This window comes from Corynebacterium sp. CCUG 70398 (assembly GCF_024454055.1).
Classification (GTDB): Bacteria; Actinomycetota; Actinomycetes; order Mycobacteriales; family Mycobacteriaceae; genus Corynebacterium; species Corynebacterium genitalium.
In genome coordinates this window covers 287,895-403,237 of the sequence record NZ_JAGPYZ010000001.1, presented here as the reverse complement: position 1 = coordinate 403,237, position 115,343 = coordinate 287,895, and the positions used below count along the sequence as shown (strand labels likewise).

The 115,343-nt window shown below is 62.2% G+C and carries 106 protein-coding genes and 2 tRNA genes (2 of these 108 cut by a window edge); 46 read left to right on the top strand and 62 right to left on the bottom strand.

The genetic code is table 11. The features are described 5' to 3' along the window. Positions 1-1,044, bottom strand: partial view of a PLP-dependent aminotransferase family protein gene (locus KBX07_RS01915; RefSeq protein ID WP_256022769.1) — the 5' portion only. The gene continues 345 nt to the left of window position 1, outside the view; the window shows 1,044 of its 1,389 coding nt (coding positions 1-1,044); its start codon is at positions 1,042-1,044; its stop codon lies off the left edge, out of view. 79 nt (positions 1,045-1,123) lie between these two features. Between KBX07_RS01915 and pdxS the strand changes: the two genes are divergently transcribed. From pdxS to KBX07_RS01870, 9 genes are all read left to right on the top strand, one after another. Continuing rightward, positions 1,124-2,014, top strand: a complete 891-nt coding sequence (pdxS, locus tag KBX07_RS01910) for a pyridoxal 5'-phosphate synthase lyase subunit PdxS (RefSeq protein ID WP_005290152.1) — start codon at positions 1,124-1,126, stop codon at positions 2,012-2,014. A gap of 147 nt (positions 2,015-2,161) precedes the next feature. Next, a complete protein-coding gene (gene dop / locus KBX07_RS01905; protein ID WP_256022767.1) occupies positions 2,162-3,661 on the top strand; it encodes a depupylase/deamidase Dop in 1,500 nt (499 codons plus the stop codon). Positions 3,662-3,681: 20 nt separating this feature from the next. Further along, entirely contained in the window at positions 3,682-3,867 is a 186-nt protein-coding gene (locus tag KBX07_RS01900; protein WP_370687257.1) for a ubiquitin-like protein Pup, read from the top strand. Next, positions 3,867-5,282: a Pup--protein ligase gene (gene pafA / locus KBX07_RS01895; protein WP_256022765.1), complete on the top strand. Its 1,416-nt coding sequence runs from the start codon at positions 3,867-3,869 to the stop codon at positions 5,280-5,282. Before KBX07_RS01900 ends, pafA begins: the two co-directional genes overlap by 1 nt. Beyond that, the gene (locus tag KBX07_RS01890; RefSeq protein ID WP_256018749.1) at positions 5,275-6,219 is read left to right on the top strand and encodes a WYL domain-containing protein; all 945 of its coding nucleotides are present in this window, start codon (positions 5,275-5,277) and stop codon (positions 6,217-6,219) included. The genes pafA and KBX07_RS01890 overlap by 8 nt, the downstream gene beginning before the upstream one ends. Next, positions 6,209-7,150: a YafY family protein gene (locus KBX07_RS01885; protein WP_256022763.1), complete on the top strand. Its 942-nt coding sequence runs from the start codon at positions 6,209-6,211 to the stop codon at positions 7,148-7,150. Before KBX07_RS01890 ends, KBX07_RS01885 begins: the two co-directional genes overlap by 11 nt. Positions 7,151-7,190: 40 nt before the next feature. Further along, entirely contained in the window at positions 7,191-7,466 is a 276-nt protein-coding gene (gene tatA / locus KBX07_RS01880) for a Sec-independent protein translocase subunit TatA (protein ID WP_256022761.1), read from the top strand. Positions 7,467-7,507: 41 nt separating this feature from the next. Continuing rightward, positions 7,508-8,434, top strand: a complete 927-nt coding sequence (gene tatC / locus KBX07_RS01875) for a twin-arginine translocase subunit TatC (protein WP_256022895.1) — start codon at positions 7,508-7,510, stop codon at positions 8,432-8,434. Between the two features lie 10 nt (positions 8,435-8,444). Next, complete coding sequence (locus KBX07_RS01870; protein ID WP_256022759.1) at positions 8,445-11,201, top strand: RNA helicase; 2,757 nt, start codon at positions 8,445-8,447, stop codon at positions 11,199-11,201. Here KBX07_RS01870 and KBX07_RS01865 read toward each other — a convergent pair. Continuing rightward, a complete protein-coding gene (locus tag KBX07_RS01865; protein WP_256022757.1) occupies positions 11,198-11,752 on the bottom strand; it encodes a serine protease in 555 nt (184 codons plus the stop codon). The genes KBX07_RS01870 and KBX07_RS01865 overlap by 4 nt on opposite strands. 24 nt (positions 11,753-11,776) lie before the next feature. Between KBX07_RS01865 and KBX07_RS01860 the strand changes: the two genes are divergently transcribed. From KBX07_RS01860 to KBX07_RS01835, 6 genes are read left to right on the top strand one after another with little or no spacing between them, the layout of a single operon-like run. Next, positions 11,777-12,904, top strand: coding sequence for a Xaa-Pro peptidase family protein (locus KBX07_RS01860; protein ID WP_256022755.1), 1,128 nt, complete (start codon positions 11,777-11,779; stop codon positions 12,902-12,904). Beyond that, on the top strand, positions 12,901-13,638 hold the full coding sequence (locus KBX07_RS01855; protein WP_256022753.1) for an SDR family oxidoreductase: 738 nt from the start codon (positions 12,901-12,903) through the stop codon (positions 13,636-13,638). Before KBX07_RS01860 ends, KBX07_RS01855 begins: the two co-directional genes overlap by 4 nt. Before the next feature lie 34 nt (positions 13,639-13,672). Beyond that, complete coding sequence (locus tag KBX07_RS01850; protein ID WP_256022751.1) at positions 13,673-14,989, top strand: lipase family protein; 1,317 nt, start codon at positions 13,673-13,675, stop codon at positions 14,987-14,989. Positions 14,990-14,998: 9 nt separating this feature from the next. Continuing rightward, positions 14,999-15,514, top strand: a complete 516-nt coding sequence (locus tag KBX07_RS01845; RefSeq protein ID WP_005290174.1) for an FxsA family protein — start codon at positions 14,999-15,001, stop codon at positions 15,512-15,514. Further along, the gene (gene lnt, locus KBX07_RS01840; protein WP_005290176.1) at positions 15,474-17,075 is read left to right on the top strand and encodes an apolipoprotein N-acyltransferase; all 1,602 of its coding nucleotides are present in this window, start codon (positions 15,474-15,476) and stop codon (positions 17,073-17,075) included. The genes KBX07_RS01845 and lnt overlap by 41 nt, the downstream gene beginning before the upstream one ends. A gap of 49 nt (positions 17,076-17,124) precedes the next feature. Next, a complete protein-coding gene (locus tag KBX07_RS01835) occupies positions 17,125-18,132 on the top strand; it encodes a polyprenol monophosphomannose synthase (protein WP_005290178.1) in 1,008 nt (335 codons plus the stop codon). Here KBX07_RS01835 and KBX07_RS01830 read toward each other — a convergent pair. After that, complete coding sequence (locus tag KBX07_RS01830) at positions 18,129-18,512, bottom strand: RNA polymerase-binding protein RbpA (protein ID WP_083770293.1); 384 nt, start codon at positions 18,510-18,512, stop codon at positions 18,129-18,131. The two genes, KBX07_RS01835 and KBX07_RS01830, sit on opposite strands and share 4 nt — an antisense overlap. Before the next feature lie 148 nt (positions 18,513-18,660). On the opposite strand from KBX07_RS01830, the gene KBX07_RS01825 reads away from it, so the two are divergent. Both KBX07_RS01825 and KBX07_RS01820 read left to right on the top strand, forming a co-directional pair. Continuing rightward, positions 18,661-18,999: a hypothetical protein gene (locus KBX07_RS01825; RefSeq protein WP_256022749.1), complete on the top strand. Its 339-nt coding sequence runs from the start codon at positions 18,661-18,663 to the stop codon at positions 18,997-18,999. Between the two features lie 39 nt (positions 19,000-19,038). Next, a complete protein-coding gene (locus tag KBX07_RS01820) occupies positions 19,039-19,734 on the top strand; it encodes a YceI family protein (protein WP_256022747.1) in 696 nt (231 codons plus the stop codon). A gap of 79 nt (positions 19,735-19,813) precedes the next feature. Here KBX07_RS01820 and KBX07_RS01815 read toward each other — a convergent pair whose 3' ends face one another. Then, positions 19,814-21,142: a class I SAM-dependent methyltransferase gene (locus tag KBX07_RS01815; RefSeq protein WP_370687256.1), complete on the bottom strand. Its 1,329-nt coding sequence runs from the start codon at positions 21,140-21,142 to the stop codon at positions 19,814-19,816. 127 nt (positions 21,143-21,269) lie between these two features. On the opposite strand from KBX07_RS01815, the gene KBX07_RS01810 reads away from it, so the two are divergent. Together KBX07_RS01810 and KBX07_RS01805 are read left to right on the top strand one after the other, a co-directional pair. Then, entirely contained in the window at positions 21,270-22,670 is a 1,401-nt protein-coding gene (locus KBX07_RS01810) for an NAD(P)/FAD-dependent oxidoreductase (protein WP_005290188.1), read from the top strand. A gap of 109 nt (positions 22,671-22,779) precedes the next feature. Beyond that, positions 22,780-23,853 (top strand): magnesium and cobalt transport protein CorA, encoded by a 1,074-nt coding sequence (locus tag KBX07_RS01805; protein ID WP_005290189.1) that lies wholly within the window; start codon positions 22,780-22,782, stop codon positions 23,851-23,853. 8 nt (positions 23,854-23,861) lie between these two features. Here the strand turns inward: KBX07_RS01805 and KBX07_RS01800 are convergent, their stop codons facing one another. Next, a complete protein-coding gene (locus KBX07_RS01800; RefSeq protein ID WP_255997689.1) occupies positions 23,862-24,299 on the bottom strand; it encodes a PaaI family thioesterase in 438 nt (145 codons plus the stop codon). Positions 24,300-24,420: 121 nt separating this feature from the next. On the opposite strand from KBX07_RS01800, the gene gndA reads away from it, so the two are divergent. The 6 genes from gndA to KBX07_RS01770 are packed head-to-tail and all read left to right on the top strand — an operon-like array spanning position 24,421 to position 31,859. Then, the gene (gene gndA / locus KBX07_RS01795; protein WP_255997690.1) at positions 24,421-25,878 is read left to right on the top strand and encodes an NADP-dependent phosphogluconate dehydrogenase; all 1,458 of its coding nucleotides are present in this window, start codon (positions 24,421-24,423) and stop codon (positions 25,876-25,878) included. A gap of 26 nt (positions 25,879-25,904) precedes the next feature. Continuing rightward, the gene (locus tag KBX07_RS01790; RefSeq protein WP_255997692.1) at positions 25,905-27,131 is read left to right on the top strand and encodes a DEAD/DEAH box helicase; all 1,227 of its coding nucleotides are present in this window, start codon (positions 25,905-25,907) and stop codon (positions 27,129-27,131) included. A gap of 11 nt (positions 27,132-27,142) precedes the next feature. After that, positions 27,143-28,525: a hemolysin family protein gene (locus tag KBX07_RS01785; RefSeq protein WP_255997693.1), complete on the top strand. Its 1,383-nt coding sequence runs from the start codon at positions 27,143-27,145 to the stop codon at positions 28,523-28,525. Further along, entirely contained in the window at positions 28,522-29,571 is a 1,050-nt protein-coding gene (locus KBX07_RS01780) for a hemolysin family protein (RefSeq protein WP_255994901.1), read from the top strand. The genes KBX07_RS01785 and KBX07_RS01780 overlap by 4 nt, the downstream gene beginning before the upstream one ends. After that, positions 29,568-30,428, top strand: coding sequence for a 3-methyladenine DNA glycosylase (locus KBX07_RS01775; protein WP_255997694.1), 861 nt, complete (start codon positions 29,568-29,570; stop codon positions 30,426-30,428). Before KBX07_RS01780 ends, KBX07_RS01775 begins: the two co-directional genes overlap by 4 nt. Positions 30,429-30,461: 33 nt before the next feature. Beyond that, complete coding sequence (locus KBX07_RS01770; protein WP_255997696.1) at positions 30,462-31,859, top strand: vWA domain-containing protein; 1,398 nt, start codon at positions 30,462-30,464, stop codon at positions 31,857-31,859. Between the two features lie 68 nt (positions 31,860-31,927). Here KBX07_RS01770 and KBX07_RS01765 read toward each other — a convergent pair whose 3' ends face one another. The 5 genes from KBX07_RS01765 to secA2 form a co-directional block, all read right to left on the bottom strand. Next, complete coding sequence (locus tag KBX07_RS01765; RefSeq protein ID WP_321207014.1) at positions 31,928-32,503, bottom strand: MerR family transcriptional regulator; 576 nt, start codon at positions 32,501-32,503, stop codon at positions 31,928-31,930. Positions 32,504-32,623: 120 nt separating this feature from the next. Then, positions 32,624-33,220, bottom strand: a complete 597-nt coding sequence (locus KBX07_RS01760) for a bifunctional nuclease family protein (protein ID WP_255994899.1) — start codon at positions 33,218-33,220, stop codon at positions 32,624-32,626. A gap of 4 nt (positions 33,221-33,224) precedes the next feature. Continuing rightward, on the bottom strand, positions 33,225-33,953 hold the full coding sequence (locus KBX07_RS01755) for a MerR family transcriptional regulator (RefSeq protein ID WP_255994898.1): 729 nt from the start codon (positions 33,951-33,953) through the stop codon (positions 33,225-33,227). A gap of 12 nt (positions 33,954-33,965) precedes the next feature. Beyond that, entirely contained in the window at positions 33,966-34,394 is a 429-nt protein-coding gene (odhI, locus tag KBX07_RS01750; RefSeq protein WP_005290211.1) for an oxoglutarate dehydrogenase inhibitor Odhl, read from the bottom strand. A 108-nt stretch (positions 34,395-34,502) separates the two neighbouring features. Further along, a complete protein-coding gene (gene secA2, locus KBX07_RS01745) occupies positions 34,503-36,800 on the bottom strand; it encodes an accessory Sec system translocase SecA2 (RefSeq protein WP_256022744.1) in 2,298 nt (765 codons plus the stop codon). An 87-nt stretch (positions 36,801-36,887) separates the two neighbouring features. Here secA2 and KBX07_RS01740 point away from each other — a divergent pair. Then, a tRNA-Pro gene (locus tag KBX07_RS01740) sits at positions 36,888-36,961 on the top strand. 19 nt (positions 36,962-36,980) lie between these two features. On the opposite strand, the gene KBX07_RS01735 is transcribed toward KBX07_RS01740, so the two are convergent. The 3 genes from KBX07_RS01735 to KBX07_RS01725 form a co-directional block, all read right to left on the bottom strand. After that, positions 36,981-38,156, bottom strand: coding sequence for a zinc-dependent alcohol dehydrogenase (locus KBX07_RS01735; RefSeq protein WP_256022743.1), 1,176 nt, complete (start codon positions 38,154-38,156; stop codon positions 36,981-36,983). Positions 38,157-38,396: 240 nt separating this feature from the next. Then, a complete protein-coding gene (locus tag KBX07_RS01730; protein ID WP_040423721.1) occupies positions 38,397-38,756 on the bottom strand; it encodes a VOC family protein in 360 nt (119 codons plus the stop codon). 72 nt (positions 38,757-38,828) lie between these two features. Next, the gene (locus tag KBX07_RS01725; protein ID WP_005290218.1) at positions 38,829-39,719 is read right to left on the bottom strand and encodes a PHB depolymerase family esterase; all 891 of its coding nucleotides are present in this window, start codon (positions 39,717-39,719) and stop codon (positions 38,829-38,831) included. Positions 39,720-39,897: 178 nt separating this feature from the next. Here KBX07_RS01725 and KBX07_RS01720 point away from each other — a divergent pair, with 178 nt between their 5' ends. Further along, positions 39,898-40,689, top strand: coding sequence for a class I SAM-dependent methyltransferase (locus tag KBX07_RS01720; RefSeq protein ID WP_005290219.1), 792 nt, complete (start codon positions 39,898-39,900; stop codon positions 40,687-40,689). A 171-nt stretch (positions 40,690-40,860) separates the two neighbouring features. Then, the gene (locus KBX07_RS01715) at positions 40,861-42,492 is read left to right on the top strand and encodes an HNH endonuclease signature motif containing protein (protein WP_005290221.1); all 1,632 of its coding nucleotides are present in this window, start codon (positions 40,861-40,863) and stop codon (positions 42,490-42,492) included. Between the two features lie 31 nt (positions 42,493-42,523). Here KBX07_RS01715 and KBX07_RS01710 read toward each other — a convergent pair whose 3' ends face one another. The 42 genes from KBX07_RS01710 to infC form a co-directional block, all read right to left on the bottom strand. Continuing rightward, positions 42,524-43,333, bottom strand: coding sequence for a PHB depolymerase family esterase (locus KBX07_RS01710; RefSeq protein WP_083770297.1), 810 nt, complete (start codon positions 43,331-43,333; stop codon positions 42,524-42,526). A gap of 3 nt (positions 43,334-43,336) precedes the next feature. Beyond that, entirely contained in the window at positions 43,337-44,065 is a 729-nt protein-coding gene (locus tag KBX07_RS01705; RefSeq protein WP_005290224.1) for a PHB depolymerase family esterase, read from the bottom strand. 9 nt (positions 44,066-44,074) lie between these two features. Next, complete coding sequence (gene der, locus KBX07_RS01700) at positions 44,075-45,595, bottom strand: ribosome biogenesis GTPase Der (RefSeq protein ID WP_255997527.1); 1,521 nt, start codon at positions 45,593-45,595, stop codon at positions 44,075-44,077. Further along, positions 45,592-46,290, bottom strand: coding sequence for a (d)CMP kinase (cmk, locus tag KBX07_RS01695; RefSeq protein ID WP_255997525.1), 699 nt, complete (start codon positions 46,288-46,290; stop codon positions 45,592-45,594). The genes der and cmk overlap by 4 nt, the downstream gene beginning before the upstream one ends. Beyond that, positions 46,290-47,246: a pseudouridine synthase gene (locus KBX07_RS01690; protein ID WP_255997523.1), complete on the bottom strand. Its 957-nt coding sequence runs from the start codon at positions 47,244-47,246 to the stop codon at positions 46,290-46,292. Before KBX07_RS01690 ends, cmk begins: the two co-directional genes overlap by 1 nt. Positions 47,247-47,277: 31 nt before the next feature. Then, positions 47,278-47,817, bottom strand: coding sequence for an SMC-Scp complex subunit ScpB (locus KBX07_RS01685; RefSeq protein ID WP_050748812.1), 540 nt, complete (start codon positions 47,815-47,817; stop codon positions 47,278-47,280). Between the two features lie 26 nt (positions 47,818-47,843). Next, positions 47,844-48,662 carry a ScpA family protein gene (locus tag KBX07_RS01680; RefSeq protein ID WP_005290234.1) on the bottom strand — a complete coding sequence of 273 codons (819 nt, stop codon included), beginning with the start codon at positions 48,660-48,662 and terminating at the stop codon, positions 47,844-47,846. Then, a complete protein-coding gene (locus KBX07_RS01675) occupies positions 48,659-49,522 on the bottom strand; it encodes a ParA family protein (protein WP_255997521.1) in 864 nt (287 codons plus the stop codon). Before KBX07_RS01675 ends, KBX07_RS01680 begins: the two co-directional genes overlap by 4 nt. Positions 49,523-49,556: 34 nt before the next feature. Then, positions 49,557-50,453 carry a site-specific tyrosine recombinase XerD gene (xerD, locus tag KBX07_RS01670; RefSeq protein WP_255997519.1) on the bottom strand — a complete coding sequence of 299 codons (897 nt, stop codon included), beginning with the start codon at positions 50,451-50,453 and terminating at the stop codon, positions 49,557-49,559. Then, complete coding sequence (locus KBX07_RS01665; RefSeq protein WP_050748880.1) at positions 50,450-51,079, bottom strand: NUDIX hydrolase; 630 nt, start codon at positions 51,077-51,079, stop codon at positions 50,450-50,452. The genes xerD and KBX07_RS01665 overlap by 4 nt, the downstream gene beginning before the upstream one ends. A gap of 20 nt (positions 51,080-51,099) precedes the next feature. Continuing rightward, positions 51,100-52,050, bottom strand: a complete 951-nt coding sequence (locus KBX07_RS01660; RefSeq protein ID WP_255997518.1) for a copper transporter — start codon at positions 52,048-52,050, stop codon at positions 51,100-51,102. Positions 52,051-52,070: 20 nt separating this feature from the next. After that, positions 52,071-53,291 carry a putative cytokinetic ring protein SteA gene (steA, locus tag KBX07_RS01655; RefSeq protein ID WP_256022740.1) on the bottom strand — a complete coding sequence of 407 codons (1,221 nt, stop codon included), beginning with the start codon at positions 53,289-53,291 and terminating at the stop codon, positions 52,071-52,073. A gap of 37 nt (positions 53,292-53,328) precedes the next feature. After that, complete coding sequence (recN, locus tag KBX07_RS01650; protein ID WP_256022739.1) at positions 53,329-55,083, bottom strand: DNA repair protein RecN; 1,755 nt, start codon at positions 55,081-55,083, stop codon at positions 53,329-53,331. Beyond that, a complete protein-coding gene (locus KBX07_RS01645) occupies positions 55,083-56,042 on the bottom strand; it encodes an NAD kinase (RefSeq protein ID WP_005290249.1) in 960 nt (319 codons plus the stop codon). Before KBX07_RS01645 ends, recN begins: the two co-directional genes overlap by 1 nt. After that, positions 56,042-56,875 carry a TlyA family RNA methyltransferase gene (locus tag KBX07_RS01640; RefSeq protein ID WP_005290252.1) on the bottom strand — a complete coding sequence of 278 codons (834 nt, stop codon included), beginning with the start codon at positions 56,873-56,875 and terminating at the stop codon, positions 56,042-56,044. Before KBX07_RS01640 ends, KBX07_RS01645 begins: the two co-directional genes overlap by 1 nt. Further along, positions 56,875-57,009 carry a hypothetical protein gene (locus KBX07_RS01635; protein WP_255994883.1) on the bottom strand — a complete coding sequence of 45 codons (135 nt, stop codon included), beginning with the start codon at positions 57,007-57,009 and terminating at the stop codon, positions 56,875-56,877. The genes KBX07_RS01640 and KBX07_RS01635 overlap by 1 nt, the downstream gene beginning before the upstream one ends. A gap of 2 nt (positions 57,010-57,011) precedes the next feature. Next, positions 57,012-58,031 (bottom strand): HAD-IIA family hydrolase, encoded by a 1,020-nt coding sequence (locus KBX07_RS01630; protein WP_005290257.1) that lies wholly within the window; start codon positions 58,029-58,031, stop codon positions 57,012-57,014. A gap of 3 nt (positions 58,032-58,034) precedes the next feature. Beyond that, a complete protein-coding gene (locus KBX07_RS01625) occupies positions 58,035-58,838 on the bottom strand; it encodes a tetratricopeptide repeat protein (protein ID WP_005290259.1) in 804 nt (267 codons plus the stop codon). A gap of 12 nt (positions 58,839-58,850) precedes the next feature. Further along, on the bottom strand, positions 58,851-60,116 hold the full coding sequence (tyrS, locus tag KBX07_RS01620) for a tyrosine--tRNA ligase (protein ID WP_005290260.1): 1,266 nt from the start codon (positions 60,114-60,116) through the stop codon (positions 58,851-58,853). 13 nt (positions 60,117-60,129) lie between these two features. Continuing rightward, complete coding sequence (locus KBX07_RS01615; protein ID WP_255997511.1) at positions 60,130-60,330, bottom strand: Trm112 family protein; 201 nt, start codon at positions 60,328-60,330, stop codon at positions 60,130-60,132. Between the two features lie 48 nt (positions 60,331-60,378). After that, positions 60,379-61,050 (bottom strand): hypothetical protein, encoded by a 672-nt coding sequence (locus KBX07_RS01610; protein ID WP_255997510.1) that lies wholly within the window; start codon positions 61,048-61,050, stop codon positions 60,379-60,381. Further along, entirely contained in the window at positions 61,037-62,623 is a 1,587-nt protein-coding gene (locus tag KBX07_RS01605) for a VWA domain-containing protein (protein ID WP_255997509.1), read from the bottom strand. Before KBX07_RS01605 ends, KBX07_RS01610 begins: the two co-directional genes overlap by 14 nt. Then, positions 62,620-63,783: a hypothetical protein gene (locus KBX07_RS01600; protein ID WP_255997508.1), complete on the bottom strand. Its 1,164-nt coding sequence runs from the start codon at positions 63,781-63,783 to the stop codon at positions 62,620-62,622. The genes KBX07_RS01605 and KBX07_RS01600 overlap by 4 nt, the downstream gene beginning before the upstream one ends. A 94-nt stretch (positions 63,784-63,877) precedes the next feature. Further along, positions 63,878-65,311, bottom strand: a complete 1,434-nt coding sequence (gene argH / locus KBX07_RS01595) for an argininosuccinate lyase (protein ID WP_256022736.1) — start codon at positions 65,309-65,311, stop codon at positions 63,878-63,880. Further along, positions 65,311-66,531 carry an argininosuccinate synthase gene (locus tag KBX07_RS01590; RefSeq protein ID WP_256022734.1) on the bottom strand — a complete coding sequence of 407 codons (1,221 nt, stop codon included), beginning with the start codon at positions 66,529-66,531 and terminating at the stop codon, positions 65,311-65,313. Before KBX07_RS01590 ends, argH begins: the two co-directional genes overlap by 1 nt. A 69-nt stretch (positions 66,532-66,600) precedes the next feature. Further along, positions 66,601-67,110, bottom strand: coding sequence for an arginine repressor (locus tag KBX07_RS01585; RefSeq protein WP_005290273.1), 510 nt, complete (start codon positions 67,108-67,110; stop codon positions 66,601-66,603). Further along, a complete protein-coding gene (argF, locus tag KBX07_RS01580; protein WP_256022732.1) occupies positions 67,111-68,055 on the bottom strand; it encodes an ornithine carbamoyltransferase in 945 nt (314 codons plus the stop codon). Further along, complete coding sequence (locus KBX07_RS01575; protein ID WP_256002716.1) at positions 68,052-69,260, bottom strand: acetylornithine transaminase; 1,209 nt, start codon at positions 69,258-69,260, stop codon at positions 68,052-68,054. The genes argF and KBX07_RS01575 overlap by 4 nt, the downstream gene beginning before the upstream one ends. Continuing rightward, positions 69,257-70,210, bottom strand: coding sequence for an acetylglutamate kinase (gene argB, locus KBX07_RS01570; RefSeq protein ID WP_005290279.1), 954 nt, complete (start codon positions 70,208-70,210; stop codon positions 69,257-69,259). Before argB ends, KBX07_RS01575 begins: the two co-directional genes overlap by 4 nt. Next, a complete protein-coding gene (gene argJ / locus KBX07_RS01565; protein WP_005290282.1) occupies positions 70,211-71,380 on the bottom strand; it encodes a bifunctional glutamate N-acetyltransferase/amino-acid acetyltransferase ArgJ in 1,170 nt (389 codons plus the stop codon). It abuts the gene before it with no gap. A gap of 18 nt (positions 71,381-71,398) precedes the next feature. Then, entirely contained in the window at positions 71,399-72,484 is a 1,086-nt protein-coding gene (gene argC, locus KBX07_RS01560; protein WP_256022730.1) for an N-acetyl-gamma-glutamyl-phosphate reductase, read from the bottom strand. A gap of 56 nt (positions 72,485-72,540) precedes the next feature. Continuing rightward, positions 72,541-75,048 carry a phenylalanine--tRNA ligase subunit beta gene (gene pheT, locus KBX07_RS01555; protein WP_256022727.1) on the bottom strand — a complete coding sequence of 836 codons (2,508 nt, stop codon included), beginning with the start codon at positions 75,046-75,048 and terminating at the stop codon, positions 72,541-72,543. A 23-nt stretch (positions 75,049-75,071) separates the two neighbouring features. Beyond that, positions 75,072-76,160, bottom strand: coding sequence for a phenylalanine--tRNA ligase subunit alpha (gene pheS, locus KBX07_RS01550; protein WP_256019722.1), 1,089 nt, complete (start codon positions 76,158-76,160; stop codon positions 75,072-75,074). A 61-nt stretch (positions 76,161-76,221) separates the two neighbouring features. Continuing rightward, positions 76,222-76,575: a MarR family winged helix-turn-helix transcriptional regulator gene (locus KBX07_RS01545; RefSeq protein ID WP_255997534.1), complete on the bottom strand. Its 354-nt coding sequence runs from the start codon at positions 76,573-76,575 to the stop codon at positions 76,222-76,224. A gap of 103 nt (positions 76,576-76,678) precedes the next feature. Next, positions 76,679-77,302: a DJ-1/PfpI family protein gene (locus KBX07_RS01540; RefSeq protein ID WP_255997497.1), complete on the bottom strand. Its 624-nt coding sequence runs from the start codon at positions 77,300-77,302 to the stop codon at positions 76,679-76,681. A gap of 66 nt (positions 77,303-77,368) precedes the next feature. Then, positions 77,369-78,178, bottom strand: a complete 810-nt coding sequence (locus tag KBX07_RS01535) for an RNA methyltransferase (protein WP_255994871.1) — start codon at positions 78,176-78,178, stop codon at positions 77,369-77,371. Positions 78,179-78,270: 92 nt separating this feature from the next. Beyond that, a complete protein-coding gene (locus KBX07_RS01530; protein ID WP_255997496.1) occupies positions 78,271-78,927 on the bottom strand; it encodes a M23 family metallopeptidase in 657 nt (218 codons plus the stop codon). A 70-nt stretch (positions 78,928-78,997) separates the two neighbouring features. Continuing rightward, positions 78,998-80,110, bottom strand: coding sequence for a hypothetical protein (locus KBX07_RS01525; RefSeq protein WP_255997494.1), 1,113 nt, complete (start codon positions 80,108-80,110; stop codon positions 78,998-79,000). A 161-nt stretch (positions 80,111-80,271) separates the two neighbouring features. After that, positions 80,272-81,714: a S8 family peptidase gene (locus KBX07_RS01520; protein ID WP_256022725.1), complete on the bottom strand. Its 1,443-nt coding sequence runs from the start codon at positions 81,712-81,714 to the stop codon at positions 80,272-80,274. Positions 81,715-82,083: 369 nt separating this feature from the next. Further along, complete coding sequence (gene rplT, locus KBX07_RS01515; protein WP_005290298.1) at positions 82,084-82,473, bottom strand: 50S ribosomal protein L20; 390 nt, start codon at positions 82,471-82,473, stop codon at positions 82,084-82,086. 53 nt (positions 82,474-82,526) lie between these two features. After that, the gene (rpmI, locus tag KBX07_RS01510; protein WP_005290299.1) at positions 82,527-82,721 is read right to left on the bottom strand and encodes a 50S ribosomal protein L35; all 195 of its coding nucleotides are present in this window, start codon (positions 82,719-82,721) and stop codon (positions 82,527-82,529) included. Between the two features lie 29 nt (positions 82,722-82,750). Further along, positions 82,751-83,302 carry a translation initiation factor IF-3 gene (gene infC / locus KBX07_RS01505; protein ID WP_083770299.1) on the bottom strand — a complete coding sequence of 184 codons (552 nt, stop codon included), beginning with the start codon at positions 83,300-83,302 and terminating at the stop codon, positions 82,751-82,753. Between the two features lie 337 nt (positions 83,303-83,639). Here infC and KBX07_RS01500 point away from each other — a divergent pair, with 337 nt between their 5' ends. Then, positions 83,640-85,694, top strand: coding sequence for a DUF2339 domain-containing protein (locus tag KBX07_RS01500; RefSeq protein WP_256022723.1), 2,055 nt, complete (start codon positions 83,640-83,642; stop codon positions 85,692-85,694). Positions 85,695-85,699: 5 nt separating this feature from the next. Here KBX07_RS01500 and KBX07_RS01495 read toward each other — a convergent pair whose 3' ends face one another. Both KBX07_RS01495 and uvrA read right to left on the bottom strand, forming a co-directional pair. Then, positions 85,700-86,167, bottom strand: a complete 468-nt coding sequence (locus KBX07_RS01495) for a hypothetical protein (RefSeq protein WP_256022720.1) — start codon at positions 86,165-86,167, stop codon at positions 85,700-85,702. 13 nt (positions 86,168-86,180) lie between these two features. Then, entirely contained in the window at positions 86,181-89,036 is a 2,856-nt protein-coding gene (gene uvrA / locus KBX07_RS01490; protein ID WP_005290303.1) for an excinuclease ABC subunit UvrA, read from the bottom strand. Between the two features lie 86 nt (positions 89,037-89,122). Here uvrA and KBX07_RS01485 point away from each other — a divergent pair, with 86 nt between their 5' ends. The 3 genes from KBX07_RS01485 (at position 89,123) to KBX07_RS01475 (ending at position 93,239) form a co-directional block, all read left to right on the top strand. After that, positions 89,123-89,719, top strand: coding sequence for an MBL fold metallo-hydrolase (locus tag KBX07_RS01485; RefSeq protein ID WP_005290305.1), 597 nt, complete (start codon positions 89,123-89,125; stop codon positions 89,717-89,719). 89 nt (positions 89,720-89,808) lie between these two features. Next, positions 89,809-90,900 carry a DoxX family protein gene (locus KBX07_RS01480; protein WP_005290306.1) on the top strand — a complete coding sequence of 364 codons (1,092 nt, stop codon included), beginning with the start codon at positions 89,809-89,811 and terminating at the stop codon, positions 90,898-90,900. Between the two features lie 107 nt (positions 90,901-91,007). Beyond that, positions 91,008-93,239, top strand: coding sequence for a UvrD-helicase domain-containing protein (locus KBX07_RS01475; RefSeq protein ID WP_256022718.1), 2,232 nt, complete (start codon positions 91,008-91,010; stop codon positions 93,237-93,239). Positions 93,240-93,249: 10 nt separating this feature from the next. On the opposite strand, the gene KBX07_RS01470 is transcribed toward KBX07_RS01475, so the two are convergent. After that, complete coding sequence (locus KBX07_RS01470) at positions 93,250-93,693, bottom strand: universal stress protein (protein ID WP_040424470.1); 444 nt, start codon at positions 93,691-93,693, stop codon at positions 93,250-93,252. 8 nt (positions 93,694-93,701) lie between these two features. Further along, positions 93,702-95,816, bottom strand: a complete 2,115-nt coding sequence (gene uvrB, locus KBX07_RS01465; protein ID WP_256019047.1) for an excinuclease ABC subunit UvrB — start codon at positions 95,814-95,816, stop codon at positions 93,702-93,704. Between the two features lie 120 nt (positions 95,817-95,936). On the opposite strand from uvrB, the gene KBX07_RS01460 reads away from it, so the two are divergent. The 9 genes from KBX07_RS01460 (at position 95,937) to KBX07_RS01420 (ending at position 106,185) form a co-directional block, all read left to right on the top strand. Beyond that, the gene (locus KBX07_RS01460) at positions 95,937-96,782 is read left to right on the top strand and encodes a TetR family transcriptional regulator C-terminal domain-containing protein (protein WP_256019049.1); all 846 of its coding nucleotides are present in this window, start codon (positions 95,937-95,939) and stop codon (positions 96,780-96,782) included. Between the two features lie 2 nt (positions 96,783-96,784). Further along, the gene (locus KBX07_RS01455; protein ID WP_256019050.1) at positions 96,785-98,341 is read left to right on the top strand and encodes an ABC transporter substrate-binding protein; all 1,557 of its coding nucleotides are present in this window, start codon (positions 96,785-96,787) and stop codon (positions 98,339-98,341) included. A 3-nt stretch (positions 98,342-98,344) separates the two neighbouring features. Beyond that, on the top strand, positions 98,345-99,292 hold the full coding sequence (locus KBX07_RS01450; protein ID WP_005290312.1) for an ABC transporter permease: 948 nt from the start codon (positions 98,345-98,347) through the stop codon (positions 99,290-99,292). Further along, complete coding sequence (locus KBX07_RS01445) at positions 99,292-100,308, top strand: ABC transporter permease (protein ID WP_256019052.1); 1,017 nt, start codon at positions 99,292-99,294, stop codon at positions 100,306-100,308. Before KBX07_RS01450 ends, KBX07_RS01445 begins: the two co-directional genes overlap by 1 nt. Next, positions 100,305-102,050 (top strand): ABC transporter ATP-binding protein, encoded by a 1,746-nt coding sequence (locus KBX07_RS01440; protein ID WP_256022717.1) that lies wholly within the window; start codon positions 100,305-100,307, stop codon positions 102,048-102,050. Before KBX07_RS01445 ends, KBX07_RS01440 begins: the two co-directional genes overlap by 4 nt. Before the next feature lie 64 nt (positions 102,051-102,114). Further along, complete coding sequence (locus KBX07_RS01435) at positions 102,115-103,899, top strand: choline/carnitine O-acyltransferase (RefSeq protein ID WP_256022715.1); 1,785 nt, start codon at positions 102,115-102,117, stop codon at positions 103,897-103,899. 55 nt (positions 103,900-103,954) lie between these two features. Then, positions 103,955-104,548, top strand: coding sequence for a dephospho-CoA kinase (gene coaE / locus KBX07_RS01430; RefSeq protein ID WP_256022713.1), 594 nt, complete (start codon positions 103,955-103,957; stop codon positions 104,546-104,548). 76 nt (positions 104,549-104,624) lie between these two features. Next, positions 104,625-104,978, top strand: a complete 354-nt coding sequence (locus tag KBX07_RS01425; RefSeq protein ID WP_255994855.1) for a DUF4259 domain-containing protein — start codon at positions 104,625-104,627, stop codon at positions 104,976-104,978. 82 nt (positions 104,979-105,060) lie between these two features. Beyond that, positions 105,061-106,185, top strand: a complete 1,125-nt coding sequence (locus KBX07_RS01420) for a trimeric intracellular cation channel family protein (protein WP_256022711.1) — start codon at positions 105,061-105,063, stop codon at positions 106,183-106,185. On the opposite strand, the gene KBX07_RS01415 is transcribed toward KBX07_RS01420, so the two are convergent. Beyond that, positions 106,182-107,297 (bottom strand): HNH endonuclease signature motif containing protein, encoded by a 1,116-nt coding sequence (locus KBX07_RS01415; protein WP_256022710.1) that lies wholly within the window; start codon positions 107,295-107,297, stop codon positions 106,182-106,184. The two genes, KBX07_RS01420 and KBX07_RS01415, sit on opposite strands and share 4 nt — an antisense overlap. 173 nt (positions 107,298-107,470) lie before the next feature. After that, positions 107,471-108,946 carry a 30S ribosomal protein S1 gene (gene rpsA / locus KBX07_RS01410; protein ID WP_255995216.1) on the bottom strand — a complete coding sequence of 492 codons (1,476 nt, stop codon included), beginning with the start codon at positions 108,944-108,946 and terminating at the stop codon, positions 107,471-107,473. A gap of 358 nt (positions 108,947-109,304) precedes the next feature. Here rpsA and KBX07_RS01405 point away from each other — a divergent pair, with 358 nt between their 5' ends. Continuing rightward, the gene (locus KBX07_RS01405; protein WP_255995215.1) at positions 109,305-110,636 is read left to right on the top strand and encodes a hypothetical protein; all 1,332 of its coding nucleotides are present in this window, start codon (positions 109,305-109,307) and stop codon (positions 110,634-110,636) included. A gap of 74 nt (positions 110,637-110,710) precedes the next feature. Here the strand turns inward: KBX07_RS01405 and polA are convergent, their stop codons facing one another. Further along, positions 110,711-113,374: a DNA polymerase I gene (gene polA / locus KBX07_RS01400; protein ID WP_256022708.1), complete on the bottom strand. Its 2,664-nt coding sequence runs from the start codon at positions 113,372-113,374 to the stop codon at positions 110,711-110,713. A gap of 204 nt (positions 113,375-113,578) precedes the next feature. On the opposite strand from polA, the gene KBX07_RS01395 reads away from it, so the two are divergent. From KBX07_RS01395 to KBX07_RS01380, 4 genes are all read left to right on the top strand, one after another. Beyond that, the gene (locus KBX07_RS01395) at positions 113,579-114,118 is read left to right on the top strand and encodes a hypothetical protein (protein WP_256022707.1); all 540 of its coding nucleotides are present in this window, start codon (positions 113,579-113,581) and stop codon (positions 114,116-114,118) included. A gap of 71 nt (positions 114,119-114,189) precedes the next feature. Continuing rightward, positions 114,190-114,263, top strand: a tRNA-Leu gene (locus KBX07_RS01390). Positions 114,264-114,407: 144 nt separating this feature from the next. Then, positions 114,408-114,692: a hypothetical protein gene (locus KBX07_RS01385; protein ID WP_256022705.1), complete on the top strand. Its 285-nt coding sequence runs from the start codon at positions 114,408-114,410 to the stop codon at positions 114,690-114,692. A 113-nt stretch (positions 114,693-114,805) separates the two neighbouring features. Next, positions 114,806-115,343 carry the 5' end (the start) of an ATP-binding cassette domain-containing protein gene (locus tag KBX07_RS01380; RefSeq protein ID WP_256022704.1) on the top strand. 1,010 nt of this gene lie beyond the right edge of the window, so the window shows 538 of its 1,548 coding nt (coding positions 1-538); it begins with the start codon at positions 114,806-114,808; its stop codon lies off the right edge, out of view.

The window sequence follows — 115,343 nt, the reverse complement described above, 5'->3', positions numbered from 1 at the left end:
CTGAAGCAGACGCGCGACGGCCAGCTGCGTGACCGCGGATACGGGCATACCGAGGACCTTCCGCGTCTGCTGCACGCCTTCAGCGAATGCTGGGGGAGTGACTACGTACCCGGCAGAAAGGTTGCGGCTCAGCAACGTCGAGAAGGTACCCAGCGTGAACACGTCGGCCTGGTGATTGAGGGCGGCCAGCGGAGGTTGCGGGGCAAGGCGGTAGCGCAGCTCAGCATTGAAGTCATCCTCGATGAGAGCTGTACCCTTCTCATGCGCCCACGCGAGCAGTTCGGACCGGCGGGCAGCCGGCATCGATGCACCGAGCGGGTACTGGAAAGCGGGAGTGACCAGAAGAGCATCCAATTTGTCGGGCAAGAGTTGGACGTTCACGCCGTACTCATCGACGGCGCATGGGACCGCGTTGTGCCCGGTGGTTGGAATGACGCGGCGGAGGCCTGGGTGGCCAGGGTCCTCGACCCCCACCCGGAGATGATGCTGCCGCCTGGCGAGAGTGAGCAGAATCAGCATGAGGCCTTCGCGTGACCCGCCGGTGACTACGATTCGGTCCTCAGTCACCGCCAGTCCGCGGGCCAGACGGAGGTGCTCTGCGATCGCCCTGCGGAGCTCGGGTTGTCCTGCAGAATCGACCACGATGGACGGTTCAGCTGCTGCCTCCCGCCACGCTTGGCGCCATGCGGCGGGACGTACTGCTCCGGCGTGCCCGGACGACGGCTTCAAAGAAATGAGCTTTCGCGGTTGCTCAACTTTTGGCCGAAAAGGTGGTGCATCGATGCCACTAGGTGCACCCGCCGGCAGATCGGGATGCACGCGCGTCGGTGAACCCTGCGAGGCCAGCAAGTACCCTTCGCTGATGAGCTGGTCGTACGCCGTGACGACGCTACCGCGTGAGATCCCGGCCAGTCGCGCAAGCTCGCGTGTCGACGGCACCTCATCCCCGGGCTGCAGTTCTCCTTCGGTGATAGCCGTCCTGATGGCGGTTGCGACTTGCGCGGGGAGTGGAGTGGGGAGGTCGCGGGAGACGTCGATAAGCATTGCTCGAAGGTGACTGGTCCAAAGAATCTAAATCAAACTGGCACTAGGAATCTACCAGTGGGAGGGCAAGACTAGTGCTATGACGTTTTCCACGAACCTCTCTAAAGCTGAGTTGACCGAGTCCTTCAAGGGCGGAGTGATCATGGATGTGGTCACGCCCGAGCAGGCGAAGATCGCCGAGAACGCCGGCGCTATCGCTGTGATGGCGCTCGAGCGCGTGCCCGCCGACATTCGCGCCCAGGGCGGTGTTGCCCGCATGTCCGACCCGGACCTTATCGAAGGCATTCTCGGTGCCGTTGACATTCCCGTGATGGCCAAAGCTCGTATTGGCCACTCGGTGGAGGCCAAGATTCTCGAGCACCTCGGTGTTCACTACGTCGACGAGTCTGAGGTGCTCAGCCCGGCGGACTACGTCAACCACATCGATAAGCGCGGCTTCGACGTGCCGTTTGTCTGCGGCGCGACCAACCTGGGCGAGGCACTGCGCCGCGTGAACGAGGGTGCAGCAATGATTCGTTCGAAGGGCGAGGCCGGCACCGGTGATGTATCCGAGGCCACCAAGCACCTGCGCACTATCAAGAGTGAGATCGCTGGCCTGCAAGCACTGTGGAACGGCAACCGCGATGAGCTCTACGTTGCCGCCAAGGAACTGCAGGCGCCGTACGAACTGGTTGCCTACGTGGCCGAGCACGGCGCACTGCCGGTACCACTCTTCGTCGCCGGTGGCGTATCCACGCCGGCCGATGCGGCCCTGATGATGGAACTGGGTGCCGACGGTGTCTTCGTCGGCTCCGGCATCTTCAAGTCCGGCAACCCGGAGGCCCGTGCAGCTGCTGTGGTGAAAGCTACCCAGAACTGGAACGACATCGCTGCTGTCACCGAGGCGTCCCGCGGTCTCGGCGAGGCCATGGTCGGCATTAATGTGTCTGACCTGCCGGCTCCGCACCGTCTTGCCGAGCGCGGTTGGTAGCCAGCAATAGATCTTTAGTATCGCCTTTCAGGCGTTTAGCCAACTGGCGAACTGCGGAAACGCAGCTGCGGGGCCGCGAAAGGCGATACTGAAAATGTAGGACCGGGGCTCTCACCCGCTACGTACGCCCCTTTAGACTGGTGCACCATGACGCGTTTCATGGGAACCGAAACTGAGTACGGCATTCTCACGCCGGATAGCCCGAGCCTGAGTCCCATTGTGAGCTCGACTCACGCGGTGGTGGCCTATGCGGCGATGCACACCGCCGCCCGTGCGCGCTGGGATTATCAGGACGAGCACCCGCTGAAGGATTCCCGCGGGTTCGATCTGAAGCGCTACCAAACAGTTCCCATCGTCGACCCTAACGCGATCGGTGTGGCCAATGTGGTCACGGAGAACGGTGCGCGCTTCTACGTCGACCACGCGCACCCCGAGTACTCATCGCCCGAGGTCCCGGATGCCTTCAGCGCCATGCTTTACGACGCTGCCGGTGACCACGTCCTCAACGACGCCGCCGCCCGGATCGCAGAGCTGTGGGAAGACGGCGTCTCAGTGCTGGGCGGCCACGACCCCTGCCCGCCGCTGAAGCTGTACAAGAACAATGTCGACGGCAAAGGCGCATCGTTCGGTGCCCACGAAAACTACCAATACTCTCGGCAGACCCCATTCGAGGCGATCACTGAGGGTTTGATCCCGTTCTTCGTGACCCGCCAAGTCTTCGCGGGCGCGGGCCGAATGGGACTGGGGGAAGCGGGGGAGCAGGACGGATTCCAGATCTCCCAGCGGGCCGACTACTTCTTCCAAGAGGTCTCGCTGGAGACGACACTCAACCGCGGCATCATCAACACCCGCGACGAGCCGCATGCGGACGCGACCCAGTTCGGCCGGCTCCATGTCATCATCGGCGATGCCAACATGTCGCAGTACGCCAACCTGCTCAAATTGGGCACGACGAAGCTCGTCCTCGACGCTATCGAAGAAGGCGTCGACTTCTCGGACCTCCAGCTCAAGGAACCAGTTGAGGAACTCAAGCGGGTGTCCCGTGATCTGAGCCTGACGCACCAGCTCGGGCTCAAGGATGGCCGTACGCTCACAGCATTGGCGATTCAGCGCGACTACCTTGCACGCGTCACGCCCGAAACAGATGTGGACAAACAGGTCGTGGCTCTATGGGGAGAGATCCTGGACGATCTTGATCGCGATCCACTGTCTACCGCGGACCGTCTCGACTGGACAGCGAAGTGGGCGTTGATCAAGGGCTACCTCGACCGCGGAATCGACATCGGCAACGCCAAGCTCAAGGCCGTGGACCTTCAATACGCCGACATCGATCCGGACAAGTCGCTCTACCACGCGCTGGTTCGAGCTGGACGGATGAAGACGTTGGTCAACAACGAGGACATCGCCCGGGCCGCTACTACACCACCGGAGAGTTCCCGGGCGTACTTCCGCGGCAGGATCGCGAAGGAATTCGGCGAAGACGTCCTCTCCTCGAGTTGGCAGACCATCCAGTTCAACACCAACGCTGGCCCGCGGACTGTCTCCATCCACGCAGTGGACGGATTCACGCGCGATGATGTCGGTGAGTTGCTGGACCGTGCGGCATCCGTGGAGGAGATTGTCGCCGCTTTCAACGAGAACCCATAAGCGCTAAGTAGGGTAGAGCTATGGCTCAAGAACAGATGAACACCTACTCCGGCGGCGGGTCCGACGAGGAGGGTACCGGCCAGGAGGCCGGCCAGGTCAATGTCAACACCGCAGGCACCGACGACCTGCTCGACGAAATCGACTCTCTGCTGGATAACAACGCCGAGGAGTTCGTCCGTTCCTACGTGCAAAAGGGCGGCCAGTAATGACGGTGTATCCGCGCCGCATCATGGGCGTGGAGACTGAATTCGGCCTGACCGCCATCCGTGACGGCAAGGCGGTTTTAGGGCCGGAGGAGATCGCGCGGTACTTGTTCAAGCCAGTCGTGGCCCAGTACAAGAGCACGAACATCTTCACCGCCAACGCGGCCCGTCTGTATCTCGATGTCGGTGCGCACCCGGAGTACGCGACAGCGGAGTGCGATTCGCTCACCCAGTTGCTCAACCACGACAAAGCGGGTGAAGTACTGTTCAACGATCTCGCCGCTCAGACGGAAAAGACCCTCGCGGCTGAAGGCATCGGCGGCGACGTGTACCTGTTCAAGAACAACGTTGACTCTGCAGGTAACTCCTACGGTACGCACGAGAACTACCTGATCAGCCGCGAGCTGTCGCTGAAGAACTTCGGGAAACGTCTCCTGCCGTTTCTGATCACCCGGCAACTGCTGTGCGGTGCGGGCATGATCAAGAACGGCCGTTTCGTCATCTCGCAGCGCGCCGATCAGGTGTGGGAGGGAGTCTCGTCAGCCACTACGAGGACACGGCCGATCATCAACACCCGCGACGAACCCCATGGGGATTCGAGCCGGTTCCGCCGCATGCATGTCATCGTTGGTGACTCCAACATGGCGGAGCCCTCCTTTGCTCTCAAGATCGGCTCGACGCAGTTGGTCATCGAGATGCTCGAAGCGGATTGGGACATTCCGGCTTTCGACGTGGCCGAGCCGATCAAGCACATCAAACAGATCGCGCTCGACCCGACCGGCCAGACAGAACTCGCGCTCAAAGGCGACACCACAGTGACCGCGCTCGAGGTCCAGCAGGCCGTCCTCGAGGCCGCGAAGGGCTGGCTCGCCCAGCGCCAGGACGAGGGCACGCCGAATGCTGAGTTGGAGAAGGTCGTGGAGCTGTGGGGCAGGACACTCACGGCCATCGAGACGCAGAACTTCGAGCCAGTCTCTGGCGAGATCGATTGGGTGATCAAACGCAACTTGCTTGAGCGCTACCGCGACCGCTTGGGCGGGGACTGGAATCACCCGAAGCTCGCTCAGATCGACTTGGCGTACCACGACATTAGCCCGCGCCGCGGGCTGTTCTACCACCTGCAAAATAAAGGATTAGTCCAGCGGTGGACCACCGACGAGGCAATCGCCGCGGCTGCGGCTACCGCGCCGGAAACAACGCGCGCCGCTCTGCGCGCACAGTTCCTCGATACGGCCCGTGAGCTGGGCGCCCACTACACCGTCGACTGGGTGCACATGAAGGTTGACCGCCCAGAGCCGCAGACGGTGGATGTGCAGGATCCGTTCGCGACGGAGGACGTAGGCGTCGATAAGCTCGTGGCGTACATGCGCGAGAACCGCGAGGTGCTTGGCAACGCACAAGGGGGAATCCGTGGCTAACGATGCGCGAGTGATCCAACGGCTGACCAACCTCACGTTCGCATTGCTGGGGTCGAATAAGCCGCGTGATATCGAGTGGATCCGCACGCATGTTGACGGCTACGAAGACAAGACCGATACCGCCATGGCGCGCATCCTCAAGCGCGATGTCCAATCACTGCGCCGGGCTGGCGTTCCCGCGCGCAGTGAGAACGGGCTGGTATGGGTGAACAAAGACTCCTACGAACTTCCGCCGATCAGCTTCACCGAGGAAGAAGCCTACGTGCTGGGGCTGGCGGGGGACTTGGGGACGTCGGGAAGCTTGGGCGCGTTCGCGCGCTCCGGGTGGACCAAGATCGCAGCGGGCGGTGCAACGCGGGCATTTGACGATGCTCCGATTAGCGCGCTGGACAACGACATTTCCCGGCTCGACACTGATGTCGTCGCGGCCGTGACCGCGTGCGTGCGTTCCCGCACCCGGATGCGCTTCACCTACCAGCCCTCTCCGACAGCGCCGCCGCAAACGCGCACGATGGACCCGTGGGGGCTCATCGCGCTGAACAACCGCGCCTACGTCGTCGGCTACGACGTGGAACGCGAAGCTGAACGCAGTTTCCGGGCGGTGCGCGTCAGCGATGTCCGAAAAGTGCGTGACGTGCCCGCAGGGGATTTCCACCTGCCAGACCGCCCGGTCCAGCAGATCGTTGAGGATTCCCTACGCGGCCCCACGGTGAAAGAAGCGGTGGTGCGCGTTGACCCCGGAACGGCGGGGGAGCTCGTCGCGAAAGCTACAGATCTCGGTGATAGCCGTTTCCGTCTCGTCGACGTGGAGCGTGACTGGCTGGTGCGCACTACCGCCAGCTTCGCTCCGCATGCGGTGGTGAAGTTGCCGGGGGATGTGCGCGAGGACGTCATCAAGCTATTGAGCGCGACTCAGGAGGCGCAGAATGAAAGATAGCCCGGAAAAGCTCGGCCAACTCGTCCGCGCGCTGAACTTGATCCCGTACCTGCACCAACACCCGGATGCGACGCCGATGGAGATCGCGCGGAACCTGGGGTACCCGCACACCGAGGTCATGGAGGACCTGAAGCGGCTGCAGATGTCGGGCGTGGGTAAAGGACCGGGCGAGATGATCGACCTTTCCGCAGATTGGACTGGCATCACGCTCATCGAAGATCAAGGGTTGAACGCGCCGCTGCGTCTCACGCCTACGGAAGCGAATGCCCTCTTGCTCACCCTGGAATCGTTGGAAACCATGCCGGGTCTCGTGGATCAAACCGCGGTGGCGTCCGCCGCGCAGAAACTCCGGGACGTCATGCACGATGCCGGTGTTCCCGACTCCGACCATGCGGAGACTCCCGGACCGGCACGCGTGGTGTCCCAGGCGCTGACACAGCGCTGCATGCTGGAGATCACCTACTACTCGGCGACTTCCGACACGACGCGCACGCGCACGGTGTCCCCGGTGGGCATGTTCCACCGTGACGGTGCGACCTACCTGTCGGCGTTCGAGGACGGCTCACCGAAGACCTTCCGCTTGGACCGTATCCAGGACGCATCGCTTCTCGACGTCCCCGCCGCCCCGTCTGCCCACCGCGACTACGACGCGGCAAACCCCTTCGGGTTCGGGCAGGAGAACGTCGCGTCACTGCGCATCCGCAGTGACGCGACGTGGCTGGCAGACTACTGGCAGATCGAGTTGCACGAGACCGAGCCCACGGAGCTCACCGAAGGTGAGTGGGTCGAGGCCTCCATGCCCTACGGCAGCGACGACTGGATGGTTCGTTTCTGTCTCAGCCAGGCCGACCGAGTGAGCGTTGTGGAGCCGACTCATATTGCCGAAGAGGTCGCCGGTCGCAGTTCTGCGGCCCTTGAGCGTTATGCTTAGAGCCACACGCGCTTTAAGCCCTTGAATGAAAGGAACTCCCATGCCAAACCTTGGCCTGATGGAAATCCTCCTGATCGTCTTCATCATCCTGCTGCTTTTCGGAGCTGCAAAGCTTCCGGACTTGGCTCGCTCTGTGGGCCGTTCTGCGCGCATCTTCAAGTCCGAGGTCAACGAGATGAACAACGACAAGGCTGCAAAGGAGTCTGTCGCGAACCCTCAGCGTGAGCTGACCTCGGGCGCCGAGTCGACTCAGACACCCAACTCGCAGCAGGGCTTCTGGGACCAGCCGGAAAACCAGCAGCGCCCCACTAACTAGCTGTGTCCCGCACGTCCACCCGGAAGGACTCCGAGGGCACGATGACCCTCACGGAGCACCTCCAGGAACTCCGCCGACGCGTGGTGGTCTCGCTGATCGCCATCGTTGTTGGAACCATCATCGGTTTCATTTGGTACCAGTGGGCTCCGGGGCCGACGATGCCGCTGGGTGAGATCATTCGCCGACCCTACTGTTCTTTACCGGAACATTTGCGCGCGGATCTGACGTCTGACGGATCGTGTCGTCTCATCGCCACTTCGCCGTTCGAGATGTTCATGCTCCGCCTCAAGGTCGGCTTCCTCGCAGGTCTCGTCCTCTCGTCACCGGTGTGGCTGCAGCAGATCTGGGCGTTCATCACTCCGGGCCTGCACAAGAACGAGCGCCGTTGGACGATGTCTTTCGTCACGTTCGCGGTGACACTGTTCGTTGCTGGGGCGGTGCTGGCCTACTTCATTGTTGACCAGGGCCTCTACGTGCTCATGTCGATCGGTAGTGAGTACCAGGTCAGCGCCCTGTCCGGTGGCGAGTACTACAACTTCGTCCTCGCACTGATCATCATCTTCGGCGTGAGCTTCGAGGTGCCCCTGATCATCATCATGCTCAACCTTGCCGGGCTGCTCGAGTACGAGCAGGTGAAAGACAAGCGCAGGATCATCATCGTGGTCCTGTTCATTTTCGCGGCGTTCATGACGCCCGGCCAGGATCCGTTCTCCATGATCGTGCTCGCCCTGTCGCTGTGCTTCCTCGTGGAAATGGCGTTCCAGTTCTGCCGCATCAACGACAAGCGCCGCAAGAAGAAGACCGGGGACTGGGGCGATGTGCGTGACGACGAAGCTTCCGGCCCCATCGCTCCTGCCGAGCCCATTAGCGCTGCCGCTCCCGTAAGTACTCCGACTCCGGTGGCATCACCTGCCCCTAAACCCACGGACGACTTCAACAAACCGGGCTATTTCGACGACGTGCTCTAGGGTGGTAGCCATGTCTTCGACGCTCCACACGCACCTGGATGAATTCCGCGCCACTAAGTCGTTTCCCCTCGATGACTTTCAGGTGGAGGCGTGCCAGGCGGTGGAGGAGGACCGCGGAGTGCTCGTGTGCGCCCCGACCGGCTCCGGCAAGACCGTGGTGGGGGAGTTCGCGGTGTCACTAGCACTGTCGCGCGGCACGAAGTGCTTTTACACCACTCCGATCAAAGCGCTCAGCAACCAGAAGTACCACGACCTCGTCGGGGAGCACGGCGAGGATGCCGTCGGCCTGCTCACGGGTGATGTGAGCATCAACGGCAACGCGGAGATCGTCGTCATGACTACCGAGGTCTTGCGCAACATGATCTACGCCGGGTCGAGCGCGCTCGACCGCCTGTCGCACGTGGTCATGGACGAGATCCACTACCTCGCTGACCGCGACCGTGGTGCGGTGTGGGAAGAGATCATCCTCAACCTCGACGAGTCTGCTCGCATCATTGGTCTGTCTGCCACGGTCTCAAACTCGGAAGAGTTCGGCGAGTGGCTACACGAGGTCCGCGGCGACACGGCCGTGATCGTTTCGGAGAAACGCCCAGTCCCGCTTAACCAGTACATGATGGTGCAGGGCAAGATCATGCCGCTGTTCGAGCCCGGTACGGTCGAAGCGCCCGGCAACGTGAACAAGGATCTGGAGCGCGCCATCGAGCGGCTCGAATCCGGGGCCGCCAACGAAGGCCGCGACGACTTCCGCCAGGGCAAAGGCTTCCGTTCGCGTGCCGGCGGCAACCGCAGTGGCGCACCGCGGGGCCAGGACCGGATCCGACCTGTTGGCCGCCCCGAGGTCGTGGAGGCCCTGCGGGGGCGAGACATGCTGCCCGCCATCGTGTTCATCTTCTCCCGCGCGGGGTGTGACGGCGCGCTGTTTCAATGCCTGCGCTCCCGCAAGGAACTGACCACGCAGGAGGAAGCCGAGCGGATCAAGCAGATCGCCGACGAAGGTGTGGAGGGCATTCCCGAAGAAGACCTCGAGGTACTGAACTATCGCCAACTGCGCACGGCCTGGTCGCGCGGATTCGCTGCCCACCACGCGGGCCTGCTGCCAGCGTTCAAGCACATCGTGGAGCAGCTCTTCGTCGAAGGGCTCGTCCGCGTCGTTTTTGCCACGGAGACGCTCGCGCTGGGCATCAACATGCCGGCCCGCACCGTGGTCTTAGAGAAACTGGTCAAGTTCAACGGCGATGCCCACGTGGATCTCACCCCGGGGCAGTACACCCAGTTGACGGGACGTGCAGGCCGCCGCGGGATCGACACGATCGGTAACGCCGTCGTGCAATGGGCGCCAGCGATGGATCCCCGGGAAGTCGCCGGTCTCGCCTCCACCCGCACCTACCCGCTCATCTCGCTGTTCACACCCGGCTACAACATGGCCATCAACATGCTGCAGATGAACGGCTTCGAAGATTCAATCCGGCTTATCGAGAAGTCCTTCGCTCAGTTCCAAACCGACCGCTCCGTCGTCGGCGAGGTGCGCACCATCGAGCGCCAGCGCGCCAAGGTAGACACGCTGCGCGCTGAGCTTATCGACGCCGCAGGCGCCGACGTCAGCGACGACCTCATGGAGTACATGAACCTGCGCCGGGACCTCACCGAGGAAGAGAAGCGCAACAAGAAGGACTCCATTACTGAGCGCCGTCAAGAAGTTCAGGCCGTGTTAGGCCGGCTGCAGATCGGTGATGTCATCGCTTTGCCGTCGAAACGCCGTCCGGAGCTCGCCGCTGTCGTTGCGCCCGCAGGGAAGAAGGATGACCCGCGGCCGTGGATCACCACGCAGCGCGGCTGGTCGGGACGCATTGACGCCTCCGCCTTCGCCAACGCCCCTGTCGTGGTCGGCAGCATCAAGGTGCCGCGAGACATCGCGCACAAACCGCGCAAGCACACCCGGAAGGTGGTCAGCGAGCTCTCCCGCAGCCGCTTCAACGCGCCAAAGAAGTTGAAGCAGGAGGCGCGCAACCGGCCGTCGAAACGCATGCTCGAACTGCGCGATGCGATCCGGTCCCACCCGGTGCACTCCTGGCCGGCTGCGCAGCGGGAGCAGCTCGCTCGGCTCGGAGATGAGTTGGTGCGTGAGGAAAGGTCGCTGGAGCGGGCGCAGAAAAGCGTCGATAAGCAAACGGACACGTTGGGGCGCATGTTTGAACGCATCATCGGCCTGCTCACGGAGATGGACTACGTGGAGCTTGTCGACGGCGAGCCCACCGTCACCGACGAAGGCGAGCGTCTCGCGCGCATCCATAATCCTTCCGACCTGCTGGTCGCCCAGTGTCTGAAGCGGGGGATCTGGGATGACCTTGATCCTGCCGAGTTGGCTGGCGTTGTTTCAATGTGCGTGTTCGAGAACCGCAAGTCGACCGGCGGGTATCCGGAGGCCGCGACAGACCGGATGGCAGATGCGATGAACGACACCATGCGCATTCACGGCGAGCTCGCTAGCGACGAGCAGCGCCACCGCCTGCCGCCGACGGGCATCCCGGACCCTGGCTTTGCTTTGTCGATGCACCAGTGGACTGCCGGCGCACCGTTGGGTTACGCGCTGGCCGCAGCCGCCGAGTCTGGTGCGGAGCTGACACCGGGCGACTTCGTACGCTGGTCGCGCCAGGTCATCGACCTCTTGGAACAAATTGTGCAGACCGGGTACTCCGCCGACATCAAGCACAGCGCCCGCAGGGCAGTCGACGCGATCCGGCGCGGTGTGGTGGCGATCGGCAACTAGCGCACCGTCCCTTCTGGGAGCAGGTTCACCGTGGCCACGCGGAGATTCTTCCCGAACGGGTCGAGGATCAGCGACTGCACTCCAACGATCCTCCCGCCGACCATGACCGGGCCGCCGGAATCGCCCTTGACTGCGGGCTTCGTGTTGAAGACCAGCCCAGCCGGCCGCACGCGCGTGGCCCGAGACCGCGACATCGCCAGAGGAATCGTCCCTAACCACAGGCCTGGACGCGCCTGCATCCTCCGCGCGCGTCCGCCAAACCCGAACGTGACGGCTGGGGTGCCGATCCGTGGCGCAGCGCCCTCAACGATCCGCGGGAAGGTCTCACCCGACAACTTCCGAAAGGGACGCACGGTCACGATGGCAATATCTGTGCCCGGCACGGTTGTGACCTGCCTAATGGTTCGGATAGCGCCGTGCGCCTTCACCGTGGCTCCTGTGGGATGCTCCCGGAAGAAGTGCGCACACGTCAGCACCGTCTCAGGATCGAGCAGCGTGCCCGAGCAATAAGCAGCCCCAGATGAGATGCGGACAAGCGAAGCAGGAAACATTGCCGCCCATCCTATCCACCTACAATGGCGGGCATGAATGCTCTTCCCACGCATTTCCCACCGGCCGTCTACGCGCACCGCATCAAGCGGGCCGAAACCCTGTGCACGCAGCGGGGACTCGGTGGGGCAGTGGTGGGAACAGGCCCGGAACTCGCGTTCCTGACCGGCGCGTGGACACAGTCGCATGAGCGTCTCACCGCGCTTGTCGTCTCGCCGCTGGGCGACCCCACGCTCATCGCCCCGGCCACCGATGCTGCCGACCTGGCCTTCGTGGAGCAGCTGGGCATCACCCTGCACACGTGGCGTGACGGCCAAGATCCCTATCGCATCGTTGCGGCGCACCTCGGTGGCGGCACGGTGGCGCTGGGCAAATCGTTGACTGCCGACCACGTGCTTCGCCTCATGGAGGTCGTCGAAGACACCGTGCTTATCGACGATGCGGTGCCGGACCTGTTCATGGTGAAAGACACCGATGAGATCGCGCAGCTGGAGTTTGCAGGCGCCGCCATTGACCGCGTCCACGAACAGGTCCCGGACCTGCTCCGTCCCGGCCGCACAGAGAACGAGGTAGCAGCGGACCTCGCCGAATTGATCAAGCGTGAACACGCATCGGTGGACTTCGTCATTGTCGGCTCGGGCCCGAATGGCGCCAACCCTCACCACGACCACTCAGACCGCGTGCTGGAGGACGGCGACCCAGTCGTGGTGGATATCGGCGGTTCCGTCGGTGCCGGCTACCACTCCGACTGCACCCGCACCTACGTGGCGGGAACCGTTCAAGACCCCTCGTTCCAGCGTGCCTATGACGTGCTCCGCACCGCGCAGGACACAGCCGTTCATACCGCACGACCCGGTATGACGGCGGGGGAGCTTGATGCCGTGGCACGCTCCATCATCAACCACGCCGGATACGGAGTGAACTTCTCCCACCGGCTCGGTCACGGGATTGGATTGGCCCTGCACGAGGCACCGTTCATCGTCGAGGGCAGCGACACGGTTCTCGAAGAAGGCATGGTGTTCTCGATCGAGCCGGGGATCTACCTGCCCGGGCAGTGGGGGATGAGGATCGAAGACATTGTCGTGCTCGAACCCGCTGGCGCACGCCGCCTCAACAACGCTGCCCGCCAACTCCGCTATGGTTTGCAGTCATGACACAGGCCACACCGGGCGCCGGCACCATCCTGCTCCTCGGCGCGACCAGCGACATCGGCGGGGAGATTGCTGTGCGTGTATGTTCAGGTCGCGATGTGGTTCTGGCAGCCCGGAGACCAGAGGCGCTGGAAGACGTCGAAAAGCGACTGCGCAATGCGGGAGCCACGAGTGTGCGTAGCGTCCCTTTCGAAGCGACGGACCTCTCTTCGCACCGTGAGGTCGTAAACGCAGCTGGCCCGGCGACAACGGCGATTGTGGCCTTCGGCACTCTCGGTGACCAAGAGCGCGCGGAGCACGACGAAGCACACGCAGCCGAAATCGCCATGATCGACTACACCGCGCAGGTGAACATGCTCACTGTGCTGGCAGATGCCATGCACCGCGGGGAAATCTTCGCGTTCTCGTCCATCGCAGGATGGCGGGCGCGGCGCGCGAACTACGTGTATGGGTCAACCAAGGCCGGGCTCGACGCGTTCTGCCAGGGCTTAGCGGACAAACTGCACGGCGGGCCGCTGAAGCTGATCACGGCGCGTCCGGGTTTTGTCATCGGTTCCATGACCGAGGGCATGAAGCCCGCGCCGTTGTCTGTGAAACCGGAGGATGTCGCCGAGGCGGTCATTGCCGCAGCGCAAAAGAAGGGCAGCCGCACTGTCTGGATTCCTCGTCAGCTGCAGGTGTTGGCCTGGATCATGCGCTTTGTTCCGCGCCCGATCTGGAGGCATATGCCACGGTAGAATTCGGAAAAACTGGTGCGACAAGGGAGGAAACGTGGGCAAGAAGAGCAACATTGTCGGTGTGGTAGCCGGTCTCGGGGCCGCTGCTGCCGCTGGTCATCTGTGGAAGAACTCTCGGGAATCAGGCACCCGAGGACTGATCACGCGGGCATGGCTGCCGCTGTTTGTGGATCTAGCGAAAGACATCATCAACCGCCCCGTCACCGATCCCGAGTTCGAGCCGCCGCAGTGGTTGTCCGGTGCCACCGGGGGAGAGCTGCTGCGCACCGAGAAAGTTCGCGCACTCGGGCTGAACTCGGACATGAATAAGGGCACAATGTGGCGGATCGAGTACGCGACGACGGACGCGCACGGGCGCCCACTGTCCGCCACGGCCGCCGTGATCCGCTCGGAAAATCCGTGGCAGGGAACAGGCCCGCGTCCCGTTATCGGGTTCGCGCCCGGAACGCAGGGCACGGCGCGCCACTGTGATCCGTCGTACTCCTTCAGCATGTTCCTGGACGCGCGGTGGCCTTTCGACATCGTTTCCGCGTACGAGCAGCCCGCAGTGAACATGTACGTCGCCGCCGGCTGCCACGTGGTGGTCACCGACTATCCCCGGGATCCGGAAACAGGCAAGCAGCTCTACTGCGACCATGTCGCGGGGGCGCATTCGCTTTACGACGCCCTCCGTGCCGCCAAGCACCTCGACGTCACCAGCGACCGCGTAGGCCTGTCCGGGTTCTCCCAGGGTGGCGGGTGCGTCGCCGCAGCGCTCGAGGAGCCCGAGTACGCCCCCGACATTCCGGTTGTCGCCGCGGTGTGCGGCGCGCCGCCGTCAGACCTCGAGGACATTCTCAACCACGTCGACGGCGAAACCGCGACGTTCGTGCTGCCGTACGCGCTCGACGGAATGATGGCCTCGTACCCCGAGATTGCAGGGGAGCTTCTTCCACACCTCACGGAGAGCGCTGGCGAACTGCTGGGGTTGGCACGTAACCGGTGTGTGCTCGGCGCGATGCCCCATAGCGCCCGCCAAGACACCACGACGTGGACCACCGATGGCCGCAAGCTCGTCGACGTGATCAAGGAGCTGCCGATCACCAACTCGCTCATCGGCGACAAACTCCTTGGCGACACCTCTCCGCAGGTTCCGACGCGCCTGTGGGCAAGCGTTCACGACGACATCATTCCGTACCACTCAACCGAGAAACTGGCACGCGATTGGGGTATCGAGCTGACCACGCGGCGCCTGTTTCCGCTGCTACGTTTCGACGTAGCCAAGCACCTCGTGCCGTTCTTCATCTGGATGCACGACGATGCAACATGGTTGATCCGGCAGATTGAGAGTTCTGGGGCCTCAGGCAGGTAGTCTGGCCGCATGCCCTATGCCGCTTATTTCCTGATCTACCTGATCCTCGAGGCGCTCGCGTTCTGGGGTGTGAGCCAGCTCATCGGAGTCGGATGGGCCTTAGCCGGCATCTTCATTCTCATGATTGTCGGCGCCGTGGGTGCTTCCGGAGCCATGCGCGCTGAGGTCGCCCGCGCCTCCCACGGGCGCGCCAGCATCGGCCAGTTTGCGGGAGGCACCGCCCTTGCCATGGCTGGGGGAGCGTTGACCGTCCTTCCGGGGTACATCACCTCAGCGGTCGGTGTCCTGCTGCTGTTCCGCCCTACCCGTGACCTCATCCGTCAGTCCATGGCGGCGTCCCTGCGCAAGCGTGTAGAGACGTTTGGTGCCCAGGTGTACGACGTGTCCAATATGCAGCGGCACGCAACCTCCTACGGCACGTTCGGTGACGGCTCGGCTTCGGAAGAAGTGATTGATTCTGAAGAGATTGAAAAGTGGTCGCGTGATGCTCGACCGGAAGACTTCGGAGGTCCGAGTGAGCGCTAACTCGAATGCGGTGGTCACTGGCGGCCGCCTGCTGCTGGCAGGCGCAGGGGGAGTGCTGGTGTACTTCTCCCACGAACCGCACGGGCACTTCTGGGCGGCGATTTTCGGCGTGGCGCTGTTTTACTTTGCTCTGATGCCGTGGCCGTTCGTTGCCGCCACCGATAAAGCTGCCGCACCGACCGCCGGCCGCGGTGCCTTGCTCGGGTACGTTCACGCAGTCTGCCTCTACCTGCCGTTGTTGCCGTGGGTGGGTGAGTTTGTGGGCGCATTGCCGTGGATCGCGCTGTCTTTGGCGTGCGCGCTGTACTCGCTCATCACAGGCGCGTTCGGCGCTCTTGTTGCCCGGTGGCGTTTCGGTTTTCTCGCGTTCCCTCTGGTCTACGTCGCCGTCGAGTACGCGCTGTCCTCGTTCCCCTTCGGCGGATTCTCCTGGGTCCGTCTGGCCTGGGGGCAAATCAACGGCCCGCTGGCCAACTTGGCGCCGTGGGGTGGCCCCGCATTGATAACGTTCGCGACTGTGCTGCTCAGTGCGTCTATAGCCGCTTGCGTGCATGGGCTTCTCTCTCGCGTCGAGTGGTCGCCGAAGGGGAGTGTGGTCGCCTGGTCGATGGTTGTGGCGGGGTTGATGATCTCCACGAGCATGATCGCGGGCCTGGCCGTCAACCGCGACGCCCCGACAACAGGGGAGGTCACTGTCGCCGCAATTCAGGGCAATGTTCCCCGCATGGGCCTGGACTTCAACGCGCAGCGCCGCGCGGTGTTGGCCAACCACGTGAACGTGACCAAAGAGATGGCCACCGACGTGCACGGGAAAGGGGAGAGCGTCGACATGGTCTTCTGGCCCGAGAACGCCTCTGATGTGAACCCCTTCGCGGACGATGAAGCTTTCGAGCGCATCTCCGGCGCCGTGGCAGAGGCGGATGCGCCCACTCTGGTGGGCACCTTGACAAAGGACGAGGTCGGCGATCGCAACACTGCCGTCATCTTCGACCCAGACAACGGGCCAGGGGACTACCACCACAAGAAGTATCTGCAGCCGTTCGGCGAATGGATGCCCTACCGTGATTTTTTCCGCAACTTCTCCGAGTATGTCGACATGGCCGGCAACTTCAAGCCCGGTGACGGCAACGGCACCGTGCGGATGGGCGACCACGTTGTCGGCGTGGCCACCTGCTACGAGGTCGCATTCGACATGGCCTACCGCGATGCGGTGAAGGCTGGTGCACAGATCCTGACTACCCCGACGAACAACGCTACGTTCGGGTTCACGGACATGACTTACCAGCAGCTAGCCATGAGCCGCATTCGCGCGATGGAGACCGACCGGGCCGTCGTCGTGTCTGCCACGTCCGGCGCCTCTGCGATTGTCCACCCGGATGGTTCGGTGTCGCAGCATACGGAGATCTTCCAGCCGGGGTATCTCGTCGAAAAGCTTCCGCTGCGTGATTCCGTGACATTTGCCGTGCGCTATGGGCAGTGGGTGCAGTGGCTGCTCGTTGCAGGGGGAGTCGCGGTGATGGCCGCATCCATGATCGGCGCGCGACGCGGGTACACTGCCTAGAGAAACACGAGAGAAACGACATCCCTGGTAATAAGGAGAAACCGTGCCTGTGGCTGACAAACCCAGTGACTCCACGTTGGTGATCATCCCGACGTACAACGAGCTGGAGAACCTTCCGCGCATCGTTGAGCGTGTCCGTGCCGCCACGCCGGAGGTGGACATCCTCGTTGTCGACGACAACTCCCCGGACGGAACCGGTGACAAGGCGGACACCCTCGCTGCGGCGGACGAGCACGTTCACGTTGCCCACCGCGAGGAAAAGTCGGGCCTGCTGGGCGCATACCGTGAAGGCTTCGAGTGGGCGCTTGAGCGCGAGTACAAAGTCATTTGCCAGATGGACGCGGATGGTTCCCACGCGCCGGAGCAGCTGCAGGATCTGCTGGATGCGGTGGATAAGGGTGCAGATCTGGTCATTGGTTCGCGCTACGTCCCTGGTGGGGAAGCGGTGAACTGGCCGAAGGAGCGTTTCTACCTGTCGAAGCTGGGCAATCTTTATATTTCCATCGCTCTCGGCGACGAGATTGCGGACATGACTGCTGGCTACCGCGCGTTCCGTCGCGAGGTGCTCGAAGCCATTGACTTCGATGACCTGTCCCGCAAGGGCTATATCTTCCAGGTGCAGATCGCCGATGTCGTCGTCCAGGAAGGCTTCGATGTGCGCGAGGTGCCCATCACCTTCGTCGACCGCGAGCTCGGCGAATCCAAGCTGGACGCCAGCTTTGCCAAAGACTCCCTGACCGAAGTGACCAAGTGGGGTTGGACGCGCCGCTCGAGTCAGGCGAAGGAGATGGCCTACGAGCTGAAACGCCTGGGTAAATACGAGCTTGAACAACTGGGAGTGCAGCGGATCCCGGGCAAGATCACCGGTGCGTTTTCGGTCGCCGGCGACATGGTCGAAGAAGGCTCGAAGCTGCTGGCATACGAGCTCAAGCGGAACTCTGACGAAGTAGACACGCGCCCCCTGGCTTCCTTGGGCCGCAGTCTTGTCGGCTTCGTGGAAGAGGGGGCGCGCCTGGCGAAGTATGAGGTGCAGCGGCTGGTGAACAACCGCCACTAAGCCTGGTTCTCTTGGGCTTCTTTCTGCTCCTTAGCAATGCGTGCCGCGTTACGGCGGCGCTTGCGCAGCTGCTCTAGGCGCTCTTCAAGCAGCTCATCGAGCTCGTCGATGGTGCGGCGCTCCAGCAGCATGTCCCAGTGGGTGCGCGGCGGCTTGACCGGTTTGGACTCTACACCTTCGCCCTCAATGAGGGTGCCGGTCTGGCCGTTCTTGCACGGCCACTCCTCGGGGATCTCGGCGTCGTCTGCGAACGGGATCTCGAAGACCTCACCGGAAGGGGTGCGGTACTTCGCCATCCTGCGGGGGGCGAGATCGTGGTCACGATCCGTCTCGTAGCTCACTGCACCCATCCGGCTACCACGCAGTACCCGATCAGCCATGCTGCATCTGTCCCTTCATCTGTTGGTCTGTAGAAGCTTGCGGGGCAGTCGTGCAGCCCCATGCAATCTTCAAAGTATAACGGCCACCCATAGCAACGGTTCACCCACACCGTTTGTTCCAGCAGTTACGATCACAAGTGATCCGATCATGAACCAGCCACTTCACAAAAAGGACGAGCCGGGCGCCTGCCTGTGGTGCGGTGCTCCCGTTGAACAGCTGCAGGGGCGCGGCCGCCGCCGCAAGTACTGCAGCGATTCGTGCAAGCAGCGCGCCTACGAGCGGCGGCACTATGTGCCAGGCAACCTTGGGCGCTCGGGCCGCGCGCGTCCGCACAACGACGACACTTTGCGCGATCGATTATTCGCGCTGCGCTGCGCGGCAGAGGACATCGCCACGGCTGTCTCTGAGGGTGCAGACACCGACGAGATTGAGTCCTTGTGCGATGAGCTGGTTACCATGGCTAAGAGAATCGAAAAGCTTCACTAGAAGTTTTGAGAAGTTTTGCAAGCAGAAAGAGGGGAAGTCATGCAGACACGCACCCAGAAGATCGTGTTCTTTGGTGGTCTGGCGGTGATCATTCCTCTCACTCTGGTAGCGATCGTTCCGCTCGTCTTTGCGCTGTTCAACTCGCCCGGCATCAAGACTGAGCCCATTGACGACAGTGGTGCCAAAGCCGCGACAACCGATGTGGACGGGCACTGGGTGGTCAGCAACCAGATGGGCAAGAATGCGACGTCCGCCGGGTTCACATTTAGTGAGCTGTTACCGGGCGATGAGCGCGTCACATCCGGCTCTACGCCAGCTGTCACGGGTGAAATGACCATCGAGGCCGGCACGCTGACCGCCGGTGAGGTGACTGTGGATATGACTAATATCGTCACGGATCGCGATGTCCGTGACGTTAATGTGCGGAGGAGCATCCTCCACACGGAGGAGTACCCGGAAGCGACATTTGTCCTGACGGACCCCGTTGATGTTTCGCAGCTGCCAGACGACGGCAGCATCGGCACCGTCACGCTCACGGGTGACATGACCATTCACGGGGAGACAAACACGATCACGCAGGAGTTCAACGCTCTGCGCACGGAAGACAACGTGATCGTGCACGCCGACATTCCGTTCAACCGTCTCGACTATGGCGTGGAGACACCGGAGTTCGTGGCCGCGAAGATTGCGGAAGAAGGCGAAATCAATATCCGCCTCAAGATGGATAAGCAGTAAAATATCCCCTTTTGTCCGATAATATACATTATGTCAAGTAGGACGCGCGCCTAGCTCCGCTCGCTTTTCGACGTTGCCCCTACCGCACTCCCCGGCGATGCTTGTGCGCAAGCGTGTACTGAACCGCATCGAGCATCCCCAACCGCGCAAGCGCTTCACGGAGGGCAAGCTGCCACGTCCACAGGCGCCGGTACACCGCATCGAATCCGTCGGCCGCCGCCTCGCGTAGCTGCCCTTGAAATGTCGTGCGTTGGTGTCCCAAGGACAATGCGAGGTGCTCCGGCGCGTGCGTCTCACCGATGACGCGCAAGCCGCTGTGCTTATCGACGAGCCTGCGCAGCGACTCCTTCGTGCCGTACTCCAACGCGGGCCAGACATAGGCGCGGAGCGATTCCAGAGATGACGCAGCGACCGGGGTGAGCTTCTCTGTCGCCACGACAGTTTGGATGACGGCACGGCCTCCCCGTGTGAGCAACTCGTCCATGACTGCGGTGTATGTGGGGCGCAGACGCATCGGGAGGGTTTCGAGAGTCTCGACGGAAACAACTGCGTCATAACGCCCCTCTCGTCGTGCGAGTGCTTGCTGGACGCTCTGTACGACGTTGATATGCACGCTGTCGTCGACTCCCGCCAGAGTCAGGCGCTCGCGCAGCCCCGGTACGGTACCGGGATCTGTTACGAGCGAATCCACCGTGGCTTGCCTTCCGGCCGCCGCTATAGCCACTGCCCCGCCGGAACTGGGAAGTTCCGCTATGTGGGAGCCGGCGTGGACACCGGCGGCGTCGAGAAGCATGCCGACGCTTCTGCGCTGTGCGTCGGCAAGATCCAGCTTTTCCGTGCTCAACGGTTCGCTGAAATTCGTCACAGAGACGAAATAGTTGGCCGGCTCCCCGCGCTTGCCCGCGCTCGGCGAGAACGACTTGACGCTGCGGCGCTCCGTCGTGGGCACCCCTGTTGAGAAATGGCCGGCGAAAGAGCTCATCCCGTCCCCGGCGTAACGGGCGACGAGCTCTGGCGGCACATCCCCACCGATAAAACGTGTATCCGCTTTCGCGCTCGAGGTTCGGGGGTTGTACCCCGATTCAATCAGGCCGGAGAGCACTTTGATGAGCGCTACCGGGGTCTGCGTGCGCCACTCTCCTGCCATGTAGGCCTCCGCCAGCCCAATCCAACCGTGAGCGGCGATGCGGGCAAACATGGCCTCGTGATCGACAACAAGGTCTGGCTGACCGTTCGGATCAAGATCGAGGCCGGCCTGCATGCACGCTTTCGCGAACTTCGCCTCCGCCCGCCGCGACCGAAGTCCCATCGCACGCCCAGACGGAACGTGCGCGATGCTCGGCCATTGCGCGGGATCCACAGTTGCCAAGTGGTCTAACTGGGGACGATAGGAAGCATTGTCGGGCACGCCGTTTAGAATAGACCGCCGTGGCAGCGGTGTAGCGGTGCCACGGCGCGCACTTGCTGCAAACCCGCGTATGATTTCATGGCGGATCCGCACAACGTTGTTCTAGAAGGCTAAAAGGAGTTCATACATGTCCGACAAACCGTACCGCCCCGCAGGTAACCGCCACCATGTCGTGATCATTGGTTCCGGCTTCGGTGGCCTTTTTGCCGCACGCGAACTCGACGGCGCTGACGTTGACGTCACGCTGATTAGCCGCACCAACTTCCACCTCTTCCCGCCGCTGCTCTACCAGGTGGCCACGGGCATTCTCGGCTCGGGCGAGATTGCTACCTCCACCCGCCAGATCCTGGGCAAGCAGAAGAACACCGACATCATGCGCGGCGATGTCACCGACATCGACCTCGACGCTAAGACGGTCACCTGCAAAGAGGGTCCGTACACCTACACCTACGAATACGACTCTCTCATCGTCGCCGCCGGTGCCGGCCAGTCCTACTTTGGCAACGACCACTTCGCCGAGTTCGCCCCCGGACTCAAGACGCTCGACCACGCGCTGGAGATCCGCTCCCGCCTCGTCACCGCGTTCGAGCGCGCCGAAGTCACCGAGGACCCGGCCGAGCGCGAGCGCCTGCTCACCTTCGTCATCGTCGGTGCGGGCCCGACCGGTGTCGAGCTCGCCGGCCAGATCGCCGAGATGGCGCACCGCAGCTTCCGCAACGAGTACTCGCACTTCCGCCCCTCCTCCGCCAAGATCATTCTTCTCGACGGCGCACCCCAGGTCCTCCCGCCCTTCGGCAAGCGCCTCGGCCGCAAGGCGCAGCGCGAGCTCGAACGCATCGGCGTGACGGTCCACCTCAACTCGATGGTGACCAACATCGACGAGACCTCGGTGACCTACAAGGACATGGAGACCGAGGAAGAGACGACGATCGAGTCCTACACCAAGATCTGGTCCGCGGGTGTGGCCGCTTCCCCGCTGGGCAAGCTCGTCGCCGACCAGGCCGGCCTCGAGGTCGACCGTGCCGGCAAGGTCCCGGTGAACAAGGACCTTTCCGTGGGCGACCACCGCAATGTCTTCGTCGTCGGCGACATGATGAATTTGGACAAGCTGCCGGGCCTGGCTCAGGTGGCGATCCAGACCGGTGAGTACGCGGCTAAGGCGATCAAGGATGGCGTGGAGAATGACCAGGAGCCGGACCAGCGCGAGCCGTTTGAGTACTTCGACAAGGGCTCCATGGCCATCGTTTCGCGCTTCCACGCCGTGGTGAAGATGGGCAAGGTAGAAATCGCCGGCTTCCTGGGCTGGATCATGTGGCTGCTCGTCCACGTCTCCTTCCTCGTGTCCAAGCGCAACCGCATCGTGTCTATGTTCACCTGGACGCTCAACGCCCTGTCCCCCAAGCGCTACAACCTCGCCGCGACCCAGCAGCAAATGCACGGCCGCACTGCCCTGCTGAACCTGGAGAAGTACGCCGCGGAGGAGGCTGAGCACCTCGTCGAGGTGCGTGACACCAACGGCGAGAACTAAGTTCGCCCTTCTTCTCCCCTACGCCCGCCCCAGGTTCCCCCGAACCCGGTGGCGGGCGTATGATTCTGTCCGTTCATCCAGTTCATAGATCTGCCCAAAGGGGGTTGCCTTGGTACCGAAGAACCCGCTTTCCCTGGGAAAGTCGAAGCAGACAGAAAAGGCGACCCAGAAACCTATCCCTGTCCCGGTGGAACGTTCGATCGACTTCTGCCGCGTGATTGTGGATGGTCAACTTGAACCTGGCAGCTGCCACTACTCCACCGCTCTCAAGAAAGTGAATGAAGCTGAGAGCGGCTACGTGTGGTTGTCCCTCCGCGAGCCCAACGTGGAGCAGATGGAGAAGGTCGCCGAAGAGTTCGGCATTCACGATCTCATTGTGGAAGATGCCGTGAGCGCCCACCAACGCCCGAAGGTGGAACGCTACAACAATCAGCTGTTTCTGGTCATCCGCACGATTGAGTACCGCGACGACGAAGAGGTCACTGACCTGCGCGAGATCATCTCGACCGGTGAAGTGCAGATGCTCATCGGCGAGAACTTCGTGATCACAATCCGCCACAACGCGGAGCTTCCGAACCTCACTCAGGAGCTTGTCGAAGACCCGGAGATTTCCGCGCTGGGACCCGCTGCCGTCGCCTGGAAGGTCGCAGACCACGTCGTAGAGAACTACGCCATGATCACGACCTTCCTCCGCGAAGACGTCGATGAGCTGGAGAACGAAGTCTTCACTCCGCGCCGGCAGATCAACATCGACAAGATCTACTCCTACAAGCGTGAGATCTTGGAGATGCGCCACGCGATTGACCCGCTGGGTCCCGCGTTGAAGACAGGACTGAACCTGCACAAGGACCTGTTGAGCAAGCAGATCCGCTCTTACCTGCGTGACGTGCAGGATAACGCGATGATTGTCACCGACAACGTCAACGGATTCGATGAGCGGCTTTCCTCGCTTCTCGACGCGTCCGTGGCCAAGGTGAGCATGCAGCAGAACTCCGACATGCGCACGATCTCAGCCGTGGTGGGTATGGCGGCCCTTCCGACGATGATCGCCGGAATCTACGGCATGAACTTCGAGTACATGCCAGAGCTGTCGTGGCGCTATGCGTATCCGGTTGTCTTAGTGGTGATGTTCGGCTCCATCGTGGCCATGTACTGGTGGTTCCGCCGCAACAACTGGCTCTAACCCAGCTGTTAGGCCATCACCATGGTGCGCAGGGTGGTGATCGCGACGATCTTGCCCTCCTGCTTCATCTCGATGCGCCAGATCTGGGTGCGCCGGCCCAGGTGGACGGGCGATGCTTCAGCCTCGATCGTGCCGGAGGTGACGCTGCGGATCAGATCCGTGTTGTTGTTCATGCCCACAACGGGCGCGCCCGCGGCGGCGTACCCAGCGTAAGAGCCCACGCTCTCTCCGATGGCGCAGAACACCCCACCGTTGACCTGGCCGGCGGGCTGGTGGTGGCGCGGATCCGCTTCCACCGTCGCGGTGATCTTCTCCGGGCCGAAAGCGGTGAAGTGCAGCCCGATGAAGCTGTCGAATTCGACGTGGTGAGCGTTCAGGTATGCCAGTTCGTCGTCGGTGAGCTGACGGTCGCGTAGTTCCATGAGTTTGCTGAAATCCATCTCCATGGCCAGAGATTTTACCAACGAAACTAGATCGCGTGCGCGGTTATAGATCTGTTTGTATTTAAAGGGTTCTTATATGGCCCATCGCCTGCGTAGGACCGACTGGCCTGCGTATGCTTTGGGCATGACTAACGAGAATCTTGCGCAGATCGGCGTCGTGGGCATGGCTGTGATGGGCTCCAACTTGGCCCGCAACTTCGCCTCCCGCGGCCACACGGTAGCTATCTACAATCGCTCACCTGAGAAGACCCGGGCTGTCATGGAGCAGCACGGCCACGAAGGCAACTTCATCCCTTCGGAGTCCATTGAGGACTTCGTTGCGTCTCTGGAGCGTCCGCGCAAGGCGGTCATCATGGTGCAGGCCGGTGCTGGCACTGACGCGGTGATCGATCAGCTCGTTGAGGCCATGGACGATGGCGACATCATTATCGACGGCGGAAACGCTCTGTTCACCGACACCATCCGCCGCGAGAAAGAGGTCGCAGCGAAGGGCCGCCACTTCGTCGGCGCGGGCATCTCCGGTGGCGAGGAGGGCGCCTTGAAGGGGCCGTCGATCATGCCGGGTGGCCCGAAAGAGTCGTGGGAGACCCTCGGTCCTCTGCTGGAATCCATCGCTGCTGAAGTCGATGGCGTGCCGTGCGTGACTCACATCGGCCCTGACGGTGCTGGTCACTTTGTGAAGATGGTCCACAACGGCATCGAGTATGCCGACATGCAGGTCATCGGCGAGGCTTACCACCTGCTGCGTTACGCGGCGGGCATCGAGCCGGCTGAGATGGCAGACATCTTCGCCGAGTGGAACCAGGGTGATCTGGACTCGTACCTCATCGAGATCTCTGCAGAGGTGCTGCGCCAGGTCGATGCGAGGACGGGCAAGCCGCTGGTGGACGTCATTGTCGACGCCGCTGGCCAGAAAGGCACCGGCCGCTGGACTGTGAAGGAAGCACTCGACCTTGGCGTGCCCACAACGGGCATTGGGGAGGCCGTCTTCGCCCGCGCCCTGTCCTCGGCGCTGGCGCAACGCCAGGCCGTCCAGGACACGGGTTTGCCGTCGGGTGAGGTCACGTTGCTAGAGACGCTCGGCGTCGATAAGCAGCAGTTCGTTGAAGATGTCCGCCGCGCCCTGTACGCCTCCAAGCTTGTGGCCTACGCGCAGGGCTTCGACGAGATCAACGCTGGCTCCCAGGAGTACGGCTGGGGCATTAAGCCGCAAGACCTCGCGACGATCTGGCGCGGTGGCTGCATTATCCGCGCGAAGTTCCTCAACCGCATCACCGAGGCGTACAACAACGACCCGCAGCTGCCGTCGCTTTTGCTCGACCCTTACTTCAAGTCTGAGCTGGAGAAGGGCCTTGTCGATTCCTGGCGTCGTGTGGTCATCATTGCCACCCAGTTGGGTCTGCCGATCCCGGTGTTCGCCTCAAGCCTGTCCTACTACGACTCGCTGCGCGCGGAGCGCCTACCGGCTGCTCTCATCCAGGGCCAGCGCGATTTCTTCGGCGCCCACACCTACAAGCGCGTGGACATGGAGGGCACCTACCACACCACGTGGTCCGGTGAGCGTGAGGAAATCACGTACTAGCCCGGTAGGGCTGTACACTTCATCCGATGCCCACATTCTCTGATCTCGGCCTGCCCCGCCCCATCGTCAACGTTCTCACGAAACAAGGAATCGAGGAACCCTTCCCAATCCAGGAAGCGGCGATCCCCGCTGTTCTCGACGGACGGGATGTGCTCGGGCGCGGGCCGACGGGCTCGGGTAAGACTTTTGCCTTCGGGCTACCGATGCTGGCGCTGCTCGCCGGTTCCCCGTCCAAACCCGGCCACCCGCGCGGCCTCGTCCTCGCCCCCACCCGTGAGCTCGCAGCGCAGATCCGACAGCGACTCGACGATCCTGCTGCTGCCGTTGGTCTGCGTGTGCTCGAGGTTGTGGGCGGGGTGAACATCAACAACCACATTCGTTCGCTTGCAGCGCCAGTGGACCTGCTCGTCGCTACGCCCGGACGCGCTCAGGACCTGATCAACCAGGGCAAGCTCAGCTTCGATTCCGTCGCCGTCACAGCGATCGACGAGGCTGACCAGATGGCCGACATGGGCTTTCTCCCCCAGGTCCGCAAGCTTGTCGACGCCACACCTGAAAACGGCCAGCGCCTACTGTTTTCGGCGACGCTGGACGGTGACGTGGAAAAGCTTGTGCAGCGGTACCTGACGGATCCTGTGACGCACTCGACGGCCCCTGCCCAGGCTGCCGTGGACACGATGCAGCACTACCAGCTGCTGGTGGGCAGCCGAGAGTCCAGGAACGAGATCGTGCCGCTCATCGCCGCGCGCGAGGGCAAGACCATCATGTTCATGCGCACGAAGCATGGCGTGGACCGGCAGGTGAAGAAGCTCCGTCGCGTCGGCATTGAGGCTCAACCGCTCCACGGTGACAAGGGCCAGGGCGCACGCACCCGGGCTATCGAAGGATTCACAGACGGGTCTGTTCCTGTTTTGGTCGCAACCGATATCGCTGCACGCGGTATTGACATCAGCGACGTGTCCTTGGTCGTCCACATCGATCCGCCGGCCGAGCACAAGTCCTACCTGCACCGTGCCGGGCGCACCGCCCGCGCAGGCACGTCCGGCACTGTGGTGACCTTGGTCATGGACGAGCAGCGCAAGGAAGTCGATCAACTGCTCCGCAAAGCGGGCGTGGACGCGCAAAAGGTCCGCGTTACCCCGATGTCCGGCGAGTTAGTTAAGATTACGGGCGCGCAGGAGCCTCACGGCCGCCCGCTTCCGCCGCCCGGCCAACCGCAGACAACCAAGCGCTCCCGCGGGAAACGGCACTGACAACACCACCTATGGATCTTCTTATCTCTCTACTCGCCCTTCTAGGGTTTGTGCTGCTCACGGCCTCAACTGGTCTGTTTGTCGCCATCGAATTCGCGCTCACCGGCATGGAGCGCTCAACCGTGGACAACCATGTGCAGGAGAAGGGAGATAAGACCGCTCTGGCCGTTCAACGCGACCACAGCAACCTCTCTTTCGTCCTCTCGGGGGCGCAGCTGGGCATCACGCTGACTACTCTTGCGACTGGTTTTCTTGCAGAGCCGGTGCTGGCTCGCTTCTTCGGCCCCGCGCTCGAGCTCGTTGGGCTCAGTGAGTCCGCCTCGAGCGCCGTCGCCCTCATCCTCGCCCTCGTCGTGGCAACGACACTGTCCATGGTGTTCGGCGAGCTGGTACCGAAGAACATCGCGATTACTGAGCCGTTGTCCACGGCCCGTTTCGTCGTGCCGCCCGTCAATGCCTTCAACACGGTGTTCAAGTGGTTCATTAAGGCGATGAATGCATCGGCAAACTGGTTCGTGCGCAAGCTCGGGATTGAGCCGGCAGATGAGCTCGCCTCCGCCCGCTCTGGCCCTGAGCTGGGTGCTATGGTCCGCAGCTCCGCAGAAGCGGGTGGACTGGATGAGCAGACTGCCCGCATGATTGACCGCTCCCTTCAGTTCGGCGAGACCACCGCGGAAGAGGTCATGACGCCGCGGTCGACGGTCAAGTCCCTCGATGTCTCGGATACGGTGAACGATTTGATCTCGTTGGCGATGGAATCCGGCCACTCCCGCTTCCCTGTCCGCAACGGTGACCTGGATGACACCGTGGGACTTGTTCACATCAAAGACGCGTTCTCGGTCGCCCGAGACCAACGCGCCACGACGCGGGTAGGCGATCTAGCCAAGCCGGTCAGCTACGTCCCCGGCACACTCGACGGAGATGCTGTTCTCGATCAAGTGCGTTCCGCCGGTTCACAGGTTGTGCTCGTTGCGGACGAGTACGGCGGCACCCAGGGCTTGGTCACCATTGAAGACGTCGTCGAAGAAATCCTCGGCGAAGTCTACGACGAGTACGACGACCGCGAGTCCGAGCGCGATTTCCAGCGCTTCGGAAAGTCGTGGGAAGTCTCCGGCCTTGTACGTCTCGACGAACTGACGGAGCGGATCAGTTACACCGCCCCTGACGGGCCGTATGAAACTCTTGGAGGGTTGATCATGGCCTCGCTCGGCCAAGTCCCCTCTGTCGGCGATACTGTGGTTCTCCCCCACCCTGCCCAAGATCTTTCGGAGGAGCTCGAGGAAGCGAACGCCAGCCGTTGGCTGGCTCGCGTGTCCATCATGGAGGGCCGTCGACTGGACAAAGCCATTCTGACGCCAATCTCCTCCGATGAGATCGGGAGGTACCATTCATGAGCATCTGGACTGCCACCATCCTCATCATCGCCCTGCTAGCTGCCAACGCATTCTTCGTGGCCACGGAGTTCGCGCTCGTCTCGTCGAGACGCGATCGCCTCGAATCCATGATCGCGCAGGGCAAGACCAGCGCACGGCGCGCTTTGGAAGCCACGGAGCATCTGTCGCTGTACTTGGCCGGCGCTCAGTTCGGCATCACTTTCGCCTCGCTCATTCTGGGTAAGGTCGCCGAACCTGCCATCGCGCATTTTTTGGAGGATCCTTTCACCAGCATCGGAGTGCCGGAGAACCTCCTGCACCCGATCTCGTTCGTCATCGCCCTGCTCATCATCACGATCCTCCACATCATCTTCGGCGAGATGATCCCGAAGAACATCGCGATCGCCGGGCCTGAAACGCTCGCTGTGTGGCTGACGCCGGTGATGGATGTCTGGGTGAAGCTGACCCGGCCCTTGATCTTCGCGTTGAACGAGATCGCCCGCTGGACGCTCTACCTCTTCGGCATTGAGCAGCGCGACGAACTCGACGCCACAGTGGACCAGGAGCAGCTGGCCAACATGATCTGGGAGTCCCGGCAGGAGGGGCTTCTGGACGAAGAGGAGACCACCCGCCTTGCCTCTGCCCTGTCGTCCGAGTCGCGCAGCCTGCAGGAGGTGATGATCCCCATCGACAAGCTGGTGACCATCCCCTACTCCCGGCAAGGGATTCCTCTGCGCGTCCTTGAAAACGCTGTCCGTGAGACCGGATACTCGCGTTTCCCGGTGGAGGGCACCGATGGCGCACTGCTCGGGTACATCCACGTCAAGGACGTCCTCGACCTCCTCGACTCGGAGATGGAGAGCCCGGTCATCCCGTACAACCGCGTCCGTCGCTTGAGCATTGTCGACGGCTCCGGCAGCCTCGACGACGCGTTGACCGCAATGCACCGTCGCTCCGCTCACATGGCCCAGGTCCGCGACAACGGTGAGCTAGTGGGTGTTCTCGCGCTTGAGGACCTGATCGAGGAGTACGTGGGCACCGTGACCGACTGGACCCATGAGCAATGATCTCGCTCGCGCGTGAGGAGTGGAGCGAACTCGCTGAAACCCACGAGAAGCGTGCCCGACAGTGGGTCGATCCGCACATAGCGCGGCGCAGCCGTGGTGAGAAGCATCCGATCTGGGATTTCCTCTTCGACTACTACCCTGTTCGCCCCACGCACCTCACGCGCTGGCACCCGGGCCTTGGCACGAAGCTTCTCGACGCGTCCGATGCCCCTCACACTTCATGGCGCGATTACCAGCGCGGCCCTGACGGAACAGTCACCCTCGACGTCGAATCGTTCCTCGCCCGCCGGCGGTCCGATATGGAAAATATTCGGGTTCTGTTGCGCGCTATTGATCACAACCGCCCGCAGTTCGACTGCTTCGGTTTGCACGAATGGGCCATGGTCTACAACACCGGGCGACCCCGTCACGACGTTCCGTTGCGGTTGGGGCAACGGGGCACAGATGACGTGGTCAAGCAGCACGATCTGAAGTGCACGCACTTTGACGCGTACCGCTTTTTCACTCCACCCGCGAAACCGCTCAATCTGACCGTGCTTGACTCTGCCACCCGCCCCGCGAATGACCAGTGCGGATGCCTTCACGTAGGCATGGACTTGTACAAATGGGCGACCAAGATGGGCCCGCTTGTGCCCGGTGACCTCATGCTGGATTGCCTGGAGCTGGCGATGAATATTCGACTGCTGGACATGGAGGCCTCTCCGTATGACTGCCGCACGCTCGGCTTCGGGGTTGTCCCGATTGAGACGCCGGAGGGCAAAGCTGAGTACGTAGCGAAGCAGCGCGAGTTCTCTGCGCGAGCGGAACCTTTGCGAAATCAGCTGCTTCAGCTTCTTGACGCTGCATTTACCCGATAAGCTGTCTATCGTAACTATTGCGAAAGGCAGACCATGGCTCGGCATTCCAACGGCAAGAACAACTACGCCCTGTCCAAGGGCGCAATTGCGTTCCTCGTATTGCTCGCCCTCATTATGCTTGCGGTTGCGGCTGCGGGGGTGGTGTGGGGAACGCATCGTGGCAAAGCGGGCGGGAACCAAGCCGCGCCCGAGTGCGTGTCTGGTGAGTTAGCCCTGCCCGTCGCTGCGTCGTCAGAAGGCGTGGCCCGCGAGGTGATCAACGCCTACGCCAACTCCCAGCCTGTAGTCCGCGATTACTGTGTTCAGCCTGTCTACGTGGAGAACCTGAGCGAGGCCGCTGTATACATTGCGCCTAACACACCGATCTCCCACCAGGAGATCGCGCATGCACAACGCAGTGCCACGACCAACGAGCCCGCCTCCGTGTATTCGTCGGTCGTCGGACTTGCCGGGCCTAATGAGATCGATCCGGCCACAGTGGACATCAAACAGGTGGACTTCCCCACCGATGAGCAGCCCGAAGCATCTGCAGTTGTCGCCTCCGCTGTAGCTGACAACGATAACGCTGCCGTTGCCGCACTGACCGAACAGCGGGTGGGCACTGCCGCATCCGACACCGTGAACTCCACCCGCTTCGTTGCCAGCGATGAATCCAACGTCCCCAACGGATTCACATTCAGCCCGTTAGCTGATACCTCTGTGGTCTACTCTGCCATCCCGCTGAATACGACAGACGCGGTCACAGAGGACCAAACTCGAGCGGCTCAAGCATTCGCAGACTTTGCGAGTGAACAGTACGGCAACGACTCTCAGCTCCCGGCCATCGCTGAGTCGGTCTGGGCCGCTGCCCGTCCCAACGGTGGAGAACGCATCTCCACAGCGGCGCAGGAGCACGAACCAGCGCCGACGGAGATCGGTGAACCGATTGACACCCTGTTCCTGCTGGACACCTCTGATCAGATGGCACACTTCGCGGAACCGGTGGCCCAAAGCATTGGAGCGGTGGCTACTTCACTTACAGACGCTGGGCGCCAAGTTGCGCTGTGGAACTACTCCTCGCCGCTCAACCCCGGCATCACGCAGGGCTTCCGCCGCAACGTGGAGTTCACCAACGATGGCGCGCAGATCGGTGCCGCCGCACAAGGCTTCATCAATGCCGGTGCCCCCCGCACCCGTGAAGCCGTCGCAGCCGCGCTGAAGTACGCGGAGTCTGTTGAAACTCCCATCCGAGTGATGTTGATTACCTCAGGCACCGTCGACGACGCTGACGTGACACCGGCTATCGCACACGCTCGTGCAGCTGGAGTTGAACTGTCTGTCGTGCACGTTGGCGCCGCGCCAAAAGACCAGATGCTTATCGACGCAGCAACCTCCTCCACTGACCTCTCTTCCCCAGTCGATTCCGCTATCCGCGAGGCAGTAGGACTCTAGAACTCCCCACATAAAAAAGAACCCTGCTGGAGGTCATCCAGCAGGGTTTAATGTATCTTCAATTGAACTTAGGAGCTGCGACGCTCCCGGCGGGCAGCCAGTTCATCGAGTGCGACGACGTTGTCGGACTCTTCTGCGACAGCGTCGCCGCCGATCCGCTCGGAGGGGAACGCCGAAATGGTCCCGGTGAGCTCCTTGACGATCTGCGGAACAGCGATGGCGAACACGCCCTGGCCACCGCCGAGCAGGTCGATGATCTCGTCGTTGCTGCGGCACTCGTACACGGTGGCGCCGTCGGAAACGAGGGTGATCTCGGAGATCTCGTTGATGCCGCGGTCACGCAGGTTGTCCACGGCGAGGCGAATGTTCTGCAGGGAGATGCCAGTGTCCAGCAGGCCCTTGACGATCTTCAGGACGAGGATGTCAGTGAAGGAGTAGAGACGCTGCGAGCCGGAGCCTGTGGCGTTTCGGATGGAGGGGTTCACCAGATCGGTGCGCGCCCAGTAGTCCAGCTGGCGGTACGTGATGCCGGCCACCTGGCATGCGATGGGCACGCGGTAGCCAACCTCATCCGACGGCCCGAGGTCAAACAGGCTTTCCTGGACAGGGGCGTCGATGTCGTCGTGACTGTCGAAGATACTCACGTAATTACTCCCATGATGTTTAGAGAAGGGCGCACTAGTTATTTAAAGCCAAGCTTAAGCTGCGGTCAAGACCAGGGACACCGACACGCCGTAACTTCAAGCTCAACTTTAACTTTAGAGTTACTCTTCCCCACTGTCATCTTCAGTCACATCTTTAACATCGGATCTTTCGAATCCGAGGTCCTGCTCTGATACTCCGAGATCGCGCATCAGTTGCTGAAAATCAGCGTCTGCCTTGGCATCACCAGAGGCAGAATCAGATCCGGCTGGCACCGCTTCGTCATCGACTTCAATGTCGAAGTAATCCAGCGCATCCTCCGCTGACAGCCACAATGACGACTGCGACCAGACAGTTTCATCAACCTCAATCGGCATATCCAGCATGACGGATAGGACAAACGCGTCCGTCGGGCGGCAATCGAACTCGGCACCGTCTTCCATCGTGATCTGCGCCATGAACACGCCGTTGTGATAATTAGTCAGCTCAATAGCAGCAATGCCGGCGGTGGACTGCTCGATGAGATCGAGCAGCAGATCATGGGTGTCGGGGCGCGTGGGCTCCCAGTCACCGATGCGTCCAATGAGCTGCGCCCCACCGACGGGCGGCAACCACACCGGGACGAAACGACGGCGCTCCTCCCACAGGAGCAGTGCACACAGGAAGCTTTCCGGGCCGACGGGAAAAACCCCGCAAAATGTGACGGGAACAGAGGTCATAGGCCTACGCCCCTAGCCCGCGGCGCAGCTCGTCCTTCACCAAGGCAGAGTTCAAAGACACCACAAGTGAGGCCACCTGCTGCCCGAGCTCGTCAGCTTCCTGCTTGGCGGAGGCTTTACCCGACTTCGCAACAGGGCCAACGACCTTTGCCACCATGTCCGCTTGCCTGCCTGCAGCATTGCGAAGGGCTTTCAGGTGGCGTCCATCAAGACCGAATTCAGCCAACGAAGCTGCCGTGCTGACAATCCGTACGTCATCGGCGGAGAACAGCCCACTCGAGTCCGGGACGATCAATCTAGCATTGATGCACTTCGTTACGAAGGACTGCTCGCACTGCGCCTGTACGGCCACGTCTTTGTCTGTCAGGCGCGTCGCCTTCGCCGCGCCGATGCTCTCCGAGGAAATGACTTGCTCAGAGACCACGACGACGTCTCCGGAATCCATGGCTTCAAGCTGCTCGCGAATGACTTTGAGCGGCAGGTAGTTATCCCGCTGCGTCACCAAGATGTAGCGCAGGCGATCAATATCAGCCTCCGTGAAGCGCCTGTACCCCGACTCTGTGCGCTCCGGGCTGATCAGCCCCTCCGATTCGAGGAACCGGATCTTCGACACAGTGACATCCGGAAATTCTTCGCGCAGGCGTTGGATGACCACGCCGATGGACATGGTCTTGTTCCCCGTCTTCTTTGCTTGTTGGGGTGCCTGTTGTTGGGTTTTCCGGATCGCGGTCACTGTGCAGAAAGATTACTCGGATTCAGAGATGAAAACGAGGCGGAACTTACCGATCTGAATTTCGTCGCCGGTAGACAGCGCCTGGGAGTTACGCGGCTCGCGGTTGACGTAGGTGCCGTTAAGGGATCCGACGTCGACGACCTCGAACTCGCCGGAATTGCGGCGGAACTCAGCGTGACGGCGGGACACGGTCACGTCATCGAGGAAGATGTCTGCCTCGGGGTGGCGGCCTGCGGTGGTGGTGTCACGGTCCAGCAGGAAGCGGGCACCCGCGTTCGGGCCACGCTTCACAACGAGGAGGGCTGCGCCTTCCGGCAGGCCCTCCACGCCACCGACGTTGTCAGAGGCGGTAGCTCCCGTCTCCATCTCCTTCAGAAGATCGGCACGGAATACCGAAGTGGTTTCTACCTGTGCCTCCGGCGTACCGGTGTTCTCGCTCATGTCTTCTCCTGACGCTTTCGACGGATGTCAATCGTTATTCAACTTCACGCCCATCATACCGACAACTTCGTCGACCGCGCTGCGATCGTGGGCGGTTCGCGCTCTAACCTACCGGAACATGCTGGCTATCCCAGAGATGACTGAGTTTCCTCCCCCGGCGAGCGGGTTGTCGGACACCATGTAGGTCCACGTTGCGCTCGGGCGCTTCCAGCCGGCGTTAGCGAGGTGGGCGCCGCGGTCGTCGATAAGCACCTGCTCAAAGGTGTCAACGGCACGATCGACAGCGCGTTGTGCCAGCTCCTTGAACTCCCGCACGGCAATTCGGTGATACTCGGTCAGCGGGGTTTCGCGTGCGATGGCCCGCAGGTGGATGGACTCACGGACGTCGTCCATATGGGCCAGATGCTCGGACCATTCGTCGTCGAGGTGGAAAAGCATGATCTCGCGCGCGGCCTGTTCACGCACATGCTTATCGACGCCCGCAGCCTCGAGCTCCGCAGCCTTTTCCGGCGCACGCTGGGACAGTTCGACCCATGCACGGTCGGTGTCCAAGAGGATGGCGCGGCGCTCGTCGATAATAGCCCGGTGATCTGCAAGGAGCTGGTTGTACTTCCACGTCTGCGCGTGGATTTCCAGCAGTTGGCCTTCAGTGACACGCTGGCAGTGGGCCACGAAGTCGTGGATGCGTTTTGCGTCCACCCGGCCATCGGCATCGGGCTGCGCAGTGATCTTCTCGTCCGCCCCACCCGCGGCCACGATGTCATCTTCGAGGGACACGAAGAACAAACTCAAGCCAGGATCGCCCTGGCGTCCCGCGCGGCCACGGAGCTGATTGTCCAGGCGCGCTGTGCGGTGGCGGGCCGTACCGATCACCGCTAGTCCACCGAGTTCCGCAACGGCATCGTGGTCGGCCTCGTCAGCGCCGCCCAGGCGAATGTCGGTACCTCGTCCGGCCATCTGCGTCGACACCGTGACGCGGCCCAGATCGCCCGCTTCTGCCACGATGCGCGCCTCCTCCGCATCGTTCTTGGCGTTGAGCACGTTGACCTCGATGCCGCGCTGCGTCAAAGCGTCAGCAAGAGCCTCAGACTCAGCCACGTCGTGCGTGCCGACGAGCACTGGCTGCCCCGTGCCATGAAGGTGGGCAATCTCGGCGACGATGGCTTTGAACTTCTCATCCATGGTGGCGTAAACGCGATCCTGCTCGTCGAAACGCTGGAGGGGCTTAGCCCGCTCGATGACCGAGACGCGCAGGTCGTAGAACTGGCGCAGTTGATCCGTCGCCTCCACCGCAGTACCCGTCATCCCGCACACGAGCGGGTAACGGCGCATCAGTGCCTGGAGCGTGATGGAGTCGAGGATGCGGCCGCCCTCACTGACATCGAGTCCTTCCTTCGCTTCGACAGCCGCCTGCAAACCGTCGGGCCAGCGTTGGAGCTCAGCGACGCGACCACGGGAGGCATCCACTAGGTCGATCTTGCCGTCCTGAACGATGTAGTGGACATCGCGGATGAGCAGCGCTTTCGCGTGCAATGCGAGGTTGACGCGCACGAGAATCGTGCCGATGTTCCCATCCGAATACAGCGAGTCAATGCCGAGAGACTTCTCCACCTTGGCGGCGCCGTCGTCGGTCAGGAACACATTGCGGCGATCCGCATCGATCGTGTAGTCGATCCCCTCCCTCAAATGGGAAACAGCCTCCGTGATCTGCCCGGTAGCCTGCTCCCCTGGCTTGGAACCGGCGAGGACGAGCGGGACTAAGGCTTCGTCGACAAGCACGCTGTCTGCCTCGTCGACAAGCGCAACGTCAGCTCGCGCCTGAACAGTCTGGCCGCGACTCGTGATTTGGTTGTCGCGCAGGTGGTCAAATCCGATTTCCGCAACTGGCGCGTAGACTACGTCCGCCCTGTACGATTCAACCCGGTCTTCGCGCTCGCTCGATTCGGTGACAAAGCCCACCGTGAGCCCGAAGAATTCGACGAGCGAGCGCATCCACTGCGCGTCACGCTGCGCGAGGTAGTTGTTCACGGTGATGACGTGCACACGCTTGCCAGTGAGTGCGAAACCCGTGGCAGCCATCGCACCCACGAGCGTCTTGCCTTCACCGGTGGCCATCTGAATCACGTCGCCTTCGAGCAGACGCAGTACCGCTTGATTCTGCACGTTGAACGGCGTCATCCCCAACGTGCGGGTTGAGGCCACAGAAAGAATGGCGAGAAACTCTGGCTTCTTCTGAATCTGCCCGTCCACAACGGTTGCCCGGATCTCCTTGGCGAGCTCCGCATCACTGCGCCCCTCGTACGCAGGAATGAGTTCGTGCGCGGAAGCGACAATGCCTTTCGACTTCTTGTCGTTGCGCTCAGACGTCGAGCCCATCGCTTTCCAGAACCAGTCAAACTTACCCATAGTGCGACTCTACGTGACCTGCTGATTACTGATTAAACTGACCGTGCTGTAATCTATCGAAGTTCCCCAAGAATGCTTCGGGAGCAACGGGCTGTGGCGCAGTTTGGCAGCGCACTACACTGGGGGTGTAGGGGTCGCAGGTTCAAATCCTGTCAGCCCGACAATTCTTTTCACGGGTTCTTACGGCTTGAGGACGACCTTGATGCAGCCGTCCTCCTTCTTCTGGAATTTCTCGTACATGGCAGGGGCGTCGTCGAGCGGTGCGCTGTGCGTTTTCAGGTCGAGCACGCCGAGGGGGTCGGACGGGTCGTCGACCAGCGGGAGGATGTCATCGGTCCAGTTGCGCACGTTGCACTGGCCCATCCGCATCTGCACCTGCTTGTCGAACATCGTCATCATCGGCATCGGGTCCTTTATCCCGCCGTAGACGCCGCTGAGGGAGATGGTTCCGCCACGCCGCACGGCATCGATGGCGGTGTAGAGCGCGCTGAGGCGGTCCAGCCCCGCGTTTTCCATGGCAGCACGCCCGAGCGGAGAGGGCAGCAGGCCGGTAGCAGCCTGCGCGACGCCGCCGACGGGAGAACCGTGGGCTTCCATGCCGACGGCGTCGACGATGGAGTCGGACCCGCGGCCGTCGCAAAGCTCTTGCAGCTTCTCGACGACATCCTCGCCGTCCTCGATGACCTCGATCCCGTGCCGGGCCGCCATGGCGCGCCGCTCCGCGACGGGGTCGACTCCGATGACGCGGTAGCCGAAGTGCGCACCGATACGGGTGGCCATCTGCCCGATCGGGCCGAGGCCGAGCACCGCGAGGGTGCCGCCGTCAGGGACACCTGCGTACTTGACGCCCTGCCAGGCGGTCGGCAGAACGTCAGAAAGGAAGAGGTAGCGCTCGTCCTCGCCGACGCTGGGGACCTTGATGGGGCCGTAGTCGGCGTGCGGGACGCGCAGGTACTCGGCCTGGCCGCCGGGCAGCGAGCCGTAGAGGCGCGAGTAACCGAACAGGGTAGCTCCCTTGTCGTACTCCTTCACCTGCGTGGTCTCACACTGAGACTGAAAGCCGCGCTCGCACATGAAGCAGTGCCCGCAGGAGACGGTGAAGGGGACCACGACGCGGTCGCCGGGCTTGAGGTTGGTCACAGCACTGCCGACCTCCTCGACAATGCCCATCGGCTCGTGCCCGATCACGTCGCCCTTGTCCATGAAGGGTCCAAGGACCTCGTAGAGGTGTAGGTCAGAGCCGCAGATGGCGGTGGAGGTGACGCGGATGATGGCGTCGGTGGGTTCGATGATCTTGGGGTCGGGGACTTCCTCGACGCTCACGGTGCGTTTCCCTTGCCAGGTCAGTGCTTTCATGGGGAACCTTTCCATGGTTAGGGTGTGGCCGAGCGTAATCCCGACTTCTTTGAGTGCGCAACGTTTTTAGGCAGTGTGAAACTTTCGCCAGTAAAACAAAGGCTATTCGTCGAGTTGCGGTGGCTTTCATCCGGCACGCGAAAATCAGGAGTGGGGTTAGATCGGGCTCACCGCTGAGGGGTCGAAAGATGAGTTGTCCGAGGCCTTTACTCTTTGCAGCTGTTGGCCTCGTCAGCAGACCTAGTCAATAGGCGCGACGCGAATAAGATTCCCGTCGGGGTCTTCGATTACAAACGTCGTGCCGAACACTTCCTCATAGGGCTCGCGGAGGATCGTTACCCCTTTGTTCTTCCACTGTTCGAACGTGGTGGTGACCTCTTCGGCAGGCACGTTCAGGCATACCTCCGAAGTGCGATTCGCTGCACCTTCCAGCGAGTTGGCATTTCCCGACCATAGCGCTAAGAACACCCCCTCACCCAGCGCGAAGGTGACGTAGCGGGGCGTGACAAAGTCGGTCTCAAGACCCAGGAGGTCACTATAGAAAGCGACCGATGCGTCGATGTCCGAGGCGTACACGATGAAAACAAGTTCACGGTTCACTATTTGCTCCTTACTTTCGAGATCGTGGACACCAGGATAGGTAAAAACCCGCCGGAGCAATTGATTGTGCGGTTACTGCGGGTTCGGCCCCACCGCGCCGGTGAAATCCACACCGAAGAAGTCCAGAATCGTCTCTGTTCCGAATCCGTCAGATGGTTGGGTGGCGAAGCTGTCGTCCTGCTTACTGCCCGGCCAGACGTGCCTACCGCCGTCGAGGCGGTAATGGCGCAGCTGCGCATCACAGCCCTCCCACACGAGCTCTTCGCCGGGACGGCGGATCTCTGCGCGGACGGGTTCGGGTTCGCAGTGGTTTCGCCGAGCTGCGTTAGCCATGACGTCTTGAATACTGAGGATGGCCTCGTTGTGGCGCACTCCCCCGTAGTAGTCGATGATGCCGTCTTTGGTGCCGTGCATGTCGATCTGCTTGACCGGGGTTGGCGAACAATCATCGAAGACTTTGTCGTAGAACGCGGCAGACACTGTCGCAATGCCGGTGATCTGATGGGAACGGTGGCACGCGGCATAGGCGGCAAACCCGCCGCCGTTCGACAGGCCGGTGACGAATACTTTGGCGGGATCGATCGAGAACTCCTCGAGCATCTCTTGCCGCACCGCGTCGAAGTACGCCAGATCCTGCTCCCCCGATGTCTTCGCGTAGGGCGCCGGCGCCCATGCGCTGCCCACACCGTTCATGTACACGACCACTGCATGTGCTTTATCTAACTGAGTGAACTGACGCATTGCCTCCGCGTTGTTCGTATACCCATGAAACGCGAAAATCAGTGGTAGATCAGACCGCTCATCGACTTCTGGCGGCACGGTGAGGATGAATTCCCGGTCGAGTCCACCAGCTTTGATCTTCCGGGTTTCAGTGAACGGTTCACCCTCGAAATCGCGCACCGGTTGCACAAGTTCCTCACGAACCTTCTGCGTGACTTCCTCGGCGACGCTGTCGGCGCGCATCGACTCTTTATTGCCATCCCCGCATGCTGCAAGCGCCCCGGCAGAGAGCAGGAAAGAGCAGGTTATCGCTGCTGATCGTGTGAGTTTTCGCACGGTGAAGGTGCATCCTTAGGAATCGTGGCGCTGCTTTCGTGGGCAACCTTAGCAATCAAAGCGTCGACCGGTAAGTTGACACGTAATGGAAGCCAGCCCCACTCCACGCAACTTCAAACCCAGCGCCAAAGATATGCCGGGGTTCCGCGACGCCGCATCGCGACAACACACAGCGAGAGCGTTCGCGTCCGGGGCGCAGCTTTACGACGCCACACGCCCCTCCTACCCCACTACCATCCCCGAGCTCATAAGCACGGCGGGCAGCGTACTCGATCTCGGCGCGGGGACGGGCAAGCTCACAGAGCTGCTGGTGCAGCCTGGCCGCACCATCTACGCAGCTGATCCTTCCAACGACATGCTCAGGGTGTTGCGCTCTCGCATGCCCGAGGTGAAAACTCTCCGAGCAGTCGGTGAAGCACTCCCGCTTACTGACGCCTCCGTTGACGCCATCACTTGTGCCCAAACCTGGCACTGGGTCGACACCGCGGCGGCCAGCGCAGAGGCCCACCGTGTCGTCGCGCCTGGAGGCAAACTGCTCCTGTGTTGGAACACTCTCGACGTGTCGCATCCGTGGGTTCTGCGGCTCTCCCGGATCAGTCACTCGGGGGATGTTCAGAGGGAAGGGTTTTATCCCGACGTCGCTAAGCAATGGGCGCTTTCACGCGAACTGCGCACGAAGTGGTTTGAAGCCGTGACCACGGACGACCTCTTCGCACTCGCACGCACGCGATCGTACTGGCTGCGGGCGAATGAGGCCACGCGCGCGAAGGTCACCGAGAATCTCCGGTGGTACCTCTTTGATCGCCTCGGGTTCGACAAAGGTCAGCCCATTCCCCTCCCCTATCGCACCGACGCGTTCGTGTACGAGCGGCGCTAGCTTAACGACGTCCCGGCCTTTTCGAACGACCTCGCCAGACACTGGGCGATCTGTCCATCGTTCGAACGCGCGTTCTATTTTGGGTTCGGTTTCTGGCTATGTTGGTACATCGGTTTGCAAGAATGTTCCCATAGCTATCCGGACGGAACCGACGACGTCGAGGGGGACACTATGGACACTTGTAGGCAAGCGAAGAAGGGTAAGCGGGCCCCTTTCTTCGTCACCGAAGACCCGGACTGTCCCGCTGCAACTGCCGGAAAGTCCATCCGGCAAGGTCAAGCCGACGCCTTCATGGAATTCGCCGACGCTGAGAACGTGTTGGCGGGATCCCGCGACTACGACCTGGAAGTGACCCGCTTGACGCAACGCAGCGGGTTGCGCAAGGGCGAAGTTGAGAAAGGCATTTACGGTTACCAGTCGCTGCGCCGGCTACCGGGTCTCCGTGCGATCCAAAAAGAGCATTGGCGGTTAGACGTCGACAGACTAGACGCCATCGCAAGAGCAATCGCTGCCCTTGGTTGCGAGGCACCCGCCGAAGCCTACGAAGCTTTCGATGACGTGCTGGTGGACATATTCACCCCCACCCGGACCCGGCAACCGTTGCCCACGAGCAACACGATCAGCTTGCGGTTGAACAAGATGATCGCGGAGTTCGACAACGCAGCCGCATTCGATCCTGAGCGGCGGAAGAAGCGTAAGAAGGGTCCTCCCAGCACGAATGATCTCGACTTCGGCCCTGGCGCTGCGGGCGCTGATACAGCATGGATGACCCTGAACGCTGACAACGCCACTATTGCAGCCATGCGAGCAAGCATTGAGGCGACCGCGCGCGAACTTGGAACCACGCAGGCCAACGCGTTGGTCAAGCTTGCCACCGGTGACGTCACTCCGGCTGCGATGGCGACGATCTACGCCTACGCCCCCAAAAATGCTGACGGTGAGGTCGACCAAGAGGCCGCGGCGTTCATTCCCGGGTTCGGGCACACCGGGCCGAACTCCACAGCCTTGCTGCACCACTTCGCCGCCACCTACGGCACGACCGAGGTGGACCTAGACGTCGCGTCGAAGAAGGTCGTCGCTGGGCACGACGCGCCAGCTGATGTCGCCGCCTACGTCCGCGGCCGGGACGGCACGTGCGTGTACCCGGGTTGCACACGCCCGGCACAGGCTTGCCAGCTCGATCACCGCCAGCCTTACGACGAAGGTGGCATGACCACGGCCGACAATCTGTTCTGCCTATGCCAGCACCACCACAACCTGAAAACCGATCGCCGCGCATTCTATGTCCCCGACCCGGTGACAGGATCAATCGTGTGGCTTCTCGAAGACGGCACCTACTACTGGACCGATCCCAATGGCTTGCTCGCCGCCTACACCACCCCCACAGCGCCCAGGTGGCGGCGCAGTGTTGACGATGTCGAGCGCCTCAGACAGCAAACCGAGCACTTTCTGGCGAAAAGTCACGCAGTTCTCGACGCCTACGAGACCACCGCACAAGCCTACGATCCGTACATTCCGGAGGAGCAAACAGCTGCCTGGGACCTCTACAAACAGTGCAAGGCTGATCTGCAGGACCTCGAGGAAGAATTCGACGAAATCTTCCACTACCACCCGCTCCCGCCAAAGGCCGTGCCAGACGATGAGCTCGTAGTCCCCGACAACCAATTCTTCAACACCTACGACGGCACGGGCCGCGATGCAGACTTCGATCCCGACGACCCGCACAGCTACTGCGACGAGGAGTACGACATCCACGCCTTCTTCCGCCCTGCTGGCTACCCCTTTTCCACAGCAGAAGAATGATGCGCCGCCTTTTCGGCGAAAAGTTGAACAGTTACGGGAGAGCACTCAGACCAAAGAAGGAAAGAATTTCCTCGGTGACGTCCACGCTGTCGGCCCCAGATCCCGCCGGCCACCCATGCCCCATGCCGTCAACGGCAAGGTGCTCGACTCGGCCTGCATCGCCATTGCGTTTGCGGAAGGCCGCCACGACGTCATCGGCGCCGTAAATGCGGTCACTAGTGCCGCGAAGTTCGCCGTCGTAGGGAACCCTGATGTCGGAGGTGCCGTGGATGTTCAGGTAGTCGATAGCTTCACCTGTGGTGAACTGTGCCGGATCTGTGCGCACGGCTGCAGCCACTGTGGCTACGCCCGCATAGCGGTCAGGGTGAGCTGCCGCGGCAGCGGTGGCCAGTCCCCCACCGTTGGAGAACCCCACGAGATAGACCTGCGAATTTTCAGCCGGAAAGGTGGCTTTCACGTCGGCGACGATCGCTTCAATGAATGCGGTTTCGTCCTTCAGTGTGGTGTCGGCATAGGGTGCCGGGGCCCATGCGCCACCAACACCGTCAGGTGCAGCCACGATTGCTGGTGCGTCGTCCAACCCTGTGCCCGTGAGAAAACTCTCACCGGTGCCACCACGCCCGTGAAAAGCAATGATGACCGGTAAAGGCTCGTCCGCATCGTGCGGGGTGGAGACCGTATAGGTCCGCTCCCGTCCTGCGGCGTTGACGGTGCGTTGCGAGACCTCCGCTGGCACCGAGGCACTACTCGTCTCTGGCGGGGAGCTTTCCGGACCAGCGCAGGATGCGAGCAAAACGGCGGCGAAGACGCCTAACGCGGTCGATCGGACTGCGCGTCGCACCGTTTACTCCTGCTCCGCCAACTTCTCGATATCGAAGAAGCCGAGGATCTCATCGGTCACGTCGATGCCCCGGCCCCTGGCCCATATCCCTGAGGGCCATTCGTGGCTCATGCCCTCCACTGGGATGTGCACTGTGCGAGCAGTATCGCCATTTCGGCGTTCAAAGGCGGCGACCACGTCGGGAGCCGGCATGATGGTGCCCAGAACTCCACGGTCTTGGCCCATGTAGGGAACAACGTCGTCCCAGGTGCCGTGAATGTTCAGGTAGTCGATCGGAGTGCCCTGCTCCAGCAGATCCATATCCACACGAATCGCCCCTGAGACGGTCGCGACACCGGCATAGGCTGACGGATCATTCACGGCAAGCACGGCGACAAACCCTCCGCCATTGGAAAACCCGGCCAGATACACCCGCTCCGGGTCGACGGAGTAGGTGGCGATGATGTCGTCACGGATGGCGTGAATTAGTGCGGTGTCTTCCTCGACCGTCGTCACGGCGTAGGGCGCGGGGCTCCACGCCAGACCACGCCCGGTCGGCGCAGCGACAATCGCTTTGGCGGCACCGAGTCCCGTGCCCACGAGGAAGTCATGCCCGTTGTCACCCTTACCGTGAATCGCCAGAATGACCGGTAACTTGTCCCCCTCTAAGGTGACCGGAACAGAGCACTGGTAGGTGTGGTCGACCCCATCGACTGTGACGGTGCGGGTGATACGGCGTGACTGTCCGGTCATGGCGTCTCCTTATTTACGGGGCTTGCGTTCACGCACGCGGACGGCAATGCGCACCGGGGTGCCGTGATAGCCGAATTGTTCACGGAACTTTCGCTCGAGGTATCGGCGGTACCCGCCGTCGAGGAAGCCAGTGGTGAACAGAACGATGGTCGGCGGGCGCGTAGACACCATGGTGGCGAAGAGCACCTTGGGCAGGCGGTTGTTCTTCATCGGCGGCGGGTTCGCGGCAATCGCGTCCCGCATCCAGTTGTTCAACTGGCCGGTGGAGATGCGCTTATCCCAGTTCTCCAGCGCCGTGGTCATTTCCTTCTCCAGGCGGTGCAGCCCACGGCCCGTCTCCGCAGAAATGTTGATCTTGGACACCCACGGCAGGTGGTCCAGCTGCATGTCGAATTCGCGGTCGAAGTAGTACCGACGGTCCTCGTCCATCAAGTCCCACTTGTTGAACGCGATGACCATTGCTTTACCGGCGTCGAGCACCATGCTGATGACGCGTTGGTCTTGCTCGGTGATCTCCTGGGAGGCGTCGATAAGCACAACGCACACTTCGGCGGCATCGATCGTGCCTCGCGTGCGCAGCGACGCGTAATACTCGTGCCCCTCGGCGTTCTTGACCTTCTTGCGCAGACCAGCGGTGTCGATGAAACGCCACAGCTTCTGGTCAAGTTGAATGAGCTCGTCGACGGGGTCAACGGTGGTGCCCGCGACACTATCGACGACCGCACGGTCCGACCGCGACAGCTTGTTCAGCAGCGAAGACTTGCCGACGTTCGGCTTTCCGACGAGCGCAACCCTGCGCGGTCCTTCCGTGACCGAGTTCGCCGACTTGGGCTCCTCCGGGAACGACTTGACGATCTCATCGAGAACGTCGGCACCGCCGCGGCCGTGCAGTGCCGATACGGGCCATGGGTCACCAAGACCGAGCGAATAGAACTCGGCGACGTCCGCCCACTGGGACTCAGACTCGAACTTGTTCGCCACAAGGATCACAGGGACCTCGGAGCGCTGCAGGTTGTTCGCCATGACAGCGTCCGATTCGGTGACACCGACATGGGAGTCGACGACCATGACAATGACATCAGCGTCAGCCATCGCCGCTTCTGACTGGTGCGCGATGGAGGCGTGAATGCCCTTCGCGTCCGGATCCCAGCCACCGGTGTCCTGCACCCAGAAGCGCTGCCCGTTCCAGTCCGACAGGTAGCTCACGCGGTCACGGGTCACACCAGGGTGATCCTCCACAACAGCTTCACGGCGCCCAAGGAACCGGTTGACCAACGTGGACTTGCCCACGTTTGGTCGGCCGACAATAGCCACCGTCGGCAAGGCTTCTTCGAGGTGGCCATCGGCGGTGACACCGAAGGCTTCCTCTACTTCCGCCCAATCTTCTTCGGTCAGGTCATCGTCAGAAAAGTCGGAATCGGACTCAGACTCTCCGTAATCAGCTTCACCGAACTCCGACTCATCGAAATCACCCTCGTCGAAATCACCCTCGAAGAACTCGATTTCGTCTTCATCGTGTGGATGCGTCACTGTGCGCTCCTTTCGATCAGCCCGATCAGGCTGTTCAGCACGTCGTCCTTGCCCATCTCAGAGGTGTCGATCACGGCTGCATCTTCAGCGGGGCGCAGCGGACTCGTCGCGCGGGAAGAGTCGAGCTCGTCACGGCGGATCACATCGGCTAAAACGGTGTCGTAATCCACATCGTGGCCGGCTGCGGTGTCCTGGTTGTAGCGCCGTGTGGCCCGCACCTCGGGTGAGGCGGTAAGGAAGGCTTTGGCTGGGGCGTCGACAAGCACGACGGTGCCAATATCGCGGCCTTCAACGATGGCGCGGTGCGCGTCATGCGCCAACTTGCGCTGCAGTTCGACGAGGTTGACGCGCACTTCAGGAATGGCGGACACAGCAGAAACGTTTTGCGTGACCTCGCGTTCGCGGATCTCGCGGGCAACGTTTTCACCGTCGAAAAGCACCTCGGTGGAATCCGGATCATCGCTGACCTCCAACGGAAGATCGCGCGTGGCTTCGATGACCGCATCTGTATCGGAGGGATCGACACCAGCGCGCAGGACAGCGAGCGTAGCCACTCGGTACATCGCGCCTGTATCGACGTACTTCGCGTCGAGCTGCTTCGCCAACGTGCGGCACGTCGTGGATTTGCCGGTACCGGAAGGGCCATCGACAGCGAGAATGAGGCCCCCGTTGGGCATATTGGAAATCTGACTCATTACATCTCCACCGCCTTGTACAGCGCAGTCAGCTCGGAATCGTTGAGGGCGCGCATCGCGCCGGGCTTGAGCTCGCCAAGCTGCACCGTGTGAATCTTCGTGCGCACCAGCCGCTGGACCGGGTAGCCGGCCTCCTTGAGCATGCGGCGCACGACGTGCTTGCGGCCTTCGTGAATGACCAGGCGGATCAGCGACTGGCCCTGGTGCGTATCGACGATCTGAGCGTAGTCAGCCTTCGCCACCCCATCCTCAAGCTCAATGCCCTTCTTGAGCTCGCGCACAAGCGCGGGCTTGGCCTCGCCGAGAACTGTGGCCAGGTAGGTCTTCTCCACGCCGTACTTCGGGTGCATGAGGCGGTTGGACAGCTCACCGTCGTTGGTGAGCAGCAGCAAGCCCTCCGTGTCAGCGTCAAGGCGGCCGACGTGGAAAAGACGCTGGCCTGCCGCAACGCGGTCCGCGACGAAATCACCCACGCACGGGCGGCCCAGCTCGTCTTCCATGGTCGTGTGCACGCCGCGCGGCTTATTCAGCGCGAAGTACTGCTGGTCCTCATCGACGTTCACGCGCACGCCGTCGACGCGAATGATGTCCACGTTCGGGTCAACGCGCACACCCTGCCGGCGCACGATCTTGCCGTTGACTTCGACGCGGCCCTCATCGATCATCACCTCGGAGTGGCGGCGGGACGCCACTCCAGCCTGGGCGAGTACCTTTTGCAAACGGATGCCGTCGCCACGCTTCTTCTGCGCCGCGGTTTCGGTGTCGTCGCTAATGGCGTTGCCTTCGGGGGCGACTGGGTCGTCGCGATAGTCCCACCAGTTGTCTTCGAGCGGGTGTGGTTCTTTTTCGGCGGCCTCGCGGCGCTTGCTCAAGCTGACGTTCTGGTGCTTGGCGGGCTTCGCGTTGGAGAGATAGAACTTGTCCGGTGTGCCTTCTCGGCGAGCGGGAGGAGTCATGGTTTCCCAAGCTACCAGTGTGTTAGGGCCATTACCAAGACTCTTCGATCGCGTCCACATCCGGCAGCAACGGCGCAAGATCGGGCAGGCGGTCCAGCGAGTCTATTCCGATCTGCTCGAGGAAAAGCTCCGTGGTGATGTAGCGGTGAGCACCTGAGGATTCATCTGGATCAACCTCGGCGATCAGCCCGCGCAGCGTCAGGGTGCGCATGACACCGTCCACATTCACACCGCGGATTGCTGCCACCTGTGCTCGTGTGACCGGCTGGCGGTAAGCGACAACGGCGAGCGTCTCCATGGCGGCGCGGGAGAGCTTCGTCTGCGTGCCGTCGAGCAGGAATGCCTCAACAACCTCGGCGTTAGCTGGACGGGTATACAGCCGCCACCCCTCCAACGTCTCCCGCAGGTCCATACCGGATCCGCGGTCGTTGAGTTCTGCCGCCCAGGCCTCGAGCTCACCCCGCACATCGCTCACCGGGACAGACAGCGCACCAGCCAAATCCTCTGCTGTGGCTGGAGTCTCCACGACCAGGATGATGGACTCGATCTGCGATCTCAGCTGGGAGACCATGGGCAGCTCATGCGATGAGTTCACGTCTACTCCCAGTTCTGCGCAGCGATGACGGCAGGGTCAACGTCCTTACCGGTCCACGCAATGTCCAACGGACCCAGCGCCTCTTCTTGCTGGGTGTCAATGGCGTGCGCTTTGTAGAGCTCCAGCACGGCGAGGAACCGGCCAACTACTTCCATCGACCGAGTGCAGTCCCGGGTGAGAGCTGCGAACGTCAGCCACGTGTCCGGACCCGCAACCTTGAGGGTGTCCAGCAGCTTGCCTGCCTGTTCTGGCACGGAGACAGGCGGGGCGTGGAGGTGGTCGACCCGCACTTCCTCCGGTGGTTTAGGCCGGAAGACTGACGCAGCCAGTTCCGCGAAACTGCCTGCAGTGTGCCCCAGCTGCACCGGCGGCAAGAGGTCGAGGAACTGCTCTTCCATGCCCACCGCGCGCGGGTAGCGGCGGCGAGCTTCGCGTTGCCAGCGCTCAAACTGATCAGCGGCCTTTTGGTAGGCGCGGTACTGCAGCAGGCGTGCGAAGAGAAGGTCTCGGGTCGACAGCAGCTCAAGGTCGTCCTCGTCTTCTTCCCCGCTCTTCGGCAACAGGCGCTGTGCTTTCAGGCTCAGCAGCGTGGAGGCGGTGAGAAGAAACTCTGTGATCTCGTCGAGCTCAGCGGTCTCCCCCAGTTGACGCACATAATCGATGAACTCATCAGTGACCTCGGCCAGAGCGACCTCAGTGACGTCGAGTTTGCGTGCCCCGATGAGGTTGAGCAGCAGGTCGTACGGGCCCTCGAAGTTGTTGAGGACCAAGGTGAAGCCGGTGATCTCCGGCTGGTAGCCCTCTTGAATGTTCGCGGTCATGTTGTCCGTTCAATGACCTCGAGCGCAAGACTGCGGTACTGCTCCGCGCCGGGTGAATTCGGTGCCCACGTGATGATTGGCTCGCCTGCCACGGAAGTCTCCGGAAAGCGGACGGTGCGGGTGATCACGGTGTCGAAGACGCGGTCGCCGAAGACTTCCACCACGCGGTCCATGACCTCGCGGGAGTGGGTGGTGCGGCGGTCGAACATTGTGACCAGGATTCCGACGATGTCGAGGTCGAAGTTAATGCGGTCGCGCACCTTCTCCACGGTGTCCGTCAGCAGTGCGAGACCACGCAGGGAGAAGTACTCGCACTCCATCGGGATGATCACGCCCTGCGAGCAGGCCAATGCGTTCACAGTGAGCAGCCCCAAGGACGGCTGGCAGTCGATGATGATGTAGTCATACTCACCGCGCACCGGACGCAGTGCGCGGCCAAGCGTTTGCTCGCGACCGACTTCGTTCACCAGCTGGATCTCCGCCGCGGAGAGATCGATATTCGCCGGAACCATGTCCAGTCCGGACACGTTCGTGTGCTTGATGGAGGCATGGATGGACGCGGTGTTGTCCAACATCAAGTCGTAGACGGTGACCTGGTCTTCGTCTTGGGTAATCCCCAGACCCGCAGAGAGCGCGCCCTGCGGGTCAAGGTCGACGAGGAGGACTTTTCGCCCATGTTCGGCGAGGCAAGCCCCGAGGTTGATGGATGACGTGGTCTTGCCCACGCCGCCTTTCTGGTTGACCATGGAGATGATCGTGGCGGGGCCGTGCTTATCTAGCCGCTCCGGCTGCGGCAGTTCGCGGATAGGGCGGCCCGTCAGGCCGATACCCGGCGTATCGAAGAGTCCATCCTCCGTCATGGTGGCTATCTTACACAGATGTCATTTTCCACGTTTAGGATCGGGGGTGCGCCGTGCGCCATACTTCGCGCAAATTCTCCGGCGTGACGTGCGTGTAAATCTGAGTCGTTGTCACAGAGGCGTGCCCGAGCAACTCCTGCACTGTACGCACATCTGCCCCGCCTTCCAGCAGATGCGTTGCAAACGAGTGGCGGAGAGTGTGCGGAGAAATATGCTTATCGACGCCCGCTCGCCCCGCCGCCTCCTTGATCACCGTCCACGCGCTTTGCCGCGATAGGGCACCGCCGCGCTTATTCAGAAACAGTGCATGGGTCTTTCCCTTCGACAATGCGGGGCGGCCGCGGACAAGGTACGCCTCCACCGCTTCACGGGCAGCGCTGCCGACGGGAACGATGCGCTGCTTATTTCCCTTGCCGGTGACTTTGATGAACGTGCCGTCTTCCAGCCCAACCACATCGTCAACGACGAGACCGAGCACCTCGGAAACGCGCGCCCCAGTGGCGTAAAGGACTTCAAGTAGTGCCTTGTCGCGGAGGTCTGCTGGGGTGTCGGTGGGGCATGCGTCGAGAAGCAAGCCCACTTCCTCAATGCTGAGCGTGTCCGGAAGCTTCTCGCCTGTTTTCGGCGGTGACACCCCGGCGGCAACGTCGGCGGCGACGGCGCCTTCCACGGTGGCGAACTTATGCAGCCCGCGCGCAACGACGAGTGCACGACCAGCGGACGACGCCGCCAGTCCCCCACGACGCAGATCCGCTACATAGTCCCCGAGGTCGGACGCGGTCACGCTATTCAGGTCTGTTTTTCCTGCTGATTCCAGCCATGTGACGTAGCGGTCAACGTCGCGCCGGTAGTTACTCAGCGTGTTGGCCGACAAGCCGCGCTCCACCGCGAGGTGATCGAGCCACAGCTTGCCGAGTGCTTCGGCGCTCACTGCTTCTTCTTCATGTCGGGCACAATGCCCTGCTTTTGGCGCCTATCTGCCATGTGGGTCGGTCGGAGAGCGAACGGGACATCGGTGCTGCGCGCTGTAGCGCGGCCTGCAACGACCTCGGACGCGGCGAGCACACCGGCGATAGCGATGGAGTTGGTGATGCGGCCGTCCATGACGGCAGCACGGGCATCGTCCAGCGGCACCCACGCGAAGTCCATGTCAGCTTCCTCATCCTCGGCGTCGGGGCGCTCAACGTGGGATAGGTCAGAGGCAAAGAAAATGCGGACGGCTTCCTCGGCGAAACCGGGAGAGGTGACCAGGTCAACGAGCAGCGACCACTCCGCCGCTTCGAGGCCGGCTTCTTCCACCAGCTCGCGCTTAGCGGTGTTCAGCTCGTCCTCGCCTGCGAAGTCGAGAATGCCTGCGGGCAGCTCCCACAGCCGCGCGCCGACGGAGTGGCGGTACTGCTCGACCATGGCGATGCGCTGTTGATCGTCGAGCGCGACGACCGCTACCGCCCCGAAGTGCTCGACAATCTCCCGCTTTGCGGTGTTTCCACCGGGCATAGTGACCGTATCGCGGCGCAGGGCGAGAATGGGAGCGTCAACAAGCAGCTCAGAATCCATGACCGTGAATTCGTGGCGCACTATCCACGCTCCGGGGCTGGTGCCTGGGCATTGTCTGCTGAACCGTACGAACCGGAGCCGCCGTTGATCTGTTCTGCCAGGGCCAGCACGGCCGAGATTCGGCCTGTTTCGGATTCCAGCGAGTCCACGGTGGAGATGTTCTCGTTCGCCTTCGGGGCGTCGCGGACCACCGCGATGGGGCCCTTGTCCTCTGCGGCGCCCCGGCGGCCGGCGAGGACAACAGAATCCCCGCGGGAGTCCAGACCGCGGGCAAGATCTGCAAGGACATTCGAGGCGAACTCGTTGCCGCCCTCGGCCTCACCGGTGGCAACGATGATGCCTTGAGCCGGTGTGATGGTGCCGTCTTCGTACTCGAGGAAGCCCGCTTCACGCAGAGTCTGCAGAACCACTGCACGATCTTCAACGGTAGCCAGCGGTGCACCCGTGGCCTGATCGAACATGAGCGCCGCGCCAAGGGATTCTCCCGCGTGAATGCCCGGCGCCTGGTTATCCACCGACAGCTGAGCGCCGGCAGGGAGAGTGTTGGCGATGATCGAGCGCAGCTCGTCCGCACCATCCTGGGAGAGGAACTTGTCCGTCAGCGTGATCTGGCCAGCCTTGGTGCCGCCTGCCATTTCAGCAAGCCAGCTCGTCGTGTTCACATCATCATCGTTCGCGTCCGGAGTGCGGATGATGAGGTACGGGCGACCGGTCAGCGTGCCGTCGACAATGCGTGTCGACGATTGCGCCAGCAGCGCATTCGCCGCGTTCGCTTCACGATTGTCAGCTCGGCCCTTATCCTTTTGCTCGCCTTCAGGGGTCGAAGAACCCCCGATGTTGTTGAAGGAGTTGTTCGCGATCGGCGCCATCGCCGGAGCCACCACGAGAGCACCGAGAGCGATGCCCCCGGCAATGCCCCACGTGACACCGCTGGTGAACCAGCCAGCACCCCCGGAATTCTGTTTCGGCATGTTTGTTTCCCTCCTCTCCTCTAGTTCTTGAACAGGTTCTGGACGGCCAGGGCGAAGTTGTTCCACGAGTCGATGAGGTTGTCCACAAACGTGCCGTTACCCATGACACCGACGATGACGACGATCGTTGCGATAGCCACCAACAGGCCGAGGATTGCCCACGCCCAAGCGACACCGCCACTAGACGACGGGCGGTAGAGGTTCTCAATCACCTGCGAATCGACGATGCGGTCCCCTGCCTTGAGACGAGCCAGCATGGCAGGTGGCGCAGCGTGGTCCGCACCGGCGAAGATCCTGTCGAGGTCTACTGAGTCGCCGGCGGTGACGATGATCTCTGCGTTATGGTAGACCGCCAAGAGAATCGCGAGATCGGTCGGCGAGTCAGTGGCGGCTGGGAACGTCACGGCACCGACGCCGAGGTCCTGGATGCGCTCGAGACCCGCGGCGTGGCCATCTGGGTCAGCGGGGAGGATCACGCGGGCATCACCGCGCAGGTTGTCGGACGAGATGTCCGCCGGATCACCGACAATGAAGTCGCAGGAGTAGCCGAGGTCGAGAAGCGTGTCAGACGCAGCGCCGACACCGATGACAACGGGCTGGAACTCGCGGATGAAGTGACGCAGATTGGAGATCTTCTCGCGGGTGTCCAGCGTCGGGCTGACCACCAGCACCTTCTTGCCGTCCATCACGTCGCCGAGTTCGGGGACGCCTACGCCGTCGACAAGCAAGGGCGATTCGGTGTGAATGAACTCGGTGGTGTTGCCGAAGTAGGCTTCCATGTGGTCGACGAGTTCGCGCTGCGAGTTGTCGAAGGAGGACTCAACGGTCGCCTGATCGAGCGGTTCAGCCTGAGCGATGACCTTCTTGCCGACGATAATCTCGCCGTCAGCAGTCAACGTCGCCTTCTTGCCGTCGCGGAACGCTTCGCGGGTGGCAGCGCCAGCCCCCTCGTGCAAGCGGATGTCGGCGTCGAGCAGCAGCTGCGGCCCGTAGTTCGGGATATTGCCGGACGAGAAGGTGGCAATGTTGACCACTGCGGCAGGGCGCTTTTCCACGAGCAGCTGAGCTTCACGGCGGGACATGTCCGGGGCGTCGACAATCGCGATGTCGCCCTCGGACAGTTTGCGCAGACCCTTGCCCTGTGGGGTGCAGTCGCGCAACGCACCGGTGAGATCAGTACTCTCTGCTGCGCTGGGAGTGCGCGGGGTGCTCGTGGAGGCGGGGTTGAAGATTGAGCTCATAACCCCAGATCTTGCCGTTTCAAGCACTCAAATCGGGTTAGGCGCGCGGGGAAAAGCCCTCCACGTCGGCTTTGGCCTTGCTCAATAGCTCCGCGGCGTGCGCTCGACCGGTCGCGGAATCGTCCATACCGGCAAGCATCCGAGCGAGCTCATCGACGCGGTCATCGTCGCCGAGCAGCTGCACGCCAGAAGTCACCGACTCATCGCCGACATTCTTGGACACATGCAGGTGCGAGTCGGCGTACGCCGCGACTTGCGGCAAGTGCGTGACGACGATGACCTGATTATTCATTGCCAACCGCGCCAACCTACGCCCAATCTCAACGGCCGCACGGCCACCGACGCCAGCGTCGACCTCGTCAAAGACCAGCGTGGCGCCACTGCGCCGTTCAGACAAAATGACTTCGAGGGCCAACATGACGCGCGAGAGCTCACCACCGGATGCGCTCGATGCCAGCGGCTGTGGTTCCAACGCGTCGTTGGGTGCAAGCCGCAACTCCACGACGTCTGCCCCGTCGCGCGTGAAGTCCTGCGGATCCTTAGCTGAGTCCACGGCGACGACAATGCGCGCTTTGGGCATAGCCAGGCCACGTAGCTCACCCGTGACCGCTTTCTCGAGCGCCTTCGCGGCCTTCTTCCGCGCTGCCGTCAACTTGGATGCCGCAGCTGTCATGGACTTTTCGTGGGACGCCACGGCCTTCTTCAGCTCCTCGATCGCTTCCGCGGACGTATCGATGGACTCTAAACGCTTCGCTGCTTTCGCGCGCCACGCAATGATGCCGGCGGCGTCGGGAGCGTACTTACGGGTCAGCGCCTTGAGCTCTTGCTGGCGCTGGAGAAGGCGGTCGAGCTCTTCCGGGTCACTGGGAAGGTTGGACAAGTACGCGTTCAGCTCGCCGGAGACATCCGAAAGGATCGCGGCGACATCGCCCAGTTGGTTCCCAAGCTCGCGTAGCTGACCGTCGCTCGCACCAGTCAGCGCGGCGCCAGCCGCACCGACGAGCGATGATGCGGAGGCGTCACCGTCGGCGCTGCCGCCGAAACCGCCGACAGATTCGGCGCCGTCAATGGCCACGACTGCTTCCTCCGCAGCCTCACGCAGTGCGTCGACGTCCTGCAGCCGGTTAATGGTCTCCACTAGCTCGGCGTCTTCCCCCTCCTGGGGGTCGACTTCGTCGATCTCTCCGATGGCGAACTCCAGGCGGTCCACCTCTTGGGCGAGTTCACGGCGCTTCTCCGTGCGCTCTTTCAAGTCTTTGACCGCAGCCCGCCACGCAGAGAAGGATTCCCCATAGGCCTCACGCAGAGGAGCAATTGCTGGATCGAAAGAGTCGAGAGCGCTGAGCTGTTCTGCCGGTGAGAGCAAACGGAGTTGGTCGTTCTGTCCGTGAATGGTGAGCACGTGCGCAGTGAAGTCAGCCAGGGTGGCGGCCGGAACGGTGCGGCCGCCCAGGTGCGCCCGGGAACGACCTGTCGCTTTGACCGAACGGGCGGCTAGGTAGTCGCCGTTCTCATCGGGCTCAGCACCGGCATCCTCGGCGAGGGTGGCGACGGCGTGGCTAGCGCCGTCGACAAGCCCCTCTGTGCTGAAGGATCCTTGCACACTCGCATGGTCCGCACCCGTGCGCACCTTCGAAGCGTCGGCGCGACCACCCGTGAGCAAGCGAAGCCCGGTAACCACCATGGTCTTACCAGCACCGGTTTCACCAGTGAGAACGGTCAACCCCGGGGCGAATTCGACATGGGAGTGCGGGATGACGCCCAAGTTGTCAATAGTGAGATCGAGAAGCATTAGCGTCGCGTCACGTTGTCGCCGTACGTCTTGTCTTCTTTCAGCACCGGGCCACGCCAGCCATTGATCGGCAGCTGAAGCTTATGCACGAGGCGGTCGGTGAACGGTGAATCGTCCAGACGCACCAAGCGCACGGGCTTTACACCGCGTACGACGTCAAGGCGGGACCCCGGCGGCATGTCCAGGTGCCGGAAGCCGTCGAGTACAACGTCAGCAGGGGTCGTGGTGATGAGCGACTCGACCGCCACCCTGGAACGCGGCGAGACGACTAGGGGTTTGGTGAACAGCGCGTGGGCGTTGTTCGGCACAACAAGGATCGCGTCGAGCTCCGGCCACAAGATCGGGCCACCTGCGGAGAACGCATAGGCAGTCGAACCCGTGGGCGTGGAAATGAGCACGCCATCGCACCCGAAAGAACTCACCGGACGGAAGTCGACTTCCAGAATCGCGTCCAGCACACCACGGCGGTCGAGGTTTTCCAGGCTTGCCTCATTGAGCGCCCACCCCTGGCCGATCTGGTCGTTGTTGGAGTCGTGCACCGTCACGTCGATCGTCATGCGGTCATCGACGGTGTACTCGCGGTCGATCACGCGCCGGATCGCGGTTTCCAGGCTGTCTTCCTCCCATTCGGCGAGGAAGCCGATGTGGCCCAAATTGATGCCCAAAACGGGGACATCCTGTGCACGGGCCATACCAGCTGCCCGCAGGAAGGTGCCGTCACCGCCGAGCACGAGCACGAGTTCACATCCGGCTGCCGCCTCATCCTTCGGGGCGACCTGCTCGATCTGGCCGAGAACCGGATAGTTGTCCGTGAACGGCAGCTCATCCTCCCCGACAAGACGGACGGTGATGCCCGCCTGCATGAGCAGCTCTGTCGCACGCGCCGCAGAAGCAATGTTGCCCTCGCGCCGGGTGTGCGGGACCAAGAGTACGCAGCGGTCGGTGTCGCTTTGTGTCATTAGTTCTTCGGTCCTTCCTCTACTGCACGCGTGATCATGGCAGTCAGCTCCCCATCATCGGGTGCGCTTTCGCCACCATCGTGAACGAGCCATAGGAAGTATTCTACGTTCCCGCTCGGCCCGGGTAGCGGTGACGCCACCGCACCGCGGCAACTCAACCCCAATGACAGCGCAAAACGGGCGACATCGAGGGTGACTTCTGCGCGCAACTCCGCCGACCGAACCACTCCGCCGCTGCCCAGGCGGTCCTTGCCCACCTCGAACTGCGGCTTGACCATGGGTAGCAGATCCGCACCGTCGGCCATGCATTGTGCGATAGCAGGCAGCACCAGCTCGAGCGAGATGAAAGACAGGTCGCCGACCATCAGCTCCGCTGTTCCATCCATGAATTCAGGGGTGAGATGGCGGATGTTAGTCCGGTCCAGCACCGTGACACGGTCGTCGTCCTGCAACCGCCAGACCAGCTGGCCATACCCGACATCAACAGCTACGACCTCGCGGGCACCGCGGCGCAGCAGGACATCGGTGAATCCGCCTGTGGAGGCACCAGCATCAAGAGCGCGCTTTCCTGCAATGGACAGGCCGTGCGGCTCGAATGCCTCAAGGGCACCGAGCAGCTTGTGGGCACCGCGAGACGCCCAATCATCACCGTCGACTTCAGCGACTTTAATGGACACCTCAGGCTCGACAACCGTCGCAGGCTTCGTCGCGGTGAACCCGCCGACCTCGACTCGGCCCGCTTTGATCCACTCGACGGCTTGTTCACGGGACCGCGCGATCTTGCGGCGCACTAACTCCGCGTCAAGGCGACGGCGCCCTGGACCCTGCCCCATTAGGCCTGGTCCTGCAACGCATCGGCGAGGACGGTGTACGCGGCCTCGTACTGGGCTAGTTCGCCGGCGAGGTCCTCTGGTGCTTGAGCCATCGCCGTCTCGAAGCGCTCGGTCAGCTGCTCGGGAGTACTCACTATCACCACCAGCTTTCCACGGCACGGCGCGCAGCAGCTGATGCTGCTTCAACATCGGGCACCTCACCAGCACCAAGGCTCCAGGCCGCCTTCAACACTGTGCGCAGAGCCTGCATGCTTGTCGACGTCTCATCTCCCCCGTCCAGCACAACCACCGATCCCCCAGTGTCGTCGTCCCGTTCCACCGCCGCAGTGAATCCGCCTTGGGCGCATGGGCGCAGCTGGTCGGCTTCCACCGAAGCGTCGACAAGCACAGACATGTCTTCGGCGATGAACGTCGGGCGCTGATCGGCTGGCGCAGAAATGAGTGCGCGTGGGCCGGAGACGCCTGTGAGCACGTGCAACGTGTCCATGCCTGCGGCGACACCACCGGCGATGTCGGTGTCGAGGCGGTCACCGATGACAAGTGGCGCTGTCACACCGAGGTTGTCGCGTGTGAGGGTGAACATGGCAGGGCCGGGTTTGCCCGCAGCCCGCGGGGTGACACCGGTGGCGTTCGTGACTGCCGCGACCATGGACCCGTTGCCCACCATGAACCCGCGGTCCATTGGCAACGTCGAGTCCAGGTTGCTCGCCAGATACGTCGCCCCGGCCTGAATAGCCAGTGCTGCCTCCGACAGGTGCCGCCATCCGTTGTCGGGCGAGTGCCCATGGAGCACGACCGCCGGTGCGTCGTCAGCGGAGTCCACCACAGTGAAACCAGCCTCACGGACAAGGTCGCGGAATGAGTCAGCACCCACCACGAGCACTGCCGCGCCGGGAGCCGCGTGCTGCTGCGCGAGCTGGACTGCGGCTTGCGCAGATGTCATCACGTCCTTTTCAGTCGCTTTGAGGCCAATGGACTGCAGCTTGCTCGCAACATCGCGTGGCGCCTTGGAAGCGTTGTTCGTGATGTATGCAGCGCGGCGCCCAGAGGTGATAGCGGCGTTGATCGCATCGACTGCGCCGGGGATAGAAGCATCGCCGTGCCAGACTGTTCCGTCGAGGTCGAGAAGCAGAGCGTCGTAACCGCTGATAAGCATTGCTTAGCTGAACTCCTTCAGCCGCTGTGCGACATCCGTCATCTCTTCGCTATCGACCTTCTTGACGTGCTCGAACCACGTCCGGGCCTCATCAGTCCTGCCGACCTGGGCAAGAGCATCCGCGTAGGCGTAGGAAAGACGGGTGTGGGCGAAGTCCCCCACCTTCTTCTCATCGATGGTGGGATTGAGCTGCTGCAGCGTCGCCAGCGCAGCTTCGTGCTGGCCGAGGTCGTGGCGTGCACCCGCGACAACAATGGCCAGTTCGACCTGCGACTCAGGATCGAGCTGCTGTGCTTCCTGGCTACGCCCGATCTCGATCGCCTTGTCGGGGCGACCCAGGCCTCGCTCACAGTCAGCCATGACAGCAAGCAGACCGGGGCCACCGCTCATCCGGCGGGCTGCTCGCAACTCAGACAGCGCTTCCTTCCACTCCCCAGCGTGGTACGCAGCAATGCCTGCTGCCTCACGGACGACACCAACGCGACCTGCACGGTTTTTTGCGGCGCGGGCATGCGCCAAGGCCAGCCGGGGATCATCCGCCATCCACGTAGCAGACATGATCATGTGCTTAGCTACTTTGTCAGCGTTGTCCTTCGCCAGCACTCGCAGGTCTTGCAGAACGGACGGGTCAAGGTCAGACGGGTCGATGTCGTCCGGAATGGACGGCTCGTTCTCCTTCTGCGCCATGCGCTCCTCGCGGAAGCCCTGGCGGTACGGGTTGGAGCGGTCGTGCCGGACCTTCTTGTCCTCACGTCCGTCCCGGCGCCCCCGGTTGGCATGCGTTCTCGGTTGGCCGTCTTTGCTCATGCCAGTCCTCCTTTAGCCGTGCACCTTCACGCCGGCAAAGTTCTTCTTGCCGCGGCGCAAAACAACCCATGAACCGTGGAGCAGATCTTCCGCGGCAGGTTCCCACCCCTCAGATTCAATACGCTCGTTGTTGGCGTAAGCACCACCTTCCTTGATAGCCCGACGAGCAGCACCCTTCGAATCCACCAGGCCAGTGCCCACCAGCAGATCAACAATGGTGCGCGGCGCACCCGCCTCAACCTCGAACACATCCGTCTCAGAGACAGCGGCAGCGAGCGTTTGCTCATCCAGCTCAGACAACTCTGCACGACCGAACAGGGCCTGTGAGGCCAGTTCGACAGCCTTTGTCGCCTCGGGCCCATGAACAAGGTCGGTCATCTCCTGGGCGAGACGCTTCTGGGCTTCACGCTTGAACGGGCGCTCCTCCACCTCGGTTTCCATCTCGGCGAGCTCATCCTGCGTCAGGAAGGTGAACCAGCGCAGGTAACGGATCACATCGGCATCCGCGGTGTTCACAAAGTACTGGTACCAGCGGTACGGGCTGGTCATCTCGGGATCGAGCCAGAGTGACCCGCCACCGGTGGACTTACCGAACTTCTTGCCCTCCGAGTCCGTGACCAGCGGCACGGTCAGTGCATGGACCGATGCGCCGTCGACACGGCGATTCAGGTCGACGCCCGCGACCAGGTTGCCCCACTGGTCCGACCCGCCGATCTGCAGCATGCAATCATGACGGCGCCGCAGCTGCACGAAGTCGTTCGCCTGCAGCAGCATGTAGGAAAACTCCGTGTAGGAAATGCCGTCACCCTCAAGACGGCGCTTGACCGTCTCGCGCGACAGCATCGTCGACAAAGAGAAGTGCTTGCCGATGTCGCGCAGGAACGAGATCACCGACATGTCGTTGGTCCACTCGGCGTTGTTGACCAGCACGGCGGCATTGTCGCCTTCAAAGGACACGAAACGCTGCAGTTGGCCGGTGATTCGCTGCGCCCAATCCTCGACAGTGTCGGCAGTGTTCATAGACCGCTCACCGACCTCACGCGGATCACCAATCAAACCCGTTGCACCGCCAGCGAGAACGATTGGCCGGTGTCCGGCTTCCTGGAACCTACGCAACATGAGCAGGGGAACCAAGTGGCCGGCGTGCAGGGACGGACCGGTCGGATCGAAGCCCGCGTACAGCGTGATTGGGTTCGCTGTCTGGTCCTTGAGTGCCTCGAGATCCGTGGACTGGTTGACTAATCCACGCCACTGGAGTTCATCAATAATGTTCGCCATAGAGCAGTTCCTTTCAAACCTCGTTGTCTGCGGGGTGCGGCTGAGCTTCGTCGATAAGCAGCACCGGAATACCGTCATCAATGCGGTAGGCAATGCCCATACGCGGATTGATCAGCAGTTGCGCCTCGTGGTCGTAGTCGAGCGGGCCCTTGTCTTGCGGGCACGCGAGGACCTCGAGGAGCTGGGGGTCGAGCGTGGGTGTATCGGCCGTCATAGTGGTCAATCGTACCCCTGCGCATTCTCGGGCATTCTCGGGCTCGGGCTAGGTCTGGTCCAGTCCCGGAAGATTGCCGAAGGTCTCACGCAGTGTGCGGGCCTGGGAATCCATCGTGCGCAGACTGTGGTCGACCACGCCCAGCTTGATCCGCTCGAGCGCACCGGTCAGCGTTGACAGTGAATCCTCCATGACCGCAGCCGCCTCAGCGCTGTGATACTGCGGGGCGTTGACGTAGGTGTTCACCACTTCCGGCAAGTAGATCTTCACGATGTTCCATACCGTTTGTTGGTGCTCCGGGGTGGACTGCAACTCATCCCACTCATTCAAAATGAAGCGCATGTTGTCTTCCAGCTCGGACGCTTGGTTGAGCACCCGCTCCGGCGGCTTCGCGCGCACGAGTTCCCGCAGTGTGTCGCGCACGTCGCGGTTCAACTGGACGTTGACCGGTTCCATCGGCGCGGGCGGCGCTATTGCCTTCGGCGCCGGCGGCGGGGTCAGAGCAACGCCGGCACCCCATGCAGCCACGGCCACGACAGGCCACAAGAACCCCAGGCCAACTCCGGTAGCAATGATCAGGACGACGTGCAGAATGATGACGAGGGCCGCCAAGCTCATCCCGACTTTGTTCTTGTGGGAGGTGAAGAAGTTCCCCTCCCCCACTCCTGTCGCTGAGGGACCTCCTGGCCGGTAGGGGCTGGGCGTATTACTGGTAGCCACGAATCTCCTTGAAAGCTGCATCCAAGTCGCCGTTCAACGCGTCGAAGACGGCACCGCCCGTCAATTCTGCCAGGTTGTTCATCTCGCTCGCATTGGCCTCCCCGTAGAGGATCACAAAGACCGGGATGGAGCGCTGCTCCGGGGAAAGCCCCTGGTACTGCTTCTCAAATGCGTAATAGTCCATGCCGTGCGTGACTTCACCGTCGGACAAGAGCACGATCGAGCTGATACCTGCGCTCGGGTCGGAATTGCGTAGGGCATCGAACAACGTGTCGTAGATTGCGGTCTGGCCGTCTGCCACAAGGTCATTCACGTAGCCCTGGTACTTGGCTTTGGTGATGCGGTCGTCACGCAGGAACTCGCCCAGTAATGGCTCGTGAGGTGCCGTGGAGAAGGATTGGAACGTCACCAGCTCGCCATCGCGCAGGGCCACGTCGCCCGTGGAGGTGGCAGCGGAGCCGTCGATAAGCGACGTCATGATCTGCTGCAGGGACGCAATGCGCTCACCTTCCATCGAGCCAGAAGTATCCAGGACGAAGGTCGCGGTTCCGCGCTGGCGGTAGTCGTTGTTGTAGCGGTCCAGCAGCGCTTCGACAGTGCCGTAGCTGGCTGGGAATGCAAGCTCAATGACGGTCTGATTGCTCATCTCAGCGGGCATCAGGTCAGCGTTGGTGACGGGGCGGCGGTAGCTGTCCGCGATCTGCTCTTCATGCTCAAGCAACCATTCAGCGAGTTGGCGAACCTGTTCAGCGGCGTTCTCGTTTTTCGGTTGAGCGAGTGTGGACAGCGGGTAATCAGCGGAAATAACGCCGTCCGCCGGAACAATGACCTCGATATTTGCACCCTCGTTGCGCATGGCATGCAAAGTGGATTCGTAGTTGATGATCGCGTCGGCGCGCTCCGGGCTCTCCAAAAATGCGTCCTTGAGCCAGCCCGACGAGCCAGAAACCAACGACTGCGCCTGGAACAGCTCAGTCAACCGTGTGCCGACCTTTTGGATGTCTTCCTGGGTCAGCGCGGAGCCAGTGTCCGCCATCGCAGTCGCTACAGACACCAGCGCGGAGAAACCAGAGTTGGAGGTCGACGGGTCGGTCATACCAAAGGAGAACTTTCCCTCGCGTGCGGCATCGGCGAAGCCCGACCACGTCGGCTGTTTCGTGTCCCAGCCGAGCTCCTGCGCTTTGTCCCGCTGCACACCGAAAGCAACGGGACTGGTGGCAATCTTCGTTTCATCGGCCAGCTTGCCCTGGGCATCGATGAGATTGACGTAGCGGTTAGTGGCAAACCACGTCGCATCCACCTGACCGTCAAAGTTGCCCGCTTTGAGCTCCTGGGAGTTCTGCAGGGTACCGTCCGGGAATTGCAGGGTGATGTCGAAGCCGAGGTCCTCCGACGCCTGCTGCACCAGCGGCTCCAGGTCTTGCAACTCAGTCGCGGCCACGATAGTCAGTGGGCCTTTGGAGCCCCCGCCAAGGCCGCCGAAGCCTCCTCCCCCGCCTCCGTTATCGTCGCTGCATGCTACGAGGGCGGTTCCGGCGAGCAGTGCCGCAAGCGTCGCTAGAAGTTTCTTCATTTCTCCTGTTCCTCCTGGTTACGTGGGGGGACGGATCCGTACCGGTTGCCCACACCCTCGATAAGCTTCTCCATTCTGTCGAAGCTGGGCGGGTCGACTGAGTTGTCGTAGTGCGCCGGGGAGCCAAGGCCATGGCCCTCCATAGCGGTGGTGAGATAGTCTCCGGTGGCCGGCCGGAAACCGTGCCTAGCGGCTAGCTGCTGCAGTTCTTGGTCCGAGGCCAGCGCTTGGGCCAGCTCCTTGCCTTCTGGCGAGATTCCCACGATGCCGTGGTTGGCCAGTACGGTCGGTTCGAGGTGCATCAGGACCATGTCGTCTTTGATGCGGGAGCTCTCCTTCATCTGTTCGCCTAAAAATTGCGCCTCGTAGACCAACACCATGGGCACCGCTCCCATGCCTTGGCTGAGGTAGTCGGCGAACGGGCCGGCGGACGACGACTGGGTGTAACCCTGGCCGGTGAAGAATGGAGCGATCTGGTTGGTCAGCCAGCCAATGTCATCTGCTTTGTCGGGGTTGCTCTCCCCAAACTCCCATGCCAGGATTGCCAGCCACATCGCTGCAGAGTTCGAGGTGCGGATGTCGGTGGTGGCCACCTGTACATTGCGTTGCGACGGGAACGTGTTCCCGAAATCACGCCAGCGCTTCCCCTGCTGCGTCAGGGTGATGAACTCGCCGACGTCAAGGGTGTACTTTCCGGCAGCTTCCGTGGCCACGCCCTCCTTCTCAAGGATGCGAGCGATTGGTTTGAACGTTGCTACCGCCATCGGCGAGAAGAACGGGTACTCCACGGAGTAATTGGAGTCCTGGTCAGTGATCTTCTGGGCTGCCGGGCCTGACGACGGGAAAACGAAATCCTGCTGCGCCAAATTCGTTTCATTGGCGATGCGGCGGGAACCGGCGGTGGTGAAATTCACCGTGAACCCGAGCTCTGTCAGACGGTCAACGACCTCCGGGTCCTCGAAGTACTCGCGCTTTTCCGAACCGATCACACCGGTGACTTCTTTCGACCCGCGCCCGGAGATGAACGACCCCTCACCCAAGCCCCCGCGTCCGATGAAGACCGCAACAAGGGCAATGATGGCCAGCAAGACACCAATGAAAATGGCGCACCCTCGAGGTGGTTTCCGCAACCCCTCTTGTGCGCCTTGTTGTGTGGTCATGGCCACAGTTTATGTAAAGGACGCGTCAAGCGCCTGTGAACCACGGTGCTAGGTAGGAATTATGAATACAGAATTCATTTGATTCACTTGACGTTTAAGAACGCACCGGGGTTTGTGCCCACCGACGGGCATCGGCGTTCGCGGCGTCCACACGTTCACGCTGCTCCGCGACACGCACTCCGGCGGTGCCGCCGCGCGTCGCGCGGGATGCCACAGCACCATCGATCGTGAGCACGTCGCGCACCTGCGGAGTGAGTCGCTTATCGACGCTTGCCAGCTCTTCATCCGTCAGATCGATCAAATCCACCCCGCGAGACTCGGCGATCCGAACGCATGCGCCGGAGGCTTCGTGCGCTTCACGGAACGGCACGCCTTGGCGGACCATCCACTCCGCAAGATCCGTGGCCAACGTGAACCCAGCCGGGGCGAGCTCACGCATCCGGTCCTCGTGGAAAGTCAGGGTGGACACCAACCCGGTCATCGCCGGCAGCAGGATGCGGAGCTGGTCGACCGAGTCGATGATCGGCTCCTTGTCTTCCTGCAGGTCGCGGTTGTAGGCGAGCGGCTGCGCTTTGAATGTGGCCAGCAGGCCGGTCACGTTGCCGATCAACCGGCCGGACTTGCCGCGGGCGAGCTCCGCAACATCCGGGTTCTTCTTCTGGGGCATGATGGATGACCCGGTTGACCACGCGTCATCAAGCGTGACGTAGCCGAATTCCGGCGTCGACCACGCAATGATCTCTTCGGCTAGACGAGAGATGTCTACACCGATCTGCGCGAGCACATAGGCGGCCTCCGAAACGAAGTCGCGTGACGACGTACCGTCGAGGGAGTTATCGGCCGCAGAGTCGAACCCGAGCTCCGCCGCGATCGCTTCGGGGTCGAGCTGCAGCGAGGAACCAGCCAGAGCGCCGGAGCCGTACGGGGACACGGCCAGACGCTTGTCCAGGTCGCGGATGCGCTCGATGTCGCGCAGCAGTGGCTGCGCATGCGCCAGCAGAGAATGGGCCAACAGGATCGGTTGCGCCGCCTGGAAGTGGGTCTTGCCGGGCATGACGGCGTCAGGGTGGGCGGCTGCCTGGGTGGACAGAGCTTCGATCAGGTCAGTCGTGTCCTGTGCGACAGCACGCACCGCATCTCGAAGCCACATGCGGAACATCGCAGCAACCTGGTCATTACGGGATCGGCCAGCGCGCAGGCGGCCGCCGAGTTCGGGGCCGACGCGATCAATGAGACCGCGCTCCATTGCGCCATGCACGTCCTCGTCGGTCGACGCAGGGCCGAAGGAACCATTAGCAACATCACGGCCAAGCTGGTCGAGGCCGGAAAGCATCGCATCGAGGTCGCTATCGGTCAGCAGTCCCGCCCGGTTAAGGACCTTCGCGTGGGCCTTCGACGCGAGCACGTCATACGGGGCGAGGATCCAGTCGAAGTGAGTGGACACAGACAGCGCGAACATTGCTTCCGATGGCCCGCCGGAGAAGCGACCGCCCCACAGTGCGCCCTGGTTGGTTCCGTGCTTTTCCATCAGGACTCCTGGGCAGTTGCGTTAGCGGCTGCCCTGTCGCGCTTGTTGGCAATCTCAGAAGACAGGCCGTGCAGCTTGACAAAGCCCTTGGCGTGGGACTGGTCGAAGGTGTCGCCGGTGTCGTAGGTAGCCAGGTTGAAGTCGTACAGGGAGTGGTTGGAACGACGGCCGTTGACCGTGGCGGTGCCAGCGTGCAGAACCATGCGGATGTCGCCGGTGACGTGCTCCTGAGTGGATTCAATGAAGGCATCCAGGGAGCGCTTCAGCGGTGCGAACCAGAGGCCGTCGTAAACTTCCTCGGACCAGCGGGCGTCGATAAGCCTCTTGTAACGCGCGAGTTCGCGCTCGACGGTGACGTCTTCGAGCGCCTGGTGCGCGGTGATCAGTGCGACTGCACCCGGTGCCTCGTAGACCTCGCGGGACTTGATGCCCACCAGGCGGTCCTCCACCATGTCCAGGCGACCAATGCCCTGAGCACCGGCGCGGCGGTTCATCTCCTCAATGGCCTCGAGGACAGTCACCTTGCGGCCGTCGATAGCCACCGGCTTGCCCGCTTCGAAGGAGATGATGACCTCGTCCGGAGCATTACCCAGCGCCGGGTCCTCAGTGTAGGAGTACAGATCCTTGGTCGGCGGGTTCCACAGGTCCTCCAGGAAGCCAGTCTCCACGGCGCGGCCCCACACGTTCTGGTCGATGGAGAACGGAGACGCAGCGGACTGCTCGATCGGCAGGTCCTTGCCCTCGGCGTACTCAATGGCCTTGTCGCGGGTCCATGCGTAGTCGCGGGCCGGGGCAATGATCTCCAGGTCCGGGTCCTGGTTGACGAATCCGACCTCGAAGCGAACCTGGTCGTTGCCCTTACCGGTGCAACCGTGGGCGACGTGCGTGCCGCCGTGCTCCTGCGCGGCCTCCACGAGGTGCTTCACAATGAGCGGGCGCGAAATCGCGGACACCAGCGGATACTGCTTCATGTACAGCGCGTTCGCCTTGATGGTGGGCAGGCAGTATTCCTCAGCGAACTCGTCACGGGCATCCACCACAATGGACTCGACAGCGCCGCAGTCGAGCGCGCGCTGACGCACCGACTCCATGTCCTCTCCACCCTGCCCCAGGTCGAGGGAGACGGCGACGACTTCACCAGCAGTCATCTCTGCCAGGTACGGGATGGCCACAGAGGTGTCCAGTCCACCGGAGTACGCGAGAACAACACGGTTAGTCATTGGTGTCAAAGCTCCTTGTTTTGCTTATCGGTTCAATTGGTTCTGTTTGAGATCTAAGCCGAAGAAAGTCTACTCTTCAGCGTCCTCGGCACCGTCGACCCGGTCGCCCATGAATTCCTCGGCGAGTTGCCTGCCGGAGAGTGGTTCGCGTGCCAGCACGAAGATCGTGTCGTCGCCAGCAATGGTGCCGACGACTTTCTCCAGCGCGACCCGGTCGATATAGCTGGCCAGGTACTGCGCAGCCCCCGCCGGTGTGCGCAGTACTGCGATGTTGCCGGTGTAGTCGACAGACACCACCAGTTCCGCGAGCATCCGGCGGAGTTTGTCGCGCGGGCCTTTGGGCGAGGCCTGGAACGACTGGGCCGCCTCCCCGACTGCGTAGTAGGAACGCCCGCCGCCCGACGGTCGCACCTTCCGCGCTCCAAGCTCGTCGAGGTCGCGCGACAAAGTGGCCTGGGTGATATCGATGCCCTCATCCAGGAGCAGCTCGGACAGCTGCACTTGCGAGGACACCCGGGTGTGATCGAGAATCGCCAGGATCTTCGCCTGGCGCGCGGTACGCGAATTCGGTGCGCTCATCTACTGGTTCTCCAACAGCCAGGCAAGCAGCGCTTTCTGCGCGTGCAGGCGGTTTTCTGCCTCGTCGAACACGCGCGACTGCGGGCCGTCGATGACTTCAGCCGTGACTTCACTGCCGCGGTATGCCGGAAGGCAGTGCAGGAAGATCGCGCCGTCGCTGGCACGGCCCATCATCGCTGCATCCACTTGGTACGGCAGGAACGGAGTGCGGCGGTCCTTGCCGTCTTCTTCCATGCCCATGGACACCCACGTGTCGGTGATGACGACATCAGCACCATCCACGGCCCCCACATCGGACGTGACGGCGACCGTTGCACCCGTTTCTGCAGCGCGGGCCCGTGCGCGTTCCACGAATTCCGTGCGCGGCTGGAATCCCTCCGGGGAGATGACGGTGATGTCCATCCCAGCGGTGGCGAAGCCGATCATGTAGGAATTCGCCATGTTGTTGTCGCCATCACCTAGGTAAACGGCATGCTTACCCCGAAGGCCCGCCGGGCCTTCCTCCGGGCATAGGTTCTCGATGACTGTTTGCAGGTCGGCCAACATTTGGCAGGGGTGAAGATCGTCGGAAAGCGAATTGATGATCGGCACACTCGCCCCCTCTGCCATCTCCGTGAAGTTCGAGTGCGCGTACGTGCGCCACACGATCGCGGAGACGTAACGCGACAGTGTCGCACCAGTGTCCTGGAAGGTCTCACCTTTGCCCATTTGCGAGTTTCCTGTCTCTGCGACGATGGGGAATCCGCCGAGCTCAGCGATGCCCGCCATGAAAGAAAAGCGGGTGCGTGTCGACGTTTTATCAAAGAGAACGGCAACAGATTGCGGCCCCTCGAGCGGGCGGCGGGAATAGCGGTCGCGCTTCATCTCGGCCGCGAGAGCCAGAATCTCCGCCTGTTCAGCGGGGGTCACATCGTCGTCGGCTAGGAAGTGGCGTGGTGTGGTCACTGGTGTCCTCCGTTGGTGCTGGCAAAGCGGGACAGTGCTTCCTCCAGCGTAGTTGCGATCGCGTCCGTTGCTGCGCGCAGCTCGTCGCCGGTGATCACCAGCGGCGGGGTCAGGCGCACCACAGACTCAGTGGGGGCGTTGAGTATCACGCCGTGTTTCAGACCGATGGTCACGGCGTCTTTCGCCACGGGCTTGTCCAGCACGACGCCGAGCATCAATCCGCAACCACGCACGTGGTCAACGCCATCAAGCTTATCGACGTCACGGGCCAACCCCTCCCCCTTCTGCCTCACCTCAGCACAGAACTGATCGTCGACGACCTCCAGCACTGCCTGGGCAGCCGCGCAGGAGATCGGATTGCCTCCGAAGGTGGTCCCGTGGGAACCGGGCGTGAACAGATCGGCCACATCACCCCGCGCGATGACAGCGCCGATCGGTAGCCCGCCGGCCAGCCCCTTGGCCATGGTGACAATGTCCGGCTGCACCCCCGAGGTTGTGTGGGCGAAGAAGGCTCCGGTGCGTCCGACGCCGGTTTGCACCTCATCGACGACCATGAGGATGCCGTGGGTATCGCACAGTTGGCGGACCGCTTCTAGGAATCCCTCCGGCGCCGGGATGACACCGGTCTCACCCTGGATCGGCTCAAGGAAGACGGCGGCAGTCTGCGTCGGGTCCTGCTCGACGAGTTCGCGCAGGTGGTCAATGTCGCCGTAACGGTAGAACTCCACCCCGGGTACGAGCGGCTCGAAGGGGGCTTGCTTACCTGGCTGGCCGGTCAAAGACAGCGAGCCCATAGTGCGGCCGTGGAAGCCATCGAGCGCCGCCAGCACGCGCGTGCGGCCGGTCAAGCGGGTGAGTTTGAACGCAGTCTCATTCGCCTCTGCACCGGAGTTGCAGAAGAAGACCTTCGCGGATGGATCACCGAAACGCTCCTTGAGCGACTGAGCCACGCTCAGCGCTGGTTCGGAGGCGAAGAAGTTGGAGATGTGGCCGAGCGTGCGGACCTGGCTGTCCACGGCCTCCACCAGCCTCGGGTGGGCGTGGCCCAGTGAGTTCACTGCGATGCCGGCGAGCATGTCGATGTAGCTGTTGCCGTCGGCGTCGCGCACCGTGGCGCCGCGGCCGCTGACCAACGGCAGCTGCGGGGTGCCGTAGGTATTCATCAGCGCCTCAGTCCACTGCCCGAGAGCTTGCTGGTTGCTCACTGCAGATCATCCTTCCTGAACACGGTTCCGTCGGGATAGTTTGCGGTGTCGTATTCGTCCGGAAGCACCATGGTGCCAATGCCTCCCATGGTGAACAGCTCCAGCAGCACGGAATGCGGGATCCGTCCGTCAATGACGTGGGCGGCGCTGACGCCCCCACGCACAGCGGTCACACAGGCTTCCATTTTCGGGATCATTCCGGAGTCGAGCGACGGCATGATTTCGTCGAGCTGCTCGAGCTCGATCTTGGACACGAGCGAGTCCTTGTTGGGCCAGTCGGTGTACAGACCCTCGACGTTGGTCAGCACGACAAGGCGCTCAGCATCGAGCGCGGCAGCGAGTGCGCCAGCAGCAGAATCGGCGTTGATGTTGTAAACGTTTCCGTCCGCTCCGGGGGCAATACCGGAAACGACTGGGATGCGACCGGCGTCGATAATGTCCATCACTGCAGACGGGTCAACATCGACAATCTCACCGACGAGACCGATGTCGGTCAGTTCCCCATCGACCTCGACAAGACGCTTCTCCGCCGTGAACAGTCCTGCATCCTCGCCCGAGGTGCCCACCGCGTACGGCCCATGCGAGTTGATGCGGCCCAGCAGGTCGCGGCCGACCTGGCCGAAGAGCACCATGCGCACCACATCGAGAATCTCTGGTGTAGTCACGCGGAACCCGCCGACGAACTCGCCGCCGTCGAGCTGCAGACGCCCCAGCATGTCGGTGATCTGCGGCCCGCCACCGTGCACGACGACGGGCTTCGCACCCACGGTGCGCAGGAAGACCATGTCAGCGGCGAAGGCGGACTTCAGGTCCTCGTCGATCATGGCGTTGCCGCCGTACTTGACCACGACGATCTTGTCGCGGAAGTGCTGCAGCCACGGCAGAGCTTCGGCGAGCACGTGTGCCCGGTCCTGATTGGAGAGAGCCCGGGAGAGCTGTGAAGGTTCCATTTACGTCGAGTACTCCGAGTTGATTTCCACGTAGGCGTAGGACAGATCAGTGGTGCGCACCGTGGCCGTTCCGGGTCCGCCAGTCCCGAGATCAACGCGCACGTCAACGTCAATGCCGCTGAGGTCGACTTCGCGCGCACCAGGTGCACCAGTGCTGCCCTCGCAGACCGGCTGGCCGTTGAAGTAGACGCTGATGTTGTCCGGGTCCATTTCCGCATCCGCCATGCCCACCGCGGCGAGCACGCGGCCCCAGTTCGGATCGGAGCCGAACATGGCGCACTTGAACAGGTTGTCGCGTCCGATCGTGCGTGCGGCGTTGAGAGCCTGCTCATCGTCGGCAGTGCCCTCGACAGTGACGGCTACGCGCTTGGTCACACCCTCAGCGTCCGCCTGGAGTTGGTCAGCCAGAAAAGCGCAGATCTCACCGATAGCCCCGGCGAATTCGCTCTTGTCGGGCTGGACACCAGAAGCTCCCGACGCCATGAGGATGACAGTGTCATTGGTCGAGGTCGCTCCATCAATGTCGAGCGTATTGAAGGTGCTTTTCGACGCTTCCTTGAGCACCTGATCCAACTCCCCCGCAGACACATCAGCATCGGTAGTCAAGCACACCAGCATGGTCGCCAGCGACGGGGCCATCATGCCCACGCCCTTGGCCATGCCGCCGATGCTCCACCCGTCGCGCTCTACAAGCGCTTGCTTCTCCACTGTGTCAGTCGTCAGAATGGCCACAGCAGCCTCATGACCGTTGTCGCCGAGCTGGCCACCGAGTGTTTCGATGCCTGCGCGGACCTTGTCCATGGGCATGAGTTCACCGATCAGGCCCGTGGAGCACACCGCGACATCCTCGGGTGCTACGCCGATCGACTGGGCTGCCAGCGACTGCATCTCCACTGCGTCCACATCGCCTTGACGGCCATTGCAGGCGTTGGCATTACCGGAGTTGAACACCACGGCGGCCAGTGAGCCCGTCGTCATCGCGTCACGAGTGACCTTCACCGGTGATGCGACGACTTTGTTGCGGGTCGTCACTGCGGCGGCGTCAAAGCGCGGGCCATGGTTGACCACCAGCGCCAGGTCGGGTTTTCCGGACGGCTTGATTCCGGCCGTCGTTGCCGCGGCGCTAAAGCCTGCGGGTGCTGTCACACCCGTTTTCTCAGATGCGCTCATTGTCTCTCCTTCACCTGCTTAGGGCGCGACTGCCGCCCGGGGCAGTCCGTCCGTTTCGTTGAACCCCATCTCAGCCAGCGCGATGTTCATGCACTGCACGGCGGCACCGCCCGTGCCCTTGGTCAGGTTGTCAATCGCCGAGGTAGCCAGCAGCATTCCCGCATCCTGATCGACCTCCACCTGGACGTGGCACATGTTGGACCCGACCACGTTCTGTGTCTGGGGCTGTACGCCCTTCGGCAGGAGGTGGATGAATGGCTCGCCCGCGTAGTACTCCGCGTACACGCCCCGCGCCTCATCCTCGGTCATCCCTTCCGTCAAAGGAGCAGTGACCGTGGTGAGAATCCCGCGCGGCAGTGGTGCCAACACCGGCGTGAAGCTGACTTTCACGTCCTTCTCCGTGACCTCGCTCAGGTTCTGCACCATCTCGGGAGTGTGGCGGTGCTTGCCGGCGGTGTTGTAGGCCTTCAGCGACCCCATGGTTTCTGCCCCCAGTAAGTCGACATTGGCCTTCTTGCCGGCACCGGAAACACCGGTGATGGAGACGACGTTGAGCCGCGGCTCCACGAGTTCATGCGCAACGGCAGGCAAAGCGGCGAGGGTAGCGCCCGTCGGGAAGCAGCCCGGGACCGCAATGCGTTTGGCCGCGGCGATCTCCTCGCGGCGACCCGGGATCTCCGGAATACCGTACGGCCATGAGCCTGCATGTTCGCTGCCGTAGTACTTCGTCCAATCGTCGGCATTGCGCAGGCGGAAGTCCGCAGCGCAGTCAAGCACGAGGGTCTCCTCCGGCAGAGCAGAGCCAATCTCTGCAGAGAAACCGTGCGGAAGGCCGAGAAAGACAACGTCATGGCCGGCCAATGTTTCCGGCGCCGTCGGCTCAATGACGCGGTCCGCGAGCTGCGGCAGGTGCGGCATGAGCGTATCGACGCCCTGACCTGCATTGGAATTGCCCGTCAACGCCCCGATCTTCAACGTCCCGTCGGCATAGCGCGGGTGTCCGAGCAGCAGGCGGAGGATCTCCCCGCCCGCATACCCGGTGGCGCCGGCAACAGCCACGGTGACGGTGTCAGTACCGGTTGCAGTGCCCTGGTTGTCTGTCATAGCGGTCATGCTACGCATCTGACCAGACACTTGCAAACTATTCCGCCATATTCATTTTATGCGCGCATCTGGGCTCCGAGACGTTGAGCAGCCGCTTCCGCAGCAGCCAGGCGAGCCTCATTAGCTTCCTCGTCCGTCAAAGTGCGGTCAGAGGCACGGAACACCAAACCGAATGCGAGCGACTTCTTACCGTCGCCGAGGGCTTCGGAGCGGTAGACGTCGAAAAGCTCAACGGTTTCCAGCAGCTCGCCTGCCGTCTCGACGAGCGTGCGACGCACAGTTTCAGCCGGGATGTCATCATCGACAACGAGCGCAATGTCCTGGTGCAGTGCTGGGAACGCCGAGAGAACCGGAGCCGGCAGGTTCTCGCTCATCGGTAGCGCGGTCAGATCGATCTCCATCGCACAGGTGCGCTCGGGCAGACCGAGGGCTTCGAGAATTTGCGGGTGGAGTTCACCCGCGTAGCCGACAACGCTGCCATCGACGGAAAGCTGCGCACAACGTCCGGGGTGCCACGGCAGGTGTTCGGCAGACCCGATGTCCAGTTCCACACCGCAGGACTTAGCGACGATCTGAGCCGACTCGATCGCATCCGCCCACGTATACGCACGACCCTTGCCCCAGGGGCCCTCAAGCTCCTTGTTGCCGATCGCCACGGTAGCGGTGTGCAGGTGCTGCTCTGGCAGCGAACCGATGAGCTCCTTAAGCACCTCCGGAGTCGGACGCTCCAGCACGCTCGGCATCGGGGATTCGTCGGCGGTCTTGAACACGGTCTGCGCGACCGAGTACAGGGCCAGGTCCGTGCGGCCCCGAGCGACGTTGCGGCCGACGGCCTCGAGCATCGCCGGCAGCAGCGTCGTGGCCAGTACGGCGTAGTCGGCATCAAGCGGGTTCTGGACCTGCACGGTCTTGCGGCGCTTGTCGCCACTCTCGAGTCCCCAGGTGTCCAAAACCGTGTTGGGCATGAACGGCGTCGGAATGATCTCCACATAGCCGGAGTACGCTAGCGCGTGCGTGACGGCGCGGCGGCGGCGCTGCACCGGGGACAGGCCGCGACCACCGCGCGGGGTCGGCAGCTCGAGCGGAATATCGTCCAAGCCCTCGAGACGAACAATCTCCTCGATCAGCTCGACCGGCTCGTTGAGGTCAGTGCGCCACGTCGGTGGGGTGACGCGCAAAGTCTCGTCGTCGCCCGTTACAGCGCACCCCACTTCTTCGAGGCGGCGTACGACTGTCTCCTTGGAGTAGTCGACACCGATGAGCTCGGACGGGCGGCTCACTCGCATCTCGATCGGCGCGCGGTCTTTGACGTCGCCGACGAGGGTGCGCTTGTCGGAGATGGTTCCGCCAGCGATGTCTGCCAGCAGTGCGCAGGCAATGTCGAGGGAGATTTCGATGATGGCGGGGTCAACGCCGCGCTCGAAACGTCGAGAAGCTTCAGAGCTGAGCTTGTGGTGGCGTGCGCTGCGTGCGACGGTGAGCGCGTCCCACGATGCCGCCTCGAAGTAGACATTGGTGGTCTCGTCGGAGATCTCCGATGTCGTGCCGCCCATGATCGCCGCCAGGGACTGGATGCCGTTGTCGTCGGAGATGACCACATCGTTCGCAGTGAGGGTGCGTTTGACGTGATCAAGCGTCTCGAACTCTTCCCCACCCTGAGCGTTGTGGACGCGCAGACCGCCGGCGATCTTGTCAGCGTCGAAGGCGTGCATTGGCTGGCCGGTGAGCAGCATGACAAAGTTGGTCACGTCGGTCGCGGCGTTGACGGAACGGACACCACCGAGCATGAGCACGCGCTTGAGCCAGAACGGCGCCTGAGCTTTCGGGTCAATACCCTCGACCATGCGCAGGCCGAAGCGCTGCGCCTTCGTGGACTCCTCAAGAGTGATCGGGATGAGATCGCCGGCCGGGGCCGGAACATCGCTGACATCGATGCCCGCGATAGACGGATCTGCGGCAAGGTCCTTGTACTCGAGGTCGAATGCGGAAGCGACCTCGCGGCCGAGACCACGTGCAGACAGCGCATATCCGCGGTCCGGGGTGATATTAACGTCGAAGACCGTATCCGGGCCGCCGAGCACCTCACGGGCGTCCTGGCCGGGCTCGCCGGCACCCTCCTCGAGGACGATAATCCCGTCGCTCGTGGCGGTGAAGCCGAGCTCAGCCTCCGAGGCCATCATGCCGTTGGAGATGTGTCCGTAGGTCTCACGCGCGGCGATCTCGAAGCCGCCCGGCAGCACGGCACCTGGGAGGGAGACGACCACGAGGTCGCCCTCCTTGAAGTTGCGAGCACCGCAGATAATGCCCTGCAGTTCGCCAGTGCCGTTGGCCCGGCCAACGTCGACCTGGCAGTAACGGATCGGCTTCTTGAACTCCGTGAGCTCTTCGATCTCTTTCACGCGGCCCACAACGAGCGGGCCGGTGATCTCCGGCAGAGGCTCATAGCCTTCCGTCTCAAAACCCACGCGCACGAAACCGGCGTCGAGCTCCTCAGCGCTCACGGTCCAGCCGGGGTTGCCGGCGTTGTTCAGCAGGGACATCAACCAGTTCTGGGAAATCAGCATCTTTCTTTTCCTCCCCTTATCCCTTAAGCCTGTACTCCGAACGGCTGGGTGAACCGCACATCGCCTTCAACCATGTCGCGCATATCGGTCAGTCCATTGCGGAACTGCAGCGTGCGCTCAATACCCATCCCGAACGCGAAACCGGAATACACCTCCGGGTCAACGCCGACCGCACGCAGCACGTTCGGGTTGACCATGCCGCAGCCGCCCCACTCGATCCAGCCGGCGCCGCCCTTCTTGTTCGGGAACCACACATCCACCTCTGCGGACGGCTCCGTGAACGGGAAGTAATTGGTGCGGATGCGCGTCTTCGTCTCCGGCCCGAACAGGACTTTGGCCAGGTGATCCAAGGTGCCACGCAGGTGCGCCATGGTCAGGCCCTTATCGACGGCGAGCCCCTCCACCTGGTGAAAGACCGGCGTGTGCGTCGCATCGAGCTCATCCGTACGGAACACACGGCCCGGGCATGCGATATAAATCGGCAGATCACGCTCGAGCATCGTGCGCACCTGTACCGGTGAGGTGTGCGTGCGCATGACCTGGCGAGAACCTTCGCTGCCGACGTAGAACGTGTCCTGCAGCGTGCGCGCCGGGTGGTCCGGGATGAAGTTGAGCGCGTCGAAGTTGAAGTACTCAGCTTCAACCTCCGGCCCCTCGGCAACCTCCCAACCCATGCCGATGAAGATGTCTGCAATGTTCTCGCTGAGAGTCGTAATTGGGTGCATTGCACCGGCCTGTGCACGGGACGTCGGCAGGGTGACATCGACCTTCTCCTCGCGCAGCTGCTGCTCGCGGTACTCCGCCTCACGTTCAGAGTGCAGTTCGCTGTAGCGTTTCTCAGCCCGGCCGCGGGCCATGTTCACGAACCGTCCGGCATCTTTACGCTGGTCCTTGGGTAGCGTGCCCAGCGCCTTGCGTGACTGCATGATCGGCGACTGCTCACCAAGGTGCTCGCGCTTAGCGGCCTCGAGGGCGGTGAGATCCTCCGCAGCCTCAAAGGCGGCGATGGCTGCATCTGCAGCGGCATTCAAGCTCTCTTCGGTCAATTCGATTTCCGGTGTGGGAGTGCTCTGATCAGCCACGCTACCGTTCACCCGCGCCTTTCCAGACATACGTTTTCAAAACGGTCACCAGCATACCTGCGCACCTCGGTTTCCCCGCGGCAAGGCCCAGTTATTCGGCTACCGTGAGCTGGGCCCTATCAATGCTCACATCCCGCAAGGCACTAAGAAGCTTCTCGGCGTGGCTCGAGAGGCATTGCAAGTCCTCCTCGCCCATCTTGCCGCCAACCGCATTCGCCCACCTGTGTTGGCGCGGCCGGAGTTCAGCAAGGTTGGCTTTGCCTACTGGAGTGAGTGCGAGCAAAGGCGAACGTCTGTGCGCGGGATTGCTTTGCCACTGTGCTGCCCCCGTCTCGACGGCAACGTTAGCCAGTCTTTGCACGCTCTGCCGCGCGTTTCCTAATCGGCGGGCGATCTCCGCGACCGTCAATGGCTCATCGATGACCAAGCCCAGAACTTTCCACATCGCTGGCGACAGACTCGTACCATCCGTGATCGACATAGCTGCGCTCTCCAGTTCAGCGGCGACCTCAAAGAGGGGCAGAACGAGGTCTGTGAGAGCGTCCCCCTCAGGCGTTCTGCCAGGCACCTAGAGCCTCCATAAACTCTTGGAACGCCTCAGGGTCACCCAAGTAGAGCTTCTCCCATGAGTCGATGAGGACGTTTGAGAGCAAATCAATCTCACGCAGAACAGCGGCCGTGAACTGCACGGGATAGATGCCAGACGCTGTGATCACTCCCCTGTCGCTTACCGTGGGCGCGTCCGAGTAGTTGTCGGCCCCTAGATAACCGGTCCCGACCAGAAACTCCGCGGCGTTTGAGGTGTGTTTGCGATGATCGAGCACTCCAGCCCGCGCGAGTGCGAGAGTGCCGCCGCAGATGGCGGCAACCGGCACTCCTTGCCTTTCGCATTCTCGGACAATCTCTAAGAGTGGTTCATGACCCGAGCCATAGGTGTCCCCTCCTGGAATGACCAGGACACTCAACTGGTTGAGATCAAGCTCGTCGAGATCAACATCTGGCTTGAGGTTCAAACCGCCGAGAGTGTGAACGTCTTCCACCCTGTCTCCCACGAATTGGATCTCGCAGGTCCCCCGTTTCGCTTGCTGCGCCCGAGCAACCAGCGTCGTGAGGTAGGCAAACTCCCAGTCGGCCATGGTGTCTGTGGCGTAGCAAGCTAGCAGCTTGGTCATACATGACAGCATACTGTCATTCTTGCCCGGGCGCTAGCCCCGTTCCACCGTGCCTCGGCTAAAGGTTCAATCCCCCAGCATCTTGGCGGATTCCCACAGGCAGATGGACGCCGCCGTGGAAAGATTCAGCGACTCGGCCGAGCCCTTAATCGGGATGGAGACGCGATAGTCAGCGGCAGCCAGTACATCGTCGGGAAGCCCGTGCGCCTCGTTGCCGAACAGCCAGGCAGTCGGCTGATCAAGCGCATTGCCGGGGTCGTCGAGCGAGACTTCTCCGCCCATTGTGGTCGCCGCCAGTTTCAGACCCGCTGCTCGGAGTTGACCAATCGCACCGTTCACGTCGCGCTCACGCGCCACCGGCACGTGGAAGAGCGAGCCGGCAGAAGAACGGACTACCTTCGGGGACTCTGGGTCGACTGTGTCACCGGCGAAAATGACGGCGTCGGCACCGAGCGCGTCGACAAGCCTGATGATGGTTCCCGCATTGCCCGGATCATTCGTGCCCACGCACACCGCGACGAGTTTGGGGCGACCTGTGAGCACAGAGCCGAGCGTCCAGGTCACCGGCTTGCACACGGCGAAAATGCCGGTTGTGTGCACTGTGTCAGTGAGAGACTGGGCGGCCTTGTCCGTGATGGCGTGAGTGAACACGTCCATGTAGGCGGCGGTGGTCACTACGTCATAAAAGCGATCGGCAGCGGCTTCAGTGACGAAGAGGTCTGTTGCCGCGCCCGTGGCAACGGCGGCCTCCACCGAATTCTCTCCTTCTGCAAGGAACCGACCAGCCTTCTTCCGGCCGGCTGCCCGGTTCAGCTTGGCGGCGTTGACCACGCGCGGGGTGCGTTCGGTGAACGGTTCAGAAAAGTCGAGAGCCATTAGGCGACAGCCTCCGGAATCGGGTGCAATGTGACTTCGATGCTAAGCGCTTTCGCGTGCATCCGTGTCATCGTGGTACCCGCCACCGCGTATCACCGGTGCGTTTCGGCAACATGGAAAATCTCGTTCTCCCCCGGCATCCACGCCGTCTCATCCGGGCTCGCACGAAAAGCCATTGGGATGCCTGTGCAGTGCATCCAGTCCAGTGAGTCAGTCACCTGCACGTGAACGTGTGGTTGGGTGCTGTTCCCCGAATTTCCGCACTGGCCGATCACTTCGCCGGCACGGAGACTATCCCCGACTGTTACCGTCACGCTCCCCTGCTTCAGGTGCACAAGAGCAACGTAGTACCCGGTTGCTGCGCACCGCACCACCACGGCATTTCCGGTGATTGCCCGGATGCCGCCGGTGCGCAAGCGTTTCCGCTGGCCAAGCACGTACGGCAGCAGCCGGAACGGCGACCGGCGCGCTTCATGGTCTGCAATTCCGTCCCATGCCTCCACCACCTCCCCGCCAACGGGAGCGAGCACGTCGCGCCCGAATGACGGGAACGACTCCGGATCCTCCAATCCGAAAGGAGTGGACCAGCTCCACGGCGCGGTGCGACCACCTTCGGACAGACCGATGAAGTCAATTGAGTACGTAGTCCCCAGCATGTGCGAGCCGTGACTGGGCACCCGGCGGGCGGGGCTATTACGTGCGCGCCACCAACCGGTGAACGGGAAGTCGAGCTCGACAACTTCTGCCACACCCCCAAGAGTACCGAGTGAACGCCGCTACCTAGCGCGTAGCTACTTCATGGCAGCGCACCCACCCTGCTTAAGCAACTGGGCTGTTCTCGAGAATGGTGTCGATAGAGACCGGTTCGACATTCTTCTTCGCGTCGAGGTGGTGGAGAACCGACATTGCTTCCTCCCACTCAGCGACGACAACCGGAAACCCCTTCATTCGTGTCTCCAGCTGTCCGCCCTCGACCTTGCCTCCGACAACGATGACGAGGATCAAAGCTACGTCACCGCCGTTGATGAACCGTCCTGCTTCGGCGAGCGCGGTCACCGACCGGTGGCGCGACAGCTCCTCGAGACCGAGGGCATGATCCACCAAGGTGTGCTTCGATGTCTGAGTCAGTGTGCCGCGCCAGTACTTGACGTCTGCCACAACAACGCCTCCACGGGTGGAAATGATATGCCCAACGGGAAGGGTCCTCGTCGATCGGGCTTCGTCGACCAGTGCCCGGAGGAAACGGTCGTTCGGGTCCGGGTTCGTGGCCGAGGCTGCGGAATCGACGCGAGTAAACGCAATGGGGTTGACTGCGCGCACCTCAGTTTCCGCGACGCGAATGAGATTCGAACTCCGGCCGGGGTTCAACTCGATGTCGTGAGCGATCTGCACGTCAAAAGGCAGCATGTTCTCTAGTTCGAGCCCGCGCTGCTGCCGTTCAAACAACGCTCGCGCGTAAGGCAAGGCGTGCGGAACTTCGTTGATGCCGTTGAACGTGCCGCGCTGCGCTTGCTTCACAAGCGGATTGGTCAGCACGCCGCGCGCCTTCCTCGAGATCGAATGAGGAAAGTCGGGATCAGACACGATGCGTTTCATGACGAAGAACCACGCGATTCCCAGCGCTATCAAGATTGCGAACATGACCAGACCACCGACACCGGAATTCATCCGCTCAATGTTCAGGAAGAAAACGATGACCAGCACCGCCGGCAATCCGAACGTGAGAACCACGGCAACCGGGAGCAAGTACCCCAGGTGGAGACCAATCAACTGCATCGCGAAATCCTTCATCGCTCTCACCACGGGATTCGGCTTGCGCTTCGGTTTATCTTCGCTGGGCGGCTTTGCAGACGTACCCCACGACGTGTTCAGCGTACGGTCGAAGAAGAGCCACGCGCTTTCCGACGGCGCACCGCCCACTCTCACCGCCATACCGATACCCTCCTGACCTCGCTGTTGGGGTTCAACCTACACTCACAACAGCCTTCTCAGGTAGGTTCCGTAAGCCGAGCGCCCCGCGGCTAGGTTGCGAACCGTGGCGCACGGGGCGTCGACAAGCAGGGCGCGCTCGGCGCACCACCGGAGGCCAGTGATTAATCACCGGGTTTCGGGACCGCCGGGGTCTCGCCACCCTGCCCGCCGACGGCAGCTGCCGGATCGACGATGCCGCTACCGCAATCCTCGCACGAGCCCTTGATCGGGCGCGCCGTGTCCCGTAGTCGAGTTGCAACCTCCTCCGGGCTCATGTCAGGGTTCTCTCCACGGATTAGTGCAGCGACACCGGAAACAAACGGCGTCGCCATGGACGTGCCTTGCAGCGAGCCGTAGTTCGGCTGCTCCGGCTGCTTGCTCCCGGAGTTGTAGGTAGACAGAATCCCGCCGCCTTGGCGTGCGTCGCCGCCAGGAGCCGTGATGTCTACTGACTCCCCATAGTTGGAGTAGCTTGCTTTCTCGTCCCGTTGACCTGAGGCGGCCACCGTCACTACTCCACTACAGCTAGCTGGCGAAACATTGGCCGCGTTCTGGTTCTCATTGCCAGCGGCGACAACGACGACGGTGCCGCGGCTGCGTACTCTGTCGATGACTTCCTGGTAGTAGCGGGAGCACGTGCCCGGGCCACCCAGCGACATGTTGATGATGCTGGCGGGATTCGGGTTGTCTTCAGCTCCCCTCACTGTGCCACCAGAGGCCCAATCCATCGCATCGAAGATGTCGGAACTGTAGCCACCGCACGGTCCCATGACGCGCACCGGCTGTAGCGTTGCATTCGGCGCAACGCTGGCTACCCCTTCGCCGTTGTCCGTCACTGCGGCCGACGTACCTGCAACGTGGGTGCCGTGCCAGGAAGATGGTGACGGCCTGCCGCCACCGCCACCGCAGATGCCCGCTTCCCCCCAGTCGCCCTCATCACGGGGGTCAGGGTCCCAGCCATCCCCGTCGCGGGCCTGCTTGGAAGAAGAAATGAAGTCATAACCCCCGGCCACGTTCTCATCCAAATCAGGGTGCGAGGTGATGCCGGTGTCCAGAACAGCGATCGTCTGCCCGTCGCCCCGCTTCGGAGCATTCTCCCACGCGCTTTCGATGCTCGGGCCTACCGTTCCGTTCAACGCCCACTGTTGCCCCATGCGAGGATCATTGACAGCCATGGGAAACATCCGCACATCCTCTTCAATGTGCGCGACCTTCCCGCTGTTCTGGGTGTCCTTGATGAACTCCTGGACTTCTTCATCGCTCATGCGCTTGTCAGCCGCCACGACACTCGTGCCGTCTTCACGCTCACGAACTTCAGTGACCTCGGGAAGCGGGTCGTCCGTCGCTGAATTGAGAATGCTGGCGCGCTCCTCGGGAGCACTTGGCTCCTCTGTGAACTCGACGATGAAGCGCGTCGGAGCCTCATCGTCCTGCACCTGCGTGTCAATTCTCGGAGCATCGGTGATGCGCGCATCTTGCGCCCCTGCAACCGGTATTTGCGCTGCGGCTAACAGCACGAGGCTCACAGGCACTACCGCGACGGCCGCTGTTTTCTTGTGTCTCATTGACGTTCCTTTTCTGTCGGTACCTCGGTGAAGCGTCATGTCGCATCCACCCGCCCGTCGTTTCAGCGACGGAGCGGTGCCGAAGTGTAAAAGATCAATGTCACAGAATGTAAGCGGAAACGAAGTCTGGGCTGAGATTTACCTGAGCACAAACGCGGGATGGCCGAGGTCCGCGCCATGATCGACCGCGGAAAAATTGACAGGAATACCGGGTGCAAACACCACCAAACACCACCCCCGCTCACCCCACCCGCGGAACTTCGGTAAGCCCCAATGAGGGGCATACACGCCAAACGCCCCGCGGCCAGGTTCGGAACCGTGGCACACGGGGCGTCGATAAGCAATGCGCGGAAAACCGCGCAACGCGACTTAGGCGGCAGCTGCCTTCGGGGCGTTGACGTCCTCCGGCAGAGCGTTCTTGGCCACCTCGCAGATGGCGGAGAACGCTGCAAAGTCGTTCACAGCAAGGTCGGCGAGGATCTTGCGGTCGACCTCGACCTCAGCCAGCTTCAGGCCGTGGATGAGGCGGTTGTAGGTGATGTCGTTCATGCGGGCTGCAGCGTTGATGCGCTGGATCCACAGCTTGCGGAACTCAGACTTGCGTGCGCGGCGATCGCGGTACGCGTAGGTCTGGGAGTGCAGCCACTGCTCCTTCGCCTTGCGGTACAGGCGGGAACGCTGGCCGCGGTAGCCCTTCGCGGACTTGAGGATGGCGCGACGCTTCTTCTTGGCGTTAACTGAGCGCTTGACACGTGCCACAGTGATACTTCCTTACTTCTCGTTACGGATTGTTTCTGGGAGGCAGGGCGCTCTTAAGCCTTGCCGAGGAGACGCTTGGTGCGCTTGACGTCACCCTTAGCAACGTCGGTGGTGCCGGAGAGCTTGCGGCGGCGCTTAGCCGACAGCTTCTCGTTCAGGTGGCGCTTACCGGCCTGCTCGCGGCGGAGCTTGCCAGAACCGGTGACCTTGATGCGCTTAGCGGTGCCCTTGTGGGTCTTCTGCTTCATGTCTGTAAATCCTTTGGTGCTTCTACGATCTACTTCTTGCCCTTGCGAACCGGGCCCAGGACCATCGTCATATTGCGGCCGTCCTGCTTCGGACGGGACTCGACCTGGCCGACCTCCTGAATGTCCTCAGCGAGGCGCTCCAGCAGGCGGTAGCCAAGTTCCGGACGCGACTGCTCGCGGCCGCGGAACATGATGGTCACCTTGACCTTGTTGCCCTTCTCCAAGAAACGCTCAACGTTGGCTTTCTTGGTCTGGTAGTCGTGCTCATCAATCTTGGGCCGGAACTTCTGCTCCTTGACCACTGTCTGCTGCTGGTTCTTGCGGGACTCGCGGGCCTTCTGGGCCTGCTCGTACTTGTACTTGCCGTAGTCCATGATCTTGCACACGGGCGGCTTTGCATTCGGCGCAACCTCAACCAAGTCGAGGTCTGCCTCGTATGCAAGCTTGCGTGCGTCATCGGTACGGACAATGCCAACCTGCTCGCCGGACGGGCCGACGAGACGAACTTCAGGAACACGGATGCGTTCGTTGATCCGAGCTTCAGCGCTGATGAGAACTCCTAGAGTGTGAAGGGTTTCAATGGTTCGCTACCGAACCGCAAACGCAGCTCCCCCAAACAAAAACCCACGCTCTCTCAGAGATAGCGTGGGAGTTCATCCGTCCACGGCAGGCGCGCTTACGCGAACCTACCGTGATTTTGACCCTTAGCCTTCCATCTAGCTGGCGGCATCAGGTGGGAGTAACTCCACTTGCAACCCGCGCTTTGCATCTCCAATGAGAAATCGGTGAAACATCGCGCAAGGCGGTAGTGAATAGAACCCTAGCATCCAAGGTCACGTTCGGCCAAATCTCGGTAACGAGGTGATAAAAACACCTTCCCGGATGGAACCATTTGGAGCGGATTTCAGTCTAAAGGGTATGACAAGCAACGAGAAGCTTCTAAGCCAGCTAGAAGAACTGCGCCGTGTGACCACGCACAGCCAACAGCTTATCGACGACATTGTCCACTCCCTTGCCCCGCTAAATTCCGACCCTGGACCCGTTCCGGTGCCTTCGTCTGCCCCCGCAGCTGTGTCAGCTCCCGCCGCGCCACCACTGCCTCAGCAGCCGCAGCCTCCCCAACCCCAGGCGGGGCAACCGTCGCCGTATCCAGCGTCACCGCCGCCCATTGGCCCGACGATGCCTGTCGCCCCCTCAGCCCCACGAAAGCCGAGTCTGACTCCGGAGCAGAAGATAGTCCGGGTAGCAGCCATCATCGGTTCTCTCATTACCTTCGCAGGCGCCAGTTTCGGTATCGCCCTGGCCATTCAAACCGGTCTCCTCGGCCCCGTTGGCCGCGCGGTGGGCGCGCTCATCTTCGGGGTCGCGCTACTGGGCATCGGTATCCGGGTAGACACACGCCGCGGTCCATCGGCAGGTGTCACGGCGTTGTACATCACATCTCTACTGGTCATCTATGCCGACCTGTACTACGTCACCTGGGTGAAGCTCTGGCTCCCAGCCCTCGTCTTGAGCGCGTTCTTCATATTCCTGTGGATGATCTATCTCGTTCTAGCGACCGTACGGAACAATCTGGGCCTCGTGCTGTGCATGTGTCTGTCCATGTTCGTCTACCACTTCTGCCTGTACCCATTCGATGTGCTTCAAACGACTATCGCAATGGTCGCACCGCTCTCGGCACTCGTAGTCACGTGGAAACTCCGTGCCGGCGAAAAGAATCTCCACGCTTTGGTGCGCACCGCTACGGCGGCGCTACTTGCGTGGCAGACTCTGTGGGTCTCGAACATGCTTGAAGAAGGCCCAGTAAACGTCATTGTTGTTATCGCGGTAGCCGGTGCAGTCATGCTCGTTGTGTCGGAGCTGTTCATCCCGGCCACACCGGCCGCCCAGTCACAGAACCCGCCGATCCTGAACGCGGTCATCATGCCCACTCTTGTCATGTGGACATGTTTTGGAATCACAGACGCTTGGTCCGTCTGGCTGCCCGTGGTTGCAACATGCATCGTGTGCGTCCTCGTCACTCTCACTAGGCGCGCCTCCGACACCATGGTCAACGGTTGGCTCATTGTCACGCCGTTGACGTTCCTTGTCGCTTATGCAGTCGCATCCTTGGAGTGGTCCGTTCTCGGCTACACGATCTACGTAATCGTCTTCATGATGGCCTTCATCGGCGCAACCTTCCTCTTCCGTACCCGCCCTGTACATCTTCCCGGCGTGACGTTTGCGTGGGTGATCGTCCTCTTCATCAACGTCCGTGTGCTTCTTCTGATCACGGCGGGCGGTTACACGGGGTTCGGACTCGATCCTTATATCTTCATTGAGGCGATCGCACTCTCAGCCGTCCTCATCGTCGTCGCGACTCAAAGGAAACTCTGGCGCACAATGCCCACCGAGGCCCAAAACGCTCTCGCGGGAGCAGGACTCATCTTGGCAATGGTCTCGTGGGTCAGCATCACCACTATCATCGGTGATTTCGTTGCGCCGCGGCCTGAGCCGAGCGATCAGCCATTCTCCTCTCGTGATCGCAGTTCGCTGACAGGCGCTGACATTGGATTCCTGATCGGCCATATGTCCGTCTCGATCGCCGTGATGGCTCTCGCCTCCTGGCTGCTGTTGAAACGACCACGCCCCGAATCCGGTTCGAACCCGAAGTCCGCGCGCACAGCCGGCCTGGTTCTCGCCCTAGTCGCAACAGGAAAGCTCGTGTTCTTCGATATGGCCTCCCTGAGCGGCATTCCAAGGGTACTGGCGTTCACCGTCTCCGGCCTGCTCCTTATCGCGGTCGCGGTTCTGGGAGCACAACGAAACAGTGGCTCGCAACCTCAGCCCGCGGCAACGGCGGCACCAGGAGCACCAGAGACACCGGGACCTTATGGTGTACAGGCCCCCGCCGCAACACCGGCACATGGTGGCCCGGTACCTCACAAACCCCAACCTCCGCAGGACACTCCACCGCCAACCCTTGAGATGTAGGAGCGCTACTTCTCCACCCGCGCTCCCGCCCGGAGTAGCCGTGCTTCGCGGGGGTCGGGCGGGTCGCCGATCCCCCGCACTGTCCCGGAGGCCTCCGTTTCGGCTACGTACATGGTCCAGCCGAAAGTCGCGGGTTCTTCAAACGGCCCTTCCGGCACCTCTCCGTACAGACGGACGAGGTCAATGTGTTCACGCGTGCCTGACGGATCCGGTGGAATCACGAATACACCGAAGGTCGTGCCTAGCTCGTCCTCAGCGAGCGACTCCCGCGCGTAGTCGATGACCTGGAGCACGTCGGTCGCTCCGCGGACAATTTCAGTCCGCTGGATGAAGTAGTCCTTCTCACCGTCTCCGCTGTACTCCCAAAAACACACGACGTACAGCGGATCGGAGTGCTCGAGGCCGTCAGGCAGGACTACTTTCTCCCCGTCAGCGAGGAGCACAACGAGGTCGTCGCTCGTCGACTCGGACATGGTCGACTCCTTGCTACGTCGTCAGCACATCCGCGAGGAACTCGCCCGTGAAGGACCCCTTCACCTTGGACACCTTCTCCGGCGTGCCTTGCGCAACAACGGTTCCGCCGCCGGAGCCGCCCTCCGGACCCATGTCGATGATCCAGTCAGCGCATTTGATCACGTCAAGGTTGTGCTCAATCACCAAGACGGTGTTGCCCTTGTCCACCAGGCCGTTGAGCACGAGCATGAGCTTGCGGATGTCCTCGAAGTGCAGGCCCGTTGTGGGCTCATCCAGGATGTAGATCGTCCGGCCGTTGGAGCGCTTCTGCAGCTCCGCGGCGAGTTTCACACGCTGGGCCTCGCCACCGGAAAGAGTCGTAGCGGACTGACCCAGTCGAACGTAGCCAAGGCCGACATCGCACAGCGTCTGCAAGTAGCGGTGGATCGATGTGATGGGCTCGAAGAAATCGGTCGCCTCACTGATCGGCATGTCCAGAACTTCGGCGATGTTCTTGCCCTTGTAGCGGACCTCGAGCGTTTCGCGGTTGTAGCGCGCGCCGCCGCACACTTCGCAGGGGACGTAGACGTCCGGCAGGAAGTTCATCTCAATCTTGATCGTGCCGTCACCGCGGCAAGCCTCGCAGCGCCCACCCTTGACATTGAAGGAGAAACGCCCCGCCTTGTAACCGCGCACCTTCGCTTCTTGTGTCTCCGCGAACAGGTTGCGGATTTTATCGAAGACACCGGTGTACGTCGCCGGGTTCGAGCGCGGCGTGCGGCCGATCGGCGACTGGTCCACCTGCACGAGCTTGTCCAGGTGCTCGAGGCCATCGACCTTCTTCACACGGCCGGGCACCTGGCGCGCACCGTTGAGGCGGTTCTGCAGGGTCTTCGCCAAGATCTGGTTGACCAGCGTGGACTTGCCGGAGCCGGACACACCCGTCACCGCGACGAGCATGCCCAGCGGAATGTCGACAGACACGTTGTCCAAGTTGTTCTCGCGGGCACCGACGACGCGCAGCTTCCGCTCCTTGTCCAGCGGGCGGCGTGCATCCGGAACCGTGATCTCCTTGCGGCCGGAGATATAGGCACCGGTCAGGGACTCCTCGACCTTCTCAATGCCCTTCGGCTCGCCCTGGTACACAACTTTGCCGCCGTATTCACCGGCGAGGGGGCCGACGTCGATAAGCCAGTCGGCGGCCCGAATGGTGTCTTCGTCGTGCTCGACCACAACCAGGGTGTTACCCAAGTCGCGCAATTTCTGCAGCGTCGCGATGAGGCGCTGGTTGTCGCGCTGGTGCAGGCCAATCGACGGCTCGTCGAGCACGTAAAGCACACCAGCCAGACCCGAACCGATCTGAGTAGCCAGACGGATGCGCTGCGCCTCACCGCCGGAGAGGGTTCCCGCAGAGCGCGACAGCGTCAGGTAGTTCAGTCCGACGTCGAGCAGGAAGTGCAGGCGCGCCTGGATCTCGCGGAGCACGGCCCCGGCGATCATTTCCTCGCGGTATCCGAGCACGAGGTTGTCTAGGTATTGGGACGCGTCTTCGACGGACAGCTCGGTCAGCCCCGCAATGGACTTCTCCCCGTGCGTCTTCGAGTCGAGGCGAACCGCCAAGATCTCGGGCTTGAGGCGCGCACCGTTGCACGTCGGGCAGGCGACATCGCGGGTGTAGGCGAGGTACTTCTCCTTCGCGTGCTCCGACTCGGACTGCTCGATCTTCCTGTTCAAGTAGCCCTTCACGCCTTCGAACGCGGCGGTGAAGTTGCGTTGGCGGCCGTAGCGGTTCTTGTAGCGGACGGACACCTTCGTGGAGGTGCCGTCGATCAGCGCCGTGCGGTGCTTTTTGCTTAACGACGACAACGGCTCGTACGGATCAAACCCCTCCGCTTTGCCGAGCGCGACGATGAGCTTGGTGAAGTAGCCCTTGTTCGGCGAGGAGTTCCACGGCTGGAACGCGTCGACGGCCGGTGCGTCTGGGTCCGGAATCACCAGGTCCGGATCGATCTCGCTGCGGGTGCCCAGGCCGTCGCACGCGGGGCATGCGCCGAAGGGAGAGTTGAAGGAGAACGCGCGCGGCTCGTACTCCTCCACGTTGAGCGTGTGCCCGTTCGGGCAGGCCATCTTTTCGGAGAAGATTTCCACGCGGTTCGGGTCGTCCTCGTCGCGGTCGACGAAATCGAACCCGACGAGACCGTCGGCAAGCTTCAATGCTGTCTCGACGGAGTCCGTGAGCCGCTGCTTCTGGCTTTCTTTCACAGTGAGACGGTCGACGACGACGTCTATGTTGTGCTTGACCTGCTTTTCCAGCTTCGGCGGATCCGACAGCTGGTAGGTCTCACCGTCGACGTTGATGCGGGCATAGCCCTGTGCGGACAGGTCAGAGAACAGGTCGACAAACTCGCCCTTGCGCTTGCGCACGATGGGCGCGAGCACCTGGAACTTCGTGCGCTCCGGGTTCTCCATGACGCGGTCCACAATCTGCTGCGGAGTTTGCCGGTCGATGACGGCGTCGCACACCGGACAGTGCGGGGTGCCGGCGCGCGAGTACAGCAGACGGAGATAGTCGTAGATCTCCGTGATCGTGCCCACCGTCGAGCGCGGATTGCGGTTGGTCGACTTCTGGTCAATGGACACAGCCGGCGACAGACCGTCGATATAGTCGACATCCGGCTTGTCCATTTGGCCGAGGAACATGCGCGCGTAAGAACTGAGCGATTCGACGTAGCGGCGCTGCCCTTCCGCGAAGATCGTGTCGAACGCCAGCGAGGACTTGCCCGAGCCCGACAAGCCCGTGAACACGACCATCTTGTCGCGTGGCAGCTCCACGTCGATGCCTTTGAGGTTGTGTTCGCGCGCTCCGCGCACAGTGAGTTTGTCGGCCACTTGTCCTCCGTTTCGGGCGTTGCGGGTCCTCGAACGAATTTACCAACACATCTACGCCCCTGTTCATTCCCCTACAGTGGGGCGGCATGGACCTCACCTTGCATCACGTGTCTGTTTCTGAGATGGACAACAACTGCTATCTGCTGTGCTCGCGGGGGCAGGGCTTGCTTATCGACGCCGCCTGCGAGCCCGACACCCTGCTCGCCATGGCCGAATCTGCCGGAGTGGAGATCACCGATGTGCTGACAACGCACCGGCACTGGGACCACGTCGGTGCGCTCGAAGACATCCTTGAACGCACCGGTGCGACCCATTGGGGTTCCTTCCTCGATGCCCCTGCCCTGCCGGTTGCTCCCGACAAGGAACTGCACAACGAAGACACCCTCGAGTTCGCCGGGCACTCCTTCCCCGTCTACATTCTGCGCGGCCACACTCCGGGCGGTGCCGCTATCGCGGCTGAGATCGACGGCACCACCAATCTTTTCGTCGGAGACTCCCTCTTCCCTGACGGGTTGGGCAAGACCAACGGTGAAGGCGACTTCATCCGTCTCTTCAACGACGTGAAAGAGCGAATCTTCGATCGCTTCCCCGATGACGCGATAGTCCGCCCGGGCCACGGCGACCCGACAACTCTCGGTGAGGAACGGCCGAAGCTAGACGAGTGGTGGGAGCGCCGCTGGTAGGTCTCTGCCGGAGAATTTCCGGCACGCTTGCCGTGGAATCGGTCTACAGTGGGTAGAGAAAGACCCCTATAAGAAAAGGAATAGTGAGTATGATCCGCAAACTTGCTCGCCCCATGCTTGCGTCTGTGTACATCGCAGACGGCGTGGGAACCGTGACGAGCTCCTCTGAGCACGCTAAGGGCGCAGAGAAAGTCGTCAACACCATTAAGTCTGTGCTGCCGGCACAGTACGCAAGCTACATTCCCTCCGACCCGGAGACTGTGGCAAAGATCAACGGTGGTGTGAAGATCGGCGCGGGTGCCACCTTCGCTCTGGGCAAGATGCCGCGTCTTTCTGCTGGCCTGCTCGCAGGGTCCACCGTGTGCACCCTGATGGCCCGCAACGCGTTCTGGGAGGCCAAGAACGACGAGGAGAAGGCCAAGATGCGCACCGGCGCTCTGACCAACGTCGCTCTGCTTGGCGGTGTTCTGCTGGCTACTGCTGACACCGAAGGCAAGCCGGGTCTGGCATGGCGCGCACAGGACGCCGCGAAGCGTGCGAACAAGAACATCCAGTCCGCTCTGCCGACTCAGTCTGAGACCGAGAAGGCCATGAGCAAGGCCAGCGAGTGGTTCCAGAATACCGCGGAGACTGTCTCCGAGGGTGCACAGCAGGCAGCTTCCGAGGTCGCTGACTACGTCGACGACAACAAGGATGACTGGAAAAAGACCGCGTCCAAGTTCGCCGACAAGGCGCAGGATGCTGCGTCTGACGCTGCCGACTGGGCTGAGGGCACCTACAAGGACCTCAAGCCGAACAAGCTTGAGCAGGCCCGCATGAAGCGCCAGGTCAAGGGCTTCATTGGTGACGCTCAGGACAAGGTCCAGGATCTGACCCCGTCCGAGCTGGACAAGTTCAAGGCCAAGCGCAAGGTCAATTCCGTTGTGAGCGACCTGCAGGGTTCTCTCGATGACCTCGGCCCGTCCGAGTGGGAGAAGTTCAAGGGCAAGCGCAAGGTCAACAAGGCTGCTGACAAGGCGCAGGGCCGTGCGCAGGATGCCATCACGAACCTGCAGCACGCTTTCGATGAGCTGGACGCCTCCCCGAGCTGGTGGCAGAAGCGTAAGTGGAAGAAGAGGGCGAACAAGGCCGAGAAGCAGGCTAAGAAGGCTGTGAAGAAGGTGCAGAAGAAGCTCGGTTAATTCACCGGGTCGCACCTACTAGCCCCGCGGCAGGGAATACTCCCTGTCTCGGGGCTGTTTGCTTACTGGCACACTCCTTCGGTGGGAAGAGAAAGGTTAGGCGCTCGGTGACAGATTCCAGGATCGCCCAGGAACAGGACTACGCGGATGCTTTGTTCGGCAGGCTCGACGCGGAGGTTCAGGCTGCCCAGCGACGGCTTGAGGCTGTGGCGTTGGACGTGGACCCAGACAACCCGGATGCGGATGCTTTGGTTCGCCGTGAGACGGAGTATCACGGCCTGAACGCGAAACTGGATGATCTCAACGTCGCTGAAACCGGCTTGGTTTTTGGGCGGATCGACGTCGCGGATGACTCCCCGGAGAATCCCGCCGACGGCCGGGAGAACGTGGACCGCCGCTACATCGGCCGTATGGCCATCGACGACCGCGCCGATGATTACCGCACTCTTTTGCTGGACTGGCGCGCCCCGATGGCGCGGCCCTACTACTTGGCCACCACCGCCCACCCCGAGGGCGTGGAGACGCGCCGCAACATCCGTATGCGCGGCCGTTCCGTGACGGCGGTGGATGACGAAGTGCTCTCCGGATGGGATGACGCTGACGCCGTTGGGGAAACGTCGGGCACGACAAGTGACGTCAGCAGCGAAGCGGCTCTGCGCCGTGCCATGAACGCACCGCGCACCAGGCACATGCAGTCGATCGTGGAAACTATCCAGCGCGAGCAGGATCAGATCATCCGGGACTCGACCCGTGGAGTCCTGGTTGTCTCTGGTGGACCGGGAACGGGCAAGACCGCGGTCGCCCTGCACCGCGTTGCCTACCTGCTGTACACGTGGCGGGACCAGCTCGCGCGCACTGGTGTCCTCATTGTCGGGCCGAATCGCACCTTCCTCGATTACATCTCCCGGGTTCTACCGGAACTGGGTGAAACAGGTGTCGTCTTGAACACCGTGGATCAGCTCGTGCCAGGATTTGACCCCGCCGCTACTGACAGTCTTGTCGCCCGCGAGGTCAAGGGGTCCCAGGACATGGCCACTATTCTCAAGCGGGCGGTGTGGAACTATCAGACAGTTCCCGAGCAAGACGAGCTGCTGCGCGTCGACGGCATTGATCTGCCGGCCACTGCGTCCATGATCACCGCTGCCCGCACACGGGCACGTCGTTCGCGCAAACCCCACAACGAAGCGCGCCCGTTCTTCGCCGAAGCGTTGACGCAACTGGTTGCGGAGGCCCTGGCCAAGCGCATCGGTGAAGACCCCCTCGGCGGGTCTAACCTGCTGTCCCAGGCGGATGTCGACCAGCTTCATGATGATCTCGCGGATGACCCGCAGGTGGCTCAGCTCGTCGATAAGCACTTCCCTGAGCTCGATCCGGTGGAGGTGCTCGCCGAGTTCCTCAGCGACCGGGAGGCTATTGCTGCCGCAGCCTTCGACTACGACGAGCTGACCCAAGACGCGCTCTACCGCGCTGACGGCACCGCATTCACGGCATCTGACACGGCGCTTGTCGACGAGCTGTACACCCTCGTCGGCATCCCCACACCCAGCGATGAAGCTGAAAAGGCCGAACGGCAGTGGCGGGAGCTCGTCGCAGACGCTGAAGACGCACTCGACATCCTCGCATCCTCAGCAAACACCGATACCGACGACGAGTTTGAAGCCGAAGTCTTGTCCGCGCACGACATTATCGATGCTGAAACGCTCGCCGGCCGCCAACGTGAGACGGACATCCGGTCCACCGCCCAGCGAGCACAAGCGGATATGACCTGGGCGTACGGGCACGTCATCGTCGACGAAGCCCAGGAGCTGTCCGCAATGGAGTGGCGGATGGTGTTCCGCCGCTGCCCCTCGCGGTGGATGACCTTGGTGGGTGACACTGCGCAGACCTCCTCACCGGCGGGCGTGGACACGTGGGACAGCGCGCTCGAGCCGTTCGTCGGCCAGCGCTACCGCTCCCATGAACTCACGGTGAACTACCGCACCCCTGGCGACATCATGCGTGTCGCCGACAAGATCCTGCAGGTCATTGATCCGGAGGCCACCCCGGCCGCGACGGTGCGCGAATCAGGCGAGGCGGAGGAGCACGAATCGGTCCGGTGGCTTCCCGACAACACGAACGCCGAGGCCGTGCGAGCTGAGCTCTCACGCCTCGGCGGGATGGTCGCGGTACTCACCGCAGACAATGTAGACGAGGTGAAGGGGTTGGAGTTCGACCACGTCATCGTCGATAAGCCAGCGGCGATCGTGGATGCCTCACCGCAAGGCTGGCAAGACCTCTACGTCGCAGTCACGCGAGCGACGCAAACTCTGACCGTAATTGGGGAACTCCCCGTTTCCTGATCTCCGGCGCTTAAGAAACAGTGTGGACGATCATGACGTCGCAGTCAGACTGGCGCGCGACGTCAGCCGGCACGGAACCGAGCAGGCGGCCGGTCAGAGAGTTGATGCCGCGGTTACCCACGACGAGCAGCTCTGCAGAGTAATCGTTGACGATGCTCATCAACGCCTCGACCGGGGTACCCGGGCGAACCGTGGTCTGCACGTCCTTCACACCGGTAGCTGACGCGTGCTCAGCGGCCTTGGCAAGATTCTCGCGTGCGGTCTCATCGCCCAGAATCGTGTTCGAGTCCTGGCGCAGCGCAGTGGAAACATCTGCTTCTGACTCGTAGTAGGCGCAACCGATGACCAGCGTGGCATCGAACGCAGCCGCGAGTTCCGCGGCACGCTCAACAGCCAGCATCGAGGACTTCGACCCGTCTGTGCCAACAACAACGGTGTTGTAGTTCTTGCTCATGGTGGCCACTATATACCGGCTTCTTTGACCCCGCGTAGCTCCTTGCGCAAGTCCGCAATCTCATCGCGCAGGCGGCCAGCGAGCTCGAATTTCAGCTCCCGAGCAGCTGCGGTCATCTGCGTTGTCAGGTCCGCGATGAGCTTCTCAATCTCGTCCGAAGCCATCGACGATGTGTCGCGACCTTCGATCATCGCCTCTTCCCCGCTGCTGCCGAGCTTCGCACCGTCGCCGTAAGTATCGTCCTCGGCGCGCTCGTAAACTTCGTCGAGGATGTCGGCAATCTTCTTGCGCAGCGGTTGCGGATCGATGCCGTGCTCTTTGTTGTACGCGATCTGCTTGGTGCGGCGTCGCTCCGTCTCGTCGATGGCTTCCTGCATTGACTCAGTGATGTCATCGGCGTACATGATGACCTCGCCGGAGACGTTGCGGGCTGCACGGCCAATGGTCTGAATGAGCGACTTCGTCGAACGCAGGAAGCCTTCCTTGTCGGCGTCGAGAATTGCCACGAGAGAGACCTCCGGCAGGTCGAGGCCCTCGCGGAGCAGGTTGATACCCACGAGAACGTCGAACTCACCAAGGCGCAGCTGGCGCAGCAACTCCACACGCTGCAGGGTGTCAATGTCCGAGTGCAGATAGCGGACCTGGATGCCGTTATCCAGGAAGTAATCAGTGAGATCCTCAGCCATGCGCTTGGTCAAGGTAGTCACCAGGACGCGCTCATCCTTCTCAGTGCGCTCGCGGATCTCGTGGATCAGGTCGTCGATCTGGCCCTTGGTGGGCTTGACCGTTACCTTCGGGTCGACCAGGCCCGTCGGGCGAATCACCTGCTCAACGAACTCGCCGCCGGCCGCCTCCAGCTCGTAGTCGCCCGGGGTCGCAGACATGTACACGGTCTGGCCGACACGGTCCTCGAACTCGTCGAACGTCAGCGGACGGTTGTCCACCGCGGACGGCAGACGGAAGCCGAACTCGACGAGGTTGCGCTTACGCGACATGTCGCCCTCGTACATGCCGCCGATCTGGGGCACGGTGACGTGAGACTCGTCGATGATGGTGAGGAAGTCTTCCGGGAAGTAGTCGATGAGGGTGGCAGGAGCGGATCCAGGGCCACGGCCATCAATATGCCGCGAGTAGTTCTCAATGCCAGTGCAGAACCCGACCTGCTGAATCATCTCGAGATCGTATTCGGTACGCATGCGCAGACGCTGCGCTTCGAGCAGTTTCCCGCGGTTTTCTAGCTCTTCGAGGCGGTCGGCGAGTTCCAGCTTGATCGCCTCAATCGCTTTCTCCATCCGGTCCTCGGTGGCAACGTAGTGCGTTGCCGGGAAGATGCGCAGCTCCTCGCGCTGCTGCAGAACGTCACCGGTGAGCGGGTGAATGTAGTAGAGCGAATCGACTTCGTCACCGAAGAACTCCACGCGCACGGCAACTTCCTCGTAGGCAGGGATGATGTCCACCGTGTCGCCTTTCACGCGGAATGTCCCGCGCTTGAAGTCAACGTCATTGCGCTCGTACTGGACGTCCACAAGCAAACGCAAGAACCGGTCGCGCTCCACTTCTTCCCCGACCCGAAGAAGCAAAGAACGGTCCAAGTAGGACTGCGGCGTACCCAGGCCATAGATGCAGGACACCGAAGACACCACCACCACATCGCGGCGGGACAACAGGGCCGATGTCGCAGAGTGGCGGAGGCGTTCGACATCGTCGTTGATCGACGAATCCTTCTCAATGTAGGTGTCCGTCTGCGCGATGTACGCCTCCGGTTGGTAGTAGTCGTAGTACGACACGAAGTACTCGACCGCGTTATTCGGCAGCAGTTCGCGCAGTTCGGTGGCCAGCTGCGCGGCGAGCGTCTTATTCGGCGCCATCACGAGCGTCGGGCGCTGCTGCTGCTCGATCAGCCACGCCGCGGTCGCCGACTTACCGGTGCCCGTCGCACCCATGAGCACCACATCCGGATCGCCGTCGCGCAGCCTGCGGTCCAGCTCTGCGATCGCGGTCGGTTGGTCGCCGGACGGCTCGAATTCAGATTCGACCTCGAAGAGCTTCTCGGAGCGCTCCACTTCTCCCACGGGGCGGAATTCGGAGTGCGATAAAACGGGGTGCTCAGCAGCAAAAGCCATGCACACCAGTCTAGGTCAGTTCCGCGATTCGCTAATCGACGCCCCGCGCCAGTTGCGATTCCCTTCGCGCCTAAGTCAAATTGTTGCGATTGCCTCTCAGCTGCACATAAGGTTATGCCCGTGGCCCAGACACATCCGAACACTGCAGCTCGCGCCGCGATCACCGCGGCGGGTTTGAGGCACGCGGATGTGGCCACCCATTTGGGGATCGACGCCAGCAAACTGTCCAAGTCGCTCTCAGGCGTACGGCGCTTCAGCGCCACCGAGCTGCAGCGTTTGGCGGAGATCACCGGCGTCACCGTGGACAGTCTGAGGCCGCTGTCCACAACGGCCACCGGCCACGCACCGGCCGCCCGCCCGCGCGAAGCAGATTGGGCCGCCCGGCGCCGCGCAATCGCCGCGGCCGCATGGCCGCTGTTCACGTCGAACGGCTACGAGGCGGTCAAGGTGGCCGACATCGCCCGGGAAGCAGGAATGTCCAGCTCAGCTGTCCACTACTACTTCCACTCGAAAAACGACATCTTCCTCGCCACTCTCGACTTGTGTTCGGAGCAGGCGGCGGGAAGACGGGAGGCGGTGACGTCGATAAGCGATCCTGCACGACGTTTGGTGCGCTTTGCGCACGTGCAGCTCGACGGTTCCGCGGAAGCCACCCGGGAGTGGACGACGTGGGCTCAATTCTGGGCGTCGTCGCCGATGTTCGCGGACGCGAAGGAGGCGACTGCCGTGGCGTACAGCCGCTGGGACCAGCAGCTGCGCGCCATCGTGCTCGAAGGGATGGCCTCCGGCCAATTCACCGCCTCCGCACCCGAGGACATGATGAGCGCTGTCACGGCGACGATCGACGGTCTCGGTGTGCAAATGCTCATCGGCGCACTGTCGGCAACGGACGCGGCGGACGCTGTGACGGCATATCTGAGTACGTGGATGACAGCGGACGCTGTCTTCGTGAAGGAGAACACATAAACATGGTTGAACTTTCGCGCCGGCAGTTGCTGGGCACCGCGGCAGTCGCTGGTTCGGCGACTGCCCTCGCGGCATGCTCGCCGACGATGCCGGCTGAAAATATCGATACGTCGGGCCCGCCGCGCAAGGGTGGCACCCTGCGCGTCGGACTCGTGGGCGGCTCCACCGCCGACACCGTGGACGCGCACATTCCCGCCAGTGCCAGCGACGCCGCCCGCGTGGTCAATCTGTACGAGCCTCTCGCACGCCGCGGCTACGAATACGAGCTGGAAAACCGTCTCGCCGAGAGCCTCGAGCCGAATGAAGACGCGACCGAGTGGACCATCCGTCTGCGTGAAGGCGTGAAATTCTCCGACGGCCGCCCGGTGCGCCCGGAGGACGTGATTGCCACCTACGAGCGCGTCGCCGATCCGGACGACCCGAAGAACGGCGCAGGGTCCATCGCGCACATCGAAGCCATGAACGTCGTCGACGACCGCACGCTGACGATCTCCTTGTCGCGGCCCGACGCGACCTTGACCGATGCGCTCGCCGAGTACCAAATGGGCATCGTCCCCGAAGACTACGACCCGGAGAATCCGATCGGTGCTGGCCCCTTCAAACTGGTCAGCTTCTCCGCCGGCCGGGAGACTGTCATGGAGCGCAACGAGCATTACTTCCTCGGCCCCGCCAACCTGGACCGCGTCGAGGTCGTCGATTTCTACCAGGAGGACGCGATGCTCAACGCGCTTTTGTCCTCCCAGGTCGACGGCATCGGAGCGCTCAACCACGCACTGGTCCGCGTCATCGAGTCTGACCCGCGCATGCACGTCGTCAGTTCTGAAACCGGCATGTGGCTCCCCTTCACCATGCGCGTCGACCACGAACCTTTCGACGACGAGCGCGTCCGCCAAGCTATGCGCCTGGCCTGCGCGCGCCCCGGCATGGTCGACCAAGTCTTCTCCGGCGAGGGCCAGGTCGGCAACGACATGTTCGCCCTCTACGACCCGGCGTACCCGCACGAATTCCCCCAGCGCGAGCAAAACATCGAAGAAGCAAAGAAATTGCTTGCCGACGCCGGCTACCCCGACGGCATCGACGTCACCCTTGCCACCTCCGAAATCGCCTCAGGCGCTGTCCGCGCCGCGCAGGTGTTCACGGAGCAGGTCCGCGACGCCGGAATCCGCGTGAAGATCGACCAAGTCGACTCCACCACCTTCTGGGCCGACGGAAACTACCTGTCCTACCCGTTCTCCCAGACCTTCTACTACACGCGAAACTTCCTCGAGCAAGTCAACCGTTGCGCCACCGAGGAGGCACCGTTCAACGAGACGCACTGGGTCGACGACGAATTCACCGCCCGCGTCGAAGCCGCCCGCGGCATTGTCGACGACCGCGAGCGCAGCAAGGAGATCAAGGAGCTCCAGCGCGAATTCTACGACCGCGGCGGATACATCATCTGGGGCTTCCCCAACCAGGTGGACGCGTACCACAACTACGTGGTCGGAGCGCGCCCCCACCCAAGTGGCGTTGCACTGTCCCAGGCGTTGTTCTACGACATGTGGATTGCGGAGGCATAGACAATGGGCAAACTCATCGCTCGCCGACTCGGCTTGAGCATCTTCATTCTTTTGGCAGTGTCCGTCATCATTTTCTGCGCCACACTGCTCCTGCCGGGCGACCCCGCCCGCGCCATCCTGGGCCAGCAGGCTACCCCGGAGCGCATCGCCGCGCTCCAGGCCGAAATGAACCTGGACAAAAACCCCGTCGAACGCTACTTCCTGTGGCTCGGCGGCGTGTTGACGGGCGACTTCGGCACCTCCACCACCACCGGCGGCCCGGTGTCCGAGCTGCTCGGTGAACCGCTGGTCAACTCTTTGGTCTTGATGGTTTTGGCGGCGTTAATCGCGATTCCGCTGGGCATTCTCGTCGGCATCTATGCGGCGTGGTGGCGTGGCTTCCGCCGCGACCAGGCCATCACTTGGGTCACCCTGATCCTCGCCGCGATGCCGGAATTCGTCATCGGTATTTTGCTGGTCACGGTTTTCGCAACCTCGGTCTTCCAGGTGCTGCCCGCGGTGACGATGTCGCAGCCGGGCGCCTCTGTCTGGTCGTACCCGTCGCAGCTCGTGCTGCCGACGTTGACCCTCGCGCTGGTCGTCAGCCCGTACATCGCTCGCATGACCCGCGCCACGATGATCGAGACCCTCGACTCGGGGTATGTCGAAATGGCCCGTCTCAAAGGCGTGCCTGAGCGCCGCGTCATCTTCCGCCACGCGCTCCCCCACGCTATCGGCCCCATCGCCCAGGTCGTCGCGATCCAGCTGGCATGGCTCGCCGGCGGCATTGTCGTGGTCGAGTACCTGTTCCGCTACCCGGGCCTCGGCGTCGCCATGATCGACGCCGTCAACTACCGAGACGTCCAGGTCGTGCAGGCGGTCACCCTCCTGATCGCCGCCGTCTACGTCGTTGTCAACCTGCTTGCCGATGTCATCGGCATCATGGCCAACCCCAAGCTAAGGAGCAACTAATGACCCAGCCGCACAATACTGGCGCCCCCTCCGATGTCAGGACCGGCGACGAGCTGAAAGCCTCCCTGTCCAAACCCGACCCGCTGCTCAAGCGCATCTGGGCGCAGCCGGAGGGCAAGGTCGGCATGATCCTCACCGGTCTAGTGCTCCTGATCGCGTTGATCGGTTATTTCTTCACCGAGCAGCTCACCGGCTACTCCACCACCGAGTTCCTCGGCCTCCCGTTCACCTCCGACGGCATCTTCGGCACCGACAACCTCGGCCGCTCCGTCGCCTCCCGCTTCATCGGCGGCGGACTGATCCTGCTCATCACGGCATTTTTGGCGACGGTGCTGGGCATGGTCGTAGGCACGGTGCTCGGCATGATCGCCGGCTACACCGGCGGTGCAACCGACGCTGTGATCATGCGCATCAACGATGTCCTCCTGGCCTTCCCGCAGCTGATCTTCGCGATGCTCGCCATCGTGATTTTCGGCCCCTCCGCGACCGTCCTAGTGCTCGTCATCGGCCTGACCCACGCACCGCGCATCGCCCGCGTGGCGCGCTCGGCCACCCAGTCGGTCACCAACGAGGACTACATCCGCGCCGCCCAGATGTACTCGGTGCCGCACTGGAAGATCCTCACCCAAGAGATCCTGCCGAATATCACCGGCCCGCTGTCCGTCGAGGCCGGGCTGCGCCTGACCTACTCCATCGGTTCCATTGCGTCCCTGTCCTTCCTGGGGCTGGGCATCCAGCCGCCGGCCGCTGACTGGGGCCTGATGATCAATGAGAACCGCATCGCGCTGTCCATCCAGCCGTGGGGCGTGGTTCTGCCGGTCATCGCCATTGCGGTGCTCACCATCGGCACCAACATGCTTGCCGACGCCACCGCCCGCGCCACCGCCTCCACCGCCACCCCCATCAAGCGCACCGGCACCACTATCCCGAGCGACCGCCAGGACAAGGTCGCCCCCATCATCAACGAAGACACCCGCAGCCGCACCACCCAGGCTGCCCCGAAGGAGAACGCATGACCACCTCGATTAATGCGGACGGCAAGGGGCCGAAGAAGTCGTCGATAAGCGGAAGAGACTCGCTGTGGTCCTCGACTGGCGGCGAAGGCGACTACGTACCCCCTGTACGCAACGACGACACGCTCGTGCTGCGCATCCGCGACCTGCGGATGGCGACCTACAGCGGCACCGAGATCCTCCACGGCGTCGACATCGACCTCTACCGCGGCGAAATTGTCGGCCTCGTCGGCGAATCCGGTTCCGGTAAGACCACCGCCGGACTTGCAGCGCTCGGCCACGTGCGCACCGGCCTGACCATCACAGACGGATCCGTCACGCTCTACTCCCGCGACGACAAAACCACCGATGTCCTTACGCTTAGCGAAGACGACGTGCGCGACATGCGCGGCTCCCGCGTTGCCTATATCCCGCAGGACCCCGCGCTCAGCCTCAACCCGGCGATGCGCATCGGCGACCAGATCCGCGAGGTCCTCGACATCCACGGGTACGGCTCCAGCTCGTCCGAGCGCGCCGACCGCGTCCGCGAAGTCATGCGCGACGTCGATCTGCCCGACACCGACGAATACCTGGCACGCTGGCCGCACCAGCTCTCCGGAGGGCAGCAGCAGCGCGTCGGCATCGCCATGGCGTTCGCCATGTACCCCGACGTGCTCATCCTCGACGAGCCGACCACCGGCCTCGACGTGACCACCCAGAACCACGTCCTGAAAACGATCCGCACCATGACGATGAAGAACGACGTCGCCTCGCTCTACATCACCCACGACCTGGCTGTCGTCGGCGAGCTCGTCGACCGCGTCATCGTCATGCTCCGCGGCGACATCGTCGAGGAAGGCCCCTACAACGCCGTCCTGTATAACCCGAAGCACGCCTACACCCGCAAGCTCCTCGGCGCCATCCCCGACCTGGAAGGTCACAAGGACATCGCGGGCAACGACCGCTGGACCAACTCCTGGGCCGAGGTCCACGGCGACCCCGCGGCGTCCGCTGAAACGCCGCTTCTCCAAGTCCGCGATCTCGGAATGGCGTACGGCGACAACAAGGTCCTGCACGGCATCAACCTCGCCATCGAAGCCGGCGAATCCACGCTACTCCTCGGCGAATCCGGCTCCGGCAAGACCACCCTCGCCCGCTCGATCGCCGGCCTCAACCCCGGCTACACCGGCGACGTGCTGCTGCGCGGCAAAGAACTCGCGCACTCCAGCCGCGACCGCACCCTCGAGCACCGCAAGGACGTGCAGTACATCTTCCAATCGCCGTTTTCATCGCTGAACCCGCGGCGCACCATCGGTGAATCGATGAGCGTGCCGCTTATCATGGCGGGCGAACTGTCCCGCGACGAGCAACGCGCCATCGTCGAGGAGACCCTCGAAGCCGTGCAGCTCGACCGCAGCTTCTACGACCGCCGTCCCGGCGACCTGTCCGGCGGCGAGCGCCAACGCGCCGCGATCGGCCGCGCGCTCGTCAACGCGCCGTCGGTCCTCGTGTGCGACGAGATCACCTCGGCCCTCGACGTGTCAGTCCAGGCGTCGATCCTGCAGCTGCTCGCCGAACTCCGCTACGAGCGTGGCCTATCGCTGCTGTTTGTCACGCACAACATCGCGCTCGCCCGGCACATCGCCACACGCGTCGCTGTGCTCAACAAGGGCATCATCGTCGACGACGGTCCTGTCGACGACGTTCTCGACAACCCGCTCCACGACTACACGCGCAGCTTGCTAACGAATATCCCGTCGCTCTAGCCACTGCGCCCCGTGGGTAGTGTGAGGTGTGTATATCCGCAGGCGAAAACAGGAGGACAACGCCGTGGCACACCCCACTTCCCACCCCGCAACGACAGACCTCAAGCCGTTGCCCGTCCCGCCGCTCGACGGCACGCTCGACGCGTACAGCCACGCCCTCGAAGCGGTCCTCGACGGCAGCGAACTGGAGCATGCGCGGGAGGTCGTCGAAAGCTTCCGCACGGGAGCCGGTCCACGCCTCGACGCGCAGCTGCGGGAACGCGCGGCCCAGCGCGAAGCAGCGGGCACCAATTGGCTTAACGACGAATGGTATTCCTCCTACCTCTCCACCCGCTCCCCCTTGACCCTGGCGTCAAATGTGGGGTTCCAGATCGCCTTCCCTGCGTCCGGTGGCCCTACCGCAGCCGGTGCTGCGGCCACCAACCCTGCCGACCTGGACCGCGCCGTCGAATTCATCCGCCGTGCCGCTGCCGTCCACCTCGCCGCTGCAGCTGACGCCCTGCCCGAGGATGTCGATGCCCGTGGCAACCGCATTACCATGAACCAGTGGTTCGTCTACGCAGGCGGTATCAGGCATCCGGAGGAGGGGGAAGACAGGATCATCGCGACACAGCTCGGCGCCGCGAACCGCGAGATCGGCGTGTTCGTCGACGGCCGACTTTTCGCGCTACCTGTCAGTAACGCCGAAGGCGCTCCCCTGTCCGCCGGTGCCCTGCGCGACGGTCTCGCCACGGTGCTGGAACTCGCGGCGCAACCTGGCGAGGCTGCCCTGGACTTCAACGCCCCGTCGCTGCTCGGCTCCGGCATTCTCGCCGACCTACTGCCGACGATCCTCGACAAAGGAAGCAACCACGCCACCTACGAGCGCCTCAACGACATGCTGTTCACCATTGACGTGCAGGATGCCGCGGCCGACGCCCCCGCGACAAGCGACACCGAGCGCATCCGTCAGGCCACCTTCGCCCCACGCGGCGCCTGGGTATACAAGCCATTGAGCTACCAAATCAGCCTGAACAGTGACTGGGCCGCGGTGCATGTCGAGCACTCGTGCCAGGACGGCGCGACCCTCGTTACCGCGATCAACCGCATGCAGGATGCGGAGCTGACCGACGCGACCGACACGACCGACGCGAACGCAGCACCGGAAGAGCTCGCGTGGGACCTCGACGATGCGACGCAGCAGACGATTTCCGCGCACCAGGGCGATGTCCGGAAAGCTGCCGGGAAGCTGGCGGCGGACATCATCACGGTCCCGCACAGCATCCCGGCGGAGCTGCCGTTCAAGATCAGCCGCGACGCGTCGGCGCAGATCACCATGCACATCGCCCAGCAGCTCACGTACGGGCATGTGCGCGCGGTGTACGAGGCCGTCGATATGCGCGAATTCCGCGCCGGCCGCACCGAGTGCCTGCGCGCCGCCACGCCTGAAGCGGTCTTGTTCGCAGAAAAGCTTATCGACGGCACCGCCACCCCCCACGACCTCACCTCCGCCCTTGATGCCCACCGCGGGTGGGTGAAGCGCTGCAAGTCCGGCAATGGGTTCGACCGCCACATCCAGATGATGGCCAGCATCGACGACTCCGACGTTTTCTTCACCGACCTCGCCGCCACGGCCGCGCGTCGCGATTTCCTGTCCACGACCTCCATCGGCGGCGCTAACCAGATCGTGCGCTACTGCTTCGCGCCGACCCTGCAGGAAGGCTTCGGCATCTCGTATACCCCGCTTCCTAACGACGCCGAATTCTGCGTCTCCTGGAACACCAGCACCGCTGAGCAGCCTGCGAAATTCCGCGCGAATCTCGTCGCAGCCGCGGCAATGTTCTGGGACTTCTGCGGCGAGATCCGCTAAGCGACATCGACTAAACGAGTATCTAACAAGCCAGCCAACGGGAAGGCGGAAGCACATGAAAAAGACCGGACTCACCGGCGGAATCGGCAGCGGCAAATCCACTGTGGCGAAGATGCTCGAAGAGGAGGGCTTCGCGGTGGTCGACGCCGACCAGATCGCCCGGGAGATCATGGAACCGGGCTCACCCGTCCTCGACCGCGTCGCGGCGGAATTCGGCGCGGACATCATCCGGGAGGACGGCACGCTGGATAGGGGGACATTGGCAGGAAGGGCGTTCGTCGATAAGCGGGCAACTGAAAAGCTGAACTCGATCACCCACCCGGCGATCCGTACGGAGTCCGAGCGTCGGTTCGCGGAGGCGGAAGCTGCCGGCGAGCCGGCCGTCGTGTACGACATGCCGTTGCTCGTCGACCTCGGCATGCACCGCGACATGGACCTCACTGTCGTCGTCGACGTTGACGCCGAGGAACGCGTGCGGCGGCTCGTCTTGTCGCGCGGCCTCGATGAAGCCGACGCCCGCGCCCGCATCGCGCAGCAGCTTGACGACGCCACCCGCAACGCCGCCGCCGACATCCTCATCGACAACAACGGCGACCTGGACGCTCTTAAACCGCAGGTCGACCAGCTGATCGCGCGCCTGAGGGCCTGAAGTTTCGCCCATTAGTCGAACAACGTTCAAGGCCACGCTACGTCCCATTCACCTACGTTGCCTAAGGTGACCGGCCATGGGAACGTGGGACATCGGGCCGTTCGACAACGACCCGGCAGTGGACGCCGTCGCAGCGCTTGCTGACGGCTCCTTCTGCATGGACCAGTTCCGTTTCGACTGCGGCCGCGGACCGCTCGGCACCGACGAAGCTGAATCCGTCATCGCTTTAGCCGCCGTGCTGAACGGGCACGTGCCCTCCGAAGCTCTCGCACCCGCGCTTCGCTTCCCGTTCACCCTCGACGACCGCCGCTGGATTCGCCGTCGCGCGAGCCAGGCCCTGCGGCCGGGTAGCTCCGAGCTCTACGACCTGTGGGAAAATGCCGGCGAACTGGATACCTGGCTCGCCGAGACAAAGAAATACGTCGCGTAACTGCCAGGTTGGGTTCTATGCCCCGGAGCCGTCAGCGCACCTGACATGCCTTTTAGTGGGGCTAGCTCTACAATCACCAGGTATGTCCGTGGACCAGGTCGACCCGCTCATCAGCTCTATCTACCAATGGATGGACGTCTCCGGCGTTCTCCTGATGGGAATCATCGGCGGCACCCTTGCGCGCCAGCTCGGTTATGACATCGTGGGGTTTCTGTTCATCGCCATGCTTTCGGCGCTGGGCGGCGGCATGCTTCGCGACGTCCTCATCAACCAAGGCACCGTCGCCGCCATGAGCCAGCCTGAATACCTGATCCTGGCGTTCACCGGCGCGCTGATCTCCCGGTTCACATACTTCAAGGGCCGTGCGTGGGAGTTCCTCCAGTCGCACGGCGACGCCCTCGTTTCTGCGTTGTGGGCCGCCACCGGTGCGTCCAAGGCCATCCAGTACGGGCTACCGCTTCTGCCCACCATCATGATGGGTGTGTTCACCGCCACTGGCGGCAGCATGATCCGCGACGTCGTCACCGGTCGCGAGCCAGCCGTGTTCGGCGGGAACCAGCCAGCCGTGATTCCGGCGGTGGCCTGCGCGGTGATCGTGTTGATCGGTAACGCCACCGGCTACCTGGCCATATCGATGGTGCTGGGACCGGTCGCGAGTTTCACGCTGTTCCTCTTCGGTTACTACGGCAACTGGCGGGTCAGCCAAGATCCGGACTTCGCGCCGGTAAACGCCACCGTGACTGCCACAGCAACGCAAGTGGCGTCGCTTGCCCGGAAGGCCGAAGACCGCTCCCGCGCCGTAGCCCGCGGACTGGAGCCCAAAAGCGTGCGTGCCTGGCGCCACCGCCAGATGGAGAAAGCCTTGCAGCGGCGCATCGAGGCGGAGATCCGCAAGGGTAAGCACCCAGCCGAGGCCCGCAGCGACGCCGACGAGTTTCTCACCGAATTCACCAACCAGTTCCCCGCCATCGATGCGGAAACACTTGCCGCCGCTGGAGTCGAGACCCCCACTGAAGAGGAGAACCTCTTCGAGGGCATCGGTGTCGACCTCGCCGGCGACTCCTACGACGGGGAAACGACGGAACCCGACCCCGCCGAGACCGAAGCAATGCATGCGGACATGCTGGACATCATTTTGTCCGACGCCAAGCTCACCGATGAACTCATCGAACGCCTCGCGGAACGATACAAAAATCGGGACGCCTAGGCGCGCGCCTCTTCGGCCGCAGGGCATGCTTCGCCCCGGTGTGTGCTCTTCGGCTGTTTCGCTATTTTCCCGAACAGGAGGTGCATCGCACCAAACTGGTGTGTGGTGTTCGGTACCGGTGTTCCGCCGCGCATCCGTATTCGACCCCGATGGTTCCGGTGGGGGCCGTCGTCGTTGGTCCGGTTGTGATACCTACACAACACCGCCAAGTTGTCCATATTGGTGGGCCCGCCGCTCGCCCACGGGGTGATGTGGTGAACCTCCCAATTATCCGCAGCATGCCGGCAATCCGGCATAGGACACGTCGTCAACGTCGCCCGCGCCAAATCCCGCTGCTTGGTGTTGGCGAAGCGTTTGGTGCTGTACAGGTTCACCGCACCCGCCTGCGGATGAAACAACGCCACCTCCAAGTCTTTCGAGTGGTGGTGGGTCAAGTACTCCGCACCGGTCATGGTGGTGCCATCAGATAGACCCAGGATGGTCTCGTCACCTGTACCGGCGAGGATCTTCACATAGTCCGGAAGCGGGATCTGCACCAACGGGCGCGGCACCGACGCGGCGACAGCTCCCTCTTTGTGCAGCAGGTCGTGGAAGGCTTCGTGCATCTGCGGACCTTCAGGACGATCCGCGTCGAGGTTTTTCCGCAGAGCGTGCTCAAGGGCGGCGATATCGCGGTCATCACCGGTGGCGCTAAAGGTGCGTTTGCCTTTGCGTGACCGGCCGAACCGGACGATGGACTGCGGAGCGGGCTTGTCGGCATCCGGGTCAGGGGCGATGTCTTTGGCGCGGCGCTTCAACGTCTCATAGTTACCCCGCACGGACAACAACGCCAGGCGCAGCTTCCATTTTTCGCGTTCGGAGCCGGCGGCTTTGACGTGTTGCTCGATGAACAGAATCTGATCCAACGACTTGCCCGTCTGACGCGAAACACGCACCGCCTGCGCCTGCTTGCGAGTAGAGCGAGTTTTCCCGAAATAGACCTCGTGAGCCTTCTCCCACTCGATATAGGTGGCAGGCTTGACACCGGCAGCACAAGCAGCCTGACGGTCGAAACCAGCCAGGGCATCCATCGGACTGCCAAGAGAACCAAGAAACGCGTCAAAATCGCTCATGACACACACGCTAAGCAAAAAGGCACCCTCGATAAGAAAACCACCAAAAATCTGTGGATAACCCACCCCACAACCAGACTTATCCACAGGGACGCAAGGGAGGGGTCGCGGGGAAGGCGTCGATAAGCATGCAAAAAGGCCCGCACCGGAGTGCGGGCCACAAATGCTAGGCGTTAGTTGCCTGCGAGCTTCTCGCGCAGAGCCGCGAGCTGCTCGTCGGAAGCAAGCGAGCCACCCTGCTCAGCCTCACCAGCGGACGGAGCTGCCGGAGCTGCAGCATCGCCGGTGGAGCTGTAGTTGGACGGAGCTGCTGCCTCGCCGGATTCCTCAGCCTCGGCTGCAGCGGCGCGGTTGCGCTCGATCTGAGCAGTGTGAGCCTCGTGCAGGCGGGCAGCCTCGGCGTAGCGGGCCTCCCACTCCTGACGCTGCTCGTCGTAGCCTTCCATCCACTCGTTGGTCTCCGGGTCGAAGCCCTCCGGGAAGATGTAGTTACCCTGCTCGTCGTAGGAGTCGGCCATGCCGTAGCGGGACGGGTCGAACTCCTCGATGTAGTCCTCGTCTGCCTGTTTGAGAGACAGGGAGATGCGGCGGCGTTCCAGGTCGATGTCGATGACCTTGACCATGACCTCCTGGCCCACCTCGACGACCTGATCCGGCACCTCGACGTGGCGCTGTGCCAGCTCGGAGATGTGAACCAGGCCCTCGATGCCCTCTTCGACGCGGACGAATGCGCCGAACGGGACGAGCTTGGTGACCTTGCCCGGGACGATCTGGCCCACAGCGTGGGTGCGAGCAAAGACGCGCCACGGATCTTCCTGGGTCGCCTTCAGCGACAGGGAGACGCGCTCGCGGTCGAGATCGACGTCGAGCACCTCGACAGTGACCTCGTCGCCGACGGTGACAACCTCGGACGGGTGGTCGATGTGCTTCCAGGACAGCTCGGACACGTGGACCAGGCCGTCAACGCCGCCGAGATCGACGAAGGCGCCGAAGTTGACGATGGAGGACACGACACCCTTGCGGACCTGGCCCTTCTCCAGCTGGTGGAGGAAGTCGGAGCGGACCGCGGACTGGGTCTCCTCCAGGTAAGCGCGGCGGGACAGAACGACGTTGTTGCGGTGCTTGTCCAGCTCGATGATCTTCGCTTCGAGCTCCTGGCCGATGTAGGGGTCCAGGTCGCGGACGCGGCGCATTTCAACGAGGGATGCGGGCAGGAAGCCGCGCAGACCGATGTCGAGGATCAGGCCACCCTTGACCACCTCGATGACGGTACCGGTGACAGGCTGGTCGTTCTTCTGCAGCTCCTCGATGGTGCCCCAGGCGCGCTCGTACTGTGCACGCTTCTTGGACAGAAGAAGACGGCCTTCCTTGTCCTCCTTGGTCAGGACCAGAGCGTCGATCTCATCGCCGATCTGAACGACCTCATCCGGGTCGACGTCGTGCTTGATGGAGAGCTCACGGGTCAGAATGACACCTTCGGTCTTGTAACCGATGTCAAGGAGAACCTCGTCGTGGTCGACCTTGACCACGGTGCCGGTGACAATGTCACCATCGTTGAAGTACTTGATGGTGGCGTCAACTGCGGCAAGAAATTCCTCAGAGCTGCCAATGTCGTTAATGGCAACCTGCGGGGTAGTAGAAGTGGGCATAGGTTATGTTGCTCCGAATATGGATAGGAGATAGCGGTTGGACATGAGCGCATCTCTCGAAAAAGCAGCTTATCGACGCCCCAAAAGAGGCCGGTCACGCTGGGATTTCGATCTCGCTCCCGCCGTGGGCGGCCCTCCTATTACGACCGGGGCCACGCGGGCAGCGTAGATACGCCTTGCCGAGATTAGTTCATTTGCCCAGCTCGAGCAAACTTTGATCTCGCGCGTCGCAGGTCACTTTCCGGGCGAGCGGTGAAGAAATCTGTGGCGCGAATTCACCATTTTCACACCAATCTCTTTATCCTTAGACAGTCAACCAAATTTGATAGTGCCCGCAGGGCATATAGGTGGTGTTTTTATGTTGAAGCGCGGTATCGGTATCGGCTTCGCTTTCATCGGCGTCGTTGTGGGCGCCGGTTTCGCTTCCGGCATGGAGGCGTTCCAGTACTTCGTCTCGTACGGCGAGATGGGCATGTGGGGCATTGTCCTGGCCGGTGTGGTCATGGCTTTTGCCGCGGTGGCCTTCCTCGCTTTCGGTTCCTATTTCCAGGCGAACGAGCACACGCGTGTGTTCGGCGAAGTCTCGGACGGGCTTTCATCGAAGATCATGGACTGGTCGGCGATCGCCTGCATGTTCAGTGTGGGCTTCGTGATGTTCGCCGGTGCCGGTTCGAACCTTGAGCAAGCATACGGTTGGCCGATCTATGTCGGCGGTGTGGCCATGCTGGTCATCATGCTGCTGGTGGGCCGGCTGGATGTGAACAAGATCTCAATGGTTCTGGGGCTCGTCACTCCGCTGCTCATCATTTTCGTCCTAATCGCGTCGATTTGGACGTTCACGCATACGAGCGTGGACTTTGCGTCGCAAAGCGAATGGGCGCAGCAGAATGTGGAGGGCGCGACGGGCGCTCCCACGTGGTGGCTGGGCGCGCTGAACCATACGGGCTTGAACGCGCTGTGCACGGTGTCCATGGCGATTGTGATCGGCGGCGACAACTTCGACAACAAGTCGGTCCGCATTGGCGGGATAGTCGCGGGCTTCCTGTACGCGGCGATGCTGGCTCTGCTCGTTGTCACGCTGTTCATGGAGGCCAAGGAGATCAACGGCGACGATCTGCCGCTGTTGACCGTGCTGTTCAACATCAACCCAGCACTCGGCCAGGTCATGACGTGGGTCATCTTCCTCATGGTGTTCAACACGTGCCTGGGCATGATCTACGCGCTGGCGAAGCGCCTGACGCGCAACAACCCGGACAACTTCTACAAGGTTTACGTCGGCGCCTGCCTGGTCGGCTTCGTGCTGTCGTTCATCGGCTTCAAGCCACTGGTGGCCAACCTGTACCCGATCCTGGGTTACTTGGGCCTGTTCGTGATCGCGGTGTTGGTCTACCAGTACTTCCGTTACCGCGACCGCCTGGACCGCGAGGGCGAGCTGCGCACTGCCGCTGTCCATCTGGTGACCGACGAGGAGAATCTCGACCCGGACAGCGAGTTCGCGGACATGTCGCTCGACGAGCTGGCTGAGGAATCTATGCTTGATGACGAAGAATTCCAGAAAGCCCTCCAGTCCGAGGTCGAGGACGAAAACGATGAAGACACCAAAGACGCAGACAGTGCAGACGGTACAGACAGCGAGGGCTCTGACGCGGCCGCCGATTCCAGCACGGGTTCCGGCTCCACGAAGATCTAGGAAAATCTAGAGGGGCCTCCCCCCTGCCTTCCCTATTAGCCCGGGTGCCGCGCGGAACAAGCGCCGGCCCCGGGCTAATGTGCTGCTTCGTCCCAGTTGGTGCCGGTTCCGGCGGAGACTTCCAGCGGGACGCGCAGTGTGATGGCGCGGTCCATTTCCTCCTCGACGATCGCTTGAACCTGCTCGAGCTCGCCGGGGGCGATTTCGACGACGAGTTCGTCGTGGACTTGGAGGAGGACGCGGGATTGGAAAGGTTGGTCGCGGGAGGCGTCGTTAAGCGCGGCGTCGACGCGGATCATGGCGACCTTGATGATGTCGGCCGCGGTGCCCTGAATGGGAGCATTGAGGGCGGCGCGTTCTGCGTTTTCGCGCGCGACACGGTTGTCGGAGGTGAGCTCCGGCAGGTAGCGGCGGCGGCCGAAGACGGTGGATGTGTAGCCGTCGCGGCGGGCTTGTTCAACAACCTCGTCGAGGTAGCGTTTCACGCCGCCGAAGCGCTGGAAGTAGGACTCCATGATTTTCTTCGCTTCGCCGGCGGGGATACCCAGCTGGTTGGACAGGCCATATGCGCTCAAGCCGTAGACGAGGCCGTAGCTCATGGCTTTGACGCGGCGGCGCAGCTCGGGGGTGACGTCGTCGATGGGCACGTCGAAGACGCGGGAGCCGACGAAGTTGTGCAGGTCCTCCCCTTCCTTGTACGCCTCGATGAGGCCGGGATCTTCGGACAGGTGCGCCATGACGCGCATCTCGATCTGGGAGTAGTCCGCAGTGAGGAGGCATTCGTAGCCGTCACCCACGGTGAAGGCGGAGCGGATGCGGCGGCCGGCCTCGGTGCGCACGGGGATGTTCTGCAGATTCGGCTCGGTGGAGCTGAGGCGCCCAGTGGATGCGACAGTCTGGTTGAAGGTGGTGTGGATGCGGCCGTCGTCGTGGACGGTCTTGATCAGGCCTTCACTGGTGGACTTGAGCTTCTGCCATTCGCGGTGCGCGAGTAGCTGATCCAAGAACGGGTGCGGGTTCTTTGCGGCGAGCGTCTCGATCTCCTTGGCGGCGGTGGAATAGCCCGTCTTGGTCTTCTTCGTCTTGGGCAGCTCGAGTTTGTCGAAGAGGACGACGGAGAGCTGCTTGGGGGACGAGAGGTTCAGGTCGGGTTCATCGACAAGCGAACGTGCTGTGTCTTCGGCGTCGGTGACTTTCTGCGCGATCTCTTTCAGCTGCTCTTCGAGGACGTCCATGTCGACGGCGATTCCGGTGTCCTCCATCTCAGCGAGGATGGTCACTAGCGGCAATTCGAGATCGGCGTAGAGCTCGTAAGAATTGATCGCGCGCAAGTCCTCGGTGAGCTTTTCCGCGAGCTCCAGGATCGCCGCGGCCGAGTCCACAAGCGTTGTGTCCTCATCGAGCAGGCTCAGCTGGTCGCTGCCCGTAGTGAGCTGGCGTTGCAGGTGACGCTGGTACACGTCGCCGAGATCATACGTACGCTGGCCAGGGCGCAGCAGGTACGCCGCAATCGCTGTGTCGTGCGCAATGCCGCGCAAAGTGATCCCGCGGCCGCGCAGCATGTGGAACGTCTCCTTCGCGCTGTGCAGGTACTTCGGTGCGGCCGACTCGAGCCACGTCTGCAACGCGGACTCCTCCCCCGGGCTTAATTCCGCTAGCTGCTTGCTCACAGCGTGCCGCTGCTTGTCGACGATTCCCACCGCCACAGCATCCCCCGCCGCCGGCGCCCCATGACCCGTGACGAACACGGCGAGACCCTGGCCCTTATGTGCGGACAACCACTCGTCAAGCGGGCCGTCGTCCACCGTGACCTCGCTGAGCTGAACGGTCTCCGGCTCCGGCGCACTGCCGTCCGTCGGCACAGCTGCCAAAACGCGCTCGCGGAGGTTGACGCCGAACTCGAGATCATCGAAATCCTTCGCCACTGCACCGACATCTGCCGGTTTGAGCTCCAGATCATCCGGGCCGACAGGCAGTACGAGATCGGTGACCATCTGGGTCAGTTCGCGGTTGAGCTTGACCTGCTGGATACGCTCACGAAAGGCATCGCCAGCTTTGCCCTTAATGGAGTCGGCGTTGGCGATAAGGGCCTCCAAGTCCCCGTTTTCCACGATCCACTTGGTGGCGGTCTTCTCCCCCACGCCCGGGATGTTAGGCAGGTTGTCCGAGGGGTCGCCACGCAACGCCGCGAAATCCGGGTACTGGGCCGGTGTGAGACCGTATTTGTTCTCCACTTCCTCCGGGGTGAAACGGGTCAGGGTGGATACACCGCGGGTCGGATACAAAACGGTGACGTCGTCGTTGACCAGCTGGATGTAGTCGCGGTCGCCGGTGACAATGACCACCTCGTATTCATCCTGCGCTTGCGTCGTCAGCGTAGCCAAGATGTCGTCGGCCTCGTAGTTGTCTTTTGTCAACGTGACGATGCCCAAGCTTCCCAGCACATCCTGGATGATCGGCACTTGCCCCTTGAATTCCTCCGGGGCGGCTTCGCGCTGAGCTTTGTACTCCGGGAATTTTTCCGTGCGGAAGGTCTTGCGCCCCACATCGAAGGCGACGGCAGCATGCGTCGGCTGCTCCTCGGAGAGGATGTTCGCGAACATGGACAGAAAGCCATACACCGCGTTCGTGTTCTGCCCGCCGGAGGTGGAGAAGTTCTCGGCCGGCAAGGCGTAGAAGGCGCGGAAGGCCATGGAGTGGCCGTCGATAAGCAAAAGGCGTTTCTTGTTCGCAGTCACAAGGCACCACTTTACCGAGTGGCCCGGACACCTCCCCGCGCCCGGAATACTACTGGCCGGTTTCCGGAATACCGCTCACGTAAACCTGCAGGTCAAAAGCATCGTCTTTGGTTTATCTCCTCCAGCAGTCTTCTAGTTTTGCCACTTGCTCGAACTTCCGGCCCGATGCGCGCGTTTCACCCATGACGGAGAAAGGAGCAACGCTTGGAGACGCGAAACGTATGGCCATACCCGAACTTGCCGCCATCGAAGAACAAAAGCATCTCGATCGAACTAGCGCCCGATTCCTCGGCCATGGTGGTGACAACGACAGCGTCTCCAACAACCCCAACGATCGAACGGATCAGGACGATCTACATCTGGTTGGGTTGCGCCGGGTGTCTCGCGAGCATGCTCATCCCATTCGCGCTGCTGGGACTGATCGGTTACCTCTTCAGTGAGCCCCGAGACCCCGCACTCCTCATGCTTTGGGTTTTTCTCATCGCTCCAGCGCTGATTTTCGTAGTGATGTACGTCCTGCACAAGAGGATTCCTCCTGACGAGCCTTACGAGGTCGGCAGTATTCCGCTTTCCTTCTTAGACCCCGGGCTTGATCGCATCACCCCGGAAGTGATCAACAAAGCCAACAGGCTGCGCGGGTCTCACCGTCAAACCCTTCTCCAGGAAGCTCTTGATGCCCTCGAGCGGGAAGGCGCTGAGGCGTTTGTCTCCGCAGTCAACAACATCGAAGAAGACCCCGATTAAAGGCGCAGCTTTCTTGCTGGTCTAGACCTCATTTCGTCCGTGAAACACGCTGCGCTATTCTTATTCAGCACGCCCCAGTAGCCCAATTGGCAGAGGCAACGGATTCAAAACCCGTCCAGTGTGAGTTCGAGTCTCACCTGGGGCACCGCTAGCAGGGGGTTACCTGGAAGAATGAGGTAGCCCCCTTCTTAAACCCTTCTTTTTAACTGGAGTACTGGCGATCCTTTTGGCGCTGAGTACTTTGCATGGCATGGCCCGTCACACACCAGCCCCAATTACGCTAGGCGTTATGGCGATTGACTCTGATCTTCTCTCCCGGCTAGCTAATCCTGGCGTTGTTGGCCGCACCGAATCTGACATTCAGTCGGACATTAAAATGTTGCTGCTTTCGGCCACCGATTTGAGCCCGGTTGAGACTGCGCTAGCAAGCCTCGTCAATTTTGATATCAAAATCGGTCACAGAGCCAAACGCAGCCACGGCAAGGGATACCGCGCGTTCTTCAACACCATCGTCGTCCTGCCGCTACCATTACGGCAGTTGACAGCTTCCCGAACTGCCGTGGTACGCTCATGACGGATGCAGTGAGAGCATCCTGACGAAAGGATTAAACACTCCAATGAACGACACTCCGCGTATCTGAACAGCCGCGAGCAACCGCTCCGGCTACCTTCGATGCTTGGAGCACTATGTCGATTTCATTTTCTTCCGTCTGTTTTTCGTATTCCCCTGATGAACGTCCAATTCTCGCAAACGCTTCGTTTTCCCTGACCGAGCGCCGAATCGGCGTCGTCGGGCGTAATGGATCAGGCAAGTCCACCATTCTCAAACTCATCAACGGAGCCTTAGCGCCACAATCGGGTTCGATCAGCGCACCGCCAACCGTGACGCTCACACAACGTATCGCGACGTCACCTCACTCAACCGTTGCAGAAATTCTCGGTATCGACCGCACACTACTGGCCCTTCAGCGCATCGAAGCGGGGAGCGTTAACCCCACCGATTTCGACGACGTCGGAGACGACTGGGGTGTCGAAGCCCGAGCACTCGCACTCGTTTCCGAAACACTCCCCTCCCTCAGCCTCGACAACGTCTTGTCACGCGAAGCCCACACACTCTCTGGAGGCGAACTCGTCCGCCTCGGTGTGGCAGGACTGAAGCTGTCACGCCGTCGCGTCGCACTGCTGGATGAACCCACGAACAACCTGGATCGCCCATCTCGTGAGG

What these genes read in the sequence shown, in the direction of transcription:
- rpmI (WP_005290299.1), bottom strand. Translation starts at nt 82,721, where the DNA reads ATGAAGCAGAAGACCCACAAGGGCACCGCTAAGCGCATCAAGGTCACC.
- KBX07_RS01855 (WP_256022753.1), top strand. Translation starts at nt 12,901, where the DNA reads ATGACACAGGCCACACCGGGCGCCGGCACCATCCTGCTCCTCGGCGCG.
- KBX07_RS01405 (WP_255995215.1), top strand. Translation starts at nt 109,305, where the DNA reads ATGTTGAAGCGCGGTATCGGTATCGGCTTCGCTTTCATCGGCGTCGTT.
- pafA (WP_256022765.1), top strand. Translation starts at nt 3,867, where the DNA reads ATGACGGTGTATCCGCGCCGCATCATGGGCGTGGAGACTGAATTCGGC.
- KBX07_RS01715 (WP_005290221.1), top strand. Translation starts at nt 40,861, where the DNA reads ATGGACACTTGTAGGCAAGCGAAGAAGGGTAAGCGGGCCCCTTTCTTC.
- KBX07_RS01605 (WP_255997509.1), bottom strand. Translation starts at nt 62,623, where the DNA reads ATGAAGAAACTTCTAGCGACGCTTGCGGCACTGCTCGCCGGAACCGCC.
- lnt (WP_005290176.1), top strand. Translation starts at nt 15,474, where the DNA reads ATGCTCGACCGGAAGACTTCGGAGGTCCGAGTGAGCGCTAACTCGAAT.
- KBX07_RS01495 (WP_256022720.1), bottom strand. Translation starts at nt 86,167, where the DNA reads ATGTCCGAGTCGACGAGCGACGACCTCGTTGTGCTCCTCGCTGACGGG.
- KBX07_RS01525 (WP_255997494.1), bottom strand. Translation starts at nt 80,110, where the DNA reads ATGGCGGTGAGAGTGGGCGGTGCGCCGTCGGAAAGCGCGTGGCTCTTC.
- KBX07_RS01790 (WP_255997692.1), top strand. Translation starts at nt 25,905, where the DNA reads ATGCCCACATTCTCTGATCTCGGCCTGCCCCGCCCCATCGTCAACGTT.
- pdxS (WP_005290152.1), top strand. Translation starts at nt 1,124, where the DNA reads ATGACGTTTTCCACGAACCTCTCTAAAGCTGAGTTGACCGAGTCCTTC.
- KBX07_RS01545 (WP_255997534.1), bottom strand. Translation starts at nt 76,575, where the DNA reads ATGTGGAAAGTTCTGGGCTTGGTCATCGATGAGCCATTGACGGTCGCG.
- KBX07_RS01485 (WP_005290305.1), top strand. Translation starts at nt 89,123, where the DNA reads ATGGACCTCACCTTGCATCACGTGTCTGTTTCTGAGATGGACAACAAC.
- KBX07_RS01685 (WP_050748812.1), bottom strand. Translation starts at nt 47,817, where the DNA reads ATGGTCTCCCAGCTGAGATCGCAGATCGAGTCCATCATCCTGGTCGTG.
- KBX07_RS01645 (WP_005290249.1), bottom strand. Translation starts at nt 56,042, where the DNA reads ATGACACAAAGCGACACCGACCGCTGCGTACTCTTGGTCCCGCACACC.
- KBX07_RS01615 (WP_255997511.1), bottom strand. Translation starts at nt 60,330, where the DNA reads ATGACGGCCGATACACCCACGCTCGACCCCCAGCTCCTCGAGGTCCTC.
- coaE (WP_256022713.1), top strand. Translation starts at nt 103,955, where the DNA reads ATGAAAAAGACCGGACTCACCGGCGGAATCGGCAGCGGCAAATCCACT.
- KBX07_RS01415 (WP_256022710.1), bottom strand. Translation starts at nt 107,297, where the DNA reads ATGAGCGATTTTGACGCGTTTCTTGGTTCTCTTGGCAGTCCGATGGAT.
- KBX07_RS01675 (WP_255997521.1), bottom strand. Translation starts at nt 49,522, where the DNA reads ATGACGGAGGATGGACTCTTCGATACGCCGGGTATCGGCCTGACGGGC.
- KBX07_RS01420 (WP_256022711.1), top strand. Translation starts at nt 105,061, where the DNA reads ATGTCCGTGGACCAGGTCGACCCGCTCATCAGCTCTATCTACCAATGG.
- KBX07_RS01865 (WP_256022757.1), bottom strand. Translation starts at nt 11,752, where the DNA reads ATGTTTCCTGCTTCGCTTGTCCGCATCTCATCTGGGGCTGCTTATTGC.
- KBX07_RS01860 (WP_256022755.1), top strand. Translation starts at nt 11,777, where the DNA reads ATGGCGGGCATGAATGCTCTTCCCACGCATTTCCCACCGGCCGTCTAC.
- KBX07_RS01660 (WP_255997518.1), bottom strand. Translation starts at nt 52,050, where the DNA reads ATGCCGAAACAGAATTCCGGGGGTGCTGGCTGGTTCACCAGCGGTGTC.
- gndA (WP_255997690.1), top strand. Translation starts at nt 24,421, where the DNA reads ATGACTAACGAGAATCTTGCGCAGATCGGCGTCGTGGGCATGGCTGTG.
- KBX07_RS01770 (WP_255997696.1), top strand. Translation starts at nt 30,462, where the DNA reads ATGGCTCGGCATTCCAACGGCAAGAACAACTACGCCCTGTCCAAGGGC.
- cmk (WP_255997525.1), bottom strand. Translation starts at nt 46,290, where the DNA reads ATGAGTCAGATTTCCAATATGCCCAACGGGGGCCTCATTCTCGCTGTC.
- KBX07_RS01455 (WP_256019050.1), top strand. Translation starts at nt 96,785, where the DNA reads ATGGTTGAACTTTCGCGCCGGCAGTTGCTGGGCACCGCGGCAGTCGCT.
- tyrS (WP_005290260.1), bottom strand. Translation starts at nt 60,116, where the DNA reads ATGGCGAACATTATTGATGAACTCCAGTGGCGTGGATTAGTCAACCAG.
- dop (WP_256022767.1), top strand. Translation starts at nt 2,162, where the DNA reads ATGACGCGTTTCATGGGAACCGAAACTGAGTACGGCATTCTCACGCCG.
- KBX07_RS01900 (WP_370687257.1), top strand. Translation starts at nt 3,682, where the DNA reads ATGGCTCAAGAACAGATGAACACCTACTCCGGCGGCGGGTCCGACGAG.
- KBX07_RS01640 (WP_005290252.1), bottom strand. Translation starts at nt 56,875, where the DNA reads ATGGGGCAGGGTCCAGGGCGCCGTCGCCTTGACGCGGAGTTAGTGCGC.
- KBX07_RS01680 (WP_005290234.1), bottom strand. Translation starts at nt 48,662, where the DNA reads ATGACCGCGAACATTCAAGAGGGCTACCAGCCGGAGATCACCGGCTTC.
- argJ (WP_005290282.1), bottom strand. Translation starts at nt 71,380, where the DNA reads ATGAGCGCATCTGAGAAAACGGGTGTGACAGCACCCGCAGGCTTTAGC.
- KBX07_RS01825 (WP_256022749.1), top strand. Translation starts at nt 18,661, where the DNA reads ATGAACCAGCCACTTCACAAAAAGGACGAGCCGGGCGCCTGCCTGTGG.
- rpsA (WP_255995216.1), bottom strand. Translation starts at nt 108,946, where the DNA reads ATGCCCACTTCTACTACCCCGCAGGTTGCCATTAACGACATTGGCAGC.
- KBX07_RS01760 (WP_255994899.1), bottom strand. Translation starts at nt 33,220, where the DNA reads ATGACCTCTGTTCCCGTCACATTTTGCGGGGTTTTTCCCGTCGGCCCG.
- KBX07_RS01600 (WP_255997508.1), bottom strand. Translation starts at nt 63,783, where the DNA reads ATGACCACACAACAAGGCGCACAAGAGGGGTTGCGGAAACCACCTCGA.
- pheS (WP_256019722.1), bottom strand. Translation starts at nt 76,160, where the DNA reads ATGTCTGGAAAGGCGCGGGTGAACGGTAGCGTGGCTGATCAGAGCACT.
- tatA (WP_256022761.1), top strand. Translation starts at nt 7,191, where the DNA reads ATGCCAAACCTTGGCCTGATGGAAATCCTCCTGATCGTCTTCATCATC.
- KBX07_RS01820 (WP_256022747.1), top strand. Translation starts at nt 19,039, where the DNA reads ATGCAGACACGCACCCAGAAGATCGTGTTCTTTGGTGGTCTGGCGGTG.
- KBX07_RS01810 (WP_005290188.1), top strand. Translation starts at nt 21,270, where the DNA reads ATGTCCGACAAACCGTACCGCCCCGCAGGTAACCGCCACCATGTCGTG.
- KBX07_RS01585 (WP_005290273.1), bottom strand. Translation starts at nt 67,110, where the DNA reads ATGAGCGCACCGAATTCGCGTACCGCGCGCCAGGCGAAGATCCTGGCG.
- KBX07_RS01665 (WP_050748880.1), bottom strand. Translation starts at nt 51,079, where the DNA reads ATGGATTCTGAGCTGCTTGTTGACGCTCCCATTCTCGCCCTGCGCCGC.
- odhI (WP_005290211.1), bottom strand. Translation starts at nt 34,394, where the DNA reads ATGAGCGAGAACACCGGTACGCCGGAGGCACAGGTAGAAACCACTTCG.
- secA2 (WP_256022744.1), bottom strand. Translation starts at nt 36,800, where the DNA reads ATGGGTAAGTTTGACTGGTTCTGGAAAGCGATGGGCTCGACGTCTGAG.
- KBX07_RS01470 (WP_040424470.1), bottom strand. Translation starts at nt 93,693, where the DNA reads ATGAGCAAGAACTACAACACCGTTGTTGTTGGCACAGACGGGTCGAAG.
- KBX07_RS01590 (WP_256022734.1), bottom strand. Translation starts at nt 66,531, where the DNA reads ATGACTAACCGTGTTGTTCTCGCGTACTCCGGTGGACTGGACACCTCT.
- KBX07_RS01535 (WP_255994871.1), bottom strand. Translation starts at nt 78,178, where the DNA reads ATGGCTCTCGACTTTTCTGAACCGTTCACCGAACGCACCCCGCGCGTG.
- KBX07_RS01780 (WP_255994901.1), top strand. Translation starts at nt 28,522, where the DNA reads ATGAGCATCTGGACTGCCACCATCCTCATCATCGCCCTGCTAGCTGCC.
- KBX07_RS01385 (WP_256022705.1), top strand. Translation starts at nt 114,408, where the DNA reads ATGGCGATTGACTCTGATCTTCTCTCCCGGCTAGCTAATCCTGGCGTT.
- KBX07_RS01870 (WP_256022759.1), top strand. Translation starts at nt 8,445, where the DNA reads ATGTCTTCGACGCTCCACACGCACCTGGATGAATTCCGCGCCACTAAG.
- KBX07_RS01735 (WP_256022743.1), bottom strand. Translation starts at nt 38,156, where the DNA reads ATGAAAGCACTGACCTGGCAAGGGAAACGCACCGTGAGCGTCGAGGAA.
- KBX07_RS01425 (WP_255994855.1), top strand. Translation starts at nt 104,625, where the DNA reads ATGGGAACGTGGGACATCGGGCCGTTCGACAACGACCCGGCAGTGGAC.
- KBX07_RS01845 (WP_005290174.1), top strand. Translation starts at nt 14,999, where the DNA reads ATGCCCTATGCCGCTTATTTCCTGATCTACCTGATCCTCGAGGCGCTC.
- KBX07_RS01830 (WP_083770293.1), bottom strand. Translation starts at nt 18,512, where the DNA reads ATGGCTGATCGGGTACTGCGTGGTAGCCGGATGGGTGCAGTGAGCTAC.
- KBX07_RS01445 (WP_256019052.1), top strand. Translation starts at nt 99,292, where the DNA reads ATGACCCAGCCGCACAATACTGGCGCCCCCTCCGATGTCAGGACCGGC.
- KBX07_RS01720 (WP_005290219.1), top strand. Translation starts at nt 39,898, where the DNA reads ATGGAAGCCAGCCCCACTCCACGCAACTTCAAACCCAGCGCCAAAGAT.
- KBX07_RS01625 (WP_005290259.1), bottom strand. Translation starts at nt 58,838, where the DNA reads ATGAGCAAAGACGGCCAACCGAGAACGCATGCCAACCGGGGGCGCCGG.
- tatC (WP_256022895.1), top strand. Translation starts at nt 7,508, where the DNA reads ATGACCCTCACGGAGCACCTCCAGGAACTCCGCCGACGCGTGGTGGTC.
- KBX07_RS01785 (WP_255997693.1), top strand. Translation starts at nt 27,143, where the DNA reads ATGGATCTTCTTATCTCTCTACTCGCCCTTCTAGGGTTTGTGCTGCTC.
- KBX07_RS01690 (WP_255997523.1), bottom strand. Translation starts at nt 47,246, where the DNA reads ATGACTCCTCCCGCTCGCCGAGAAGGCACACCGGACAAGTTCTATCTC.
- KBX07_RS01705 (WP_005290224.1), bottom strand. Translation starts at nt 44,065, where the DNA reads ATGACCGGACAGTCACGCCGTATCACCCGCACCGTCACAGTCGATGGG.
- KBX07_RS01520 (WP_256022725.1), bottom strand. Translation starts at nt 81,714, where the DNA reads ATGAGACACAAGAAAACAGCGGCCGTCGCGGTAGTGCCTGTGAGCCTC.
- recN (WP_256022739.1), bottom strand. Translation starts at nt 55,083, where the DNA reads ATGCTTCTCGATCTCACTATTGACAACTTGGGCGTCATCCCGCACTCC.
- KBX07_RS01885 (WP_256022763.1), top strand. Translation starts at nt 6,209, where the DNA reads ATGAAAGATAGCCCGGAAAAGCTCGGCCAACTCGTCCGCGCGCTGAAC.
- KBX07_RS01440 (WP_256022717.1), top strand. Translation starts at nt 100,305, where the DNA reads ATGACCACCTCGATTAATGCGGACGGCAAGGGGCCGAAGAAGTCGTCG.
- KBX07_RS01450 (WP_005290312.1), top strand. Translation starts at nt 98,345, where the DNA reads ATGGGCAAACTCATCGCTCGCCGACTCGGCTTGAGCATCTTCATTCTT.
- argC (WP_256022730.1), bottom strand. Translation starts at nt 72,484, where the DNA reads ATGACAGACAACCAGGGCACTGCAACCGGTACTGACACCGTCACCGTG.
- argB (WP_005290279.1), bottom strand. Translation starts at nt 70,210, where the DNA reads ATGGAACCTTCACAGCTCTCCCGGGCTCTCTCCAATCAGGACCGGGCA.
- steA (WP_256022740.1), bottom strand. Translation starts at nt 53,291, where the DNA reads ATGAGCTCAATCTTCAACCCCGCCTCCACGAGCACCCCGCGCACTCCC.
- pheT (WP_256022727.1), bottom strand. Translation starts at nt 75,048, where the DNA reads ATGCTGATTTCCCAGAACTGGTTGATGTCCCTGCTGAACAACGCCGGC.
- KBX07_RS01775 (WP_255997694.1), top strand. Translation starts at nt 29,568, where the DNA reads ATGATCTCGCTCGCGCGTGAGGAGTGGAGCGAACTCGCTGAAACCCAC.
- KBX07_RS01800 (WP_255997689.1), bottom strand. Translation starts at nt 24,299, where the DNA reads ATGGAGATGGATTTCAGCAAACTCATGGAACTACGCGACCGTCAGCTC.
- KBX07_RS01500 (WP_256022723.1), top strand. Translation starts at nt 83,640, where the DNA reads ATGACAAGCAACGAGAAGCTTCTAAGCCAGCTAGAAGAACTGCGCCGT.
- KBX07_RS01540 (WP_255997497.1), bottom strand. Translation starts at nt 77,302, where the DNA reads ATGACCAAGCTGCTAGCTTGCTACGCCACAGACACCATGGCCGACTGG.
- argH (WP_256022736.1), bottom strand. Translation starts at nt 65,311, where the DNA reads ATGGAAAAGCACGGAACCAACCAGGGCGCACTGTGGGGCGGTCGCTTC.
- uvrB (WP_256019047.1), bottom strand. Translation starts at nt 95,816, where the DNA reads ATGGCTTTTGCTGCTGAGCACCCCGTTTTATCGCACTCCGAATTCCGC.
- KBX07_RS01725 (WP_005290218.1), bottom strand. Translation starts at nt 39,719, where the DNA reads ATGCGCGCCGACAGCGTCGCCGAGGAAGTCACGCAGAAGGTTCGTGAG.
- KBX07_RS01630 (WP_005290257.1), bottom strand. Translation starts at nt 58,031, where the DNA reads ATGCTTATCAGCGGTTACGACGCTCTGCTTCTCGACCTCGACGGAACA.
- KBX07_RS01480 (WP_005290306.1), top strand. Translation starts at nt 89,809, where the DNA reads ATGATCCGCAAACTTGCTCGCCCCATGCTTGCGTCTGTGTACATCGCA.